General features: G+C 36.5%; 100 protein-coding genes and 1 riboswitch (1 of these 101 cut by a window edge). Of the genes, 24 read left to right on the top strand and 76 right to left on the bottom strand.

From position 1 onward, the window contains the following. Positions 1–380 precede the first annotated feature (380 nt). The 3 genes from cysS to folE all read right to left on the bottom strand — a co-directional run bounded on the left by cysS (position 381) and on the right by folE (position 3073). Positions 381–1847: a cysteine--tRNA ligase gene (gene cysS, locus ACQ76T_RS16655; RefSeq protein WP_431344385.1), complete on the bottom strand. Its 1467-nt coding sequence runs from the start codon at positions 1845–1847 to the stop codon at positions 381–383. Positions 1848–1969: 122 nt separating this feature from the next. Continuing rightward, positions 1970–2401 (bottom strand): DinB family protein, encoded by a 432-nt coding sequence (locus ACQ76T_RS16650; protein WP_431344384.1) that lies wholly within the window; start codon positions 2399–2401, stop codon positions 1970–1972. A gap of 6 nt (positions 2402–2407) precedes the next feature. Then, positions 2408–3073, bottom strand: a complete 666-nt coding sequence (gene folE, locus ACQ76T_RS16645; RefSeq protein WP_422694636.1) for a GTP cyclohydrolase I FolE — start codon at positions 3071–3073, stop codon at positions 2408–2410. 190 nt (positions 3074–3263) lie between these two features. Between folE and ACQ76T_RS16640 the strand changes: the two genes are divergently transcribed. Together ACQ76T_RS16640 and ACQ76T_RS16635 are read left to right on the top strand one after the other, a co-directional pair. Continuing rightward, positions 3264–4415 (top strand): hypothetical protein, encoded by a 1152-nt coding sequence (locus tag ACQ76T_RS16640; protein ID WP_431344383.1) that lies wholly within the window; start codon positions 3264–3266, stop codon positions 4413–4415. A gap of 97 nt (positions 4416–4512) precedes the next feature. Next, complete coding sequence (locus tag ACQ76T_RS16635) at positions 4513–5223, top strand: hypothetical protein (RefSeq protein ID WP_431344382.1); 711 nt, start codon at positions 4513–4515, stop codon at positions 5221–5223. Between the two features lie 59 nt (positions 5224–5282). Here ACQ76T_RS16635 and ACQ76T_RS16630 read toward each other — a convergent pair whose 3' ends face one another. From ACQ76T_RS16630 to ACQ76T_RS16595, 8 genes are all read right to left on the bottom strand, one after another. Further along, the gene (locus tag ACQ76T_RS16630) at positions 5283–7094 is read right to left on the bottom strand and encodes a hypothetical protein (protein ID WP_431344381.1); all 1812 of its coding nucleotides are present in this window, start codon (positions 7092–7094) and stop codon (positions 5283–5285) included. 177 nt (positions 7095–7271) lie between these two features. After that, positions 7272–8231: a methylenetetrahydrofolate reductase [NAD(P)H] gene (gene metF / locus ACQ76T_RS16625; RefSeq protein WP_431344380.1), complete on the bottom strand. Its 960-nt coding sequence runs from the start codon at positions 8229–8231 to the stop codon at positions 7272–7274. Positions 8232–8238: 7 nt separating this feature from the next. Then, a complete protein-coding gene (metH, locus tag ACQ76T_RS16620) occupies positions 8239–10899 on the bottom strand; it encodes a methionine synthase (protein ID WP_431344379.1) in 2661 nt (886 codons plus the stop codon). A gap of 5 nt (positions 10900–10904) precedes the next feature. Continuing rightward, positions 10905–11996, bottom strand: a complete 1092-nt coding sequence (locus ACQ76T_RS16615) for a fatty acid desaturase family protein (RefSeq protein WP_431344378.1) — start codon at positions 11994–11996, stop codon at positions 10905–10907. Between the two features lie 83 nt (positions 11997–12079). After that, positions 12080–13090, bottom strand: a complete 1011-nt coding sequence (locus tag ACQ76T_RS16610) for a homocysteine S-methyltransferase family protein (protein WP_431344377.1) — start codon at positions 13088–13090, stop codon at positions 12080–12082. A 37-nt stretch (positions 13091–13127) separates the two neighbouring features. Continuing rightward, entirely contained in the window at positions 13128–14288 is a 1161-nt protein-coding gene (locus ACQ76T_RS16605) for an O-succinylhomoserine sulfhydrylase (protein ID WP_431344376.1), read from the bottom strand. 121 nt (positions 14289–14409) lie between these two features. After that, a complete protein-coding gene (locus tag ACQ76T_RS16600) occupies positions 14410–15948 on the bottom strand; it encodes an ACT domain-containing protein (protein ID WP_431344375.1) in 1539 nt (512 codons plus the stop codon). 4 nt (positions 15949–15952) lie between these two features. Beyond that, the gene (locus tag ACQ76T_RS16595) at positions 15953–16891 is read right to left on the bottom strand and encodes an alpha/beta fold hydrolase (protein ID WP_431344374.1); all 939 of its coding nucleotides are present in this window, start codon (positions 16889–16891) and stop codon (positions 15953–15955) included. A gap of 58 nt (positions 16892–16949) precedes the next feature. Beyond that, positions 16950–17057: riboswitch (SAM riboswitch) on the bottom strand. A 188-nt stretch (positions 17058–17245) separates the two neighbouring features. Between ACQ76T_RS16595 and ACQ76T_RS16590 the strand changes: the two genes are divergently transcribed. Continuing rightward, the gene (locus ACQ76T_RS16590; protein WP_431344373.1) at positions 17246–19864 is read left to right on the top strand and encodes an MGH1-like glycoside hydrolase domain-containing protein; all 2619 of its coding nucleotides are present in this window, start codon (positions 17246–17248) and stop codon (positions 19862–19864) included. Positions 19865–19939: 75 nt separating this feature from the next. On the opposite strand, the gene ACQ76T_RS16585 is transcribed toward ACQ76T_RS16590, so the two are convergent. The 7 genes from ACQ76T_RS16585 to ACQ76T_RS16555 all read right to left on the bottom strand — a co-directional run bounded on the left by ACQ76T_RS16585 (position 19940) and on the right by ACQ76T_RS16555 (position 26805). Further along, positions 19940–20359, bottom strand: a complete 420-nt coding sequence (locus ACQ76T_RS16585) for an OsmC family protein (protein ID WP_431344372.1) — start codon at positions 20357–20359, stop codon at positions 19940–19942. 27 nt (positions 20360–20386) lie between these two features. Further along, positions 20387–21709: a DUF58 domain-containing protein gene (locus ACQ76T_RS16580; RefSeq protein ID WP_431344371.1), complete on the bottom strand. Its 1323-nt coding sequence runs from the start codon at positions 21707–21709 to the stop codon at positions 20387–20389. Positions 21710–21775: 66 nt separating this feature from the next. Continuing rightward, the gene (locus tag ACQ76T_RS16575) at positions 21776–22807 is read right to left on the bottom strand and encodes an AAA family ATPase (protein WP_431344370.1); all 1032 of its coding nucleotides are present in this window, start codon (positions 22805–22807) and stop codon (positions 21776–21778) included. A 108-nt stretch (positions 22808–22915) separates the two neighbouring features. After that, positions 22916–24073, bottom strand: a complete 1158-nt coding sequence (locus ACQ76T_RS16570) for a hypothetical protein (protein WP_431344369.1) — start codon at positions 24071–24073, stop codon at positions 22916–22918. 12 nt (positions 24074–24085) lie between these two features. After that, positions 24086–24877: a DUF4129 domain-containing protein gene (locus ACQ76T_RS16565; protein ID WP_431344368.1), complete on the bottom strand. Its 792-nt coding sequence runs from the start codon at positions 24875–24877 to the stop codon at positions 24086–24088. Beyond that, entirely contained in the window at positions 24870–25832 is a 963-nt protein-coding gene (locus tag ACQ76T_RS16560) for a DUF4013 domain-containing protein (protein WP_431344367.1), read from the bottom strand. The genes ACQ76T_RS16565 and ACQ76T_RS16560 overlap by 8 nt, the downstream gene beginning before the upstream one ends. Beyond that, positions 25816–26805 carry a stage II sporulation protein M gene (locus ACQ76T_RS16555; RefSeq protein ID WP_431344366.1) on the bottom strand — a complete coding sequence of 330 codons (990 nt, stop codon included), beginning with the start codon at positions 26803–26805 and terminating at the stop codon, positions 25816–25818. Before ACQ76T_RS16555 ends, ACQ76T_RS16560 begins: the two co-directional genes overlap by 17 nt. Before the next feature lie 27 nt (positions 26806–26832). On the opposite strand from ACQ76T_RS16555, the gene ACQ76T_RS16550 reads away from it, so the two are divergent. Beyond that, positions 26833–27582 carry an RDD family protein gene (locus ACQ76T_RS16550; protein WP_431344365.1) on the top strand — a complete coding sequence of 250 codons (750 nt, stop codon included), beginning with the start codon at positions 26833–26835 and terminating at the stop codon, positions 27580–27582. 127 nt (positions 27583–27709) lie between these two features. Further along, positions 27710–28000: a GNAT family N-acetyltransferase gene (locus tag ACQ76T_RS16545; protein ID WP_431344364.1), complete on the top strand. Its 291-nt coding sequence runs from the start codon at positions 27710–27712 to the stop codon at positions 27998–28000. Here ACQ76T_RS16545 and ACQ76T_RS16540 read toward each other — a convergent pair. From ACQ76T_RS16540 to smpB, 5 genes are all read right to left on the bottom strand, one after another. Then, complete coding sequence (locus ACQ76T_RS16540) at positions 27989–28960, bottom strand: glycosyltransferase family protein (RefSeq protein WP_431344363.1); 972 nt, start codon at positions 28958–28960, stop codon at positions 27989–27991. The two genes, ACQ76T_RS16545 and ACQ76T_RS16540, sit on opposite strands and share 12 nt — an antisense overlap. After that, on the bottom strand, positions 28961–29785 hold the full coding sequence (locus ACQ76T_RS16535) for a UDP-2,3-diacylglucosamine diphosphatase (protein WP_431344362.1): 825 nt from the start codon (positions 29783–29785) through the stop codon (positions 28961–28963). 58 nt (positions 29786–29843) lie between these two features. After that, positions 29844–30584 carry a YebC/PmpR family DNA-binding transcriptional regulator gene (locus ACQ76T_RS16530; protein WP_431344361.1) on the bottom strand — a complete coding sequence of 247 codons (741 nt, stop codon included), beginning with the start codon at positions 30582–30584 and terminating at the stop codon, positions 29844–29846. A gap of 94 nt (positions 30585–30678) precedes the next feature. Next, the gene (locus ACQ76T_RS16525; RefSeq protein WP_431344360.1) at positions 30679–32208 is read right to left on the bottom strand and encodes an OmpA family protein; all 1530 of its coding nucleotides are present in this window, start codon (positions 32206–32208) and stop codon (positions 30679–30681) included. A gap of 77 nt (positions 32209–32285) precedes the next feature. Next, entirely contained in the window at positions 32286–32744 is a 459-nt protein-coding gene (gene smpB, locus ACQ76T_RS16520; RefSeq protein ID WP_034694839.1) for an SsrA-binding protein SmpB, read from the bottom strand. Between the two features lie 121 nt (positions 32745–32865). Here smpB and ACQ76T_RS16515 point away from each other — a divergent pair, with 121 nt between their 5' ends. Then, positions 32866–34488 carry an ABC-F family ATP-binding cassette domain-containing protein gene (locus ACQ76T_RS16515; RefSeq protein WP_431344359.1) on the top strand — a complete coding sequence of 541 codons (1623 nt, stop codon included), beginning with the start codon at positions 32866–32868 and terminating at the stop codon, positions 34486–34488. A 137-nt stretch (positions 34489–34625) separates the two neighbouring features. Here ACQ76T_RS16515 and ACQ76T_RS16510 read toward each other — a convergent pair whose 3' ends face one another. Beyond that, complete coding sequence (locus ACQ76T_RS16510; RefSeq protein WP_431344358.1) at positions 34626–35438, bottom strand: M48 family metallopeptidase; 813 nt, start codon at positions 35436–35438, stop codon at positions 34626–34628. 109 nt (positions 35439–35547) lie between these two features. Here ACQ76T_RS16510 and recJ point away from each other — a divergent pair, with 109 nt between their 5' ends. The 5 genes from recJ (at position 35548) to ACQ76T_RS16485 (ending at position 38692) form a co-directional block, all read left to right on the top strand. Further along, a complete protein-coding gene (gene recJ, locus ACQ76T_RS16505; protein ID WP_431344357.1) occupies positions 35548–37260 on the top strand; it encodes a single-stranded-DNA-specific exonuclease RecJ in 1713 nt (570 codons plus the stop codon). A 45-nt stretch (positions 37261–37305) separates the two neighbouring features. Further along, the gene (locus ACQ76T_RS16500; protein WP_431344356.1) at positions 37306–37527 is read left to right on the top strand and encodes a four helix bundle protein; all 222 of its coding nucleotides are present in this window, start codon (positions 37306–37308) and stop codon (positions 37525–37527) included. After that, positions 37454–37660 carry a four helix bundle protein gene (locus ACQ76T_RS16495; RefSeq protein WP_431344393.1) on the top strand — a complete coding sequence of 69 codons (207 nt, stop codon included), beginning with the start codon at positions 37454–37456 and terminating at the stop codon, positions 37658–37660. The genes ACQ76T_RS16500 and ACQ76T_RS16495 overlap by 74 nt, the downstream gene beginning before the upstream one ends. A gap of 34 nt (positions 37661–37694) precedes the next feature. Continuing rightward, positions 37695–38279 (top strand): nicotinate (nicotinamide) nucleotide adenylyltransferase, encoded by a 585-nt coding sequence (gene nadD, locus ACQ76T_RS16490; RefSeq protein WP_431344355.1) that lies wholly within the window; start codon positions 37695–37697, stop codon positions 38277–38279. Positions 38280–38353: 74 nt separating this feature from the next. Next, positions 38354–38692 carry a DUF3817 domain-containing protein gene (locus ACQ76T_RS16485; protein ID WP_431344354.1) on the top strand — a complete coding sequence of 113 codons (339 nt, stop codon included), beginning with the start codon at positions 38354–38356 and terminating at the stop codon, positions 38690–38692. Between the two features lie 44 nt (positions 38693–38736). Here ACQ76T_RS16485 and ACQ76T_RS16480 read toward each other — a convergent pair whose 3' ends face one another. Continuing rightward, entirely contained in the window at positions 38737–40518 is a 1782-nt protein-coding gene (locus ACQ76T_RS16480) for a carboxypeptidase-like regulatory domain-containing protein (RefSeq protein WP_431344353.1), read from the bottom strand. A gap of 325 nt (positions 40519–40843) precedes the next feature. On the opposite strand from ACQ76T_RS16480, the gene ACQ76T_RS16475 reads away from it, so the two are divergent. The 3 genes from ACQ76T_RS16475 to ACQ76T_RS16465 all read left to right on the top strand — a co-directional run bounded on the left by ACQ76T_RS16475 (position 40844) and on the right by ACQ76T_RS16465 (position 46344). Further along, the gene (locus tag ACQ76T_RS16475; RefSeq protein WP_431344352.1) at positions 40844–43108 is read left to right on the top strand and encodes a TonB-dependent receptor domain-containing protein; all 2265 of its coding nucleotides are present in this window, start codon (positions 40844–40846) and stop codon (positions 43106–43108) included. Between the two features lie 45 nt (positions 43109–43153). Next, the gene (locus ACQ76T_RS16470; protein WP_431344351.1) at positions 43154–45406 is read left to right on the top strand and encodes a TonB-dependent receptor domain-containing protein; all 2253 of its coding nucleotides are present in this window, start codon (positions 43154–43156) and stop codon (positions 45404–45406) included. A 77-nt stretch (positions 45407–45483) separates the two neighbouring features. After that, positions 45484–46344 (top strand): alpha/beta fold hydrolase, encoded by an 861-nt coding sequence (locus tag ACQ76T_RS16465; protein ID WP_431344350.1) that lies wholly within the window; start codon positions 45484–45486, stop codon positions 46342–46344. Positions 46345–46391: 47 nt separating this feature from the next. Here ACQ76T_RS16465 and ACQ76T_RS16460 read toward each other — a convergent pair whose 3' ends face one another. The 11 genes from ACQ76T_RS16460 to ACQ76T_RS16410 all read right to left on the bottom strand — a co-directional run bounded on the left by ACQ76T_RS16460 (position 46392) and on the right by ACQ76T_RS16410 (position 56947). After that, entirely contained in the window at positions 46392–48146 is a 1755-nt protein-coding gene (locus ACQ76T_RS16460) for a discoidin domain-containing protein (RefSeq protein ID WP_431344349.1), read from the bottom strand. A 28-nt stretch (positions 48147–48174) separates the two neighbouring features. Further along, positions 48175–49200, bottom strand: coding sequence for a hypothetical protein (locus ACQ76T_RS16455; RefSeq protein WP_431344348.1), 1026 nt, complete (start codon positions 49198–49200; stop codon positions 48175–48177). A gap of 6 nt (positions 49201–49206) precedes the next feature. Beyond that, on the bottom strand, positions 49207–50796 hold the full coding sequence (locus ACQ76T_RS16450) for an NAD(P)-binding protein (protein ID WP_431344347.1): 1590 nt from the start codon (positions 50794–50796) through the stop codon (positions 49207–49209). Next, positions 50771–52285, bottom strand: coding sequence for a polyamine aminopropyltransferase (locus tag ACQ76T_RS16445; RefSeq protein WP_431344346.1), 1515 nt, complete (start codon positions 52283–52285; stop codon positions 50771–50773). Before ACQ76T_RS16445 ends, ACQ76T_RS16450 begins: the two co-directional genes overlap by 26 nt. Then, complete coding sequence (locus ACQ76T_RS16440) at positions 52278–52493, bottom strand: DUF350 domain-containing protein (RefSeq protein WP_431344345.1); 216 nt, start codon at positions 52491–52493, stop codon at positions 52278–52280. The genes ACQ76T_RS16445 and ACQ76T_RS16440 overlap by 8 nt, the downstream gene beginning before the upstream one ends. Positions 52494–52506: 13 nt before the next feature. Next, positions 52507–52698 carry a hypothetical protein gene (locus tag ACQ76T_RS16435; protein ID WP_431344344.1) on the bottom strand — a complete coding sequence of 64 codons (192 nt, stop codon included), beginning with the start codon at positions 52696–52698 and terminating at the stop codon, positions 52507–52509. Between the two features lie 3 nt (positions 52699–52701). Further along, complete coding sequence (locus ACQ76T_RS16430) at positions 52702–54168, bottom strand: DUF4178 domain-containing protein (RefSeq protein WP_431344343.1); 1467 nt, start codon at positions 54166–54168, stop codon at positions 52702–52704. 3 nt (positions 54169–54171) lie between these two features. After that, positions 54172–54531 (bottom strand): S-adenosylmethionine decarboxylase family protein, encoded by a 360-nt coding sequence (locus tag ACQ76T_RS16425; protein WP_431344342.1) that lies wholly within the window; start codon positions 54529–54531, stop codon positions 54172–54174. A gap of 22 nt (positions 54532–54553) precedes the next feature. Beyond that, positions 54554–55477 carry a citrulline utilization hydrolase CtlX gene (gene ctlX, locus ACQ76T_RS16420; protein ID WP_431344341.1) on the bottom strand — a complete coding sequence of 308 codons (924 nt, stop codon included), beginning with the start codon at positions 55475–55477 and terminating at the stop codon, positions 54554–54556. A gap of 55 nt (positions 55478–55532) precedes the next feature. Further along, complete coding sequence (locus ACQ76T_RS16415) at positions 55533–55742, bottom strand: four helix bundle protein (protein ID WP_431344392.1); 210 nt, start codon at positions 55740–55742, stop codon at positions 55533–55535. A gap of 290 nt (positions 55743–56032) precedes the next feature. After that, positions 56033–56947 (bottom strand): dimethylarginine dimethylaminohydrolase family protein, encoded by a 915-nt coding sequence (locus tag ACQ76T_RS16410; RefSeq protein ID WP_431344340.1) that lies wholly within the window; start codon positions 56945–56947, stop codon positions 56033–56035. Between the two features lie 290 nt (positions 56948–57237). On the opposite strand from ACQ76T_RS16410, the gene ACQ76T_RS16405 reads away from it, so the two are divergent. Beyond that, complete coding sequence (locus tag ACQ76T_RS16405) at positions 57238–57402, top strand: hypothetical protein (RefSeq protein ID WP_422694592.1); 165 nt, start codon at positions 57238–57240, stop codon at positions 57400–57402. A 37-nt stretch (positions 57403–57439) separates the two neighbouring features. Here the strand turns inward: ACQ76T_RS16405 and ACQ76T_RS16400 are convergent, their stop codons facing one another. The 3 genes from ACQ76T_RS16400 to ACQ76T_RS16390 all read right to left on the bottom strand — a co-directional run bounded on the left by ACQ76T_RS16400 (position 57440) and on the right by ACQ76T_RS16390 (position 61231). Next, positions 57440–59614, bottom strand: coding sequence for a TonB-dependent receptor domain-containing protein (locus ACQ76T_RS16400; RefSeq protein ID WP_431344339.1), 2175 nt, complete (start codon positions 59612–59614; stop codon positions 57440–57442). 80 nt (positions 59615–59694) lie between these two features. Continuing rightward, entirely contained in the window at positions 59695–60759 is a 1065-nt protein-coding gene (locus ACQ76T_RS16395) for a helix-turn-helix domain-containing protein (RefSeq protein ID WP_431344338.1), read from the bottom strand. A 97-nt stretch (positions 60760–60856) separates the two neighbouring features. Next, positions 60857–61231: a winged helix-turn-helix transcriptional regulator gene (locus tag ACQ76T_RS16390; RefSeq protein WP_431344337.1), complete on the bottom strand. Its 375-nt coding sequence runs from the start codon at positions 61229–61231 to the stop codon at positions 60857–60859. A gap of 120 nt (positions 61232–61351) precedes the next feature. Here ACQ76T_RS16390 and ACQ76T_RS16385 point away from each other — a divergent pair, with 120 nt between their 5' ends. Continuing rightward, the gene (locus ACQ76T_RS16385) at positions 61352–62146 is read left to right on the top strand and encodes an SDR family oxidoreductase (RefSeq protein WP_431344336.1); all 795 of its coding nucleotides are present in this window, start codon (positions 61352–61354) and stop codon (positions 62144–62146) included. A 97-nt stretch (positions 62147–62243) separates the two neighbouring features. Here ACQ76T_RS16385 and ACQ76T_RS16380 read toward each other — a convergent pair whose 3' ends face one another. The 6 genes from ACQ76T_RS16380 to ACQ76T_RS16355 all read right to left on the bottom strand — a co-directional run bounded on the left by ACQ76T_RS16380 (position 62244) and on the right by ACQ76T_RS16355 (position 67060). After that, positions 62244–63530, bottom strand: a complete 1287-nt coding sequence (locus ACQ76T_RS16380; RefSeq protein ID WP_431344335.1) for a citrate synthase — start codon at positions 63528–63530, stop codon at positions 62244–62246. A gap of 84 nt (positions 63531–63614) precedes the next feature. Beyond that, entirely contained in the window at positions 63615–64907 is a 1293-nt protein-coding gene (gene eno, locus ACQ76T_RS16375) for a phosphopyruvate hydratase (RefSeq protein WP_431344334.1), read from the bottom strand. Between the two features lie 345 nt (positions 64908–65252). Continuing rightward, complete coding sequence (locus ACQ76T_RS16370) at positions 65253–65468, bottom strand: hypothetical protein (RefSeq protein ID WP_431344333.1); 216 nt, start codon at positions 65466–65468, stop codon at positions 65253–65255. Positions 65469–65586: 118 nt separating this feature from the next. Further along, positions 65587–66375, bottom strand: a complete 789-nt coding sequence (locus ACQ76T_RS16365) for a sensor histidine kinase (protein WP_431344332.1) — start codon at positions 66373–66375, stop codon at positions 65587–65589. 360 nt (positions 66376–66735) lie between these two features. Next, positions 66736–66879 carry a hypothetical protein gene (locus ACQ76T_RS16360; RefSeq protein WP_431344331.1) on the bottom strand — a complete coding sequence of 48 codons (144 nt, stop codon included), beginning with the start codon at positions 66877–66879 and terminating at the stop codon, positions 66736–66738. Beyond that, positions 66857–67060: a hypothetical protein gene (locus ACQ76T_RS16355; RefSeq protein WP_431344330.1), complete on the bottom strand. Its 204-nt coding sequence runs from the start codon at positions 67058–67060 to the stop codon at positions 66857–66859. Before ACQ76T_RS16355 ends, ACQ76T_RS16360 begins: the two co-directional genes overlap by 23 nt. 332 nt (positions 67061–67392) lie before the next feature. On the opposite strand from ACQ76T_RS16355, the gene ACQ76T_RS16350 reads away from it, so the two are divergent. Beyond that, positions 67393–67827: a hypothetical protein gene (locus ACQ76T_RS16350; RefSeq protein WP_431344329.1), complete on the top strand. Its 435-nt coding sequence runs from the start codon at positions 67393–67395 to the stop codon at positions 67825–67827. Between the two features lie 48 nt (positions 67828–67875). On the opposite strand, the gene ACQ76T_RS16345 is transcribed toward ACQ76T_RS16350, so the two are convergent. The 30 genes from ACQ76T_RS16345 to ACQ76T_RS16200 all read right to left on the bottom strand — a co-directional run bounded on the left by ACQ76T_RS16345 (position 67876) and on the right by ACQ76T_RS16200 (position 83625). Then, entirely contained in the window at positions 67876–68700 is an 825-nt protein-coding gene (locus ACQ76T_RS16345) for an N-acetylmuramoyl-L-alanine amidase (RefSeq protein WP_431344328.1), read from the bottom strand. 112 nt (positions 68701–68812) lie between these two features. After that, positions 68813–69331, bottom strand: coding sequence for a 50S ribosomal protein L17 (gene rplQ, locus ACQ76T_RS16340; RefSeq protein ID WP_431344327.1), 519 nt, complete (start codon positions 69329–69331; stop codon positions 68813–68815). A gap of 6 nt (positions 69332–69337) precedes the next feature. Then, positions 69338–70333, bottom strand: a complete 996-nt coding sequence (locus ACQ76T_RS16335) for a DNA-directed RNA polymerase subunit alpha (protein WP_047376582.1) — start codon at positions 70331–70333, stop codon at positions 69338–69340. A 33-nt stretch (positions 70334–70366) separates the two neighbouring features. After that, the gene (gene rpsD / locus ACQ76T_RS16330) at positions 70367–70975 is read right to left on the bottom strand and encodes a 30S ribosomal protein S4 (RefSeq protein ID WP_047096812.1); all 609 of its coding nucleotides are present in this window, start codon (positions 70973–70975) and stop codon (positions 70367–70369) included. Between the two features lie 19 nt (positions 70976–70994). After that, entirely contained in the window at positions 70995–71384 is a 390-nt protein-coding gene (rpsK, locus tag ACQ76T_RS16325; protein ID WP_034694697.1) for a 30S ribosomal protein S11, read from the bottom strand. A gap of 12 nt (positions 71385–71396) precedes the next feature. Beyond that, positions 71397–71774 (bottom strand): 30S ribosomal protein S13, encoded by a 378-nt coding sequence (rpsM, locus tag ACQ76T_RS16320; RefSeq protein ID WP_068940272.1) that lies wholly within the window; start codon positions 71772–71774, stop codon positions 71397–71399. A gap of 7 nt (positions 71775–71781) precedes the next feature. After that, positions 71782–71898 (bottom strand): 50S ribosomal protein L36, encoded by a 117-nt coding sequence (gene rpmJ / locus ACQ76T_RS16315; RefSeq protein ID WP_007839480.1) that lies wholly within the window; start codon positions 71896–71898, stop codon positions 71782–71784. Between the two features lie 64 nt (positions 71899–71962). Continuing rightward, entirely contained in the window at positions 71963–72178 is a 216-nt protein-coding gene (infA, locus tag ACQ76T_RS16310; protein ID WP_027381317.1) for a translation initiation factor IF-1, read from the bottom strand. Between the two features lie 3 nt (positions 72179–72181). Continuing rightward, positions 72182–73561, bottom strand: a complete 1380-nt coding sequence (gene secY / locus ACQ76T_RS16305) for a preprotein translocase subunit SecY (RefSeq protein WP_422694578.1) — start codon at positions 73559–73561, stop codon at positions 72182–72184. A gap of 9 nt (positions 73562–73570) precedes the next feature. After that, complete coding sequence (gene rplO, locus ACQ76T_RS16300; protein WP_089692683.1) at positions 73571–74020, bottom strand: 50S ribosomal protein L15; 450 nt, start codon at positions 74018–74020, stop codon at positions 73571–73573. Between the two features lie 21 nt (positions 74021–74041). Further along, entirely contained in the window at positions 74042–74218 is a 177-nt protein-coding gene (gene rpmD / locus ACQ76T_RS16295; RefSeq protein ID WP_029297759.1) for a 50S ribosomal protein L30, read from the bottom strand. 10 nt (positions 74219–74228) lie between these two features. After that, the gene (gene rpsE, locus ACQ76T_RS16290) at positions 74229–74750 is read right to left on the bottom strand and encodes a 30S ribosomal protein S5 (RefSeq protein WP_431344326.1); all 522 of its coding nucleotides are present in this window, start codon (positions 74748–74750) and stop codon (positions 74229–74231) included. A 19-nt stretch (positions 74751–74769) separates the two neighbouring features. Further along, the gene (rplR, locus tag ACQ76T_RS16285; RefSeq protein WP_034694689.1) at positions 74770–75123 is read right to left on the bottom strand and encodes a 50S ribosomal protein L18; all 354 of its coding nucleotides are present in this window, start codon (positions 75121–75123) and stop codon (positions 74770–74772) included. A gap of 15 nt (positions 75124–75138) precedes the next feature. Continuing rightward, positions 75139–75684 (bottom strand): 50S ribosomal protein L6, encoded by a 546-nt coding sequence (rplF, locus tag ACQ76T_RS16280; RefSeq protein WP_047380589.1) that lies wholly within the window; start codon positions 75682–75684, stop codon positions 75139–75141. Between the two features lie 17 nt (positions 75685–75701). Beyond that, positions 75702–76100: a 30S ribosomal protein S8 gene (gene rpsH / locus ACQ76T_RS16275; RefSeq protein ID WP_047376575.1), complete on the bottom strand. Its 399-nt coding sequence runs from the start codon at positions 76098–76100 to the stop codon at positions 75702–75704. Positions 76101–76247: 147 nt separating this feature from the next. Continuing rightward, positions 76248–76517: a 30S ribosomal protein S14 gene (rpsN, locus tag ACQ76T_RS16270; protein ID WP_002983233.1), complete on the bottom strand. Its 270-nt coding sequence runs from the start codon at positions 76515–76517 to the stop codon at positions 76248–76250. A 3-nt stretch (positions 76518–76520) separates the two neighbouring features. Further along, entirely contained in the window at positions 76521–77072 is a 552-nt protein-coding gene (gene rplE, locus ACQ76T_RS16265) for a 50S ribosomal protein L5 (RefSeq protein ID WP_045491142.1), read from the bottom strand. Between the two features lie 11 nt (positions 77073–77083). Then, the gene (gene rplX, locus ACQ76T_RS16260; RefSeq protein ID WP_431344325.1) at positions 77084–77410 is read right to left on the bottom strand and encodes a 50S ribosomal protein L24; all 327 of its coding nucleotides are present in this window, start codon (positions 77408–77410) and stop codon (positions 77084–77086) included. A gap of 21 nt (positions 77411–77431) precedes the next feature. After that, positions 77432–77800 (bottom strand): 50S ribosomal protein L14, encoded by a 369-nt coding sequence (gene rplN, locus ACQ76T_RS16255; RefSeq protein WP_002983226.1) that lies wholly within the window; start codon positions 77798–77800, stop codon positions 77432–77434. A 2-nt stretch (positions 77801–77802) separates the two neighbouring features. Continuing rightward, positions 77803–78057, bottom strand: coding sequence for a 30S ribosomal protein S17 (gene rpsQ, locus ACQ76T_RS16250; protein ID WP_027371715.1), 255 nt, complete (start codon positions 78055–78057; stop codon positions 77803–77805). A gap of 12 nt (positions 78058–78069) precedes the next feature. Further along, on the bottom strand, positions 78070–78255 hold the full coding sequence (gene rpmC / locus ACQ76T_RS16245; protein ID WP_027381309.1) for a 50S ribosomal protein L29: 186 nt from the start codon (positions 78253–78255) through the stop codon (positions 78070–78072). A 12-nt stretch (positions 78256–78267) separates the two neighbouring features. After that, the gene (rplP, locus tag ACQ76T_RS16240; protein WP_422694575.1) at positions 78268–78693 is read right to left on the bottom strand and encodes a 50S ribosomal protein L16; all 426 of its coding nucleotides are present in this window, start codon (positions 78691–78693) and stop codon (positions 78268–78270) included. 98 nt (positions 78694–78791) lie between these two features. After that, complete coding sequence (gene rpsC, locus ACQ76T_RS16235) at positions 78792–79541, bottom strand: 30S ribosomal protein S3 (RefSeq protein ID WP_034694675.1); 750 nt, start codon at positions 79539–79541, stop codon at positions 78792–78794. 7 nt (positions 79542–79548) lie between these two features. Next, the gene (gene rplV, locus ACQ76T_RS16230; protein WP_048510874.1) at positions 79549–79947 is read right to left on the bottom strand and encodes a 50S ribosomal protein L22; all 399 of its coding nucleotides are present in this window, start codon (positions 79945–79947) and stop codon (positions 79549–79551) included. A 2-nt stretch (positions 79948–79949) separates the two neighbouring features. Continuing rightward, the gene (rpsS, locus tag ACQ76T_RS16225) at positions 79950–80228 is read right to left on the bottom strand and encodes a 30S ribosomal protein S19 (RefSeq protein WP_002983209.1); all 279 of its coding nucleotides are present in this window, start codon (positions 80226–80228) and stop codon (positions 79950–79952) included. Positions 80229–80230: 2 nt separating this feature from the next. After that, positions 80231–81052 carry a 50S ribosomal protein L2 gene (rplB, locus tag ACQ76T_RS16220; RefSeq protein WP_431344324.1) on the bottom strand — a complete coding sequence of 274 codons (822 nt, stop codon included), beginning with the start codon at positions 81050–81052 and terminating at the stop codon, positions 80231–80233. A gap of 22 nt (positions 81053–81074) precedes the next feature. Continuing rightward, complete coding sequence (gene rplW / locus ACQ76T_RS16215; protein WP_027387217.1) at positions 81075–81365, bottom strand: 50S ribosomal protein L23; 291 nt, start codon at positions 81363–81365, stop codon at positions 81075–81077. A gap of 3 nt (positions 81366–81368) precedes the next feature. After that, entirely contained in the window at positions 81369–81998 is a 630-nt protein-coding gene (gene rplD / locus ACQ76T_RS16210; protein ID WP_431344323.1) for a 50S ribosomal protein L4, read from the bottom strand. After that, complete coding sequence (rplC, locus tag ACQ76T_RS16205; RefSeq protein WP_422694573.1) at positions 81989–82612, bottom strand: 50S ribosomal protein L3; 624 nt, start codon at positions 82610–82612, stop codon at positions 81989–81991. Before rplC ends, rplD begins: the two co-directional genes overlap by 10 nt. A 248-nt stretch (positions 82613–82860) precedes the next feature. Then, positions 82861–83625 carry a DeoR/GlpR family DNA-binding transcription regulator gene (locus tag ACQ76T_RS16200; protein WP_431344322.1) on the bottom strand — a complete coding sequence of 255 codons (765 nt, stop codon included), beginning with the start codon at positions 83623–83625 and terminating at the stop codon, positions 82861–82863. A gap of 116 nt (positions 83626–83741) precedes the next feature. Between ACQ76T_RS16200 and ACQ76T_RS16195 the strand changes: the two genes are divergently transcribed. The 7 genes from ACQ76T_RS16195 (at position 83742) to ACQ76T_RS16165 (ending at position 93040) form a co-directional block, all read left to right on the top strand. Continuing rightward, positions 83742–85340: a glycerol-3-phosphate dehydrogenase/oxidase gene (locus ACQ76T_RS16195; RefSeq protein ID WP_431344321.1), complete on the top strand. Its 1599-nt coding sequence runs from the start codon at positions 83742–83744 to the stop codon at positions 85338–85340. A 12-nt stretch (positions 85341–85352) separates the two neighbouring features. After that, positions 85353–86849 (top strand): glycerol kinase GlpK, encoded by a 1497-nt coding sequence (glpK, locus tag ACQ76T_RS16190; RefSeq protein ID WP_431344320.1) that lies wholly within the window; start codon positions 85353–85355, stop codon positions 86847–86849. 24 nt (positions 86850–86873) lie between these two features. Then, entirely contained in the window at positions 86874–87605 is a 732-nt protein-coding gene (locus tag ACQ76T_RS16185; protein ID WP_422694569.1) for an MIP/aquaporin family protein, read from the top strand. Positions 87606–87613: 8 nt separating this feature from the next. Beyond that, positions 87614–88414 carry a hypothetical protein gene (locus tag ACQ76T_RS16180; protein ID WP_431344319.1) on the top strand — a complete coding sequence of 267 codons (801 nt, stop codon included), beginning with the start codon at positions 87614–87616 and terminating at the stop codon, positions 88412–88414. Between the two features lie 138 nt (positions 88415–88552). Continuing rightward, the gene (locus ACQ76T_RS16175) at positions 88553–88975 is read left to right on the top strand and encodes a hypothetical protein (protein ID WP_431344318.1); all 423 of its coding nucleotides are present in this window, start codon (positions 88553–88555) and stop codon (positions 88973–88975) included. A gap of 250 nt (positions 88976–89225) precedes the next feature. Further along, positions 89226–90203 carry a hypothetical protein gene (locus tag ACQ76T_RS16170; protein WP_431344317.1) on the top strand — a complete coding sequence of 326 codons (978 nt, stop codon included), beginning with the start codon at positions 89226–89228 and terminating at the stop codon, positions 90201–90203. Between the two features lie 116 nt (positions 90204–90319). Continuing rightward, positions 90320–93040 carry a hypothetical protein gene (locus tag ACQ76T_RS16165; protein ID WP_431344316.1) on the top strand — a complete coding sequence of 907 codons (2721 nt, stop codon included), beginning with the start codon at positions 90320–90322 and terminating at the stop codon, positions 93038–93040. A gap of 58 nt (positions 93041–93098) precedes the next feature. Here the strand turns inward: ACQ76T_RS16165 and ACQ76T_RS16160 are convergent, their stop codons facing one another. Continuing rightward, positions 93099–93356: the 3' portion of a low affinity iron permease family protein gene (locus ACQ76T_RS16160; protein WP_431344315.1), read on the bottom strand. Its footprint extends 234 nt past the window's final position; the window shows 258 of its 492 coding nt (coding positions 235–492); its start codon lies off the right edge, out of view; the stop codon is at positions 93099–93101.

Here is a 93356-nt window from a genome sequence, read left to right as displayed (position 1 = left end):
TTGTAGGATTGGGAGATGGGTTTTAGAAGGAATGAGGTATTTTGGCCGTATTTTTTTCTCGACAAGGATTATAGCCCTGATAGGAATGGTTACCCCACAGCTTAGGTAGGTACGTGAATGGGTCTCCGTGTAGGAGAGCGCGGGAGCGAGGAGTAAAAATGGATAGCAGGAAATAGCTACTGAGAATGTTGGAGAGGTGGAATGATTGAGAGTAAGATGGGAAAGCGAAGGGACGAGAGGGTTAAGTGATAGCTTTCTGTATGAAGGATCAGAAATGGAAATCTGATATGTCTTCAAGGGAGGGAATAAAAAAAACATTCCGTAAGAATCCTAACTACAGTGGACTCCTACGGAATGGTTAATAAAACGAAGTTATATTTTTAGTTCAGAACATAAGATGTTCCGTCTCTTCCGTCTTTTAATTCGATACCTTCTGCCAGCAGTTTGTCTCTGATCTGATCTGAAAGTTCGAAATTTTTGGATTTTCTGGCCTGATTTCTCAGTTCGATCAATACTTTTAGAGTTTGATCCAGTTTTTCATTATTATTTTCTTCTACAGTCTGCAATCCCAGCACGTCAAAGATGAAGGCATTCAATGTAGCTTTTAAATCTTCAAGGTCTTCTGCAGAGATTGTTTCCTTACCATCATTTAAAGCAAAGATATATTTTACGGCTTCAAACAGGTGAGCTATCAGAATTGGAGAATTGAAATCATCTGTTAAAGCTTCATATGCTTTATTTTTCCATTCTTTGAGGCTAAATCCGGATTCTTTTGTATCGTCTGGAGTAATATTGTTCAATACTTTTACCGCTTCCATTAGTCTGATAAATCCTTTTTCGCTGGCAATCATGGCATCATTAGAAATATCTAAAACACTTCTGTAATGTGCCTGCAGAAAGCAGAAACGTACAATTGACGGATGGAAAGGCTTTTCAAAGAAATCATTATCCCCTGTTACCAATTGCATCGGAAGAATGTAATTTCCTGTAGACTTGCTCATACGTTGAGAGTTCATCGTCAACATATTGGCGTGCATCCAGTAATTTACCGGAGCTGCATCGTTGCAAGCTTTCCCTTGGGCAATTTCACATTCGTGGTGTGGGAATTTCAAGTCCATCCCTCCCCCATGGATATCAAATGTTTCTCCTAAATATTTCGTACTCATTGCAGTACATTCAAGGTGCCATCCTGGGAAGCCTTCTCCCCAAGGAGAGTTCCATCTCATGATGTGAGCAGGAGAAGCTTTTTTCCACAATGCAAAATCCTGAGGATTCTTTTTCTCGCCCTGTCCGTCAAGATCACGGGTATTGGCAAAAAGTTCTTCTATATTACGTTTCGAAAGCTCACCATAGTTCAGTCCTCTTTTGTTGTATTCTAAAACATCAAAATATACGGAACCGTTACTTTCGTAGGCAAATCCTCTTTCGATGAGCTTTTGAGTCAATTCAATCTGTTCTACAATGTGACCTGTAGCGGTAGGTTCGATGTTTGGAGGAAGCAGATTAAACATATCCAGGACTTTATGAAAATCTACGGTGTACTTCTGTACAATTTCCATAGGTTCCAGTTTTTCAAGTCTGGTTTGTTTTACGAATCTGTCATTATCTACATTTCCGTCATCGGTAAGGTGACCGGCGTCGGTAATATTTCTAACGTATCTCACTTTATACCCTAGATGCATTAAGGTACGATAAATAAAATCGAAAGAAAGGAAAGTTCTTACATTTCCCAAGTGTACATTACTATACACGGTAGGTCCGCAGACGTACATTCCGACATTTCCGTCAAGAATGGGTTTGAAGTTTTCTTTTTCTGCTGTAAGAGAGTTATATATTTTTAATTGCATTTATAGTTAAGTTAAAAGATTTAATGATTAATATTCAAAAATTAGTTAAAAAACAATTCTGTCACAACAAATAATCGTTGTGATGAAAATCTTATGTGAAACTTTTTTAAATTTTATCATAATTAAATCGCTTTTAAATGATGCTGCAGATGATCTACATAATCATTGATCAAAAATTCCAATGTGAAAACCCTCGTTTCTGTTTTGGTGGTATCACAGGTTCTCTGCAAGGCTTCATCAGGAATATTTTCCACAACATGAATAAGCTGATAATTCAGCAATTTCCACAAATCGATAAGATCATTTGTAGGAACATTCTGATAGTTTTGTGCTTTTACCCATTCATTCTGATCATAAACAATATTCTCGTTTTCCTTATATTGAGTCACTACAAATCTACGGATATTCGTAAAAGCACTGTCACAAAGATGACCAATAATTTCTTTTTTGGACCATTTTTCTGATGAAGATTTTTGTGACCATTCTTCTTCAGGAATGTTTTGAAACCTCTGAAGCTCTTTATCAATAATATTCTTAAGAATCTGATAGTTCATCTACTATTAATCTAGTTTTGCATGGCTTCCTACATAATGTAAGAATTCCTGTCTCGTAATAGGGTTTGTTCTGAATATTCCACTCAGTTCTGCAGTAATCGTAGAACTTGCCGTATCTTTTATTCCTCTACAATTGACGCAAAGGTGTTTAGCATCAATGATACAGGCTACATTTTTTGTTCCCAATGCTTCTTTCAAAGCATTTACAATTTGCATCGTTAATCTTTCCTGAACCTGGGGTCTTTTTGCATAATAATCAACAATTCTGTTAATTTTTGAAAGACCGATCACTTCTCCGTTGGAAATATAGGCAACGTGAGCTTTTCCTATGATTGGTAAAAAGTGATGTTCACAAAAAGAATATACAGTGATATCTTTTTCCACCAACATCTGGCGGTATTTGTATTTATTGGAAAAAGTAGATATGCCCGGCTTATTTTCAGGAAGAAGACCTCCGAAAATTTCATTCACATACATTTTGGCAACACGCTTTGGAGAATCTTTTAAAGAATCATCAGTCATATCCAATCCTAGCGTCTCCATGATTTCTCCAAAAAGCTCAGTAATTTTCTCTATTTTTTCCTGTGGCGATTTATCAAAAGCATCTTCCCTTATAGGCGTATGTTCTTTTCCAGTGAAAATATCATCGTCGTTATCAGTAAAATCAACCATTTTTATTTAATTTGCAGCAAAAATACGGATAATATCTGTTCCTCTATTTTTTCCGAAAGTTTTTTATTAATTTTTTGGATCGTCAGGAAGCTCTGTAACTTCTATAGGTATTGAATACTTTGTGAATCATAGAGGTTCCACATGGAATGAAAAACATTATCTTTTATAACCTACTCTGATTAAAAAACCTATGATTATTGTCGAAGAAGTACAAAGCAAAGACCAAAAAAGGGAATTCCTGAAATTTCCAGCACATCTTTATCAACACGACAAAAACTATATCCGGCCATTAGATAAAAATATTGAAGAAGTTTTTAATCCAGAGAAAAACAAATTTTTTAAAAATGGAGATTGCAAAAGGTTTCTGTTCAAAAAAGATCACAAAATCGTTGGTAAAATAGCTGTTTTTGTGAATCGCTGCTATGAGCAGGAGCAACCTACCGGAGGTATTGGTTTTTTTGACTGTATCAACGACCAGGAAACTGCCAATTTTATTTTTGACCACTGTAAAAATTGGCTTCAGGAAAGAGGAATTGAAGCGATGGATGGTCCCATTAATTTTGGAGAAAGAGATAAGTTTTGGGGACTTTTGATTGAAGGATTTATAGAGCCTCTGTTTGGGATGAATTACAACTTTCCTTATTATCGAGAACTTTTTGAAAATTATGGTTTTCAAATCTATTTTGAACAGCTTTGTTTTACGAGACCTATTTTAGCGCCGGTTTCGAGGGTTTTCACGATTGCTTATGAAAAGAATAAGAGAAATCCTGCTATTTCAGCACAACCGATAAAAAAGAATAACCTACCAAAGTTTGCCAGGGATTTTACTGAAGTTTATAACAAAGCATGGGCATCTCATGGAGAAGGGAAACAACTGGAAGAAGCTAAGGTGTTGAAAATGTTCAATACGATGAAGCCTATTATCAATGAACATATCTCCTGGTTTGTTTATGAAAATGAAAAGCCGATTGCTATGTGGATCAATCTTCCAGATCTTAATCAATGGTTTAAATATTTAAACGGAAAATTTGGAGTATGGGAAAAAATGAAATTTTTCTTTCTAAAGTGTTTTAAGAAGAACGAAAAAATGGTAGGTCTTGTGTTTGGTGTGGTTCCGGAATGGCAAAAGAAAGGAATAGATGGATATATGATCTGGGAAGGGACCCAACATTTGAGAAAACATACGGATTTTACGACGACAGAACTTCAATGGATTGGTGATTTCAATCCTAAAATGATTAAAATTGCGGAAACTCTTGATACGACTATAACAAGAAAATTGGCAACGTACCGATATCTATTTGACAGGAACAGAGAATTTGAGAGACATCCATATTTATAATATTCTAAGAAAACTAAACTTTTCGAAAAATTTTAGAATAATATTTGTACTTTTGGAGCTAATTTTTTTTCAAAAAAACTAAAATAAAACCTACAAAATGAAAAAAGTAATTATGGGCGCTTTGCTACTGTCGTTCAGCGCCAGCTATGCACAAAATTATACACCAGGAGGGTATCAATCTAACTTTTCCAGTACCTATTCAGTAAACAGTCTTGGAGGAGATCATGCTGTATTCGGTGTAAAGTCAGAAAACTCAGGAAGAGCATTGAAGTATGATGAGATTATTGGTTCACCTTATTATACTACAGAATTCCAAACTGCTAAAGTGGTTGAAAACTTCGATAAAGTACCGGTAAGATACAACAGTTATAAGGATGAAGTAGAGTTTCAGAAAGAAGGGAAGCCACTAGTTCTTCCAAAAGAGGATACTTATTCCAGAATTGAAATTGCATCTCCTAAAAGTACTTTAGTTCTTGTAAAAACAAACGATGATCTTGATGGATATTTTTTTGAACTTGTAAATGGTAAGAATAAATTATACAAAAAAGTAAAGACTAAATTTAATGATGCTGTACCTGCAGCTAATTCTTATGCATCAGATAAAGCCGCTTTCTTCAAAAACCTAGATCCGGTTTATTATATTCAAACCGCTGAGTATGGTTTCATTAAAAAACCTAAGAAATTAAAAGACATTCTAGATTTTTTCCCTGCTAAAAAAGAAGCTATTGAAACCTATGCTAAATCTAATGACATTAAATTCAACAAAGAAGAAAACCTTGTAAAGCTGGTCTCTTTTTTAAATGAATAAATAATACAAAAATAGCGATACCGTGAGTATCGCTATTTTTTTGCAATAGATAATAAGAATTATCTTAGTCTTTGAATTAAGATTAAACTTCTATAAGATTTTCCTGTACCCGGTGTTTCATTAGAGGATACTACGAAATTATTTGATGCCGGAGATATTGTAAAATCTACGGTTTGAGCCGATCCTGTAATATTGATATAATCATCGAAATAATAAGTACCTGTCTGGTTACTTGTATTTGCCTGGTTGACTAATGAGTATTCATTATTATTTACAATACTCTTTACGAAAATTGAATTGTTTGCACTAGCTGCAGCAAAACTACCAACAAGCCTTACCTGAATTTTGTAAACCCCTGGTTGTAATGTAACTCTATCTGTTGTTCTAACAGGAGAACCCTGTCCTGCAGCTGCCGAAACATTATCTGTAATCACAGCTCCTACAATGGTATTAATAAAGTTGGATGCAGAATTGGGAGCATTCCCCATTTCTGTTGCATCATCATTCGCACTGAATCTAAGACCAACTTCCGAGCCTGAATTGTAAGTAGTAGCATTAAGACCTATTCTTAAAATCTGACCTTCTACTGAAATCGTATTATTTTTATAAATATCTCCATTAGTATCAATCACCAAACCCGAAGAACTGGCTCCATTCGGTAAAGCTGCCAAATTTTCAAACCTTACAGCACTTGATCTGGCATTCACATGTAGTGGCTGTTGTGGTGCCGCAGTACCAACCCCTACCCTATCGTTAGTTGCATCTACGGAAAATGTAGTTCCATCTACGGAGAAGGCATTCACTGCAGAACCGGTAAAAGCAAGCGTATTCGCTCCTTGTGTTACAGTTCTGTTTCCTGTAAGGGTTCCGTTTGCATTATAAATATTGGTAATTGATGCTGGTTTCCATGTTCCAACACCATTAGCGTCTGAGGTGAGCACATAATTGTTGTTTTGATTTCCATCAACAATCTTAATGGCTGCTATAGGTGTAGCGGAAGTTCCTCCTGACTGTACATCAAGCTTTACATCTGGATTCACTGTTCCAATTCCTACATTTCCTGAGGATTTAAGGGTCATTCTGGCTGCATATCCTGTGGCATTTCTTGTAAAAAACTGTAAACCTGCATAATTGTTGGTGATATCTCTGTCGATCCCGGCAATAGAAGCTCCTGAAATTCCTGAAGCACTTGTTCCGGGAATAAATTCCAGCCCTCCAAATTGAGTATTGGTTACATTGGCATTAAATAAAGTAATATTTCTTGCTGAACCTTGACCACAAGGCTGTCCACAATTATCAATACCTGCTGAAAGAGCATCTATTAAATCACCAGACGTAGGTGTCAGTACGGAAAGAATAGATGGAGGAGCAATAGTACCCACTCCTACTCTTCTATTGGCTGCATCTACTGAGAAAGCACTTCCTGCTACTGAAAAAGCATTTACTGCAGTACCAGTGAAAGACAATGTATTGGCCCCTTGTGTCACAGTTCTATTTCCTGTGAGTGTACCATTCGCAGTATAAATATTGGAAGAGACAAATGAGGAATTACTAGGATTGTGAAGCTTAACCCATGCGGTTCCACTGAAATAATAATATCCGACGGCATCAATATTAACCGCAGTACCTGCCTGAGAACCTGTTGCAACATTATTAACATAGATAAGTGTGGAAGTGGGAACGCCCGTCATTACCTGAGCTCTTTGGCGGTCCACTCTTGAGAGTAAGACACCGTCTACATTTGTGGCAGTTCCTGTAGCATTCTTTGCGACAACATCTAAAGTTGCAGTGGGAGAAGAGGTATTAATACCTACCTGAGCATTAACAAAACTGCAAGAAATAAGACCTAGCAGTAATAAAGTATTTTTCATAAAAAGTAGAATTTAATTCTAAAATACATAGAAAAAATAAATCAAAATGTTAATTTTCTGCTTTTAACATTTATGTTTTCTTAATATTTAAGATGAAAAAAGTGGAGTAATTCTCTGTTTTGTGATAAAAAAAAGCCTTGCTATAACAGCAAGGCCAACCTTTCAAGTTTACTTCATTTAGAATAATTCTCCTGCGACTTTTTTTATGTTGTCACTTTTACCCATTGAGTAAAAATGAAGAACGGGCACTCCAAAATCTAAAAGTTCTTTGCATTGTGCAATTGCCCACTCTATTCCAATCTGCTTTACCGCTTCATTATTTTTGGCATTTTCTACTTCATTGATGAGCTCTTCGGGCAAATCTATTTTGAATACCTGTGGTAATAATTTCAAATGCTTCTTTGTAGCAATGGGTTTGATTCCCGGAATAATCGGAACGTTGATTCCTATTTCTCTTGCTTTCTGAACGAATTCAATATACTTTTTATTGTCAAAAAACATTTGGGTAACGATATAATCGGCTCCGGCGTCTACTTTTTGCTTCAACCATTTAAGATCATAGTTCATGGAAGGAGCTTCAATATGTTTTTCCGGATAGCCGGCTACTCCTACACAGAACTTATTCAGTTCATCACAAACCTGTTCATCATTATGAAGGTATTTTCCTCTTCCCAAGTCATTGATTTGGTTCACCAGATCCATTGCGCTGGTATGACCTCCCTGAGTAGGCTCGAAATATTGATGACCTTTCATAGCATCTCCTCTCAAAGCCATTATATTCTCAATTCCAAGGTACATACAGTCTACCAACAGATATTCGGTTTCTTCCTTTGTAAAACCTCCACAAAGTAAGTGCGGTACCGTATCTACGTTATATTTATGCTGAATAGCGGAACAGATTCCCAGAGTTCCCGGACGCATCCTAGTAATACGTCTTTCCATAAGGCCATTTCCTTTATCCAGATAAATATATTCTTCTCTTGAAGTGGTAACATCAATGAATGGCGGTTTGAATTCCATCAACGGATCTATGTTCGCGTATAGGTCTTCAATACCGATTCCTTTCTGTGGTGGGACTACTTCTAAAGAGAATAAAGTTTTCCCATTTGCGTTTTTAATGTGTTCTGTTATCTTCATGTTAATTTTAATCTGCTAAATTGGGTGACAGCCATTTTCTGGCTTCCTGGATGCTACAACCTCTTCGTGCAGCATAATCTTTAAGCTGGTCTTCTGTAATTTTACCTAACCCAAAATATTTGGCATGCGGGCTTCCAAAATAATACCCGGAAACAGAAGCCGTAGGAAACATGGCCAAGCTTTCTGTAAGGAAAACGCCTGTATTTTCTTCTACTTTTAAAAGATCCCATATGGTTTTCTTTTCAAGGTGGTCTGGGCAAGCCGGGTAGCCTGGTGCAGGGCGAATTCCTTTGTATTTTTCTGCAATCAGTTCATCATTGCTGAGTTCTTCTTGTGTGGCATATCCCCAATATTCGGTTCTTACTTTTTTATGTAAAAATTCGGCGTAAGCTTCAGCAAAACGGTCGGCAAGCGCTTTTACCATGATGGAGTTGTAATCGTCATGGGCTTTTTCGTATTCTGCGGACAATTCGTCGGTTCCAAAGCCTGTTGTTACACAGAAAGCTCCCATGTAATCGGTTTTTCCAGAACTTTGAGGGGCAATGAAATCGCTTAATGCTAAATAATCTTTCCCTTTTGATCGCTGGGCCTGTTGTCTTAATGTGAGAAATTTTGCCTGTTCTTCATGATCTTCATTCAGAATTAAAATATCATCAGTGTCGTTGGAATTGGCTTTAAAAATTCCGAAGATGGCTTTTGCCGTTAATAGTTTTTCATCCAGAATTCTTTTCAGGATAACCTGAGCATCTTTGAAAAGTTCTTTAGCCTGAACGCCAACAACCTCATCTTCCAAAATATTCGGATACTTGCCATGGAGATCCCAGCTTCTGAAAAACGGCGACCAGTCGATAAAAGGAACCAGTTCATTGAGGTCTTGGTTTTCAATAAGTTTTATACCTAAGTTGTTCGGTGTAAAAATGTCTTCGTTTTCCCAGTCAATTTTAAATTTATTTTCTCTGGCTTCTTCAATAGAGACATAGTCTTTATCAACTTGTCTGTTCAGGAATTTTTCTCTGAAATCGGAATAGTCATTTTTTAAATCCGAAACATATTCTTTATTTCTGTCTCCCAGCAATGAACTTACTACATTTACAGCTCTTGAGGCATCGTTAACGTGAACGACTGCATTTTTATATTTTAAATCTATTTTTACCGCAGTATGTGCTTTGGAAGTGGTGGCACCACCGATGAGCAAAGGGAAGTCCAGATTCTGTCTTTCCAATTCTGAAGCGATATATACCATTTCATCTAAACTTGGTGTGATAAGACCGCTCAACCCAATAACGTCTACTTTTTCGGCAATCGCTGTCTGAATAATTTTTTCCGCTGGAACCATTACTCCAAGATCTACAATTTCATAATTGTTGCAGCCTAGCACAACGCTCACAATATTCTTTCCGATATCATGAACGTCACCTTTTACGGTAGCCATCAGTATCTTTCCATTAGCTGGTCGTGAGCCGTCTTTTTCTGCTTCAATAAAAGGCTGTAAGTACGCCACTGCTTTTTTCATTACTCTTGCAGATTTTACCACTTGCGGTAAAAACATTTTTCCACTCCCGAATAAATCGCCTACAACACCCATCCCGGTCATCAGATTAATTTCGATAACGTGGAGTGGCCTTGCTGCCTGTTGCCTTGCTTCTTCTACATCTTCTTCAATAAAACGGTCTATACCTTTCACCAAAGCGTAGGTGATTCTTTCCTGTAACGGATTGTTTCGCCATTCCAGGTCTTCGGTTTTTTCTTTTTTTACAGATTTATGTTTCTCAGAATAATCGAGAAGTCTTTCTGTAGCATCTTCTCTTTTATCAAGAATGACGTCTTCTACCAGCTCCAGCAATTCTTTGTTGATCTCATCATACACTTCAAGCATGGCTGGGTTTACAATACCAATGTTCATTCCTGCCTGAATGGCATGATAAAGGAATACTGAGTGCATAGCTTCTCTTACCGTATCATTTCCTCGGAAAGAAAAAGAGACATTACTTACTCCACCACTTACGGAGGTATAAGGGAGGTTTTGTCGTACCCATCTGGTGGCTTCAATAAAATCGATGGCATTTCTTCTGTGCTCATCCATTCCTGTTGCAACCGGAAAAATATTTAAATCGAAAATGATATCTTCTGCAGGAAAACCAATCTGGTTGACCAAAATATCATAGGATCGTTTTGAAATTTCTATTCTTCTTTCAAGATTATCTGCCTGCCCTACCTCATCAAATGCCATTACAATAACAGCCGCTCCATATCTCTTGATGGCTTTGGCATGTTTGATAAACTCCTCTTCACCTTCTTTTAAGCTGATGGAATTCACCACACATTTTCCCTGAGCCACCTGCAGACCTGCTTCAAGAATTTCCCATTTGGAGGAATCTACCATGATGGGAATTCGGGCAATATCCGGTTCGGAAGCAATTAGGTTCAGAAATTTGATCATGGATGCTTTCCCATCTATCAATCCGTCATCGAAATTAACATCCAAAATCTGAGCACCGCCTTCTACCTGATGGCGGGCAATATCTAATGCTTCAGAAAATTTCTCTTCTTTAATAAGCCTTAAAAATTTTTTGGACCCGGCAACATTGGTTCTTTCACCAACGTTGATGAAATTACTTTCGGGCGTTATGATAAGAGGCTCAAGGCCTGATAATCTTAAATACTTCATCTATTTTATTCTTCTAAAATATAGTAGGCATTATTTGCGTTCTGCCTCAATAAATCTCTATGTTTACCTAAAGCGGTAAGCAATGGAAATCTTTTGTATGCCAAGCCATGTTCTATGGCAAATTTTTCGATCTCTTCTGTGATCTCGCTATAATACATATAGCTATAATTCGGAAACAGATGATGAGCAACATGGAAATTGAAGTTTCCCAACACGTTTCTCACCCACCAATTGTTTTCTTTCAGATCATTGGTGACTTCCAACTGATGGCGAAGCCAACTGAACGGAAGTCCATTTTCTTTATTCAGCTTCGGAAAAGCATTATCAGGAAGCGGATGCAAAGGCAATAAAACAAAGAGTGCAAAGATGCTTGCTGATATCACCTGTAAAAACCATGCTCCTAATGCCAACCCTATTGATACTTTAAAGAACACAATTGGAATTACAATCTGATAAAAAAAGTAAAACAGCTTATAGCTTATCATTTTTACCTTTTCTCTCAAGGGTATTTTTCCCTGAGTCTTCAAAATCACTCTTTCCGTATCAAAGAAATCTCTAAAATCTCTTATAAACATCCAATTGAACAAATACAAAGGATATACTAAAAAGAAAAACCTATGCTGATATTTCTGAATTCCTTTTGCTTTGATCCACGGGACTATCAATAGTAACCCGCTTTGTTCGATATCGGTATCCCATCCATCCACATTGGGATACGCATGATGGCTTGCGATATGTCTTTTCTTCCAGATATAGGAATTGGCTCCTACAAAATCAAAAATGTGTAAAACCAGCTCATTGAGTTTTCTGCTTTTATAAATATTGTTATGAGCTGCTTCATGGATTAGGTTTAAATAAATCAAAACCAGAAATATTCCCATTGAAACAAAACTCAGAATATATACCCCATGTTTTTCAGCATTAAAAACGGCAACGAAATACAAACCTACATAGATCAATGGCAGAAGAACAGCTTTGATCTGAATGTAGATATCCCTATTCTCGGGAATGGCTTCTACACGTTGATTCACTTTCTTTCTCAATTCATTAAACAATCTGGTATCCTCTGAATCTTTTAAATAAATCGGCTTTTCCATTACATTTAACTTTGTGGTTTACATAAAGTTAACATTTATATTTCAGCCTACATTCTTGATTTTAATTAAAAAAATCTATCAAATCACACAAATTCTCTCAATTTCCTTGGAGGATATTTCTCTACCAGATCAGCAATCGCTTTGATGTGCTCCGGAGTCGTTCCGCAACATCCACCAATGATGTTGATCAGTCCTTTCTCTACATATTCTTTAATCTGTCTTGCCATATCTTCCGGTGTTTCGTCGTATTTTCCAAAAGCATTAGGTAAGCCGGCATTCGGATAAGCGGAAACATAGAATTCTGAATTATGAGCCAGCGTTTCCAGATAAGGAGTCAGCTGATCTGCTCCCAAAGCACAATTGAAACCTACGCTTAATAAGTTAAGGTGCGAAACTGAAATCATAAAAGCTTCTGCTGTTTGCCCGCTTAATGTTCTTCCTGAAGCATCTGTAATGGTTCCTGAAACCATGATCGGGATTTTTATTCCTCTTTCTTCCTGCAATTCATCAATAGCAAATAAAGCTGCTTTTGCATTCAGGGTATCGAAGATGGTTTCTACCAAAAGGATATCTGAGCCTCCATCGAGCAATGCTTCACACTGTTGTTTGTAAGCAACTCTCAGTTCTTCAAAAGTGATGGCTCTGTAACCAGGGTCATTTACGTCCGGGCTTAAACTTGCTGTTCTGTTGGTTGGGCCGATAGATCCCGCTACAAATCTTGGTTTTTCCGGGTTCTTCGCTGTGTATTCGTCACAGGCTTTTCTGGCAATTTTTGCAGACTCATAGTTCAGATCGTATACCAAATCTTCCATATGATAATCTGCCATCGCGATTGTTGTTCCAGAAAATGTATTGGTTTCGATGATATCGGCACCTGCTTCCAGATATTTTTTGTGAACTTCTTCAATCGCCTGCGGCTGCGTCAGAGAAAGCAGATCATTATTTCCTTTTACAGGATGTTCCCAGTCTTTGAAACGTTCTCCGCGGTAATCTTCTTCCTCGAATTTATATCTCTGGAGCATGGTTCCCATTGCGCCATCAAGAATTAAAATTCTCTCTGTTAAGGCTTTGTATAATGCTTCTGAATTTTTCATTTCTTATCTATTTTGGCTAAAGCCGTTGGATATTGAGTTAGTCTAAAGCCTGCTTTAAGTCTGCAATGATATCTTCTACATTCTCCAATCCTACTGAGCAGCGTACCAAACCTGCAGTAATCCCGACTTCATTTCTTTCTTCATCTGACAGTTTGGAGTGTGTAGTGGATGCTGGATGTGTAACGATCGTTCTTGTATCACCCAGGTTAGCAGACAATGAACACATCTGTATCTTGTCTAAGAAGTTTCTTCCTCCTTCTATTCCTCCTTTTATTTCAAATGCTACTATATTTCCACCGAGCTTCATTTGTTTTTTGGCGATTTCATAGCTTGGATGTGATTTCAGGAATGGATATTTTACCAATTCTACGTTAGGATGGTTTTCTAAAAATTCGGCTACCTTCAATGCATTTTCACAGTGTTTTTCTACACGAATGGCCAATGTTTCAAGGCTTTTTGATAATACCCAGGCATTAAAAGGAGATAATGCAGGTCCTGTATTTCTTGCGAAAAGATAAATTTCTCTGATCAGGTCTTCTTTTCCTACTGCAATTCCTCCCAGTACTCTTCCTTGTCCGTCAATCAGTTTCGTGGCAGAATGTACAACAATATCTGCACCATATTTAATGGGCTGTTGCAGGTAAGGTGTCGCAAAACAATTATCTACAATAAAAAGAAGATTATGCTTTTTGGCAATTTGTCCGAAAAATTCCAGATCCAGAATTTCAATAGCAGGATTGGTAGGAGTTTCCAGATATAAGATCTTAGTATTAGGTTGAATGTATTGTTCTACATTGGCAGAGTCTTCTGCTTTGAAGTAAGATGTTTCGATATTCCATTTTGGGAAATATTTGGTAAACAGGGTATGTGTAGATCCAAAAACAGATTGGCAGCTTACGATATGATCTCCGGCATTCAGTAATGCTGCAAATGTGGAATAGATGGCTGCCATTCCGGTTGCAAATGCATATCCTGCTTCTGCGCCTTCCATTTTAGCAATTTTATCTGTAAACTCTGTTACATTCGGGTTAGAGAAACGGCTGTAGAGATTTTTAGGTTTTTCTTCTGCAAAACTGGCTCTCATATCTTCCGCATCCTGAAAAATAAAGCTTGAGGTAAGATATAACGGTGTAGAATGTTCGTCAAACTGAGTTCTTTCAGTTTGGGTTCTTATTGCTGATGTTTCAAAATTTTCCATATAGTTTTAATTTTAATAATGTACAATGTATCTCAGGGCTGTTATTTTTATACTTCGCTCAATACAACCTTTGGCATTATTATCTTCATCATTGATACATTGTACATGTTATCTGTATACATTATTTTGTTTCACTTACTCTTAAAATATCTCCGAATACTCCTCTTGCTGTTACCAGGGCCCCGGCTCCTGCTCCCATAATTACAATTGGATTTTCACCGTAACTTTCTGTATAAATTTCAAAAATTGAATCTGAACCTTTTAACTGTCCTAAGGCTGAAGTTGCTGGAACGGAAATCAATTTTACATCCAAATCCCCTTTATCTTTTTGAAGATCCCCGTGCAGATCGCCTACATATCTTAGTACATGACCTGGCTCCTGATTCTCTTTTATTTTCTGGTATTCTTCATCCAGTTCTTCCAGTCTTGTCAGAAATTCTGATTTTGAAACTTCAAGTAAACTTTCAGGAACAAGGTTCTGGATATTGATATCACTAAACTCATTGATTAAGTCCAGCTCTCTGGCCAGAATCAATAACTTTCTTGCCACATCATTCCCGGATAAGTCTTCTCTTGGGTCTGGTTCTGTATATCCTTTTTCCAAAGCTTCGTTGATGATGGTTGAGAATTTGTCATCTCTTAAAGAAAAATTGTTGAAAACATAGCTTAATGTTCCTGAGAAAACACCTTTAATTCTGGTGATATTTTCTCCAGAAAGGTGTAGTAATTTGATGGTATCAATTAGAGGAAGGCCTGCTCCTACATTGGTTTCATACAGATATCTTCTGTTATTTTTATTCAAAGTATATCTTAGCTTACGATATTCTTCAATAGGAAGGGTATTAAAAATCTTGTTGGAAGAAACCAGATCAAAACCGTTTTCAGCCAAAGCATGGTAGTTATGAACAAAATCTTTACTTGCCGTGTTATCTACAACGATCAAATTTTCCAATTGATTTTCGTTGGAGAAATTGATCAGTTCCTGAACATTCGATGGATGTTCTGCCGTTACAACTTCCTCAGTCCAATTACCGTCAAATCCTTTTTTGTTAAATGCTATTTTTTTAGAATTGGCAACTGCCACCACTTTAAGATCTATATTCTTACGTCTTTTGATCTCATCTGAAGATTCTAACACCTGATTGATCAATGTTTTCCCTACGTTTCCATGACCTATAATAGCAAGATGAACGGTTTTGGGTTTTTTGAAAATTTCGGATTCTATGATATTCTTGGTCTTTTCGTCCTGAGAAGAAGTCACTACAATATTGACCCTATTCTCTCCTGCGATCTGATTTAAAAGCAAAGGAAATACATTATTTCTCGCCAGCTCTGCAAGGACTTTATTAAAATCTTCTGATACAAAACCTAGTACAGAAACATTATTGATGCTATAAATTTGGGAAACTTTCCCTGATTTTCTTTCTGCTTCAAACTCATCAATAAGACAGGCTACTGCTTTTTCTGCATCATTTTCGTGAACCAATATTGAGATTCCGTTTTCTACAGCCTGCTGAGAGATTACTCCTACACTGATTCGTGCCAAAGTGAGTGCTTTAAAGATTCTTCCATCAATTCCGATTTCTCCTAGAAAATCTTCGCCTTCAAATTTGATGATTGATCTGTTCTTTAAAAATTTTATTTCATTAACCTTTTTCATTACTTTATAAAATGTTTTTTATGATATTATTTAATTGTTGATATTCCATTAGGAAGGCATCATGCCCGTGTATAGATTGGATCTCGTGATAAGAGGCTTCCTTATTTTTCTCTTTCAATTTCTCGAAGCACATTCGGATTTCAGAAGCAGGAAAAAACAGGTCTGTATCTACGGAGATCATGTGCATTCGTGCTTCTATTCTCTCTAAGGCTGATTCATCAGCGTTGATATTCATCAGTAAATGATTCATCAATTGATATGCTTTCAAACTAAATCTTTCGTTTAAAGCATTACCGTGATATATTAACCAGTCTTCTGATTCTAAGCGCTGTTTGTCCTGATTGTATGTATTCTGAAATCTGCTGTTGAGCGATTGTGGAGTTCTGTAGCACAACATAGCATGAATTCTTGCTTTCTGTAGAGGTTCATCTTTATCATTTAATAAAAATTTCTGAACCATACACTGTGCATGAAGCCAGTCGTGTGTTCTGTAGTCACAAGCTATCGGGATAAATATTTCTGCAAGCTTAGGTTGCTTGGCAAGCATTTCCCAGGCAATTCCTCCTCCCAGAGAGCCTCCAATAATGGCATATAAGTTTTTGATATGTAAAGCTTCTAATCCTTTCAGAAATATATTGGCTATATCTGAAGGGGTAAAGCTTTCATAGTCTTCAATTAAAAAAGTATCATAACCGTTTCCGGGTATATTGAAACAAAGAACGGTATATTGCTCCGTATCTACGACCTGATCTTTACCTACCAAATTTTTCCACCAGCCTTGTTCTCCGGATACTGTTGAATTTCCGGTAAGTGCATGGTTGATAAGAATAATAGGAGCTGTAAACAGGTCTTTCCCGAAAAGCTCATAGCTTAACAAGATATTGCATTCCTTTTGGGAATTGGTTTGATACGAAAGATTAATATAGTTTAGTTCTGTTTTCAATTCTATTATTTTAATACAATTGAAAATGCCACAGGAAATGGCTGAAAAGAACTTCAGTAAGTTATCTGTCCAAAATCACTTTGGTAGAACGTAGCACCTTCTCTGCATGCGCAAAGGGTTGCTAAGGTTTCATAGGGTCTAATCCCTCAACCTTTCTTGATAACATTTTCAATATTTGAATGAACGAATGGTGCAAAGGTAGCTCTTTTCTTTTAATTTCAAAAAAAAAATAATTTAATATTTTAAAAAGCCTTTAAACACAAGTATTTCAGGGCTATATTAATAATTATTCAGATGAAAGGAATTGGAATTATTTTTCAAAAAAACTAACTTCGTGTGGAAAAATGTTGAGATATGACTGCCGAAAAGGATAGATTACAAGATACCAAATGGAAAAACTGGGGACCTTATGTAAGCAACCGGCAATGGGGTAACGTACGGGAAGATTACAGTAGAGACGGGAATGCCTGGAACTTCACCAACCACAATAATGCGGAGAGCTATGCCTACCGCTGGGGAGAAGAAGGTATTGCCGGAATATCGGATGTAAAGCAGCTGTTTTGCTTTGCATTTTCATTCTGGAACAAGAAAGATAAGATCGTAAAGGAGCGTTTCTTTGGTTTGAGCAATCCACAGGGAAATCATGGGGAAGATATTAAAGAAATTTTTTATTATCTGGACAACACTCCTACCCACAGCTATATGAAGATGGTGTATAAATATCCCATCAATGCGTTTCCTTATGATGATCTCGTTACAGAAAACGGAAGACGTGGCAAAAAAGATCCGGAGTATGAAATCTTTGATACAGGGATCTTTGACAATGATGAATATTTCGATATTTTTATTGAATACTGTAAAGCCGATCACAACGATATCCTCGCCAGAATCACGGTGTGTAACCGCAGTCAGCATAATGCTCCGATTGTTGTAATACCTACAGCCTGGTTCCGAAATAACTGGAAATGGGGATACAATACTTATAAAGGAGAACTGAACGCTTATTCTCATGACGGAAGCATTAATATTGCACATGACAGTGTTTCTATCAAGAAATTATACTCGAGAAACGTCAATGCACAACGTGTTTTCTGTGATAATGAGACCAATACTTCTAAACTGTATGGGAATCCTTTGCCTGAAAATCATTATTTCAAAGATGGGATCAATGATTTTCTTATTCATCAGACCAATACAGTAAATCCTGAACAAAAAGGAAGTAAAGCTTCTTTTCTGATTGATGAAATGATTGGACCAGGACAATCCAAGGTTTTTGAATTCAGATTATGTCCCAATGAAACAGATGCTCCTTTTTCCGGATTTGATGAAATTTTCAATAATAGAAAAACTGAAGCTGAAGATTTTTACAACGAAATTCAATACGATACAACCAATGAAGATGAAAGAAATGTACAAAGACAAGCCTTCGCTGGACTTCTCTGGAACAAACAGTTTTATCATTACAATATCGGAAAATGGCTAAAAGGCGATCCCAATTTTGAAGCTCCAAGAAACTTTAATGAATATGTAAGAAATACAGAATGGAACCATCTTCACAATAAAGATATCATTTCCATGCCTGATAAATGGGAATATCCATGGTATGCAACGTGGGATCTGGCTTTCCACTGTGTTCCTTTCTCCATTATTGATGCCGAATTTGCCAAAGGCCAACTTCTGTTGCTCACAAAAGAATGGTACATGCATCCTAACGGTCAGCTTCCCGCCTATGAATGGAATATGAGCGATGTGAATCCTCCTGTACACGCATGGTCTTGCTTCCGTGTTTTTAAAATTGATGAAAAAGCCAACGGTAAACCCGATTTACTGTTTCTTGAAAAAGTTTTTCAGAAACTACTGCTCAATTTCACATGGTGGGTGAACCGAAAGGATAAAAACGGGAAAAATATCTTTGGTGGAGGTTTCCTTGGTCTGGATAATATTGGTGCTTTTGACCGGAATATGGAACTCAAAGACGGTCAGCATCTTGAACAGGCTGACGGTACAAGCTGGATGGCAATGTACGCCTTAAATATGATGCGTATTGCCATGGAACTGGCTCAGTATTACCAAGTATATGAAGATATGGCAATCAAGTTTTTTGAACATTATCTCTATATCGCAGAAGCCATGGAAAATCTGGGTGAAGGCACCAAAGGTTTATGGAACGAGGAAGATGGATTCTTTTATGATGTTCTTCAGCTTGGAAATGGCGACAGTGTTTCTTTAAAACTAAGAAGTATTGTCGGTCTGATTCCTCTGTTTGCTGTGGAAATTGTAGATCATCGTTTATTGGAAAAGATGCCTAATTTCAAAACAAGAATGGAATGGATCTTAAAAAACAAACCTGAGCTTACCAAACTTGTTTCTCACTGGGATGAGGAAGGCCAGGGGAGAAAACATCTGATGAGTATTCTCCGCAAAAACAGATTAACAAAAGTTCTGACAAGAATGCTTGATGAAAAAGAGTTTTTAAGTACATACGGAATCCGCGCGATGTCTAAAGTATATGAAGAAAATCCTTTTGTATTCTCTGTTCATGGGACAGAAAATATGGTTTACTATACTCCCGCAGAAAGTGACAGCAGGATGTTTGGCGGAAACAGCAACTGGCGAGGCCCAATTTGGTTCCCTATCAACTTTCTGATTGTAGAAAGCTTACAGCGTTTCCATTTTTATTACGGAAACAGCCTGAAGGTAGAGCTGCCAACCGGAAGTGGTGATAAAAGAAATCTTGACGAAGTAGCACAAAATATCAGTAAAAGACTTTGTTCTATTTTCTTAAAGGATGAACAAGGGCAAAGAGCTTTCAATGGTGGTAATGCAAAATTTAATTATGATGAACATTTTAGAGATTATATTACCTTCTTTGAATATTTTCATGGAGATAACGGCCGGGGTGTGGGAGCTTCTCACCAAACGGGATGGACAGCTACTGTAGCCAAACTGATAAAGCCGAGACTTACCTTCTAAAGTAATCAGTACTAGGTAATGAGCAATAAAAAAGCCGGATGTTTCATCCGGCTTTCTATATTTTTAAATAAGAGATTAAATTTTTTCTCCGTTCACATATACTTCGTACCCGATTTCTACATTCGGTTCTAACGTTTTTGATACGGAACAGTATTTCTCAAAAGAAAGCTCTGCAGCCTTTAATGCTTTTTTAGGATCAATTTCTCCCTCCAAAAGAAACTTAACCTTAATAGATTTGAAAGGTTTCGCATCATCTACCTGAACTCTCTCTCCTTCTACTTCTGCCTGAAAACTTGTAATATCCTGACGTTGCTTTTTTAAAATAGAAACCACGTCTATTCCGCTACATCCGGCTACTGCCATCAGAACACTTTCCATGGGAGACACTCCTTTTGCTCCCGGCTGGGAAGTATTGTCCAAAAGGATAGAATTTCCCTGGGAGTTTGTACATTCAAATAAAAAGTCGTCGTTGATTCTGTTGAGTGTTATTTTCATTGTCTGTTGCTTGTTGCGTATACAAAGTTATAAAATTCCTCTTGCTTTTATCTCCAAATATTTATTGATAACATCGATATTCAAGTTTTCCGGAAGGGTATAGACTGTATAAATTCCATATTTTCGAAGTTCCTGAATGATCAGCTTCTTTTCAAATTCAAATTTTTCTGCAACGATCTCATCATATATTCCCTGCATATTATCCGGATTTTTGTTGATGAGTGTCTGAAGCTCCGAGTTTTTGAAAAATACCACGACCAGCAAATGGTTTTTGGCAATTCCGCGGAGATATTTCAGCTGGCGGTTGAGTCCGTCCAATGTTTCAAAATTGGTAAAAAGGAGAATTAAACTTCTTTGATTGATGGAATATTTTACGTCCTGGTATAAACGGTTGAAATCACTTTCAAAAAAATCCGTCTTAATATTGTAAAGGGCTTCGGATATCTTTTTAAGCTGTCCGGATTTATTTTCAGCAGCGATTTTATTTTCAGCTTTTTTGGAAAAAGTCATCATTCCCGCACGGTCTCCTTTTCTAAGAATAATATGGGAGAGTGCCATTGCAGCATTAATGGAGTAATCTAAAAGGCTTAATCCGTTGAAAGGCATTTTCATGGTTCTTCCTTTATCAATCAACATAAAAATACGTTGTGATCTTTCGTCCTGAAACTGGTTAACCATCAAACGGTTGGCTTTGGAAGTTGCTTTCCAGTTGATGGTTCTGATATCATCTCCCGGAACATATTCTTTGATCTGTTCAAATTCCATCGTATGTCCCAGTTTTCTGATTCTTTTGATTCCGCCCATCAAAAACTCACTTTGCAAAGCCATAAGCTCGTATTTTCTGAGATGAATAAAGGATGGATAAGAAGCCAAGGCAGCATCTTTCTGAAACGTAAATCGTTTGGAAACAAACCCTAAAGGTGAAGAAACATAGATATTTAATCCTCCGAAATGGTATTCTCCTCTTTCCTTAGGTTCTAATGTGTACTGAAAGAAGGTATTCGCTCCTGAAGCAATTTCCTTGATGATCATAAAATCTCTCTTCTGAAACTGAAAAGGAATTTCATCAATGATTTTTGCAGTGATCTTAAAGCTGTAATTATTTTTAATATCAATTTTCACAAAGTTCTCATCACCGTTCGATAACTTTTCCGGCAATATTCTCTGAGCCTGCAGTGCATTTTTCTGATTAAAAAGCAACAGAAAATCTACCATTGCCGCCAGAAAGCAGATCAACAGAAGAATATGAGCCATCCACATAAGGACCGGAAAGAAAAATGCCAGGACATACAGAGCCCCCACTGCAATGAGTGTGAAGAAGAAGCGTGTATTGATGTATAGGTTTTTCATTGGGTTAGGGATTAGGATTTAGAATAAAGGGATAGGGATTATGTCCTAAACTCATTTATCTGCTACCTATCTAGGGATTTCTATTCCTTCTAAAATCTGACGGATGATTTCATCCGCGGTAAGTCCTTCCATTTCTCGCTCAGGAGAAACAATGACCCTATGTCTCAAGACGGCATAACTCGCTTCCTTAATGTCTTCAGGAGTTACAAAATCTCTTCCTCTTAGCGCCGCAAAAGCTTTGGATGCAGTAAGAAGCGCCAGTGAAGCTCTTGGGGAAGCCCCTAAATATAAGAACTGATTTTCTCTGGTATTGATGATAATCTTAGCGATATATTCCATCAGTTGTGATTCCACAATGATTTCTTTCACCAAATTTTGATAATTTTTCAGCTGCGCAGCAGTAATTACTCGGTTAATTCCTTCTGTTTTATCTTCTTTTTTGCTCTCGTGCTGATTTTTAATAATTGCTATTTCCTGTTCAAGGTTAGGATATCCTACGTTGATCTTGAATAGGAAACGGTCCAGCTGAGCTTCCGGAAGTCTATACGTACCTTCATGCTCAATGGGGTTCTGTGTAGCAACAACAAGGAAGGGTTCTTCCATAATGTAACGGGTACCATCCATTGTAATCTGTCTTTCCTCCATTACTTCAAACAAAGCAGACTGTGTTTTTGCCGGCGACCTGTTGATCTCATCAATCAATATAAAATTAGAAAAAATGGGTCCTTTTTTAAATTCGAATTCGGAGTTTTTCACACTGAAAACAGATGTTCCTAAAATATCTGACGGCATAAGATCCGGTGTAAACTGAATTCTGCTAAAGCCCACATCAATTGTTTTTGCCAATAGTTTTGCCGTAATGGTCTTAGCAACTCCCGGAACTCCTTCAATCAGAACATGTCCGTTTGAGAGCAATGCTGCCAAAAGATGGTCTATCATATTTTCCTGGCCAACAATTACTTTACCAATTTCAGCTTTTACTTTGTCCAGACTTGTACGAAGTTCAATCATATCTATTCTGGACTGAAATTGACCTTCGTTTTTATTAAGATTAATAGAACTTTGATCTTCTATGTTTGGATTATCTGTGTTTTCCATAGTATTTATTTTAAAATCTAACAGTATAGCCTTAACATAATGAGCTTATCATTAAAACTTTATTATACTCATGCCCTACTGTTATATTGATAATGGGTCTTTATTTTTTTAATTTAATATTTCATCAAGCAGACTATTGATCTTCGCAAGGTCTTCTTTCATAACACTTGCATAAGGGTCCTGCCCTTTTTTGATCAGCTGTATTGCTTCATTAATCATTTCTATTGGTTTCCCGGTTTTAAGCTGCAGTTTTTTTGCAAATTCTTCATCTAAGTTCTGAGTGTCGATCAGCAGATCCATTCTCACTTTATTCAGGAAATATTGCGCTTTTTTGGCCATCATATCATGAAAGTCACCCTCCTGAAGATAAAGATTTCCTATGCTTTTCACAAAATCCAGGGAAGTATTTCGCAGAGGTTCTATTACGGGAACGACTCTCTGTTTTCTTTTAGCATTGAAGAAAATAAACAGGACAAGTCCTCCTAAAAGTATCCACCAGGCATATTTTAAGGCGGGTTTAGAGAGTATAAACCTCATAAAGAAACTTGAAGGTTTATCATTGCTTTCCACAAACCAAAGTGTTTCTCTGTCTTTAAGGTAAGAGAATACATCCTGTGTATATCTGCTATTCCCCGGTTTCAGAAGATAATAATTGGTCAGAAAAAGAGGTTCGGTATGTACATAAATATTTCCTTTTCCCAATTTAATTTTAATAAAGTTGGCCTGATCTGTATTTTTATTTTCTACCGTTTTTCCCAATACTTCCACACCGGGTTTGATGAATGAAAAACCTCTTCCGGAAGGAAATTTATCTAATTTAATAAAATCGTTCTGGTATTTCTTATCTGTAAGTTTCAAAACATTTTCTTCCTCAAAAGAAATTTCGGAATCATAATATCCTATACTGTCTGAAACTTCTTTAGGAACGCGGCTTACCATCAGCATGGCATCCGAACCTTTGGCTATCTGGTCGAGAATTCTCTTCCAGGATTCGCCATCAATCTCGTGTTCTATAACGACAATATTATGAGGTTCTTTTGAATTTTTACTGTAATAATCGTAAGGAGTCCGGTCTATTTTCTTCAGATTATTTTTAAAAAGGTTTTTCGCTTCATTATCGAACACAAACAGACCAAAAGGAGATTTTTCATGAATATCAAAATTCTTCTGCCAGTTCAAGGTCTCTTTTTTGTTAACTTCAAGCAACGCCAAAATAATCATCACAACGACGAAAATTACAGCGTATATTTTGAAATTCTTATTCATGGTTTGTTTTTGTTATGGTTTAAATGCCTGATATTGGTCTTTGAATTTGTGATAGCTCTGTTCTTCGATATTGAATTCTCCATACCATACATAATCAAAAATATAGGAAAGATCGGAGAAATCTTTTTTAAGGCTAGGCGCTTTCAGCTCTGAGGCATAGTCTTTATTTGTTTTTTCTGGATTCCAGTTGATGAGCTTTTTATCGCTTAATTTTTTTAATACATACAAAAACTGATACCGTATTGCTGAACGATAATCTTTTGCATTTTCAAACCTTGCAATACTTTCAGGAAAGTTGATCTCATGAATATTTTCATGAAGTTCTTCCACGTTGATGTCCAGCTTTTTATTCTTTTTACCAAAAATAAAGTTCCCTTCTTTTCCAAGGGCATATTTAATGATAAAGTACAATAGAAATCCAACCAGAATAATCGCAAATAAACGAATAAGAGCTGTGGTAAGCTTAGCAGAGTTTGTGAAGGATGTTTCTCCAAAAATACTTTGCAGAATCTTATTGATCTTTCTCAGCAATTTCTGTCCAAAAGATTCTCTTGGTTTCGAAGTTGAATAATCAAACTCCTGTCCTTTATACCTTGAGGGAATATTTTCCTTAAATTGTTTTGAATAGGTCTCGTTTTCAGAAACCGGATTTTTCATCAGCACAGAATCTGCGCGCAGCATATTATGATAATGTCCTGTTATAAACAATGAATCTTCCGAGTAGGCATCTACAGGGATCTCATCCTGAGCATGAAACCACCCAAAAGAAAATAAAAATAATATGATAAAAAAAGTCTTATTCATTGATACCAATGGTGTCTATTTCTGCCAGTTCCACTTTCTGATGAAGATCTGTTCGGCTGTCATAATACATCAAGCCGGCATTCACATACATCAGGTTTGAAAGGAAGAACGAAAGCAGCATGGAAATTCCGTAGAATACAAAAAAGATAATACCTAATGTTCCCGTGAAAGGATTTTGCTCAAACTGTCCATTTGGAGATGATGTAAGAATTGAACCATAAAAAAACAGTAACGGAACATAGGTAAAAATGGAAGAAACAATTGATATAATGGTAATCATGATAATGGATCCTCCCCAATATTTCCAGTAAGGAGATTTTTCTCTTCCGTTCGGATATGAAAACTGTGACCGTATGGAATAGCTCAGACTTTCGAAAAATTTCCTGTCTGAATTAAAATAATCATACATCAAAAATGTAACAACATTATACAGGGTTGGATATATGAGAAAGATCAGAAACAACCCGATGATCACAAATATTAGGATGTACGAAAATATAATGACAAATAAAGCAAGCGGAGTAACGATAAAAATTAACCCAATACACAGCTTCGCTATTTTTCCGGCATTCATTTTAAAATCACGCAGAATCTCATCTGTTTTTATATTTTGAGCTCCGTTTGCTATCCTTTTAAGATAAAAAACAGGATATAGATAACTGACTATGGCCAGACTCATGAACAATAGAAAGGTAATCAGTCCCACCACAATCAATAATCCTGCATTATCAGAGAAATAATTTTCCAAATAAGAAGAATTTCCATCCATATTGGATCCGAATATCTGTGATAAAAGCTCGCTATACCCAAATAAAACAACCACTACCATTAAAATAAGCAGCAGCCCATTGATCAACATATAGCTTTTGAAATAATTTTTTCCGTATAATTTAAAAAAATTAAAGCTGTCACTGATGAAGGTTCCAAATTCTCTCTTTTTATACAATTGCATCATGAAGGTTTTTATTAGTTTTTTTATTCACGATAGAAGGGTACACAAGATAGTAAAATATTACAATGGCTAGTGATCCGAAAATGATAAGAAGATTCAAAATTAAAGGCATTTTCAATGCATGCCTTGTTACATAACCTTCAATAATCCCGGCACAAACTGTAAACGGAATAGTACTGAGAAATATCTTGAATGAATCTTTAAAGCCTTTTTTAAACGAATTAAATCTCGAAAAGGTTTTAGGAAACAGAATAGAAGCTCCCAAAATCAGCCCGCACATTGCTTCAATCACCATGGCGAAAATTTCAAATACTCCATGCAGCCATATTCCTCTTGCACTGTCTTTCAAAGCACCATAATCATAGAAAAAGTATTGAAACGCTCCCAGCATTACACTGTTGGAAAGCAAAGCGAATAAAGTTCCTACTCCACCCGAAATTCCATAAATATAGAGTTTTGCCCCGACCTGAATATTATTAAAAATAATACCAATCGTGCTTCCCCACGTAGATCCGCTTTCATAAACCGCTACAGCATTTCCTTTTTTAATGTTTTCTATGGTTTCATTTACATAGGCCTCCCCATTAGGGATAGCAACCGTTAAAAAACTTTTGTCATAGATTGCAGAAAGCACTCCTATTGAAGTAAACAGAATGAAAAAAAGAAAGGCGTATAAGAGATATCTCCGATACTGATATACCAATAAAGGAACTTCAGTTCTGAAAAAATACATCAGTCTGTTTTCCTCTACCCTTTTCGTTTTATAGATCTTCTGAAAAATCTGAGAAGACAAATGATTCAGATAAACCGTTGTATTGCTTTTCGGGTAATATGTCTGAGCAAAAGAAAGATCATTGATCAGGTTAATATATAACGAAGACAGGTCATCAGGATTTTTTTTTATTTTCCCATCAATAACCTGTTCTATTCCCAACCATTTTTCTTTATTTTGTTTAATAAAATAAACTTCTCTCATAATTGTAAGGCTAAAATAATAAAAAATATGTCTCAAATTGCGATAAATACCTCACAAAATGTAAATATCAGTTTTAATACGGCCAGTATTGGTGAAAGGATGCTTGCCTTCATTATTGATCTTCTGATAAGGGTAGCTTACGTCGTTATTGTGCTCTATCTGTTTTTCAATATTTTTGATTTGGGATATCTTATGAACGGTCTTGATGAATGGTCTGTAAGAGCCGTTTATATCGTTCTTACATTTCCCGTTTACATCTATCCTCTTGTCATGGAAAGTTTAATGGAAGGGCAAACTCCCGGCAAAAAGCTTATGAAAATGAGAGTTGTTAAAATCGATGGCTACCAGGCCAGCTTTGGCGATTATATGATCCGCTGGGTATTCAGAATTGTAGATGTTTCTTTTGGTGGAGTGATTGGACTTATCTCAATGGTTGTTTCTAAAAATAATCAGCGTTTGGGAGATATTGCCGCAGGAACCGCAGTAATCTCATTGAAAAATAATATCAACATCTCGCATACGATTCTGGAAAACATTCAGGATAATTATATTCCAACCTTCCCACAAGTGATTGCTCTGAGTGATAATGATATGAGAATCATCAAAGATAATTACACCAAAGCTTTAAAAGTAGACGACCGCCAAATTATCAGCAGGCTGTCGGACAAAATTAAAAGTATTCTGAAGGTTGAAGTAGATCCTACTAAAATGACGGAAAGACAGTTTATCCATGTAATTATTAAAGATTATAACTACTATACAGGGAAAGATAATTAGACAGGGGGAATCGTGAATATTGCTTCTGTCAATCTACGAAGTATTGCTTATTGCTTATTGCTTATTGCTTATTGCTTATGCAAAGCTCGGTGCAATTTTTGTATATTGAGTAACAAATCTCAGAATTATGAAATTTGAAAACAATAAATCCGGAAACGGCGGAGTTCTTACTTTAAATAACGAAACAAAAGAAGTCGGAAGGCTTACCTACACTATCTTCCCGGAAGATCATAAGTTTATCATCTCTTTTGTTTTGGTACATCCTGAATTCGAAGGCAAAGGAATGGGAAAATTCTTAGTAGAAGAAGCCATAAAATTTGCCCGAGAAAACAACTGGAAAGTCTATCCGCACTGTTCTTATGCAAGATCTGTCATGATGAGAATGAACGACGTTGATGATATTTTTTTAAAGAACTAAAACTTCCTTTACGAGAATATCTTCAATATCATTGGGGTAGTCTACTTTCAGATGATGATCGGAAGCTACCCATTCCATAATTTCATTAAGATCTAGCACCTTGGAATTCGGAATTCCCATTTTATCCAGCGCACAGGCATTGCACTCCTGCTCGTACTGGTTATGAATAGGAATGACAAATAATTTTTTATCCATAAAAAGAGCTTCTGCTGGGGATTCAAATCCTGCATTGCACAAAATTCCTTCACAACCTTCAAAATATTTCAAATACTCCATTTCATCAATAGGGAAAACTTCTACATTTTTCACCTTTACATGCACTTTGCTGTATTTGGAAAACACTTTCCACTCTACAGGAATATTTCTTAATATCTTGATGATGTTCTCATCTGCAAAACTGGGAAGATACACCAGATAATATCCCCGCTTATAGGGATTAAGATTTCGGATTTTCTTTCTGATTACAGGTTTTTTTATCTGAGGATGATAATTCTCAAAATGAAACCCTATTTTTCTTTCACTGGGAACATAATATTTCAGAATCATTTCACCCAGAAAATCTTTCTTATCAGGTTTAGGTGTCTCCGGAAAACTCATAGAAGCCTGATGACTAAGTTCAATCATAGGCAATTTCTTAAGCTTGGATGCCCAACCAGTCAAAGGTTCATAATCATTGATGATTAAATCGTATTGTGAAAGGTCAAGTTGTTTTATAATGTTAGCAGCTTCCAGAAATTTATTCTCTGTAAACGTTTTACGATAGGATAAACCGCCGGTTTTGTTATAAAGCAGGGAAATACCTCTATATTGAAAATTAATATCGAAATCAGCCTTTAACTGCGATTGATGCCCACTGATAAGAGTATCAACAGCAGCATATTTTTTTAGAAGCGGGATAATTTCCTGTGCTCTGGCTACATGGCCGTTACCAGTTCCCTGAAATGCATATAAAACTTTCATCTAGGAGAAATTGGTTACAATTTTTAAAAGAGCCGAAGAATCCATTTCCTGAATTTCTTCTACTTCATCATCTTTCAGCAAATGTTTGTGTTCGTCGTAGTAAAATATGGACCATTTTTTATCATTATATTCCAGCGCTGAGAGATTTTCAATCCAGTCACCGGAATTCAGATACGTACATGAACCTTTTTTATTGATTACTTCACGGATCTGCGGTTGGTGAATATGTCCACAAACCACATAGTCATATTGATTGTCGATGGCCAATTCTGAAGCCGTTAATTCAAAATCTCCAATATATTTTACCGCTTTCTTTACGTTGTTTTTTATCTTCTTTGAAAACGAGTACTTTTCTTTACCCATTTTATCTAAAAACCAATTGACAACATTATTGATAACAATAAGGAGATCATATCCTTTCCCTCCGAGTTTGGCGATCCATTTGGAATGCTGAACTGAAGCATCGAAGACATCACCGTGGAATATCCAGGTTTTCTTCTCATCCATATTCAGGCAGATCTTATTACAGACTTTTAGTTTTCCGAGTTCGAAATCTGTGAATTTGCGGAACATTTCATCATGATTGCCCGTAATGTAATAGACATCTGTGTTTTTGGTAGCGAACGAAAGAATCTTTCTGATCACTTTCAGATGGGGTTTAGGAAAGTAAGACTTTTTGAACTGCCAGATATCAATAATATCACCATTCAAAACCAAAGTTTTGGGATGGATAGAATTGAGATATCTCAGCAATTCTTTAGCCTTACATCCATAAGTTCCCAAATGAACATCCGATATAACAACTAATTCAACGTTTCTTTTCATAGTTTTATACAAAGAAACTAATTGAAAATTAACTGTATATGAATGCTATATTATTTTTTTATAGAGAGTTCAACAGCTCTTCTGTCATTTCCATATTGTGGTAAACGTTCTGAACATCATCATCGTCCTCAAAACGCTCAAGCATCTTCATATTAGCTTTAAATTGATCTTCGTTCACTTCCTTTGTATTATTTGGAATTCTCTGAAGTTCCGCGCTTTTCGCTTCAATACCCAAGTCGTCTAATTTATGAGATAAAGAACCGAAGTCTTCAAAAGCGGTAGTAATAAGTACTTCTTCCTCATCTTTTTCTACATCTTCTGCTCCACCGTCAATCATTTCCATTTCAAAATCATCCCAATCCATTTTGATTTGAGCCAAATCGATTGTAAAGATTCCTTTTCTGTCAAAGATAAATGCAAGCTCGCCATTTTTCCCAAGGTTACCGTCAAACTTGTTGAAAACAGCTCTTACATTGGCTACTGTTCTTGTTGTATTGTTTGTAGTACATTCTACAAAGAAAGCAACACCTCCTTGTCCGTATCCTTCATAAGTGATCTCTTCGTAGTTTTCCGCATCAGCACCACTTGCTTTTTTGATGGCTCTTTCTACGTTATCTTTAGGCATATTCGCCCCTTTCGCATTCTGGATACATCTTCTCAGTGCCGGGTTAGCCTCCGGATCAGTTCCTCCAGCTTTTACAGCCAGTGCAATATCTTTTCCTATTTTAGAGAATGTTTTGGCCATTTTATCCCATCTGGCCATTTTAGAAGCTTTTCTATATTCAAATGCTCTTCCCATTTTATTTTTTAAATTTCAACAAAATTACTCAAAAGTCAACAAAAAAAAAATACCTCCAAAAAAATTGGAGGTATTCATTATTTAGAAAAATTAATTATTTTTTCTTTTTAGCTGGAGCTTTTTTAGCTGGAGCCTTTTTAGCCGGAGCTTTTTTAGCACCTTTCTTCACAGCTTTTTTCACTGGAACAGCAACAGTAATGTCATTTTTCTTGTAAGTTTCCCACTCAGATCCTGAGATAGCTCTTACGATAACTTTTCTGTCAGCTAATCTTTCAGCATCAGAAGCAGTTGCAGGAACAGTAGCTTCTTGAGAACCGATACCAATTGACTTAAGAGTGTTAGGGTTAACTCCTCTTGCTTCTAGAGCACCTACTACTGCAGCAGCTCTTGCTTTAGAAAGATTCAAGTTGTAAGCAACAGAACCTTTTTTATCAGTCATACCTACTACTAAGAAGTTAGCAGCATCTGCTTCTTTGATGATTTTAGCAGCTTCATCTAACTTAGCGTTAGACTGTGGTCTGATAGTAGCCTTATTGAAATCAAATAAGATATCTTTAAGAGTAGTATTGATTTTTTCTACTGGCGGCTTAGCTGGAGCTGGACATCCATTGTATTCAGGAAGACCTGGTACTGTAGGACAAGCATCATCTTTATCTAAGATTCCGTCACCATCTGTATCTGGCCAAGGACAACCGTTGTTTTCAGCAGGACCTGCTACTGTAGGACAAGCGTCATCTTTGTCGATTACACCGTCACCGTCTGTATCTGGCCAAGGACAACCGTTGTTTTCAACTGGACCAGCTACGTCTGGACATTGATCGTCTTTATCTGGAACTCCATCACCGTCTGTATCAGGACATCCTTGGAATTCTGGTAAACCTGGAGTATCTGGACAAAGGTCATCTTTATCTAGGATACCATCCTTATCTCTGTCTCTGTTTCCGAATCTAAATAAGATAGATGCAGAAGCTTGCCAGAAGTTAGCAACTGTAGAGTGGTCACCTGGAGTTGACACGTAGTCACCTTGGATACCAAGACCGAAGTTTTTAGTTACCCAGAAGTTAGCTCCAGCACCTGTAGCTACAGTAAAGAAGTTTGATTTACCGTTTTCGTTACCATCTTTCCCGTTTGGAACGCTCTCGATAAAGTTACCGTTAGCATCTACCGCATTTCTTGGGAAAGTTAGTGCACTATAGTCATGTCTTAAATAGTTAGCTCCAACTCTTAAATATGGATCAAACCAAGATTCTTCGTTCCATAAAAGACCTGCAGCGTGAGCCTGGAAACCAAGACCTGTCATTAGGAAAAATTCTTTCCCCATGTTGAATTTTTTGTTTTCAACATTTCCAACAGAAGTTTGCCAGTCGATTACTAAACCTTTTCCAACGTTTCTAGCAACTGTTAACTTAGATAGTGGAGGTGTAATAGAGAAGTTGTTCACATTGAACATACTCTTTGTCAAATTGTTAGCAGAGAACGTATTACTGAAACTACCTCTAGCTGCTATATGGTTTTCAGCGTGAGCACCAACTCCGATCAACCACGGATTATTGGTAGTCTGCGCGAAAACAGTAGAGGCAACAGTAAGCGCCAATGCTGAAATTCCTAATTTTAGATTTTTCATAGAATTAAATGATTAAATAATTGATAATGCAAAATAAATATAATTTTTCTTTATATACAAAGTTTTTCAAATGATTTTTAACTTTTCTTTAATATTCTGTCCAGGTTTCGTTTATTTTCTCTATCTTTTATCGCCTCTCTTTTATCAAAGAGTTTTTTCCCTCTACCAAGGGCTATTAGAACCTTTGCTTTCCCCCGGTCAGTGATATATAATTTTAAAGGAATAATTGTGTTACCAGCATCCTTTAACTTTTTTTCAAGTTTTTGCAATTCTTTTTTGTGCAACAGCAATTTCCGTTCCCTTTTTGTTTTGTGATTGTAAAAAGTTCCCAGTTTATACTCATCAATCATCATATTAATAATGTATAATTCCCCATCAATAAACTGACAGAACGATTCTGTGATGGATGCTTTGGAAGAACGCAAAGATTTTATTTCGGTACCCGTCAAAACCATGCCGGCTTCATATTCTTCTAGAATTTCATATTCAAAGCGGGCTCTTTTGTTTAATATACTGACTGTTTTTTCAATCTTCATCATTTTAGAATTTCGTTAATGAAATATATAAAAAATACCATACATTTAAAAACTTGACTATTATATTATTACAGAATACCCAAATTCTTTTTGTATTTTTGCGCCAAATTTACAAAACTATATGTTAACAGTATCTAACTTATCTTTACAATTCGGGAAAAGAGTTCTTTTTGACGAGGTAAATATTATGTTTACCAAAGGAAACTGCTACGGAATCATCGGAGCAAACGGTGCGGGAAAGTCCACATTCCTTAAAATATTAACAGGAAAGCAGGATCCTACGACAGGTAACGTATCTCTGGAACCAGGGAAAAGAATGTCAGTTTTGGAGCAGGATCACTTTGCTTATGATCAGTTTACTGTTCTTGAAGCTGTTTTGAGAGGTAATAAAAAATTATACGAGATAAAAGAGGAAATGGATGCGTTATACGCAAAAGAAGATTTCTCTGATGAAGACGGAATTAAAGCAGGTGAACTAGGTGTAATCTACGATGAAATGGGAGGATGGACTGCTGAATCAGATGCACAGACTATGCTTTCTAACGTAGGTATTACAGATGATATGCACTGGCAGCTCATGAGTGAACTTGAGAATAAAGACAAAGTAAAGGTTCTTTTGGCTCAGGCACTTTTTGGAAATCCAGATGTACTTATTCTGGATGAGCCTACCAATGACCTTGACATTGAAACAATCTCTTGGCTTGAAGATTTCCTTGCTGACTATGAAAACACAGTAATTGTTGTATCTCACGACCGTCACTTCCTTGATACGGTTTGTACACACATCGGAGATTTGGATTACTCTAAACTTAACCTTTACACAGGTAATTACTCTTTCTGGTACCAGGCTTCTCAGCTAGCAACAAGACAAAGAGCTCAGGCTAACAAAAAAGCAGAAGAAAAGAAAAAGGAACTTCAGGATTTCATTGCTCGATTCAGTTCAAACGTTGCTAAAGCAAAACAGGCTACTGCAAGAAAGAAAATGATCGACAAATTGAATATCGACGATATTAAGCCTTCATCAAGAAGATATCCGGCCATCATTTTTGAAATGGAAAGAGAAGCTGGAGATCAAATCTTAGATGTAAAAGGTCTTGAAAAAACAAAAGATGGAGAATTACTTTTCTCTAACATCGATTTAAATCTTAAAAAAGGAGATAAAGTAGCTGTACTTTCTAAAAACTCTTTGGCTATCACTGAATTTTTCGAAATTTTAGCTGGAAACGTTGAAGCAGATAAAGGAACTGTTGCTTGGGGAGTTACTACCAACCAATCTCATATGCCTTTGGACAATACTAACTTCTTCCAGGAAGATCTAAGTCTTGTTGACTGGTTAAGACAATTCACGAAAAATGATGAAGAGCGTCATGAAGAATTCGTAAGAGGATTCTTAGGAAGAATGCTTTTCTCAGGTGATGAGGCGTTAAAATCTTGTAAAGTACTTTCAGGAGGTGAAAAAATGAGATGTATGTTCAGTAGAATGATGCTTCAGAAAGCAAATATTCTTTTATTAGATGAACCTACCAACCACTTAGACCTTGAAAGTATTACAACGTTGAACAACTCGTTGTCTAACTTCAAAGGAAACCTCTTATTGTCATCTCATGACCACGAAATGCTTTCAACGGTCTGTAACAGAATCATCGAGTTAACTCCTAACGGAATCATCGACAGAGAAATGACTTACGATGAATATCTTGCTGACAAAAAAGTAAAAGAATTAAGAGAAAAAATGTATTCTTAAGAATATAAGTTACATTTAAATTCATACTGAACCTCAAAGTTGACTTTGAGGTTTTTTTGTACCTCAATGTCTAAAAAAACATAAAAAAAGCTGCTTCAAAAATGATGAAACAGCTTTTTATTTTATCTAAAAACGAATTATTTTGTCAGTTTTGCAGCCGGTAATGTAACCGCTCCCGGATCTTTCCACAAGCCATCTTTCTCCGCTTTCTTCTTAATGGATTCAGCTCTTTTATTACTGTCGGGGTGAGAATTAAACATTTTTTCAAAATTCGACTGTGTACTTCCTTCTGAAAGTAAGGCCAGCTTTTTGAAAGCTGTATAAGCCCCTACTACATCATATTTATTCGCCTTCATGAAATCATATGAATATGTATCTGCTTCAGATTCCTGTTTTTTGCTGTGAGAAGCATCTAGAAATGCATTAGCCATTTTACCGATCTGACTGTCATTAAGGGTTGCTACAGCCGACGAAGCTGATGATGCAGCATCCAGAGCTGCGGCCTTTAGATAAGCCGATTTCATAGCGTCTTTAGTATCCTGATTTTTAACGTGACCGATCTCATGTCCAATTACTGCCAGTAATTCATTATCCGTCATCATATCCATAAGGGAAGAAAATACACGAACACTACCGTCAGCACAGGCAAATGCGTTGATGTCTTTCACTTTATACACTTTATAGTTCAGAGTAAGACCATCCTGAGATTTGTGGTTTCCAAACAATTTATTTAGTCTCACAGTATACGGATCTTTGGGTCCTGCTACAGTGTTATTCTTATCCATCCAATCTACAGATTCTTTGGATAATTTGATGGCATCTTCGTTGGTAAATGTTAAAGCCTTTGCACCATTTGAAACAATTCCGGCCGCTTTGCCAAGGTTAATTTTCTGTGCATTCATTGAGCTTATTGCCCCTAAGAAAGCGAGACAAACGATAATTTTTTTCATAATTATTTTTAATTTGGGGCACGAAGATAGCCATTTTTTAACAATTAGAAAGTCAAAACTTAATTCCTCTTCACTCCTAAATGCTATTTTTTTTCCTTATTTTTGTGAAATGAGTCAAAAATGGATTTACAAGCCTGAACCCGATGAGGAAGTTGTGGACAGACTAAGTTCGTCACTTGGTTTTGGTACTTTTGAATCTAAACTTCTCGTTTTAAGAGGAATTGACAATTATCAAAAGGCCAGAGAATTTTTCAAACCCAATCTTAACGATATTCACAATCCATTTTTAATGGCAGATATGCAAAAAGCTGTAGAGCGTATTGCAACCGCTATTGAAAATGGTGAAAAAATATTGGTATATGGTGACTACGATGTGGACGGAACCACAGCTGTTGCTCTAATGTATCTTTATCTCAGCAAAATTGTTGAGAAAAAATATCTGGATTATTATATTCCGGACAGAAACTCTGAAGGGTATGGAATTTCTACCGAAGGAATTGATTTCGCCAAAGAAAATGGGTTTTCTCTCATTGTTGCTCTGGACTGCGGAATCAAGGCCCTTGATATGATCAACTATGCATCGAACCTGGGAATTGATTTCATTATTTGCGATCACCACCTTCCGGGTGATGAGATCCCCAATGCGTCCGCTGTATTGGATCCTAAAAGAAGTGACTGCAGATATCCTTTCAAAGAACTTTCCGGATGTGGTGTAGGTTTCAAACTCTGCCAGGGATTAAATACGATCTATAAGATTCCGGAAGCCGAATTATTTGAATTGACAGATCTTCTCGCTATTTCTATTGCGGCAGATATTGTTTCCATGACAGGGGAAAACAGAGTGTTGGCTAAAATGGGATTGAAAATTCTTAGAAAAACCAGAAACCTTGGTTTAAGACTGCTGATTCCTGAGGATAAGCTGTCTCATTTTGAAATCTCCAACATCGTCTTTGAAATTGCTCCCAAAATAAATGCTGCCGGAAGAATCTCACATGGTAAAGCGGCCGTGGAACTGATGGTTTCTGACAACCTGAAACATGCCAATCAGATTGTAAGCGACATCATGAACCTCAACGATGAAAGACGTGAGCTTGATATGAACTCTACTCTTTCTGCTTTGAATCAAATTATAGAATCTCAGCAGGAAACCAAACATACAACCATCGTGTATCATCCTGAATGGAACAAAGGTGTCATCGGTATTGTAGCCTCCCGACTTATTGAGACGTATTACAAACCGACTCTGGTATTTACTGATGGAAATAATGGTGAAATGGTTGCTTCAGCAAGATCAGTTTCAGATTTTGATGTACATGAAGCTCTTGATCTGTGCTCTGAGTACTTTCTGAAATTCGGAGGACACCATGCTGCGGCAGGTCTTTCTATGGAAAAAAGTAAGTTTGATGCCTTTAAAGAAAAATTTGAACGTATCGTTTCTGAAAAAATTAAAGAACACCAGAAGGAACCTTCCATTTCCATTGATACAGAAATCACGATTGATGAGATCAATAGAGAATTCATCAATTTCCACCGAAAACTGGCTCCTTTTGGGCCTCATAATATGAAGCCTATCTTCACGTTGACCAATCAAAAGCTTTCCGGCTATGTAAAGACAATGGGTAAAGATAATAATCACCTGAAGTTTTACATCAAGCAGGAATCTACCGGCCGAAATATTGAATGTGTAGGTTTCAAACTTGGGCAATTTGTAGAAGATTTTAAGAATAGAAATTTTGACCTTGCTTTTACACTGGAAGAGAACCATTGGAAAGGGAATGTAACACATTACCTTAATATCAAGGACGTGAAATTCAGAGAGTAAGAAATAGGGATTAGGATTTAGCAATTAGGGAATAGGGAAACACATATGAGAAATTATAAGGAATTAATTGTCTGGAACAAATCTGTAGACCTCGTTACTGAAATTTATTCCGCCACAGCCATTTTCCCAAAAGAAGAACTGTATGGGCTTACTAGCCAGATTCGTAGATCCTCAATTTCAGTTCCATCTAATATTGCTGAAGGACATTCCAGAAGATCCACCAGCGATTACTCTTCAGTTTTTAAAAATTGCAAGAGGCAGCTGTGAATTGGAAACCCGATTGATTATTTCAAAAAACTTAAATTATTTAAATTCTGAAAAATTCGAAATTTTAATTGAAAAAACCTCCGAAATATCAAAAATGCTGAATGCAGTAATCACAAAGCTTCAAACTTCCTAAGCCCCAATTTATGCGATCTAACCCCTTATAATACATGAAAAAAATCGGTTTATTTTTCGGATCATTTAATCCAATCCATATAGGACATCTCATTCTGGCTAATTATATTCTGGAAAATTCTGATATGGAGGAACTATGGTTTGTAGTGAGCCCGCAAAATCCTTTTAAAGACAAAAAATCTCTGCTAAAAGATCATAACAGACTTGATATGGTACAGCTTGCGGTAAAAAATTACCCTAATATGAGAGCTTCCAACGTAGAATTTTCTCTTCCAAAGCCAAGCTATACCATTGATACCCTCACCTATCTTCATGAAAAATATCCCGAGTATTCTTTCAGTCTGATTATGGGAGAAGATAACCTGAGCAGTCTTCACAAATGGAAAAATTCTGATGTGCTGATCAAAAATCATCATATCATTGTTTATCCCAGAGTGTTTGAAGGTGAGAAAAAAGATTCTGAATATTTGCAACATGAAAATATCTCCATGATTAAAGCGCCTGTGATAGAACTTTCTGCTACAGAAATCCGAAATATGATTAAGGATGGTAAGAATGTAAGACCTATGCTGCCTCCTGAAGTTTTCGAATATTTGGATGGAAGTAGTTTTTATAAGTAATTTTGCCAAACGGAAACTGTAGTATAAGTTGGATACTCTGTTTCATTCATAATTTATAATTCATCAATCTAAACATGGATTTTATCGACAAAATATTCTCAAAATATTCTCAGGAAAAACTGATCAAATGGTTTAAACAGATTTGTCTGGCGGAAGCTATTTCGTGTTTCTTACTCTATTGTGTAGCCATGATCTGGATTCGATATGATGAAAACCTGTACTCTATTATTTTCATTAGTGTTATCGGGAGTTTACATGGCCTGTTTTTTACCCTTTATCTGATGCTCTGCCTTCCTGCAAAAAAAATTTACCATTGGGATGATGAAGATTTTGTATTTGCATTATTATCTGCATTTTTCCCTTTTGCAACGGTTTGGGTAGATAAAAAGCTCGCCCGTTTTGACAGAGAATAAATATCATAATTAAAAAAGGACCTTTTCGGTCCTTTTTTTACTTATTATAAATCTCGTTTTACGTGTCCTGTAGCAGTGAATGTATGATTTCCTAAGCTATTGGTAAAAGTACCGTTAACCGTAAAATCAATATAATCTCCAACAGCGCCGAAACTACTTATATTGACCACCAGGTTTCCATTACTTGGCGTAATAGCCCCTCCTGAAACTTCAAACATATAATCTGAAGTAAAACTTGCCGCAACTCCCAACATATTTTTCTGTGTGTAATAAAAAAATGGACCTGCAGGGCTCATTGAACCAATTCTCAACTGCTTCGCCGGTGTATTGGGTGATGTTGAAGTAAGACCTGTCCATTCCCCATTGATAGACCCTAAAATAGAAGTTACCGGTTGATTATCTATTTTGTAACTAATAAATTCGCTTACAGCATTACAGGCAATAATATTTCCTATGTTGAAATTATTGGAAGTTGCTGTGAAAGTCATCTGATTCGTACTTTGAAAATTAACTGTATCAAATCCCTCAAATATAAACTGTGGATTTGCTGTACATGAATAGGTAGTAAAGGTAAAATTTCCGTTAGCATCTACTGGAACCGACATATATTGGAAGTAGTTTGTAGTTCCCACTGGTTTCAATTGAACATATCCTTCAGTGACATTGGCATTAGCACAGGTTTTTAGGCTTCCCTGAATGGTATAACTAATAGAAGAAGAAGGATTGATTGTGATATCTGGCAATGTAGTTATTACTCCAGCAGAAAAAGGGCCCACATTGGCTGTATAGATCATACTGTTACAGGCATCATATACTTTTAAAATAAGAGTTTCTCCTGCGGGAACAATTCCTGATACAGTTCCTACATTATCCGTTACGCCATAAGTTTCGTACGATTGAGACGCTCTCTTTAAAGTTACTCTGATATTGGGTAAAACCTGTCCTGTAGAGTTTTTCACCGTGACTTTCATTGTTGCCTGTTCAAATTGCGCATCACAATTCCACCAGGAAAAATGGCTTACTGTTCCTACGTACGTATTACCAATTTTTGTTGCCGAACCCTCTTCCTGCCAAATTCCTGTGTTTTCATTGAAAGACCATAACGGAATGGTAGTCGGTGAACTGGAAGTTTGACTTGCATCTACAGGAACAGTAATTTCTGCTGTATGACCATTCGCTATCTGAAGGTTTTGCCCGGAGCTTCCTGTTAGTTGTACATGCAGCATTCCAAAAGTTTCCATCACTCTAGGATTTCCCGCTGAATTGGTCGCTAAAAAAGATCCCGGCATCAGTTCATTCAAATATTTGTCGGAAGGTGCCAAGTGAAAAACAGCAACACTTACACTTCCGGAATAAGCATTTCCATTAGCATCTTTGAAACTTCCGTCAAATTTTACTTTTGTTCCGTTGGACAATGAAACGGTAGAAGCAGAACCTGTATTAATGTTAGCCGTTGCCGTTGCGGGAATCATCATAATATTCACATTATTTGTTCCATTGGTTGGAACCAAAACTCTTGATGCATTTACATATCCTGGTTTTGTCACTTTAATATGGGCAAAATTTTCTTTTACCGAAGCATTTTTAAAGGTGAAAAAACCTTTATGGTTTGTAGTAGCTGTACCTGTTCCAATTGTTACAGTTGCTCCCGAAACCGGAAGACCATTTGTATCCAGCACGACACCCTGAAAGTTTTTTTGGGTAGAATTTCCAAAATTATAATTTGTTTGGGGAATTGGTGTTTCTTCACCGATTTCTAAGAAAGATTCATTTTTACATGAGATTATCAATGTAAATAATAAAAATAAGAGGTAAATTTTTCTCATATGGTATTAGTTTTTGATTTTCACTAAATTAATAATAAAATACATTCCTTGATACCCAATCCTTTTTTTCTATTAATTTTTTTAAAAATTTCAACAAATTTCACTTCATGATGTAACAAAAATATTGTTTGGATTGTCTAATAACATAGTAAAGTCATTGAAGACAAAAAAAATAACATAAATTTTAATCACTGATAATCAGTTATTTAAATTTTAATTAAAAACATTTTAAGTACTTTGCATTGCATGATACTAAATTTATTATATATCTTTGCAATGTTAAATAACAAACGATACAAGCTATTAAACTAAAAAAATAATTATCATGAAAACTCAAATTCTCATTGCAGCCCTATTTTTCAGTGGATTTGTTACTGCTCAGCAGAAGAAAGACAGTTTGAAAGTCAATTCTATTGAGGCAGTCAATATCAAGAAACAGGTTTTCAAAAAACAAGGCGACCGCCTTGTGTACGATGTAGCAGCCTCTCCTATCGCAAAAGGAACCAATACGTTCAACCTTTTGAAACAAACTCCAATGATTTCGAGTGTGGATGGAAAAACGTTGAAAATTCTTGGTAAGTCTGATGCTGTTATCTACATCAACAACAAGAAAACAAATATGGATGCTGAAGCGTTAATCGAAATGTTGAAGTCTACTCCATCAGAAGATATTCAGAAAATTGAAGTCATTACCGTTCCGGGAAGTGAGTTTCAGGTAGAATCTAAGGAAGGTGTCATTAATATTGTGATGAAGAAGAACAAGAATAACGGCTACAACGGTACCCTGAAAATGCAGAATGAGCAGGCTTATTATAACAATCCTTCTGCAGGAGCTTCTTTTAACTTCAGACAGGGGAAATGGTCCGGAAACTCCAATGTAAGAATGGGAAGCTGGACGGAAAGACAGAGGTATACATTGTCTAATGGGGATCCTACTTTCAGAAATGAATCTTATGGATATAATGATGATCCTAACAAAACTTTCGGGGGCGGCTTCAATGTTGATTATGAGATCAGCAAGAAGCAAAGTGTAGGTATTTCTTATAATATGAGATATAACAAGAGCTTCAATTCTGTATTGGATGTGACCAATTTTCAAAACGGAAATATAACAAACAGAACGGTAAATAATGAGGATGCACAAACAAGAAATCATTCTTTTAATCTAAATTATGAAATCAAGACTGATTCTTTAGGCAGCAAACTTACTTCGAACGTTTCTTATTTATGGTTCAACAGAGATAAAGTGAGCTTCAACGAAACTTTTCCATTAAACAATGTAAAAGACAATAATTATTCGGCTCTTCACCAATCTGTTCCTCAGATCATCAATAATTATGCAGCCAATATCGACTATCTGAAAAAAACGGCTAAAGGTGAAACATGGTTGATGGGAGCAAGCTATAACCACACCAACACAGATAATGATACGAAGCAGGATCAATACGTAAATCAGGAATTTATTCCAGATACATATCAGACCAACCATTTCATTTATAAGGAAAATATCCTGGGAATTTATCTCAACTATGAAAGAAAGCTTACAGAAAAGCTATCTGGAAAAATAGGAGCTCGTTACGAAATGACAAGAAGTACCGGAGATATTGTAGGCAAAGAGGGAGGTTTTACAAGAAATTACAATAATCTCTTACCTTATCTGAATTTAAATTATACCATCAATTCCGATCATAATTTGAGCTATACTTTCTCCAGTAGAATCCGCAGACCGAGATTCTGGGAACTGAACCCTTCCAGAACGTACTTTACCCCTACCAATTATACTCAGAACAATCCTTTTATATTGGCTGCAAAGTTTTATAATCAGGAACTTAACTATATGTACAAGAATGCTTTCTACGCCAACCTTAGTTTTAATATGGTGGAAGATGCTGCAGCTTCTGATATGATTCCTTTACAGGGAACGGTAACAGCACCTAAGAAAGATGAAGACGGAAATTATATCTATGACCCGCTAGGAAACAAAATCATGGAAACAACAAGATTCCTTAGATATATCAAAACAAATTACGGAAAGAACAGAGAGTTGAGCTTAACTCTTGGGATGAACAAATCCTGGTTTAATGATATCTGGACAACCAACTATTCTGTGAACTTAGGATACATAACCTACCAAGGAGCTGTACTGGCAGATCCTACTTCCAAACCGGGACCGGAAGAAACAGAAGTGGTAGATCCGTACATCATTGATATTAAAAACTATAATATGTCTGCTACCATCAATAATACGATTAGACTTTCTTCTAAAAAAGACTGGTTCTTGGGCGTTAATTACTTCTTTGCAAGCCAGGCAGCAATGGAAAGTGGAATGATTGGAGCCAGACAGAGTTTCGATATCAGCCTGAAAAAGATCATCGGAGACTGGACTGTAGTAGCGGAAGTGTATGACTTGTTCAACCAAAGTTTTTACAGGGTTCAGGGAACGCAGCCCAACGGAAAATATAATAATATAACCAATTTCAATTATCCAAGATTACTGAACATCGGAGTTACCTATAACTTCGGAAATCAGAAACTGAAAAAAGCAAGGGAAATGAAATCAGCGAATGATGCTGTAAAATCAAGAACCTAATCCGGAAATATCTATTTCACCTCAACCACTCTTAATAAAACAAACATGAAACGTATACTTTTGTCCATCGCCATCCTATTCGGAGCCTGTGCTTTTGCTCAGGAAAAGAAATCTGATACGGTAAAAACCAAAAGCATAGAAGGCATTACCATTACCAAGCAGGTTTTTAAAAAGCAAAGCGACCGTTTTGTATATGATGTTGCCGCTTCTCCTGTTGCTAAAGGTAATACTACTTTTGATCTTTTGAAGCAGACCCCATTATTATCTTCAACCGATGATAAATCCTTGAAAATTGCAGGAAAGAACAATGCCATCATTTATATCAACGGAAGAAAAACAAATATGGATGCTGACTCTCTGGTTCAGTTCCTGAAGAATACACCGGCAGAAAATATTCAGAAAATTGAAGTGATTACCGTTCCGGGAAGTGAATATCAGGTAGAATCTTCAGATGGAATCATCAATATCATTTTAAAGAAAAAGATGAGCGACGGACTGAATGGAAACATGAGAATGTCTAACACTCAGAATAAATACAACTCAAGCCAGGCCAGTGTGTCTGCTAATTACCGAAAAGACAAGCTGGGAATCAGTGCCAGCGTAAGCGGAGGGCAAAATATAGAACCTCAAACGTATACGTTGAAAAACGGTACTGCAACAACGTCGAATGAATCGGTAGGAGACGTTGATGACCCGAACAAAAACATCGGTGGTTATCTGAATATTGATTACCAGCTGAATGATAAGAGCAATCTTGCCCTATCTTATAATACATGGACTAACAAAAGTGATAATTCGACGGTAGATCTGTTTAATACCATCAAGACAGAAAAGGAAACAAAATACACCTGGTCCAAAAACAGAGAGAATACAAAATCGTACAACAACTCTCTGAATTTGAATTATGAATTAAAAACAGATTCACTGGGCAGTAAATTGAACTTGAATGCAGCTTATCTGAACTACAGAAGATTTCAGAATATTGACAATGAAACCTTCATGTCAAATGCTGATAGAGACGTAATGGACAGAACGACTCAGATCAAGCAAAACCTTCCTCAGATCATCAATAACTTCTCTGGAATGGTGGATTATATTCAAAAGTTTAAAAATGACCTTACCATCTCCGTTGGAGGTAATTATAACAAAACTAAAACTGATAACGATTCTAAAAACATCACTTTTTCCTACATCCCTCTTTTGGCTCCCGATCCAAGACCGAATCATTTTATTTATGACGAAAATATCTACGGAGCCTACATCACTATTGAAAAAAAATTATCTAATAAACTTTCCGGAAAAGTAGGGGCCCGATATGAAATTACCAACAGCTTGGGAACGTCTGATAATGCTCCAACCGAAGAGCTGAAAAGAATTGAAAGAAATTATAATAATTTTCTTCCTTATCTAAGTGCCAATTACGCCATTAATGATAAGAACAACCTTTCTTATTCCTTTTCAAGCAGAATGAGAAGACCGAGCTTCTGGGAACTGAACCCGGTAAGAAATATTCTGACAGATGCCAATTATACACAGAACAATCCTTTTGTGAAGGCTTCTTCTACCTACAACCAGGAACTTACGTATATGTATAGAAATTCGTATTTCTTAATTTTAAATCATTCCTACATTCAGGATGTTATTACTCAGGTTCCTTTACAGGGATATCCGGTGTCACCTTCCGGTAAAGTAGGAGAAAATCCGGTACTGAGATATATCCGAACCAATTTCGGAAACAAACAGGAAATGTCTGCAATGCTGGGTCTTCAGAAAAACTTCTTTAAACAGTACTGGACAACCAATTTCAATATCGGTATTCAGCACAATATCAATAACGGAAGTCTGGATACGGATCCTACAACAGGAGATCGATTCAAAAATGAAAAAGGAGATTATATTGTGTACAGCAATAAAACAAAATCTACCAGTCTTTTGATCCAGACCAATAACACGATCCGTCTTGATAAAAAGAAAACATGGTTCTTCGGAGTTAATTATTTCTATGTAGATAAACAACAGATTGAACTTGGATCTCTGAAAAGCTTAATGAGCTTAGACCTCAGCATAAAAAAATTATGGAACGACTGGACCTTCGCAGTGAATGCCAACGATATTCTGAATACCAATGTCATCAAAATTGAAGATCAGCAGGATAACGGAAACTACAACTATATTCACCAAAACCGTTACAACAGAAATGTGATGGTAAGTGTAACTTACAATTTCGGAAACCAAAAAGTGAAAAAAGTAAGAGACATAGAAGGCGCATCCGATGCCATCAAGAGCAGAACAAGATAAATTAATCATTCTTCATATTCAATTATTTTTGTATTATCAACCCATTGATTTATTCAGTGGGTTTTTTATATTTATCTATGAAAAAAAATATCGTTGTTATTTTTATTTATATAGCTATTTCCTTCGTATGGATCGGCTGTAAAGAAAATAAAATCCATCTTGGAAATAATATAAGATTTGATAAGGAAGAAAATATCCGTTATGGGAGTCATCCTGATCAGGTTTTAGACCTTTACACCCCTGATCAAAAAAATAATCAGCAAAGAGAAGTTTTTATAATGGTTCATGGTGGAGGATGGCGCGGAGGAAATAAATCTCAACTCACCTTTTTTACGCTTTCCATGATGCAGAAATTCCCGGATCATATTTTTATCAATATGAATTACAGACTAGCTTCTGCCACACGGTATGCTATCCCCACTCAAATGCATGATATTCAAAGTGTTGTCTCGTACATTAAAAAGAAACTGAATTATACTCCAAAGCTAATACTTCTGGGAAATAGTGCCGGTGGACATTTATCTATGCTTTATGCCTATCATTTTGATGCTGATAAAAAAGTGAAAGCCGTTGTTAATATTGTAGGACCAGCTGATCTTTCGGACAAAAGTTTCACTTCTTATGAAGACTATTCATTTGTAGAAAAGCATTTGATTGATCCTAAAACTGTGCCTCAAAAAATAGCGCCTGTCAATTTTGCAAGTCCTGTTCATTGGATTACAGAAGGCGTACCTCCTACTCTTTCTTACTATGGTAAAAAAGATCGTGTCATTCCTCTTACGCAGGAAAAGATATTAGATTCGGTTTTAAGAAAAAATAATGTTATTCATCAATCCTACGAATTTTCTGGCGGGCATCTTGACTGGGACAAAGATAGAAATGATGATTTTTTGATAGATAAAATTGAGAAATTCATACAGCTTCTTGATAAAAAATAACACGCTCTGATCTCGCAAAGCGTGTTACATTATCTCTCTATTCTTATCTATTCTGATTTTGCGATTTCTGTTCTTTCAGACATTCCATTGGCATTGAAAGCTTCAATCTGGAAATAATAAGCATCCGTTCTGTCTGCCCCTGTGAAGAAGTATTCATTCTTTCCATATACCATAATGCTGCCATACAATTTGTCCGGAGATTTCCCCCAGTAGATGACATATCCGTCAGCTTCCGGATTCTGCTGCCATTTCATCCAGATACTTCTTCTTTCACCATATTTCTTGGGATCAGCTCTTAAAGGAACAAATCCTTCTACCTTTTTAGGCTTTTCACCAGCTCCTTTTCCAAATACTCTGAAACCGCTCAATGCAAACTTCCCGGTAGGCATTTTAAGATTTTCCATTTTAAGGAATCTTGCTGTTGCAGGTTTTTCAAGCTCAATATAATCATGAGGAACATCTCTGGTATTTTTACTTTTATCAACAATAACCTTCCATTTCTTCCCATCATTCGATCCATAGATTTTATACTGATGCATTTTTCCTAAGGTCTTCCCCATAAATTCGGCATCCTGATCTGCATAGTTAATCTGTATGGCATTAATTGTAGATACGTCTCCTAAATCCGTCTGGAACCATTCTCCTGAGTTTCCTGTTTTAGCACTCCAATAGGTCTTAATATCTTCATCCACGGCATAATTAGGCTGATAACCTCCTAATGTTGATGATACCTGAACAGGTTTATTATAATTTAAAAGCATCCATCCGGCAAAAAGACCTTTGGTAAAATCTTTCCCCTGTGCATACTGTGGCAGATATGTGGGATAATCTCCGTAAGCTGTGTTGCAATACATCACATCATCTTTGTCAAAACCAGCAGGCCAAATTCCCAACCTTCTTTCAAAGTTATTTTTAGTAGAGATGAAAATGGTGGAAACATGCCACCAGTTTTTGTAATTATCCTCAAAAGTAGCTCCGTGCCCGGCTCCTCTTGCAAAACCTCCAGGTTTATAGGAGAAAGGATTGTGCTGTTGATATTCAAATCCCTCCAAAGGGCTTTTGCTTACATATACTCCATCCGAATATCCGCTGAATTCCGTAGCAGGGGCCCCGTACTGCATATAATATTTTCCGTTGTGCTTCGTCATCCAGGCTCCTTCCACAAAAGGCTGCAGGAAAACATTATCATTATATTCCCCGAATCTTTCCCAACCGTGATCTTCAGGTTTCAGTTTGAGAATCGGTTTTACAAATCCTTCGGACTGAAGATTTTTGACTTTCACTTCGGTTCCCAGTAATGGCCATTCATTACTCGACCCCCAATACAGGTACAGTTTATTTTTATCTTCATCATAGTGGAATGCCGGGTCCCAAGCCCCTACTTTTAAAGTATCTACTGCAATTTTCCAGTCGTCAATTGTAGGATTAGTACTTTTCCAGATAGGAAAATCCTGTTCCCATGTAGAACCGTATACATAGAGTGTATCTTTCATCGCCCAGACTGCCGGAGCATTGAGATCGTGAATATATTTGTTGTCTCTGAGGAATTTTCTTTTCACAAACTTCCAGTCCAGCATATCATCACTGTACCAGTATCCTTCCTGATTGGTAGAAAACAGAAAAAGCTTGTTTTTAAAATTGACAATAACGGGATCTGCTGTAGCACGATGTTTTCCCTGCTTGGAAAAAACTTCAAAAGGGGTATATCCGTAATCTATATTGATAGGGTTACAGAACGTTTTCTGCTGTGCTCCGACAAATATTCCCAGGAGAATTGCCAGTGATAAAAAGTATTGTCTCATTCTTAGATTTTGAACATTCAGGGCAAAGTTAACCAACTTTTTTGGGTTTCCTCCAGATAAAACCGTCTAAAAGATAATGAGTAAGCTGTGGAACCACCAGTAGCGGAACCAAAAACTGAAGCAGATTTTCAGAAATATTTAGGTTCAATGAAAAATGTTCATTCCAAACTAAAGTTTCCCATAAGAATTCTTCAAGAAAAGCGAATCCTAAGATGACCCCGATAAACAAAAATATTCCTATCAAGGATTTAAAGATTAAAAGCCTGTCCAGCTGATTATGGTCTCTTTGTTTTATTTCCCGGATGTAAATGAGTGCAATGTAAGGGACACCATGAGAAATAACGTTCAGGAAAGTAAAAAGAAGATCATTATTAAAATATACGATTCCGAAGTACCACGAAAGATAGGTTCCGGTGATGAGGGCTGTTTTAGGAATATTGAATTTTCCCGTTTTAACGGTTTCAAAAACAGTTTTACAACCCCAAAGAATAAGTATTCCAAAGTACATTACGGTAATACAGCCTACGTAGTCAGGAAGATGTTGAAGCCATTCAAATTCATTATTAACGAACCAGGTAAACGCTCTTGGTGTCTTGAACCAATACAGCATAGGATATATTGTTGCCGCATATACCGCTACCTCATCTATTTTTTTGCTCCAGCTGTTGGGTTCAAACCGGGCATATATTCTCATAAAGCCATATTGCTGACGTATAAAATGAAAAACGGCAACGAGTGCAAGTACCGACCAGAATGTCAGACTTCCCCATTGAAACAGAAAGATTCCTATTCCCCAACTTATAACAGGAATACCGATATACAAGAGTTTCTTCTTCTGTACTTCACCTTTTACAAAATAGGTTTTGAATAGTGTTGAATACACATGAGCAACATCTACAAAAACGATCAGAAAAAGCCAGGTGTAAAAGGAATAGGTATTCTCCAATTCCTGAATCTGTGTCTGGAAAAAGAAAATAATCAACAGTACCAGAAAAGGTGGTGATAAAATAAACCACCAGTCTGTTTTTGCATTCTGTATCCAAGGTTGTTTCATACTTCTTTACAACATTTTCTCCGCTGTTCTTATTCCCTGATAAAAGGCTTCTTCAAAAATAGAAATTCCTGAAAGATCAGAATGGGCAAAGAAAATTTTATCATCAATAGGTTCTTTTGCCGATTGAGCTGCTTCTCCAAAAATCTGTCCCGGAACCGGAGCTATCATGGCATGTCCAATTTTGTGAAACTGCATTTCGATGATGAAATCCTCAATTAACGGATGAGCTTTCTTCAGGTCTTCCAAAACTAAACTTCTCAGTTCGGCTTCCTTCATGGCATACAGTTTTTTTCTTGCTTTCTTACAATCATTACTGGAGAAGCTTCTGTAATAGGTAATCACTTTTTCGTTTAAAATTTGATCAAGATTCTGATGCTGATCATAAATATACCCTAATCCGGATGACCCGTAGATCACATTATCCCAGGCAAGTTCTTCGTCTCCACCAAATTCATTCTGCAATGTGATGGTTGTAAGAAGCCAGGGAACGTAATGAAATGATGATGCTCTCCTACGAGTAAGAATTCTTTCATTCACAAACTGAGGGGTTGCAAATAATACTTTTTCTGCAATAATTTTCCTGGTTTTCTTGTTGACATTGTCGAAACTGAGTACTTCAACCTTGTCATTAATTTTTACCTCAAAAACCAGATGTTCTGTCAAGTGTTTTCCTTCTGTATATTTTAAAAAGTGCTTGGCCAGTCTGGCATTTCCTTCCGGCCAGGTAAAAACCTGATCTTTATATTTTTTGCTCCAGTTATTTTTTCTTCCTGCAAAATAATGAATCCCGGCCCACGCCGAAACGTAATCAATTCCTAATCCATAATCATCTCTACAGGAATAATCCAATAACCACATTAGCTCTTCTGACTGAAATTTCTGCTCTGCAAGCCAATCCTTGAAAAGAATGTTTTCAAACTTTAAGACCTCATCTTCTCTACTGGAATCCTGTACAGGAATGGAGAACCAATATTTCCCTTGCGCATCTTTTTTCTCACGGAAACTGTCTATTATTTTAAAGAATCGGGTAAGTTCTTTTTGAGTTTCAGGCGAAATTCCCTTTTGTGGAACAATATCATTCTGCCATGCGTTCTTGAAGAATAATCTTTCCTGCTGTGGAAAAGTCATCTGATACTCATCCAAAACAGGTTCTCCAGTTTCATCGTCACCAAGGTATATTTTACATTCTTTTAAAAAATCGATAATCTCTGTGTTTTCTTTATTTGGCAACGGTAAATAATGCGCTCCCAAGGGAAATTTTGAAAACTTATTTTGTCCGTTGGAAGAGTTTCCTCCCAAATGACTTTCCATTTCCAAAAGAAGATAATCATTTTGATTATTCTGACTGAAAAATCGGCTTGCGGAAAGTCCGGAAATCCCTCCCCCCACAATAAGATATCGGGTGTGGATAACTTCCGAAAACGGTGGAAAATCTTTTGCCCAAAGCTGATGGCCAAGAACATGATGGGTTCCTGTAATCTTCAGCAGCATAGACTTCATTTTCTTTCCGCAATATTGCAGAAAAGGAAGCATAAGACTCCCTAAAAATATCGTTGTAAGAAATTCCTTTCTACTGTACTTTCCCCCACTCTTCATCAAAATAACGAACTAGTATCTGGTTATCCAAACGGTTAATTTCTACCTCTTTCACCATCATATCTTTATTGAAGTAAGACATCTGTGAAAAGTTGTAATCATAATATTTTAAATTGGGCAGTCTCCTATAGATTTTTCGATTGACAGGTTCAAAAGACGCCATTGAAAAACCCCATTCTCCAAACGACGGCACATAGGTGTGATAGGCAGTTGTAAAAGGATAAATCTGATTCATGGTTTTTTCAATACACCAGAAAGATTTGGGAGCAAAATAAGGAGATGTTGTCTGTACGACAATTTTAGTATCCGGTGTAGTAATTTTTTCGAGCTCTTTATAAAACTGCAGAGAGTACAATTTTCCCAAACTATAATTGGAGGGATCCGGAAAGTCTATGATAATAACATCATATTTTTTTTGGTTCTCTTTTACCCAAATATAAGCATCTTTGTTGATGACTTCTACTTTAGCATTAGATAAAGAACTGTGATTAAGTTGGCGCATAGTTTCATTGGTTTTGAAGAACTGCGTCATGTCACCATCCAAATCTACAAGGGTTATCTTTTTAACTTCTTTATATTTCAGTACTTCACGAACGGCAAAACCATCTCCACCTCCCAGAATAAGAATATTATCTATATTCTTTGACATTGACATCACAGGATGAACCAAGGCTTCATGATAACGATATTCATCTGTGGAAGAAAACTGGAGATTGTTATTGAGATACAGGCGAAATTCACGGTTATTCCTTGTTAAAACAATCCTCTGATAAGGAGAGCTCTTGGTGTATACAACATTTTCTCCGTACAGTTTTTCTTCGGAATAAGAGAGTATCTTATCGGAGAATATAAAAAGAGTAAGCAGTAACACAAAGGCACCGATGGACTTCACTTTTAAAGACACTGATTTTGAAAGCTCTTTTGTAAGGTAAAAACACAGAAATATAGCAATGGAAATATTAATAAGCCCAAAGAATAAAGGCGTCTTTACAATCCCAAGATGCGGAATAAGCACCAGAGGAAATAATATAGAGGCTAAAAGGGCTCCAATATAATCGAAGGCAAAAACATTCGACACCAGATCTTTAAACCCGATTCTGTCTTTAAGAATATTCATCAGAAGCGGAATTTCAACTCCGACTAAACATCCTGTAAAAAAGACGAACAGATAAAGAACGGCTTCGAAATGAGCCATCGTATTAAAAAGAATAAATAATACAACGGAGCTGATCCCACCCACAATTCCTACCAGAATTTCAATCTCTATGAATTTGTCGATGAGGTTTCCTTTAATGAATTTTGCCAGATAGGAACCTACTCCCATCGAAAACAGATATACCCCAATGATAAAGGAAAACTGCTTTACAGAATCCCCTAAGAGGTAACTTGCCAAAGCTCCGGCCACCAACTCATAAATCAATCCACATGTCGCAATGACAAATACCGAGAACATTAAAAGAAGTTCAAGAGGTATCCTCTTTTTATCCATGAATTGCTGCGCTTATAATCATTGAAATTCCGATAATAAATGCTCCAAAAACGATCGCCAGTGCTATATTTTTATTTTGAGCAATCTCATGCCATGTTTTCTCCGGGGTCAGTTTTTCAATAATGAAGTAACACACAAGCAGAATAATGATTCCTAAAAATGAATAAAGCACCGAATTGAGTATAGGCAGTACATTGATGTTGTTCATAGTTTTTATATTTTTATTTGTGATAGTATCTGTAAAATCCAGCTCTGGAATGGCTTTTTGTGGTTCCGTCGCGATAGTTCTCTGTTTTGGTACAGTCGCAGAACTGGTTTCCTGTGAAGGTAAGATATACAAACCACCCCAGAAAAAAACTTCCGATGGCAAAGAGCTGCCAGTTATTTTTGATATAATTGATGATTCTCTGCATAGCTTAATTGGTAGAAGGATAAGGTGAGTTGGAACTGTTCTTCCATTTATTGGTTTCAAAGATTCTTTTCGCCAGATAGCTTAATCCTGCAAAGAGAACTAAGCAGATGAGTACAATGGCAAAGTTCCAGAAGGAAACCGGAAGCCATATTGCTTTAATTTTGACAGAAGCGTTCTGCTCATATTTACTGGGATACCCATAATCCGGAACCATATTGATCAGTATAGAATCCAGTTTTCCCATTTCTTTAGGAGTATTGAGAAGGCCTGTTTTTTCTATAATTGTATTTTTCAGAGCTTGTTTGTCTGTATAAGAACTGATACTTTTATCTTTGTCATTTTGCAAAAAGAAAGTTCCCGTTTCGTTCTGAATGATAGAAAAACCTCCTTTTTCTGGTCTGAACCCTGATTTAAAAGGATCGGCAACCCCTCCTTCTTTTTCTGCTGAGATCAGGAAATGATAGGTTCCACCAGGAATTCCGCATATATTGAAGTCTTCACTTTTGCTTCCCTCGCTCCAGCTTTCTCCATCTTCAAATCCGGAATAGCGTTCTATATCTTTGGAGGCAGATATTACCTCATTGGTCTTTTCGTTAACCAGACTTACCCCTACGTTTGCCCAGGAATTGTCTACGTCTGAAAAAGCATGTATTTTCAATGGGGCGGATCCACCAGAAAGAGTAAAACTTTTGCTTACCATTTCTTTATCGTTCACCTCAGCAAAATTAATATTCTGCTCAAATACGGTTTGGTTACTTCGGGAAGTGACAACATAGAGTTGGAGTAAGCAAATCAACAAAGCAGTAACAGCCATAATATTGGTACTCTGTCTTACATTATATGCAAACGGCTGTACAATACCTATTCCGGTACGATAGGGTAATTCTTTTATTCCAAAGGCTTTCCGGATTTCTGATCTTGAAATATGTTTTCCATTGAAAAATTCTTTTGAAGCACCATATTCTTCTCTGGAAATCATTTCTGCTCCGTTCACATATTCTTTATAGGTAGCCAGACCAAACTGAAGTTTATCCTCGAAAAAGCCTGTTGCAGCGTAAATACTACATGGCGTTGTCTCGTACCATCTGTAATTTTTACCATTAGCTTCTGCGTAATATTTGTATTCTTTGAAAGCGAAATCTACAGGACAGAGAACTACCCAGTGTCCGTCACTTTCACTGAGAAAAATATTGTTACCTGCCTTATCTTTTAAAGCATATTCTCTCCAGAAGGTATCGGAACCATATTTTTTAATGACGATATTCATTACCCAGTATTCCGTTCCATAAAGTATACCTTTACGACCTACTTCCAGAACAACATTTTCTACGGGTTTTTTAATGGTTTTACTGGCGGTGGTTTTTCCTACTGTAATAAGTTTATCACAATGGCTGCAAATAAATTCTTCAATAGCGAAATCGATCGCCATCTGATTATTATTGGTTTGGCAAATGGGACAAATGTGATCCATTTTTTATCGGTAAATTTTGTGTTTTTGAATGGTGTTAGCTTTAAAATACTGGATCACCTCATCTGCAATCTGTTCTACTTTCGAGGTGTTATCCTGAGTATAATTACAAAGAAAAACATCAAAAGTAAGCTGCTTAAACTCTGGCCATGTATGGATACAAAGATGGGATTCTTTAAGACAAACCGCAGAAGTAAAACTTTGGTTATCAAAAACGTGATTAGTAACCCCTACAATTTCTACGTCTTTGGTGGACAGAATATGCTCTGTAAATTTTAAAAATCCTTTACTGTCTAATAATAAATCTTCTGACTCTGTTTCCAAAGTCAGAAGAATATGTAAGCCTTTACTTGATAATGGTTTCAATTAGTTTTTTTTCGCAAATATATTATTTTTTGGGAAGAAAGACTTCGGCAAGCATACATCTTGCACTTCCTCCTCCGTTTACTTCAATAGTATTCAGATCTGAATAAATAATTTCACAGTACTTTTCAATAGCTGCTACCTGCTCAGTTGTTAAAGACTGATAAGCGGTCTGACTCATCACCAGAAACTTATCTCCGTCTTTATTCTGAACCTGAAGCATATTTCCTGCAAACTGCTGCATTTGTTCTTCAGAAATTTCAACGATTTCTTTTCCTGAATTTTTGATGGTTTCAATCACTTTTTCTCTTTCAAGCTCGTCATCAATACAATCCAGACAGATGACCACAAACTTATCTGCCACGCACATCATTACATTGGTGTGATAAATCGGAAGTCTTTCTGTACCTACTGTTTGAAATGAATGAAAAACGACAGGAGTGAATCCGTATTTCGAACAGAATTCTCTAAATAGATTTTCATCTAATCTCAAAGAAACAGAACCGTAAGCAATTTTTTGATCATGATCGAAAATCATACTTCCTGTTCCTTCCAGAAAATGTCCCTGAGTTTCCGAGAATGACCAGTCATCAACCTCAGCAACATCAAATCCCTGCTCTTTGATGGTCTCAATGATGTCCTCTCTTCTTTCCACTCTTCTATTGGAAGCAAACATAGGATATAAGACTACTTTTCCGTCTTTGTGAAAACTCACCCAGTTATTAGGAAAAATAGAATCTGGTGTATGAGGATCCAAAGTATCTTTTATAGTAATTACATTGATTCCTTTTTCTCTCAGCTTGCCGACAAAGGTGTTGAATTCTGCCAACGCTTTTGACTGAATATCTGAACCTGTCTGTTCTACCTGAAAGTAATTGTTTTTTGCTGTTTCTGCGTTGTAACCGAAAGCAATCGGCTCTATCATTAATACGGTATCTGTTGTTTGCATTTTTATTAAGTTTGAGGGTGTTTGGATTTGAGAGTCTGAGTGTTTTAGTGTAAAGTTATTTTTGTTCTTTATTGATTGATGAAAATGTACACCAACTTTGTGACTGACTCATCATATTGACCAACATCCCAATTATTTGATTGTATTGATTGTTTAAATTAATAAACTGTTCTGCATTTATATAACTGCATTTCCATGCATACAATAGCCAAGTTTGAGTTTCTCTTGCTTCACCTTCAGAATCCGTAAGCCTAGCAACAAAGATTTTTCATATTTTCTTTTCCCCAAGCTTCACTAATATTGGCAGAAACTGATCTCGATGAACGCCTGATTGATCTGTAGGAGAATAAAGTTCTTCTTTGGGAAAATAATTTGTAAGTTCAAAAATCATCATAGCAAATTCTACAGATTTTTGAAACACCTTTAAATCCTGGTGAAATCTTATTGTTGGCATCTTTGTATTCTGAAACTAAAATAGAAAACAACAACAATTTTCACTCAAAAAATCTCAGACAAATCCCAGAAACATTCAAACCTTAAAACTCTACTACTCAGTTATTCTCTCACAAGCGGCATTGTTGAGCATCTTAAAAGGCCTCCCATTTTAGAAATTTCTCTATAAGGTATTTCCTCTACCGTCATTCCCCACTCGTTTCTCAAATGGTTGTTCATTCTGGTGAATGCTTTGTCTGAAACTACTACATCAGGAGAGATCGAGAAAATGTTCGGGAACATTTCAAACATTTCTTCATCATTGATGTGAAAGCAATTTTCTTCTCCAAAAATATCGATGATCAGACGGTAATCACTTTCATCTACAAACCCGTTCTTATAGATAATACATTTGTCTTCTCCTACAGGATTGAAAGTACAGTCTAAGTGAAGAATTCCTTCAAATGGAACTTTATCATTTTTTCTCAGTTCAAGATCTATGATTCTTTTCTTTGGAAAATATTCTTTTAAAATTTCAATGGCATATTCGTTGGTTCTTGCCGTTTTATAATTTCTATAGTCTTCGCTGAAGCAGGTTCCTATGAAAATAAAGTCGTTCCAAACAATCACATCCCCACCTTCAATATGAGCTGTTTCCGGAAGGTTGATAATTTTTCTCCAGGCTACTTTTTCAAAAACGCTTTTGTATGCTTCCTGCTCATCTGCTCTGTCTGCAATAACGTTTGAAATAATCATTTTATCATCAATCACAAAGGCCACATCTCTTGAAAAAACCTGGTTGTAATCCTGAATAATGCTGGGGCGGAGTACTTCAACGTTATACTTTTTTAAAACTGCTTCGAAAGCGTTCATCTCGTTGATGATATCCTCTTCTTTAGGATAAATGTTGTTTTCGATTGAGTAATACGACTTGGCGTCATAACTTTCTTCTAAGGTGGGAACTGGGCCCAATGAATTAGGCTGGCCCAATACTACAGATCTCAGCCTTCCCGTTTCGTTTTTAATGTTTAGTCTCATAAAGATTTATGCAATACTACAAATATAAGTAAAGGTCTCTATCTGGAAAACTTTTGTCTAATTTTCTGCTTCAAATTTGATTTTAGCAGTGATATCCTTTTCTAAATTTTATTCTTTCCTACAGCTTACCTGCTTTCATGGTATGTAAAAGTTCGCAAAAAGCTATCTTTCATCTATATAGGTATAAAAATCTCTTCATACAATTCAAATAATTTTCATACATTAGTGATATAATTCTCGCGAAATTATACTTTTTAAAACTTTACTATTAACATCAAAACAACAAAATCATGAACAAAAACAATTCTGTGCTGAAGAATGCACAAAAACTAGGAAGAGAGCAACAAAAATCAGTAATGGGAGGAGCTCCTATTTCAACAGGCAGAAGATGCTGTGAATGGGATAATACAGGAAAATGCTTTATCTGGACTTGTGACAGATGCCAATGTCCATAATACATTCAGAAACCTGCTTTTTCAAGCAGGTTTCTTTTTATCTCGTCCGGTTTTCTTCTTCAGTTTTCTGAATTTCTTTCACCTGATACTTCGAAGTTCCAAAATTATAACTCAGCGATACAAAAAGCCTACTGCTGTCCCACCAATGCGTAAACCGATTATCCATAATCTGCTTATGCCGAAATTCCAGACGCTGATCATAGGAATCCAATAGATTCGTGTACCCTATTTTTGTATTCAATTTATTATCAAACCATGACTTCTGAACAGACACATCAACATTATACCGTGGTTTAATGATATAAAGACTATTCCCGGTTTTGGATTCATAATTGAAAAAAAGATTCACGGTATATCCTTTTGAAAACGAAAATACCTGATTCAATCTTATTTCATAATTATAAATATTCAATGCAAAAACCTCATCCAGATAAGGCCTGAACTCATAGTTGTAATATCCTGAAAGTTGGGCCGTGATATTCCACCAATTGGTAAGCTTTATAGGTAAGCTTGTTTCCAGAATTGCAAAATTCCTGTAAGGAAGATTCGTTCCAAGATATTCCAACACATTTGTCTCAGGATTGTACAAAGGATAACGGGTCATCACGTCTTTCTCTTTTCCAACGGTAAAGCTTGTTATCCAGTTTTTGTAACGAAAGGATGCTTTGATCTGACTGGTAAAAGAAGGTTGTAAATAAGGATTTCCTATCCAGTAATTTAAAGGACTGAAGTAAAATCGAAAAGGATTCAGCTGTGAAAATACAGGTCTTGTGGTTCTCTTGCTGTAAGAAACCGAAAGTTCGCTGGAGGGGTTGAAAGTATAACTTAAGCTAAGAGACGGCAGCCATCTCAGATAGTTTCTGGTAACAGTAGAATCAATAGTAACAGCATCTGAAATACTGTTGGTATTTTCAAATCGGAGCCCTGCGTTGATCTGTAATTTATCAAACTTTTGTCTGTAAGCCAAATATCCCGCCCAAATTTTCTCTCGATAGGAAAAAATGTTACTTCTTGAAGGATCGAACACAAATATATTTTCTACTGATAATGTATCATAACGGATATTATTATGAGTATCTGAAAAGCTGTACTTAACTCCCGCCTCGATATCTGCATTCCCAATTTTTTGAGATGCATCTATCTGAGTCGTATAAATTGTGATTTTATTAAAAAGATCAGATTTCCAATAAGATAAAATATCTGTAGAAGATCGATTTCTATTGATAAAATCATCCTTTTGTTTGTTTTGAACCGAGAGATAATTTCCCAAAAAGCTGAGTTTAAATTCTTTATCTTGATAAGAATAATCGGTAGTTATTCCAAGATTGTCCTGTCGGTAGTTTGATGGATTTTCACTTATCGTGTTCAGTACAGTTTGAGTTTCTGTTTTATCGGTCGTAAACAAAGATCCGTCTCGGGAGCGCATGTTATCCCGAAAATTATGCCTCAGGTTAATGCCAAGTCTGTTTTTGTCATTTAATCTGAAATCTGCTCCTGTAAGAATAGCATACACTTTAGCATCATCTTTCTGATAGGCATTGGTTCTCATCATATCTGTACTGGCTAATTTCTGCAGGGCACTATACCGATATGTTGAAATTCCTTCATTATATCCAATCTGCACATTATAGGTGACATTATTTGTATTGTATGAAAGATTTAAAGTGTTTTCACGGTAATTGAACTTATTTACATACATATTCCCGCTATAGCTTCCTTTCCAGCCCAAACTTATATTCTTTTTTAATCGTATGTCAATAATACCTTTGAATTCTGCATCATATTTTGAAGAAGGGTTGGTATTTATTTCTATCGATTCTACAATTTCCGGTGAAAGAGAACGGAGATAGATCTGCAATTCCTGGCTGCTCATCACAACAGCTTTTCCATCAATGAAAATAGCGGGAGTTATTCTTCCGCCAATAAAAATACCATCTTCCTGATCTATGGAGACCCCTGGTGCTTTTCTCAATACATCCAAAAGATTGACAGAAGTTTTAAAGTCTTTATTTCCGGAAACTGGCATTACCAGATTTCCTTCATTCAATTTTACTTTTCTGGGAGCGGAACGGATAATAACCTCCGAAATATCTGTTGTAGAAGGCTGAGACTGAACAACAGAATCCGGAACTTTTTTTCTTGAAACTTCCTGTGCTTTTCCTAAAAACCCAAAGAGTACCAGGAACAAGAAAAGCCTTAATTTGATGATCATAAATTTTAATTTTTATGAAATCAAAAGTATTGGCTTACGGCAAAAAACAGGTTCTGAGATTAAAATCCCGCAGTACGAAATTATAAATTTGAACTCTGGAATGTAGATTCGGTAAGGGTTTGCGACTGTTTATACAAAAGAGGAGTTGTATTTTTAATCTTTTTAAATGTAGAAAAGAATGTTGACTTGGAATTGAATCCTACTTCATAACCGATCTCTTCAATCTTCAAATAAGAGCCATTTCCTATTTTCTCGCAAGCTTCATTAATCCTGTACTCGTTAATATATGTGGCAAAGCTTTTTTCCAGATTATCATTCAAAAGCTGGGAAAGCTGATGAGCGGGCATATTCATCCGGGAAGCCAGGTCATTTAGCTTAAGATTCGGATTTTTGTAAAGTTCCTCAGCATTCATCAGCTTGTCTAATTTTGATACAAAACTATCGGCCTGTTCCTCTGAAATCTTTTTGTTGAAATATCTTTCAACTTCCTTCATTGGAGAAACCTGTTGGTATTTTCTATTAAATAAAATCAAAAAATTAGCATACAAAACGAATGAAAACACAAGGCTTCCTCCTGCACAATAAATTTGTACCCATCCCGTAGAAATCAATTGATATGTTAAAAAGATAATCACATTACTGATAAGGACAGGAAGAACAAACCTATTAGAACTTTTGCTGTTTTGTTTTGAAAAAATATAATACTGATAAACTGCAAGAAACACAAATATAGACCATACTGCATATATAAATGTTCCGAAATAATGATCCCATGTGATTGGAAAAATTAAATAGAGTAACCCAACAGCCCCTAAAAAAATGGTTAGCAATCCAAAAGCTTTTCTACAGTTCTTCAGATCAAACTGTTCCTGCTGAAAGGAAGATTTGATAAAGTAGTATAATGCAGGCCCTGTAAAAAATAATGCCGATAATCCCAAATGCGGAATGACTCTCGGCAAATCGGGATAAAAGTAAATACATACGGAAATTCCGACCCTTGAACTTAGCATTAAGAGAAGAAGTCCCAGAAAAAAATCCGGAAGATATCTCAGTTTTTTTACAAACAGCAGATAGATACCCAGCAAAAGTCCGTTGAATGCTCCTACTGCGCTAAAAAAGAATAGCATCTGTTGTCCAAAAGTCATTGGGTATTAATTTTTTACAGTATAAATTTAATCAAATTATGATATTCGATTCCCAAAAAGAAAGTAAAATATCAAAAATTATGAATTCCGTAGATTTTTATTCGTTTTTAGGGATGCCTTCCATTTTCTTCAGAATAAGGGTCCGTAAACGTTCTTCATGATCATCACCCCATTTTCCCAATACAGCAATTACCGGAATCAGTGTAAGTCCAAATTCTGTAAGCCTGTACTCAACTTTTGGTGGCACAACAGCGTAAATTGTTTTAGCTACAAGCTCGTGATCTTCAAGTTCCTTCAATTGTACATTCAACACTCTGCGGGAAGCATCGGGAATCTTTCTCTGAAGTTCGCTTGGTCTTTGATATCCTTCATGAATAAACCATAATAAGCGGATTTTCCATTTGCCATACAGAACTTCTGCAATAAGATCAAGCCCACAGTTCAGATTGGGTGGAATTTTTCTTTCATACATAGAACAAATGTAGCACAATGACATGACACTACAATATGGGATAAATTTATCCGTATATGATTCGTAACCCCGTACTTGTAAGAGCCTGCCATACTCCTGAAATTTGTACAAAAAGAAATCATGACAGGAATATTTAATTTCAACAACGAATTATCAGGTAAAATTGCCTTAGTAACTGGAGGAACAAAAGGAACTGGAAGAGCGATTGCTGAAAGGTTATTAGCAGCCGGAGCTACGGTAATTGTCACAGCAAGAAATCAATCTGAAAATATGAATAATCAGCTTCATTTTATTTCAGGAGATCTGAGCCAGGCAAAACACGCCGAAAAGCTGGTAAGAGAGATTCTTTCTACTTTTGGAAGGCTTGATATTTTAATTAATACTTTAGGCGGTTCAGAAACTCCCGGTGGTGGTTTTTCTGTTTTGAGTGATGAAGATTGGGAAAACACGATCCAGAACAATCTTCTGGCCCCTGTTCGTTTAGACAGAGGATTTTTACCCCAAATGCTGGAACGAAAAACCGGGGTAATTATTCATATTGCTTCTATTCAGGGAAGGCTTCCTTTATTTGATTCTACTCTACCGTATGCGGCAGCCAAGGCCGGGCTTATCAATTACAGTAAAGGTCTGTCAAAAGAAGTCTCTCCAAAAGGTGTTCGTGTTCTTACTGTTTCTCCTGGCTGGATTATGACTTCATCTGCGACGCGAATGATGGAACGTATTGCAGAAAGTTCAAAAACCTCAATAGAAGAAGCTACACAAAGTGTCATGGATGCATTAGGAGGAATTCCTATCGGCAGACCGGCTCAACCGGAAGATGTTGCAGAGTTTGTAGGATTTCTGGTTTCTTCCCGTGCAAAATATTTAACAGGAACAGAATATGTGATAGATGGAGGTACTATTCCCACAGTATAATTACTCAATGTATTCCGTTTTATGATTTAAAGGCAAAATGATAAGCAATAAAAAATCCCAAAGCAAGCTTTGGGATTTTTTATGGTATAAGCAAATATTATCTGCTTGCAATATCGATGTAGTTTCTTTCCTGAGCACCTTGGTAAACCTGTCTTGGTCTTCCGATTGGGTCTCCTTTCAATCTCATTTCTTTCCACTGAGCGATCCATCCTGGAAGTCTTCCTAATGCAAACATTACAGTAAACATTTCTGTAGGAATTCCTAACGCTCTGTAGATGATACCTGAGTAGAAGTCTACGTTTGGATACAGTTTTCTTTCTACGAAGTACTCGTCTTCAAGAGCTACTCTTTCTAACTGCATTGCAATGTCAAGAGCTTTATCCTGAATACCTAATGCTTTAAGGATATCATCAGCAGCTTTCTTGATAATTTTCGCTCTTGGGTCGAAGTTTTTGTAAACTCTGTGTCCGAATCCCATTAGACGGAAGTTATCAGCTTTATCTTTAGCTTTAGCAACATATTTAGATACATCACCACCATCTTTCTCGATAAGTTCAAGCATTTCGATTACAGCCTGGTTAGCACCACCGTGAAGTGGTCCCCAAAGTGCAGATACCCCAGCAGAGATAGAAGCGAAAAGACCTGTGTGAGCAGAACCTACCATTCTTACTGTAGAAGTAGAACAGTTTTGTTCGTGATCTGCGTGAAGGATTAATAATTTATCCAAAGCATTTACAACTACCGGATCGATTTCGAAATCAGCGTTTGGTAATCTGAATGCCATTTTGTAGAAGTTCTCTACGTAGTTTAGGTTATTGTCTCCGTGGTTTAATGGTAAACCTTGAGTTTTTCTATAAGTCCAAGCACAAAGGTGAGAGAACTTAGCAATCATAAGCTCAGCTGCATGATCCATTTCTTCTTTAGAGTTTACGTTAACGGCTTTCGGGTTGAAAGCTGTCAATGCAGACGTCATAGAAGATAAAACTCCCATAGGGTGAGCAGAACGAGGAAAAACATCAATGATTTTTTTCATTTCGTCTGCGATGAAGTTATATTTTTTAATATTGTTGTCGAATGAAGTAAACTGATCCTGAGTAGGTAATTCTCCATGTAATAGAAGATACATTACTTCAGTGAAGTTAGATTTTTCAGCAATCTGTTCGATTGGATAACCTCTGTAGAATAATTCTCCCTGATCTCCGTCTAAGTAAGTGATGTCGCTAATAGTAGCTCCTGTATTTTTGTAACCTAAATCCAGAGTGATCAAACCTGTCTGGTCTCTTAATTTTGAAATATCAATCCCTCTGTCTCCGATAGTACTATCCACGATTGGATATTCATATGAATTACCTGCGTAATTCAATATTACTTTGTTGTCTGACATTATTTATTTATTTTTTTTAAATATACCACTTTCCATAAAATACGGCAAACAAAAATTATCGCTTGCCGTTATTTATAAATTCGATTATCTTTTAATCTTAAATGCTTCTAAACCTGGGAAAATTGCAGTTTCGCCAAGAGCTTCTTCAATTCTTAATAACTGGTTGTATTTTGCCATTCTGTCTGATCTTGAAGCGGAACCAGTTTTGATCTGTCCGCAGTTCATTGCAACCGCTAAATCAGCAATGGTAGCATCTTCAGTTTCTCCTGATCTGTGAGACATTACTGAAGTGAATTTGTTGTTCTGAGCCATTTGTACAGCAGCCATTGTTTCAGAAAGAGAACCAATTTGGTTTACTTTTACAAGGATAGAGTTGGCAATATTTTCTTTTACTCCTCTGGATAGTCTTTCTACGTTGGTTACGAATAAATCATCACCTACCAACTGTACTCTGTCACCGATTTTATCTGTTAACATTTTCCACCCTTCCCAGTCATTTTCCTGCATACCATCTTCAATAGAAATGATTGGGTATTTTGCAGCCAGTTCCGCTAAGTAAGAAACCTGCTCGCTGCTTGAAAACTGAGCTGCATCCGGAGTCTGGAATTTTCTGTAATCATAAATTCCGTCTTTGTAGAATTCTGAAGCTGCACAGTCAAGCGCTAACATAATATCATCACCTGGCTTATAACCTGCTTTTTCAATAGCCTGAAGTAAAGTATCCAAGGCATCTTCAGTTCCTTTAAAAGTTGGAGCAAAACCACCTTCGTCACCTACCGCAGTAGATAAACCTCTTGAATGAAGTATAGATTTTAGGTTGTGGAAAATTTCAGTTCCTTTTCTCAAAGCGTGAGAGAAAGAATCTGCTTTTACCGGCATGATCATAAATTCCTGGAACGCAATAGGAGCATCAGAGTGAGATCCACCGTTGATTACATTCATCATAGGAACAGGAAGTGTATTTGCATTTACACCACCAACATATTTATAAAGAGGCATTCCCAATTCTGCTGCTGCAGCTTTTGCTACCGCTAAAGAAACACCAAGAATAGCATTCGCACCAAGATTTCCTTTGTTAGCCGTTCCGTCAAGATCAATCATAATCTGATCGATATAATTCTGTTCAAAAACCGGCTGTCCAACTAAATTCTCTGCAATTACTTCTTTTACATTTTCAACAGCTTTCAGGACTCCTTTTCCTTGATAATCTGAACCACCATCACGTAATTCTACGGCTTCGTGTTCTCCTGTAGACGCTCCTGAAGGTACAGCAGCACGCCCCATCGCTCCACTTTCTGTAAATACATCAACTTCGATGGTAGGATTACCTCTGGAATCTAAAATCTGTCTTGCTTCTATGTAAGAAATTGCACTCATATTTTAATTTTTTTAGTTTAGACAAATTTAGTCAAAATTTAACTTTTAAGGCCATTTCGAGGGATTTTTTTGAAGTAAATCCAAGTTAAATTTTAGTTAATTTATATTATGGTAAGCTTTCTTATTTTTTATAAAATTCATAACTAGAAATTTCGTTTAGAATATCATCCTTGAAACATAAAAACTTCTCCAACATTGTAGATGGTTGGAGAAGCTGCTCTTTACATTCATTGAAATTCGGACAGTAAATATAAAGCAATATGGTCATTAGTTTTTTGCCATTATCTGTTGGGAGAAGGAGCCAGAAGTCCTGCTAAGGTTCCTATTGCTCCGGAGAAGATTGCATTACAGATGGTAGTTCAATTTTAATATCACTTCCTTATATGGAGAGAATAAAAGTCCGGTAATAATGATAAGGACAACGAGCCCAAGAATAAAAACGATTGACCTACAAATCCATCTATCTTCTTTGGGTGTTCCATTGAGGTATCCGGACGTGCTACTTCTATTTTCCAGCGGGTTTTCAGGTCTTTCATGAATGTTTTCCTTAAATGTATTCATGGCCATTAGTTTTTAATTTAATAATATAAAGTTCCTCTTAAAAGAAGTTCATGTCAAGTACACAAAAGGGTGATTATAAAAAAAGGAATTTTTCGGCTCACATTACAACTAAAGAGATCTACAGGTTTATTTTAAAGAGTAAAACGGTTCCCTGCTGTAGGGTTAGAATGTGGCAATAACCGCCGAGTTCTGCCATTCGCCTGGCCATGTTTCTAAGACCGTTTCCTTCATGACAATCTTCCGGGATTCCCTTACCATTATCTGATACTTCCATTGTAAAGGTATTGGCTGATTGGCTGAATGAAAGTTTAAGCTGATTGGCAAAGCTGTGTTTGTAAGCATTGTTTACAGCTTCTTTTAAGCATAAAAACAAGTTTCTTCTCTGTTCTGTCAAAATGGGAGTAGCTGCTATGATATCAATACTTTCATACCATAGTTTTATTTTTGTTTTTTTAAGAAAGTTATCTGTGTACAGAACGGTATAGTCTATAAAACTGCCCAGGGTATCGTTTCCGGAGTTCAGGCTCCACAGCATTTCTCTCATAGAGATATTCATTTCTGCGGATGTTTTCAGAAGTTCATCAATATCATTCTGTAATTCAATATCATTTACTCTTTGGCGAAGGAATTCTGCCTGAAGCTTTAATGTTGAAATTCTGGCTCCCAGATCATCGTGCATATCGTGAGAAATACGTTCTCTTTCCTTTTCTATAGATTTTTGTTTTTCAAGTTCCTTTTGAATGAGTTTATTTTGATATTCGGATTTCTGAAGCTGCCCTTCTTTTAAGTTTAAAAGTTGCTTTCTGTTGTGCATGATAACAACGAAAATAATAAATGCAACAAACAGCATCATTACAATGATAGCTGTTATATATACAATTTTTATTTCTATGGGAAGGCCTGTCATTGTTTACAAAATAAACTGCGGAAAAACAGTGAATAGGTAATGATGTTAACCATGGTGAAAATTCTGGAAATCCCTGTTAAAAAAACAGGATCAGCATTATACTAAGCACCCTTTCCTTCATCAATATGGGATTCTCGTAATGATCCAATACAGCTTTATTATACTTTCTCAGCATTCCAGGAGAGATTAATCCCCCCTGCTCTGGATTATCCACTTTTCATGGTCCGTCAAAATGAACATGCTCATTAAGTTTATTACTTCCTTTGTTAACCCCCTTGTTAAATATTTGTCCAATTCCGTTTTGGTTTGACTGTGCATAGACTACTATTTTAGTCCAGTCAATTTCCTGTCTTGTAAATATTACATTTTCTGTTCCAGATAGCCTGTTGCACCAGCTTTTAAAGAATTAAAAATCTTTTCATCATCCTCAAAACTTGTACATATGATGAACTGAGTTCCAGGCATATCTTTTTTGAGCTTTTCAATAATCTCTATACCGAGCATATCCTGAAGCTGGATATCCATCATCACTACATCGGGGGGAAATATCAGGGAGGTTTTCCAGAGCATTGTTACCATCAAAAAACTGAGCAACGACCTTCATATCGTTCTGATAATTGATAACCTTCTTCAACGCATTGTTGTAGTTTTTTTCGTCTTCTACTATGGCGATAGAAATACTCATGTCTTTTTTGTTTGAAACAAATTTCAACAGAAAACTAATAAGAATCAATTACACCTTTGTGTAATCTTGTCATTTGAGTGGTTATTATATATGAGTTTTTAGTTTATTAAATTTAATCAATTTTTCATTCCAAAAATCAATTTCAGAGAATAAATAATCCCGGCTTTACAAACGCTCACGGAATATAATGGAAACGCTTTCTGACAAAGCGATAACGAAAAATAAAAAAGATCATATATTAAATAATACCATTAAAATTTCTCATCATAGAAGGCATGATTTTTGTAAAATTAAAAGCATAAAATCATTATTGAATATCAAATAATATAATCATGAAAAAAAGCCTTTTAGTACTTGGAACAGTACTTACCTTAGCAGCAGTAAGCTGTAAAAAAAATGAAAGTGGAAACAAAAGTGTTATTAAAATAGACAGCACAGAAACCACCGTTACGGATCACAACGGAAAAATAGATTCTGTAACAGAAGGTTCATACACGGTAGATGTGAATGGCAAGAAAACTGTAAAAACTGATTTTGTGTATAAGGCAACGGATGGGACACTTGTAAAAGTAGTTTTTAAGAATGACCCAAAAGAAAATACAGTTGCTATCACCAGCAACAAAAAAACATTTACCCTTCCTAAGTCTGAAACCAAAGGAGATGAAACGATTTATAAAAAAGATGACATGACAGCCCGCGTAAAAGGAGATAGTCTTCATCTTGAGCAAGGCAGTAATATTATTGAACTCAAAAGAACAAAAATTTAAAATATAAATGTCCCTCACACCGAGGGACATTTTATTTTTTGCCTACCTTTAGACTTTCTTCAACAAATCACTGTTGATCCATCCATATATAGGTTCTTCATCTTTTGCTGTTTTTAATAAGACATAGACATAAAACCAGCCTAGTTTGCTTTCGATAAACTCAACTTCAGTATCCTTTTTAAGCTGTGTGATGGTATCGAATTCTGTTGCCGGTCCTTTTCTGACATTCACAAAATTGCTGGTTACCTTATAGATATCCGCGGTATTATCTTCCCTCCCCAGTAACTTTGCTCTAAAGTTTACCATTGGAAATGCCGGTCCCGGGTCATTCTTTCGATGAGGAGCAATGTCATCGTGGCCAAGAATGTCTTTAATCTTATAGGTTTCCATAAGAAGTTTACAAACCTTGAAGCATGAATCTATCTGTTTTTCCGTAAAGCTATGCCAATAAGAAACTTCATTTTCATGTTTGTGTTTGGCTTCAACAACAACATCTTTGGAGTACTCTTTTTCAAACCATGCATAATAGCGGTCATTCACTTTGGTAAGCTTTCCAGGATTTTCAAGTTCAATACCTATCGAAAAGTCATTAAAATCTGATCGGTCTGCCCATCTGCTTCTCCCCGCATGCCACGCTTTTTTGTTGAACTCCACCATCTGCGTAATTCTTCCATCTCTATCAATAATAACGTGAGCAGAAGCTTTTGCTGTGGGATCCTTAAGCCAGTCTATCGAACTTTCAGCTCCTCTTCCTGCAGTAAAGTGGATAATGATATATTCAGGAATAATAATTCCCTCTTTATTAGGAGTATCTATAAAGCTAATACTCTCCCCGGAAATTGTTTTTCCTAATCTATCTTTTAAAATTATCATGATCAAGATTTTTAAAGTATCAAATTTATTCCAAAAAAATTAATTACACATTAACAGAATAAAAAAACCACCCGGAATCCGGATGGTTTTTTATATTTCTGAATGGAATATATTATTCTTCAGTTTTTTCTTCAGCAGAATCAGCTTTAGCTTCTTCTACTTTCTCTTCTACTACAGGAGCATCAGCTACTACAGCTTCAGCTTTTTTAGCAGTTGTAGATCTTCTGCTTCTTCTTGTAGTCTTCTTCTCTTCAGCATTAGGGTTGTAAAGCTCGTTGAAATCTACCAATTCGATAAGAGCCATGTCAGCAGCATCACCTGGTCTGAAACCTGTCTTAATGATTCTTGTATAACCACCGTTTCTTTCAGCGATTTTAGGAGCTACAGTTCTGAATAATTCAGCAACCGCAAATTTATTTTGAAGGTAAGAGAATACTACTCTTCTGTTATGTGTAGTATCTTCTTTTGCTTTTGTTAATAGAGGCTCAACATATACTCTTAAAGCTTTAGCTTTAGCTACAGTAGTGTTGATTCTTTTATGCTCAATTAGAGAACAAGCCATATTAGAAAGTAAAGCACTTCTGTGAGAAGCTGTTCTTCCTAAGTGATTGAATTTTTTACCGTGTCTCATTATTAATTATTTATCAGCGTCTAACTTATATTTTGCAACGTCGAAACCGAAGTTAAGACCTTTTGAATGCACTAATTCTTCTAGTTCTGTCAAAGATTTTTTACCAAAATTTCTGAATTTCATCAAATCAGACTTACTGTAAGAAACTAATTCTCCAAGAGTTTCTACTTCAGCTGCTTTAAGACAGTTAAGGGCTCTTACAGAAAGATCCATATCTGCTAATTTAGACTTAAGTAATTGTCTTGTATGAAGAGTTTCCTCGTCATATTGGATAGATGCTTTTACAGCTTCAGTTTCAAGAGTGATTCTCTCATCAGAGAATAGCATGAAGTGATAAATTAATATCTTAGAAGCTTCTGTTAAAGCATTCTGAGGGCTGATAGACCCGTCAGTTTCTATATCTAATACAAGTTTTTCGTAGTCTGTTTTTTGCTCTACACGATAATTTTCAATGCTGTATTGTACTTTCTTGATCGGCGTAAAAATAGAGTCGATAGCAATAGTTCCTACAGGAGCATTGTTTGACTTATTTTGTTCAGAAGGAACATACCCTCTTCCTTTTTCAATATTGAAAGTAATTTCGAAAGTTACATCACTGTTTAGGTTGCAGATCACTAAATCTGGGTTTAGAACCTCAAATCCGTTGATAGACTTACCTAAATCACCAGCAGTAATAACCGTCTGACCTGAAACTTTAGCAACAACCTGCTCGTTCGCCTGGCCTTCTGCTGCAGCTTTTAATCTTACCTGCTTAAGGTTAAGAATAATTTCGGTAACGTCTTCGATTACTCCTGGAATAGTTGAAAATTCGTGCTCTACACCTTCTATTTTGATAGATGAAATAGCGTATCCTTCCAGAGAAGAAAGCAACACTCTTCTCAAAGCATTACCGATTGTAAGCCCGAAACCTGGTTCTAAAGGTCTGAATTCAAATTGACCTTTAAATTCATCAGAGTTAAGTAAAATTACTTTATCGGGTTTTATGAATTGTAAAATTGCCATATTATTGGGTTGAGCAAAAATTTGATTAAAAAATTATTTAGAGTAAAGTTCGACGATAAGGTTCTCCTTGATGTCTTCCGGAATTTGGATTCTTTCAGGAGCAGAAATGAAGGTACCTTCTTTCTTCTCATCGTTGAATTGTAACCACTCATAGTTTGACTTAGAAGCCAATGCATTGGTAACAACTTCAAGAGACTTAGACTTTTCTCTTACAGTGATTACATCACCAGCTTTTACCAAATAAGAAGGGATATTAAGAATTTCTCCGTTCACAGTGATGTGTCTGTGAGAAACTAATTGTCTAGCTCCAGATCTAGTTTTAGCAAAACCTAATCTGTATACTACGTTATCCAATCTTGATTCACAAAGTTGTAAAAGAACTTCACCAGTTACTCCTTTGCTTCTGTGTGCTTTTTCAAATAGGTTAGCAAACTGTCTTTCTAAAATACCGTACGTATATTTAGCTTTTTGTTTTTCAGCTAATTGAACTGCATATTCTGATTTTTTAGCACCTCTTCTTTTGTTAGGACCGTGTTGTCCTGGCGGTTGGTTTTTTCTTTTTTCGAAGTTCTTATCATCTCCGTAGATTGCAGCACCAAACTTTCTAGCAATCTTAGTTTTAGGTCCAATATATCTTGCCATAATGGGTAAATTCTAAAAATTAAACTCTTCTTCTTTTTGGTGGTCTACATCCGTTGTGTGGCATAGGAGTCACGTCAACGATTTCTGAAACTTCAATTCCTGAATTGTGGATCGATCTGATAGCAGATTCTCTACCTGCACCTGGACCTTTCACAAACACCTTTACTCTTCTTAAACCAGCTTCGTGAGCTACAGCAGAGCAATTTTCAGCTGCCATCTGAGCAGCAAATGGAGTATTCTTTTTAGAACCTCTGAAACCCATTTTACCGGCAGAAGCCCAAGAGATAACCTCTCCGTTTTTATTTGTTAAAGAAATGATGATGTTATTGAAAGAAGCTTGAATATGCGCTTCTCCAATAGCTTCAACTTTTACTTTTCTCTTCTTAACTACTTTAGTTTGTTTTGCCATAATTCCTAACGATTATTTACTAGCTTTTTTCTTGTTAGCAACAGTTTTTCTCTTTCCTTTTCGGGTTCTAGAGTTATTTTTCGTTCTCTGGCCTCTTAAAGGTAATCCAAGTCTGTGACGTATTCCTCGTTGGCATCCTATGTCCATCAATCTCTTGATGTTCAATTGCACTTCAGATCTTAATTCTCCTTCAACTTTTACGTTATCTAAGATATAAGTTCTGATTGCAGCCAATTCATCGTCATTCCATTCGTTGACTTTTTTGTCTTCGCTGATACCGGCAGCTTTAAGGATTTCAGAAGAAGTACTTCTTCCCACTCCGTAAATGTAAGTTAAACCGATAACTCCTCTTTTGTTTTTTGGTAAATCAATACCTGCAATTCTCGCCATAATTTAATTAACCTTGTCTTTGTTTAAATTTTGGGTTCTTCTTGTTGATTACGAACAGTACACCTTTTCTGCGTACGATTTTGCAATCAGCGCTTCTTTTTTTAATTGATGCTCTTACTTTCATTTTGATAGTATTTATTTTTTAACAACAGCCAAATGGAAATCCTAAGACTCCATTTGGCGTTTGTTTAATATCTAAATGTGATTCTCCCTTTTGATAAATCATAAGGAGACATTTCTAGTTTTACCTTATCACCAGGTAAAAGTTTAATATAATGCATTCTCATTTTACCAGAAATATGAGCGATAAGAATATGCCCATTTTCTAGTTCTACACGGAACTGAGCGTTCGAAAGTGCTTCCGTTATAACGCCGTCTTGTTCAATATGTTTTTGTTTTGCCATAAATTAATATCCAGTCGTTCTTGATAATTTAGACTGCATTAAGCCATCATAATGATGGTTCAGCAGATATGTATTAATCTGTTGAACTGTATCTAAAATTACACCCACCATAATTAATAGTGACGTTCCCCCGAAAAATAGGGCAAACGCATCTGTCTGAACAAAGGTTCCATGCACAATTGCCGGAAGGATTGCAAAGATAGATAAAAATATTGCACCTGGCAAGGTAATTTTTGATAAAATATCATCTAAATAATCAGCTGTCTCTTTTCCTGGTCTTACTTTCGGTACTAAACCTCCATTTCTCTTCAAATCATCAGCCATTTGGTTTACCGGAATTGTAATTGCAGTATAGAAAAACGAGAAGATAATAATTAATAGCGCAAACAATACGTTGTACTGCCAGCTAAAAACATTCTTGAAACCTGCAAGAAAAGTATTAGACTCATCGAATTTTGTTAATAATCCTGGTACGAACATCAGTGCCTGAGCAAAGATAATCGGCATTACACCAGCAGCATTTACTTTCAATGGAATCCATTGTCTTGCTCCCTGCATAAGATTTCTGTTTACACCTCCTCTTGCTTGAGCTCTGCTTACATACTGAATTGGTATTTTTCTAACAGCAACTGATAGAATCACTGCTAAAAGAACTACCACCATCCAGAATAATACTTCAATAAGGATCATGATAGATCCCATTCCTCCTTTTCCGTTCTGCACGGCCATTTCCTGAACGAATGCTTCTGGTAATCTTGAAAGGATCCCCACCATAATAAGGATAGAGATACCGTTTCCGATACCTTTGTCGGTGATTTTCTCACCCAACCACATTGCGAATACTGATCCACCTACCAAGATTACAATACTTGGCAACCAGAACATGATAGAATTTGGCTCTACAAAATATGCAGATTGGAACTGAGCATACGGTAAGAATAATTGAGTAATAGAAGTTAAGTAAGAAGGTGCCTGTACCAGACAAACTCCAATCGTTAACCATCTTGTAATTTGGTTCAATGTATTTCTACCTGACTCTCCATCTTTCTGAAGCTTCTGAAGATAAGGAATAGCCATCCCCATCAACTGAACAATAATAGAAGCAGAAATATAAGGCATGATTCCCAACGCCATTACGGAAGCGTGGCTGAAAGCCCCCCCCGTAAACGACGAAAGCAAGCCAAGGAGACCTGCTCCTTGCTTGTTACCGCCTTGATTTTTATAATGCTCTAAGAGATCTCCCACCTCTGCAAGGTTAATTGCGGGAAGTGAGATATAAGATGCGAATCTATACACAAGGATAATACCTAAAGTAAAGAGAATTTTATCTCTAAGTTCTTTAAGACTCCAAATATTTTTAAGTGTTTGTATAAATTCTTTCATTAGTAAGTATTATAAGGTAATTGCTTTTCCACCTGCCTTAGCAATAAGCTCTTCAGCAGATTTAGTGAACTTGTCAGCAGAGATTGAAACCGCAGATTTCAATTCTCCTCTACCCATAATTTTCACTAATTCGTTTTTAGAAACGATCCCATTTTCTACCAAAACTTCTTTCGTGATATCTCCAGTGATGGATTTGTTCTCGATTAACGTTTGGATAGTATCAAGGTTAACTCCTCTAAACTCTTTTCTGTTTACGTTTTTGAATCCGAATTTCGGTAATCTTCTTTGTAAAGGCATCTGTCCACCTTCGAAACCGATTTTCTGAGAATAACCAGCTCTAGCTTTCTGACCTTTGTGTCCTTTTGTTGAAGTACCTCCTTTTCCACTACCTTGACCTCTACCAATTCTCTTTGAGTTGAAAGTAGATCCTGCAGCAGGTTGTATGTTATTTAAATTCATTTTAATTTCTCTTTTATAAAATTATTTTTGAACTTCAAGTAAGTGGCTTACTGCAGCGATCATTCCTAAGATAGAAGGAGTCGCTTCGTGTTCTACAACTTGGTGAAGTTTTTTTAATCCTAATGCTTCAAGCGTTCTCTTTTGGGTTTTTGTTCTACCAATAGCGCTTCTTACTTGCTTTACTTTAATTGTTGCCATTGTTTTATTATTAACCGTTAAACACTTTACTTAGAGAAACTCCTCTCATTCTAGCGATTTCTTCAGGTCTTCTGATATCTAATAACGCTTTGAAAGTAGCTTTCACTACGTTGTGAGGGTTAGAAGATCCTTTAGATTTTGAAAGGATATCGTGAATACCAGCTGATTCCAATACTGCTCTTACCGCACCACCGGCGATAAGTCCTGTACCGTGAGAAGCAGGTCTTAAGAAGATATCTGCACCTCCGTATCTAGCAGAAGTTTGGTGAGGGATAGTGTGGTTCATTACCGGAACTTTCACAAGGTTTTTCTTAGCGTCTTCAACTGCTTTAGCAATTGCAGAAGCAACCTCTTTAGATTTTCCTAAACCAAAACCGATAATACCTTCTTCGTTTCCTACTACAACAATAGCAGAAAATCCGAAAGCTCTACCTCCTTTAGTTACTTTTGTTACTCTGTTAACAGCTACGAGACGATCTTTTAATTCTAATCCTCCCGGTTTTACTCTTTCTATATTATCTAGTCCTAACATATTTTCCGAAATTTAATGATTAGAATTTAAGTCCACCTTCTCTCGCACCGTCAGCTAGAGCTTTCACTCTACCGTGGTATACGAAACCGTTTCTGTCAAATACAATACTTTCGATTCCTGCAGCGATAGCTTTAGCAGCGATAGCTTTACCAACAGCAGCAGAAACTTCAGTCTTAGTACCTTTAGCGTCTACACCTTTCTCTCTAGAAGAAGCTGATGCTAAAGTTTTACCATTTTTATCGTCGATTAACTGAGCGTAAATTTCCTTATTACTTTTGTATACAGATAATCTTGGCAATTCAGAAGAACCAGAGATTTTTCCTCTTACTCTTCTTTTGATTCTTATTCTTTTTTCTAATTTACTTAATGCCATAATACTTATAATTTATTAAGCAGATTTACCAGCTTTACGTCTAACAATTTCTCCTACGAATCTTACACCTTTTCCTTTGTATGGCTCAGGCTTTCTGAAAGAACGGATCTTTGCAGTAACCATTCCTAGAAGTTGCTTGTCGTGAGACGCTAAAGTAATAATTGGGTTTTTACCTTTTTCAGTCAATGTATCAACTTTTACTTCACTTGGAAGTTCTAATACGATACCGTGAGAGAATCCTAAAGCTAACTCAAGTTTTTGACCTGCGTGAGAAGCTCTGTATCCTACCCCTACTAGTTCTAGTTTCTTTTCGAAACCTTCGTTTACTCCTACGATCATGTTAGCGATTAACGCTCTGTACAAACCGTGAAGTGCTTTGTGTTGTTTAGAATCAGATGGTCTGTTTACGTTAAGTTCACCATCTTTTTGTTCTAAAGTAATTCCTGCTGTAAGCTCCTGAGAAAGTTCTCCTTTAGCTCCTTTTACAGTTACTACACCGTTGTTTTCAGTGACTGTAACTCCAGCTGGAATTGTTATAATTGCTTTACCAATTCTTGACATTTTCCTCTGATTAAAAATTAATAAACATAGCAGATTACTTCACCGCCTACTTTCTCTTCTCTAGCTTTCTTGTCAGTCATTACTCCTTTAGAAGTAGAGATGATAGAAATACCCAAACCGTTTAGTACTCTTGGAAGTTCAGTAGAACCTTTGTACTGTCTCAAACCTGGTCTAGAAGCTCTTTGAATAGACTTGATAGCTGGTTTGTTGGTTTGCTTGTCGTACTTTAAAGCGATTTTGATCACTCCTTGAACAGCGTTATCTTCAAACTTGAAGTTTAAGATATACCCTTGATCAAATAGGATCTTAGTAATCTCCTTTTTGATTTTCGATGCAGGAATTTCCACCACTTTGTGGCCTGCGCTTTGTGCGTTCCTTACTCTTGTTAGGAAATCTGAAATTGGATCTGTTACCATTTTTCTTTTATAAATTATTGGTTAAAGAACAATCAGTATTGAAAAGACTTGAAGAGAAAAATATCAGACGTCAGAAATCTTCGGTCTGATATTATTATTCTTTAGTATCTCGACAACTTAATTGTCCCGATTTTTAATTAGTAATTATTACCAACTAGCTTTTCTTACACCTGGGATAAGACCGTTGTTAGCCATTTCTCTGAAAGTTACTCTGGAAATACCAAACGTTCTCATGTATCCTCTTGGTCTACCTGTTAGTTTACATCTATTGTGTAATCTTACAGGAGAAGCATTTTTAGGCAATTTTTGAAGTCCTTCGTAATCACCAGCTTCTTTAAGAGCTTGTCTTTTAGCAGCGTATTTAGCAACTAGTGCTTCTCTTTTGCGCTCACGCGCTTTCATTGATTCTTTAGCCATTTCTTAGTTCTTTTTAAATGGTAAACCGAAGTGAGTTAATAATGCTTTAGCTTCTTTATCTGTTTTCGCAGTTGTAACGAAAGTGATGTCCATCCCCTGGATTTTTTTCACTTTGTCAATCACGATTTCAGGGAAGATAATTTGCTCAGTAATACCTAAGTTGTAGTTACCTCTACCATCGAAACCATCTGCTTTGATACCAGAGAAATCTCTGATACGCGGTAAAGCAGAAGAAGTAAGTCTGTCTAAGAACTCATACATTCTGTGAGCTCTTAATGTTACTTTTGCACCTACAGGCATACCTTTTCTTAGTTTGAAAGCGGCTTCATCTTTCTTAGAGATTGTACCTACTGCTTTCTGACCTGTGATGTTTGTAAGTTCTTCTACAGCATAATCGATAATTTTCTTATCAGCAGTAGCGTCTCCTAAACCTTGTGATACAACGATTTTCTCTAATCTAGGTACTTGCATGATTGACTTGTACCCGAATTCTTCCATCATTGCAGGAACAATTGTCTCTTTGTATATTTTTTTGGGTCTTGCTATAAATTCCATGTTAATTCAAATTATAAAGTTTCACCCGTTTTTTTGTTGATTCTTACTTTCTTATCTCCTTCGATTTTGTAACCGATTTTGATTGCTTTTCCGTCTTTATCAACTAAAGCTACGTTTGAGATATGAATAGAAGCTTCTCTTTCAACGATTCCTCCTTGAGGATTTGAAGCTGAAGGCTTAACGTGCTTTTTGATGATGTTAAGTCCTGCAACAATTACTCTTGGGTCTCTACCTTCTTTCTTGATCACTTCAATAACTTCACCAGTCTTACCTTTGATATCTTTCTTACCAGTAGTAATGATTACGTTATCTCCTCTTTTTATTTTTAACTTTGACATTTCTTTAAAAAATTTTAAAAATTAAAGTACTTCAGGAGCTAATGAAATGATTTTCATATATTCTTTGTCTCTCAACTCACGAGCAACCGGTCCGAAAACACGTGTTCCTCTCATTTCTCCTGCTGCGTTTAGTAATACACAAGCATTGTCGTCGAATTTGATGTATGAACCATCTTTTCTTCTTACTGCTTTTTTAGTTCTTACTACTACAGCTTTAGATACCTGACCTTTTTTAGCGTTTCCTGATGGTGTAGAATCTTTGATCGTAACAACGATTTTATCACCAACTGAAGCATATCTTCTTCTGGTTCCTCCCAGAACTCTAATAACTAGTACTTCTTTAGCACCTGTGTTATCAGCAACTTTTAATCTTGATTCTGTTTGTAACATTATTACTTAGCTTTTTCAATGATTCTTACTAATCTCCATCTCTTGCTCTTGCTCAAAGGTCTAGTTTCTTGGATAAGAACTGTATCACCTTCTGTGCATTCGTTGTTCTCGTCGTGTGCAGTATATTTTTTCGTTTTTAGAACGAATTTACCGTACATCGGGTGCTTTACTCTTGTAGTTTCACTAACAACAATAGTTTTTTCCATTTTATTGCTGGAAACCACTCCGATTCTTTCTTTTCTTAAATTTCTATCCATTGTAAAATGAAATTATTGTTTGTTAGTTAACTCAGTATTTAGTCTTGCGATTGTTTTTCTCAAATCTCTGATTTGAATCGGGTTTTCAATTGGACTGATTGCGTGAGCTAATTTCAATTTAGAATATTGAGCTTTTGCTTCAGTTAATTGAGCTTGAATATCACCCGCGCTTAAATTTTTAATATCAGCTTTTTTCATTGTATTCAAAGATTATAGAGGTTTAACAAAATCGTTAGCAACTACAAATTTAGTAACTACCGGTAATTTCTGTGCAGCAAGTCTTAAAGCTTCCTTAGCGATTTCGTAAGGTACTCCTCCGATTTCGAACATAATTTTACCTGGTTTTACTACAGCTACCCAATATTCAACAGCACCTTTACCTTTACCCATACGTACTTCCGCAGGTTTTTTAGTAATTGGCTTATCTGGGAAGATTTTGATCCATAGTTGACCTTCTCTCTTCATATATCTTGTCGCAGCGATACGCGCAGCTTCAATCTGTCTTGCAGTGATCCAAGCTCCTTCCGTTGCTTTGATCCCAAAAGTTCCGTAAGCAAGTTGACTACCTCTTTGGGCATTCCCCTTCATCTTCATCTTGTGAACTCTACGGAATTTGGTTCTTTTTGGTTGTAACATAATTTCTAAATTTTAGATTTTAGATTTTAGATTTTAGATTTTTTTTAATTTTAAAAAAGTAACGGTAATTTAAAATTCAAAATTTCTAATCTAAAATTTTAATTATTATTGTTATTGTTGTTGTTTTTTCTAGGTCTTCTGTTGTCTCTGTCTCCTCCTCTGTTTCCTCTGTCTGACTGACCTCCTTTTTTCTGTTGTCCCACTAGTGGAGAAAGTTCTCTTTTACCGTACACTTCCCCTTTCATGATCCAAACTTTTACTCCTAATCTACCGTAAGTAGTGTGAGCTTCTGCCCAGTGGTAATCGATATCAGCTCTGAAAGTTGACAATGGAATTCTTCCTTCTTTGAAAGATTCTGATCTTGCCATTTCAGCTCCGTTCAATCTACCAGAGATTTGAACTTTGATACCTTCAGCACCCATTCTCATAGTACTTGCCATTGCCATTTTAACAGCTCTTCTGTAAGAAATTCTGTTTTCAATTTGCTTAGAAATACTATCAGCAACTAGTACAGCATCTAATTCAGGTCTTTTGATTTCGAAAATATTGATTTGAATATCCTTACCTGTAAGTTTCTTCAATTCTTCTTTCAATTTATCAACTTCCTGACCTCCTTTACCGATGATAAGTCCCGGTCTAGCAGTAGTGATTGTAACTGTTACTAATTTAAGTGTTCTTTCAATATAAATTTTGGAAATACCACCTTTAGATAATCTAGCCTCAAGGTATCTTCTGATTTTGTAGTCTTCAGCGATTCTGTCTCCATAATCGTTTCCACCAAACCAGTTAGAATCCCATCCTCTGATGATACCTAATCTATTACCAATTGGATTTGTCTTCTGTCCCATACCTTGATTAATTTTCTTTATTACCTAAGATTAATGTAACGTGGTTAGATCTTTTTCTGATTCTATACCCTCTACCTTGTGGAGCTGGTCTTAGTCTCTTCAATTGTCTTGCGCTATCCACGAAGATTTCTTTAACGATAAGGTTTGCTTCTTCAATATCAGCACCTTCGTTTTTAGTCTGCCAGTTTGCCATAGCAGAAAGAAGTAATTTCTCTAATTTGTTAGAGGCTTCTTTTTTAGAATATTTTAGGATATAAAGAGCTTTATCTACCTGCTCTCCTCTAATGATATCAGCAACTAATCTCATTTTTCTTGGAGATGATGGGCAGTCATTTAATGAAGCTTTTACAACGTCTTTGTTAGCTTCTTTTCTTGCGATTGAACTATCTTGTTTTCTTGATCCCATGATTATCTGCTTCCTTTGTTTTTGTTACCACCATGACCTCTGAAAGATCTTGTTGGAGAGAATTCGCCTAACTTGTGACCAACCATGTTTTCTGTAACATATACAGGGATAAAAGATTTCCCATTGTGTACAGCAATAGTTTGTCCTACGAAGTCCGGAGAGATCATAGATGCTCTAGACCAAGTTTTGATAACTGTCTTCTTACCAGACTCTATATTTGCCTGAACCTTCTTATCTAAAGTATGATGAATGAACGGTCCTTTCTTAAGTGATCTTGCCATAATTATTTTCTTTTAGATACGATGTAACGGTTAGACACTTTGTTTTTCTTTCTAGTTTTGTAACCTTTAGACGGCATACCGTTTCTAGATCTTGGGTGACCTCCAGAAGAACGTCCTTCACCACCACCCATTGGGTGATCTACTGGGTTCATTACAACCGCTCTTGTTCTTGGTCTTCTACCTAACCATCTGCTTCTACCAGCCTTACCTGATACAGTTAATTGGTGATCTGAGTTAGAAACTGATCCAATCATTGCCATACATTCAGTAAGGATCATTCTTGATTCTCCTGAAGGTAACTTGATGATTGCATATTTTCCGTCTCTAGAAGTTAATTGAGCTGAAGAACCAGCACTTCTTGCTAAAATCGCACCTTGACCAGGCTTCATTTCAACACAAGAAATAACAGTACCTAAAGGAATGTTTTTCAACTTCATTGCGTTCCCTACATTTGGCTCTACACTTTCACCAGAAATTACTTTCTGATCAACTTTGATACCGTTTGGAGCGATGATATATCTCTTCTCTCCATCTGCGTACTCTAATAAAGCGATAAATGCAGTTCTGTTTGGATCGTATTCTACAGTTTTTACAGTGGCTTCAACGTTTGCTTTGTTTCTTTTGAAGTCAATAATTCTGTATTTCTTTTTGTGTCCACCTCCGGTGTAACGCATGGTCATTTTACCTGTTTGGTTACGTCCACCTGACTTTTTAATACCAACTGTTAGAGACTTCTCTGGTTTGTTGGTAGTAATTTCCTCAAAATTGTTTACAATTCTGAATCTCTGTCCCGGGGTGATAGGTTTTAATTTTCTAACAGACATTACTATTATTTATAATTAATAATTAATTTACAGCAAAAATATCGATAACCTCACCTTCAGCAAGTTTGATTACCGCTTTTTTCAATTTGTTTGTCTTTCCTACTTGAAGACCTTTTTTAGTGTACTTTGAAGAAACCTTCGGAGCATAAATCATTGTGTTAACGTCTGCTACTTTTACACCGTAAGCTGCTTCAACAGCTTTTTTAATCTGGATTTTATTCGCCTTAGGATTAACTAAGAAAGAATAAGAACCTCTTAAATCTGTAAGGTAATTAGCCTTTTCTGAAATAACTGGTTTAATGATAACTGACATGACTTATTTCTTTAAATTTTCCTGGAATTTTTCAACTGCACCTTCTAAGAAAATAATCTCCCCTGCGTTTACTAAATCGTAAGAACTGATCTCGTTGAAGTTCATTACTTTAGTTTTAGGTAAGTTTCTTGAAGATAAATACACATTCTTGTTAGCTTCAGGAAGAACGAATAAAGATTTTTTACCGTTAAGTTCCAATGCATTTAATACATTGATGAAATCTTTAGTCTTAGGAGCATCAAAGCTCAAATCTTCTAAAACTTTAATGCTGTTGTCTCTCATTTTCTGAGATAAAACAGATTTCTTAGCTAATCTCTTAAGAGCTTTGTTCAATTTGAATCTGTAGTCTCTTGGTTTTGGTCCGAATACTCTACCTCCACCTCTGAAAGTTGGAGATTTGATATCACCATATCTAGCAGATCCAGATCCTTTTTGCTTCTTAAGCTTTTTAGTAGAAGCAGTAATCTCGCTTCTTTCTTTTGCTTTATGAGTCCCTTGTCTTTGTGCAGCAAGGTACTGTTTAACTTCTAAGTAAACCGCGTGCTGATTTGGCTCAATTCCGAATACTGTTTCGTCTAGAGTTACTTTTCTTCCGGTCTCTTTTCCTGATGTATTTAATACTACTAGTTCCATTTTCTGATAATTACATAAGAATTTTTAGCTCCCGGAACAGCACCTTTTACTACTAAAAGATTTTGTTCTTGATCAACTTTTAACACTTGAAGGTTTTGAACAGTTACCTGCTTACCTCCCATTCTTCCAGCCATTCTCATCCCTTTGAATACTCTTGAAGGGTCAGATCCAGCACCGATAGAACCTGGAGCTCTAAGTCTGTTGTGCTGACCATGAGTTGCCTGCATTACACCTCCAAATCCGTGTCTTTTAACAACACCCTGGAAGCCTTTACCTTTTGAAGTTCCTGTTACGTCAACATATTCACCTTCGATGAATAGATCAACTTTTACTTCTTCTCCTACTTTAGCTTCTGAGAATCCATCATGGAATTCTACTAATTTAGCTTTAGGAGCAGAACCAGCCTTTTTAAAATGGCCAGCTAACGCTTTACCAACGTTCTTCTCACTCTTGTCATCGAAACCTAACTGCACAGCTACATAGCCATCGTTTTCTAAGGTTCTGACCTGTAAAATCGAGCACGGACCAGCTTGAATAACTGTACAAGGAATGTTTTTTCCTTCTTCGTTAAACAAAGACGTCATACCGATTTTTTTACCAATAATACCTGACATTGTTTATATTATAATAAAATTTATCCTTTATTTTTCCCATTTTTCGGAAGTCTGAAGTAATTTCTAATTCTGATATAGGCATACTACGCTCCTAAAATGAGTGTGCAAATTTATGAATATTTTTATAACTGACAAATATTTCAGCTAAAATATTTTGATTTTTAATCAATTAGATGATTTTGAAAAAATTCAAAACAAATTTCACAATGATTTATTTTGAATTTTAAAAAGAAATTAAGATGAAGGACTTATTTTGTAATGACATTCACTCCTATTTCTTCAAGATTTATCCTGTCTTCTTCGGAAATACCTTCATCTGTAATCAGATAATCCACCTGATCCAATAAAGCAATCTTACCGAAACCTTTCTTGTTCAGCTTGGAAGAATCAGCAAGAATTACGGTTTTGTCCGCACAATCCATCATCACCTGGTTAAGATGTGCTTCTGCAGCATTAGAAGTACTGATCCCAAATTCCAGATCAATACCATCCACTCCCAGGAATGCTTTATTACATGAAAACTGTTTAAGAATTCCTTCCGAGATAGACCCTACAATAGAAGTGGAACTTTTTCTCACTTCACCACCCAACTGAATGATATTAATATTAGGATTGCTACAAAGCTCAATGGCAACTCTTAATGAAGAAGTCAACACCGTAAGCGGACCAAAATTCACCAGCATCCTGGCAAGATAATGCATCGTTGTACCGGAAGCCAATATAATACAGTCATTTTCGCGGATCAACTGAAGAGCCGCCTTCGCAATAGCCTGCTTAGCTTCTACATTAATATTCTCTTTCTCTCCTACATTTTTCTCATAAGCATATCTTACCTGCTTACTTGCACCTCCATGATTACGAAAAAGAAGACCGAGACTTTCGAGATAGTTCAAATCCTTTCGGATCGTAACCGAAGAAACATTCAATTTTTCGCACAGATCCTGAACAAGAACATTTCCCTTTTCATCAAGCTCTTTCAATATTTCGTCATGCCTTGGTATCAGCTTTTCCATTTTATTCGTTTCCTCAAAATTACCGCTTTTTTTTCAGATGTTAAAATTTCATTTATTTTCTTTTTACTTTCATTTTAAATTATTACATTTGAAAACGAAACATAAACGAAACATTTATGAAACGAAACGAAGAACTCAGTAAATTAACCAATGTAAAAGAATGGGACTTTATTGTCATAGGAGGAGGAGCCAGTGGTTTAGGTTCGGCACTAGACGCAGTAAGCAGAGGATTCAAAACTTTACTTCTTGAATCTCATGACTTTGCGAAAGCAACATCCAGCAGAAGTACCAAATTGGTACATGGTGGAGTAAGATATCTTGCACAAGGAGATGTAGGATTGGTAAAAGAAGCATTAAAAGAAAGAGGGCTTCTGGCAAAAAATGCAGCACATATTGTAAAAAATCAGTCTTTCATTATTCCGAATTATACCTGGTGGGGAGGAATCTATTATAAAATAGGTTTATCTATTTATGATTTCCTGGCAGGAAAACTAAGTTTGGGTAAAACAAAATACATCAGCAAGTCGAAAACTGTTGAAAAGCTTCCTACTATTGAACAGAAAGGCTTAGCAAGCGGCGTTGTGTATCAGGATGGACAATTTGACGATTCCAGACTGGCCATCAACCTTACACAAACTATCATAGAAAAAGGAGGAACCGCTGTTAATTACGTAAAAGTAATCAACCTTATAAAGGACAGCTCAGACAAAGTAATTGGGGTAGTCGCAGAAGATCAGTTCTCGAAACAGCAGTATAAGATTCACGCAAAAGTGGTCATCAATGCAACCGGCGTATTTACCAATGATATCCTGAATATGAATAACCCAAAACATGGTAAATTGGTTGTACCAAGCCAGGGAATTCACTTAGTCCTGGATAAATCCTTCCTGAAAAGCGACGATGCCATCATGATTCCGAAAACCTCGGATGGCAGAGTTCTCTTTGTTGTTCCATGGCATGACCGTGCGTTGGTAGGAACTACAGACACTCTATTAAAGGATGAAAGTTTCGAACCTCGTGCTTTAGAAGAAGAGATAAGCTTTGTTTTAAATACAGCAAGACAATATTTAGCAAAAAAACCAACCCGCGAAGATGTAAAATCAGTTTTTGCAGGATTGCGACCTCTTGCGGCTCCAAAAGACGGCGGCAAAAGCACCAAAGAAGTTTCCCGAAGCCATAAAGTAATTACCTCAGAAACAGGACTGGTTTCCATCATCGGAGGAAAATGGACCACTTATCGTAAAATGGCAGAAGACACAGTAAACGAAGCCATGAAAGTTCACAGATTGGGAAATACACCTTCCAAAACAGAACACCTTTCTATTCATGGAAATGTACGACCCGAACAGGTAGACAGAACCAATCATCTGTACGTCTACGGAGCGGACATTCCCGCTATAAAAGCCTTACAGCAAAGCAATCCCCGCTACGCTCAGAAAATCCATCCGGATCACGACTTTACTGTAGCCGAAATAGTTTGGGCAGTAAGAAACGAAATGGCAGAAACCATTGAAGACATCTTAGCAAGAAGAGTACGTCTTTTATTCTTAGACGCAAGAGCCGCAATAGACAGCGCTCATAACGTAGCAAGAATTATCGCAGAAGAAAAAGGATATACTGAAGAATGGGCACAGCAACAGGAAAATGAATTTATCGATTTAGCAAAAGGATATCTATTGACACCTTATTCACCTAAAGTAATCAACCTAAATTAGTCGTTTTTTATTATGAATGAAAAGTTAATCCTCGCTTTAGACCAGGGAACTACTTCCTCCAGAGCGATTCTATTCAACCACAGCGGAGAAATAAAATATGTATCTCAGAAAGACTTCAGACAAATATTCCCTACCCCGGGTTGGGTAGAACATGATCCGAACGAAATCTGGTCTTCACAAATCTCCGTAGCCGCAGAAATTATAGCCAAAGCAGGGATCTCCGGACTGGAAGTAGCTGCCATTGGGATTACCAACCAACGTGAGACTACAATTGTATGGGACAAAGAAACCGGTGAACCCATTTACAACGCCATTGTATGGCAGGACCGAAGAACCTCTAAATATTGTGATGAACTTAAAGAACAAGGGCACGCTGAAACCATCCAGAAAAAAACAGGACTTGTACTTGACGCTTACTTCTCTGCAACCAAACTTAAATGGATTCTTGACACAGTAGAAGGAGCAAGAGAAAGAGCAGAGGCAGGAGAACTTTGTTTCGGAACGGTTGATACTTGGCTTGTATGGAAGCTTACCAGAGGTAAAATGTTTATTACGGATGTATCCAATGCCAGCAGAACAATGCTTTTAAATATTCATACGCTGGAGTGGGATCAGGATTTATTAGAGTTATTTAATATTCCTAAAGCTATCCTTCCGGAAGTTAAACAGAGTAGTGAAATTTACGGAGAAACTGCAACGACCTTATTTTCAACTAAAATTCCGATTGCGGGAATTGCCGGAGACCAACAGGCCGCATTATTCGGTCAGATGTGTACCACTCCGGGAATGGTAAAAAATACCTATGGAACAGGATGTTTCTTATTAATGAATACAGGAAAAGAAGCAGTATCTTCTAAAAACAACCTTCTTACAACAGTAGCCTGGAAAATCAATGGAGAAGTCAATTATGCGCTAGAAGGAAGTGTATTCGTTGGAGGAGCAGCCATTCAATGGCTAAGAGACGGGCTTAAACTCATTCACTCTTCTGATGAAGTCAACAAACTTGCGGCTTCCGTAAAAGATAATGGCGGCGTTTATTTTGTACCTGCTCTTACAGGACTTGGAGCTCCATACTGGGACCAATACGCGAGAGGAACCATTGTTGGAATTACCCGCGGAACAACCGACGGACATATCGCAAGAGCCACCTTGGAAGGAATCGCATTTCAGGTTTATGATATTGTGAAAGCAATGGAAGCAGATTCAGGAAGAGAAAGTCTGGAACTGAGAGTAGACGGAGGAGCTTCTGCAAGCGACCTGCTTATGCAGATACAATCCGACCTATTCGGGTTTAAAATAACACGTCCCAAAACCTTAGAAACCACAGCGCTTGGAGCCGCCTACCTGGCAGGACTTGCTGTGGGATACTGGAAAAGTATAGATGAGATACAGTCTCAATGGATTGTTGACAAAGATTTCCACCCACAGCTAGACAGACAACAGGTGGATAAAATGACTCATTTCTGGAAAAAAGCCATAAAAAGCGCTCAAAGCTGGATCGAAGATTAATTCCTTCACTTTAAAAATACATATATGACTCCATTTATTGCAGAAGTAATCGGAACGATGCTTCTTATATTGTTGGGCAATGGCGTTGTGGCCAACGTTGTCTTAAAAGGTACGAAAGGGAATAATTCCGGATGGATTGTGATTACAACCGCCTGGGCATTAGCCGTATTTGTTGGAGTAACCATAGCAGGACCTGTAAGCGGGGCACACTTAAACCCTGCCGTTACCATAGGCCTTGCGGTTGCAGGAAAATTCTCATGGGATTTGGTTCCGTCATATATCGCCGCTCAAATGATCGGGGGAATGTTGGGAGCATTTCTTGTATGGCTTTTTCATAAAGATCATTTTGCGATTACAGAAGATGAAGGAGCAAAACTGGCCTGTTTCAGTACGACGCCAGCCATCAGAAAAACATCTTCCAATCTCATCAGTGAAATTATAGGAACATTTGTGCTGGTATTCTGCGTTTTTTATTTCGCAGATCCCAGTATTTCTCTACACGCAGATCCCACAGCGAAAGTAGGACTGGGTTCTATAGGAGCCATTCCGGTAACATTCGTTGTATGGGCAATAGGATTGTCATTGGGTGGAACCACAGGATACGCAATAAATCCTGCCAGAGATCTTGCCCCAAGAATTATGCATGCAATTCTTCCTATCAAAGGTAGTAGTGATTGGGGATACGCTTGGATTCCGATAGTAGGCCCTCTTACAGGAGCCATTATCGCAGCTGTTTTATATGGATTTTTAAAATAAGGCACACGATGAAAAGAATCTTACAAGGAATATGTATTCTTGCTTTAGGCACAGGAAAATTATTTTCTCAGGAAAATGCTGAACCTAAGGAAGGCAGACTTGATTTCACTGCCAATATTCAGAACAATCACATATGGAGAGGATTGATCATTACAGATAAACCTGTTGTTATGGGAAATCTATCCTACGCTCTGGATGCAGAAAAAAAATGGAAAGTCGGAATCTGGGGAGCATCAGCTCTTGCGGATGACAAAGACAACACCCATTATAAAGAGATCAACTATTATATCCAGTATTCTGACGGGCGTCTTTATATAGGGTTATGGGATCTTTACAATTCCAGAAATATCAATACTGCTGTGGCGGCTGACGATATTTTCAGTTATTCACAAAGAAGAACAGCCCATATTATAGATCTTAGAACCAATTATACCTTCGGACCTTCTTTCCCAATTAATATTGAGGCAGACATTATGCTGTACGGAGGAGCCAACGCCGGAGAGGTTATCCTGGAGCCCGACGGAAGCTACAAAAAGAACAGGTACTCTACCTATGTACAGGCAAGCTATCCTGTCATCAAAGGAGAAAAAGTCAACCTTGATGCCTTCGTAGGAGCTGGATTTGCGCTGAACAACAATACCTTTCTTTATGGAAATGGTAAAAATAGTTTCGACATCGTGAATGTAGGCCTTAAAGCAGGAAAAACACTTAAGATCACCGATCATTACAGTCTTCCTGTTTATATGATGGCCATGTGGAATCCTTCCAATAAGTTTGCAAGAATTCAACTGGCAGCTACCGTTTTTTAATCTGACTTTAACTCAATTATAAAAGGCCACTTCTTCCAGTAGTGGTTTTGTTTTATGGGAAACCAACCTAATACGCAATAACCGGGTTTTTACGGAGGCTGTTTTCCTGAAATATATTTACTTTTGAAAAAAAGATTTATGAAAAAGGGTTTCAGCTTAATGATCTTGTGTATCAGTATTTTTTCTCTGGCTCAGGAGATTAAAGTTCCTTTTACAGGACACAGAAGTTTCGATATTCTGGAAGGATATAGTGGTACCGGAACTCCTCACTATTATCTTGATGTAAAAAAGAGTGGCGATGTTCATTTCGGATATGTTCAGGTGAATCAGGCCAGCGGAAAAGAAACTACAGAAGAGGTAAATGCTGGGAAATATGCTCCCGATAAAGTGATTAAAGTTGTTTTCAAAAAGTTTAAAGAAACATTTTTCGTGAAATTCGACAAAGAAAAAATTTACCTTACCGACGAAAAAGGAAATATCCAAAACCTTGAAGGCTGCTGCTCATCCAGGGAAAGTGCCGACAAAGACATCTGCAAATGCGAAAGCGATCTTTATAAGTAGTAAAATTAGTATATAGAGAGAGCCACTCCATCTGGGGGTGGCTTTCTTGTTATGGGGAACCACCCCGTCAAACTGTAAATTTGTTGCCTTTTCAATGAGGAATCACTGAACTTACAAACTTTATACATTTGTGTGGATCTGACAAGCACACAATCACCGGGTTTTTACGGTTTATATTCTGCTTAAATATCTTTATTTTTGAAATAATTATAGCTGAACCCAATAGCGGTTGCAAGAGTGATTTATACCAATGAAAAATTATAAAATTTTATTACTATTTCTTCTTTTCCTTATGGTGTCGTGCAACAGGAAAGAAAATCATCCTTATACGTTTTATTACTGGAAAACCCAATTAAAGCTTGACGCTGAAGAGAAGAAAGCATTAGACGAAGCAACAGTTCCTTATTTATACACAAGATTTTTTGATGTAGACAAAGAAGCTGGAGAATTTCAGCCGGTTGCCGTCATTACAAAAAATAAGAACTTTATAACGGATAAAAAGATTGTTCCTACTGTTTTCATAACAAACAAAACGTTACTTGGAATCTCAGGAGAAGAAATTAAATTTCTGGCTGAAAGCATCCATCATTTGGTTGAAAAAAAGTCGGAAGAACTTCATTTAAAAATCAATAACGAAATTCAGATCGATTGCGACTGGACTGCCGGTACGCGGGATGATTATTTTAAATTTTTAAAAGAACTGAAAAAAGTTTCCGGTAAAGAAATCACCTGTACATTAAGGCTTCATCAGGTAAAGGATAAGAAACAAACAGGAATTCCTCCTGTGGAAAAAGTATATCTGATGTGCTACTCCACCTCTTCCCCTTTAGAGAAATCTGATAAAAATTCTATTCTGGATGTTTCCATTTTAAAAAGTTATCTTTCAAAAATCGGTGACTATCCCATAAAGAAAATTGAAGTGGCGCTGCCTATTTATTCCTGGGGAATTGTCACTAATCATTTGGAAAAACACAAACTGATTAATGCATTATCCCAAAAAGATCTTAACCATCCGGATTTCAAAAAAATTTCAGAAAATGAAGTGGAAGTTCAAAAAGATGGATTTTACTTCGGAAGCTATTTAAGCAAAGGGTTTACCATCAAAATTGAAGAAATATCTCAAGATCAGCTTGAAGATGTGATCCGCTTTCTTGAGAAAAAAATCCCGAATTTTAATATCATTTATTATCAATTAGATAGTAAATTTGTAGGAGATCGAAAATTTTAAACCTCTTGCAAATAATGACAGCCGACAAAATGTTATCACATCAGAATCTGCTGGCAACGGTATTTCAGACATTTTAATAATAAACGATTACATAAAAAACCAAAACACTACACCCTATGAAAAAGTATATTCTTTCGCTTGCGGTGGTATCACTTTTCTACACGAAATCTGACGCCTGTGCGTGGTCAGACCCAGACTATGAATACTTTAATCTTTTTACACAAAGTATCATAAAAGACAAGTCTTATCTTCCCTTCCTTCTTAATTATTCCGCAAGGTTCTACAGTGAATACAATCCCGCCCTGATTCCTGATGATAATCTTGAAACCTGGAAAAGATTCTTCAACAATCAGCTTAGCCATACTGATGCTCAGAATCTGGTTTATAAGATGAGTATGGCTGACCTTAATGCTTTAAAGAGCGGTAAACCTACCAATCCTCTTTTACAAAAACTGGGCACCGGGTTTTATCAAAAGTATCATGAGGCGATTGATTATCTAATTGAGGCTAAATACCTGGAGCCTTATATGAGCATCAATTATATAGAAAGTGACAATTCTTTCTACTATGACAGAGATGCCAACAGAAAAAATGCGACCAGCCTTGATTATAATAAAACCATAGCTGCTTTAAATTCTTTATACAATGCGGCAAAGAATCCTGAAATCAAACAGCGTTACGGATATCAGCTGGTGCGATTCAATCACTATACAAGAAATTATGATTCGGCAGTTAAAGCTTTCAAAACATATATAGAACCTGTTAAATTGAAAGGTTCGGTTTACTTTATGGCTCTGGATCAGCTGGCGGGTGCTCAAAGAGGTCTCGATATGAACAGTGATGCCAACTGGAATTTCTTTCAGGTATTCATGAATAGAAGAGACCGTAAAGAGTCTGCTTTTGTTTCTATGAAACTTTCGGATACTGCTTCTTTCAGCAATATCATGAAAAGAGCAGGAACCAATGAAGAGAAGAATATGGCTTATTTCCTTCTTGGTTATGAAGATTTCAACAATCCGATCTCCATCATGGAAAAGATGTATGACATCAACCCTGACTCTGAGATTTTGAAAGTAATGGCAGTACGAAGCATCAATGAACTTGAAAGAAACTATCTTCCTACTTATTATTACGCTTCTGACGCTGCTCAGAAATCGTCTGTAAAAAAAGATGATAATACGGCTTCGAAAGATTCTTCTGCAGGGCAAGCTTCTACCGAAGTAAAGGAAGAAAAGCTTTCTTTCTGGCAAAAAATCGTAAGGTTTTTCAAAAATCTTTTTGGCGGTTCCAAATCAGACAAAACGGCGGATGGAAAAAAATCTGACCAAAGTGATGATGACCTGTTCAGCAATCCGGACAGAATTCCGTTCTATAACAGAACCGCGTATTATTATGATGAAAATACAAAAGACTATCTGGACGATCTTGAAAAATTTACTGAAAAAACAAAAGAAAAATCTAAGGATGAATACTGGCAGATTGCCAATGCCTATCTGAAGTTTTTAAAGAAAGACTATAAAGGAAGTTCTGAAATTCTGAACGATATTAAAACAACCAATCCTGAATATCTGGAAGAGATCAAAAGAATGAAAGTTCTGAATGATATTGTCTCTCAACCTAAAATTGATGCCGATTACGAAGATCATTTGATGAAGGACTACGCAGAATATTTTGTAGAGAAAGTAGTAAAAAAAGACACCGCGAATACGAATGATTACGATGATTATGGTCAAGCGCCGTCTACTGCTGATTTCCTGAAGGATGTTATTGCAAACCGCTACTTCCTTCAAGGAGAAGACGGAAAATCTTTCCTGATGAACAATAAGCTTTCCGACCTTCAATATAATCCGAACTCCAGTTTGGTAAAAAGTGTTGAAGAGTTCTACAGAAAACCGAACAAAACCCAGTTTGAGCAACAGATCATTGCTAAAAACATGGATAGCGTAGGCAATATCGATGCTTTCTTCAACAATATATATGGTGACAGAGCTATGAGACTTGCCGATTTTGAAAAAGCCAAGTCATATTACGAAAAAGCGAAAAGCTTCAATGGAATCCCTAGAGTGAACTATGAATGGACGGAAAAGGACGGACAGAAAATTACTCAAAAGCAATACACCGCTTCTGAATATGATGGTTTCAAAAATATTCCAAGTCTGGTATTCGGACATAATGTTTGGGAAAGTTTCCAAAGCGCAGAAAATGAAAGCATGAAAGCCGAGGATTATTCTAATTTCCCTTTCATTAAAAACAATATGGATAAACTGGATCTTGCCAATACTCTTATTCAGCTTAAAAAAATAGGAAACGGAACTGATGAAAAAGCAGCGAAGGCCAATCAGCTGATCGGGAATTTACTGTATAACACTTCCATTCTAGGATATTACCGACAACTGTTTGTGATGGATATTGATAACAGTAATGGTGGAAAATATGATTTCTGGAACACCGACAAAAAGAATCCTTATAAGTACTATTATAAAAATTTCCTGGATAGATCTTATATTGAACCCGATAATTTTGATCTTTCCATTGGGTATTATCAAAAAGCCCTCAAGCTATCCAACAACAAAGAAGAGAAAGCAAGAATCCTCTTCCAGATGGCGAGCGCGGAACAGGGAAAATACTATCAGTATGAAGCCAAAGCTCCGAAAGATTTCGATTATTCTGATCCTAAGTGGTCTGAGAAAGAAGATGCCCGCCAAAAAGAGATGGACAATCTTAGAAATCAGAAATACAGAACCTATTTTGCTCAGCTAAAGGCACAGTATTCTGATACACAAACAACCAAAGATCTAATGGGGAGCTGTAGTTATTTCAGCTATTTTATGAGATAATTTTTATATAACAAAACCTCTGAGAGATCGGAGGTTTTTATTTTTTCATTATGTCTATTTATTTCTTTTGCTGTTGTTTTTGCAACCATTCTTCATGCTTTTTTTTGAAGAATTCATGTTTGTAATCCTGATTTCGCTGGGCAGCATCTATGGAATGAGAAGTGTGGATATCGGCATCTTCTTTGGCAAACTTAGCAAGGTTTTCATAGTAATGATGAAGCTGGTCTAGCTCTGCTTCTGTAAGGTCTTCAATATCCACAATTCTGTTACTGGCTTTTTCATGGGCGGCAATAAGTTCATTCAGTTTGATCTGAAT

It is taken from the genome of Chryseobacterium sp. JK1 (genome assembly GCF_050632815.1).
Taxonomy (GTDB): Bacteria; Bacteroidota; Bacteroidia; order Flavobacteriales; family Weeksellaceae; genus Chryseobacterium.
The sequence above is the reverse complement of the archived record's forward strand: the minus strand, read 5'-3'. Positions and strand labels throughout refer to the sequence as shown.

Excerpts from the sequence above, each read along its gene's own strand:
- cysS (WP_431344385.1), bottom strand. The coding sequence starts at position 1,847 with ATGCAATTAAAAATATATAACTCTCTTACAGCAGAAAAAGAAAACTTC.
- ACQ76T_RS16650 (WP_431344384.1), bottom strand. The coding sequence starts at position 2,401 with ATGAACTATCAGATTCTTAAGAATATTATTGATAAAGAGCTTCAGAGG.
- folE (WP_422694636.1), bottom strand. The coding sequence starts at position 3,073 with ATGGTTGATTTTACTGATAACGACGATGATATTTTCACTGGAAAAGAA.
- ACQ76T_RS16640 (WP_431344383.1), top strand. The coding sequence starts at position 3,264 with ATGATTATTGTCGAAGAAGTACAAAGCAAAGACCAAAAAAGGGAATTC.
- ACQ76T_RS16635 (WP_431344382.1), top strand. The coding sequence starts at position 4,513 with ATGAAAAAAGTAATTATGGGCGCTTTGCTACTGTCGTTCAGCGCCAGC.
- ACQ76T_RS16630 (WP_431344381.1), bottom strand. The coding sequence starts at position 7,094 with ATGAAAAATACTTTATTACTGCTAGGTCTTATTTCTTGCAGTTTTGTT.
- metF (WP_431344380.1), bottom strand. The coding sequence starts at position 8,231 with ATGAAGATAACAGAACACATTAAAAACGCAAATGGGAAAACTTTATTC.
- metH (WP_431344379.1), bottom strand. The coding sequence starts at position 10,899 with ATGAAGTATTTAAGATTATCAGGCCTTGAGCCTCTTATCATAACGCCC.
- ACQ76T_RS16615 (WP_431344378.1), bottom strand. The coding sequence starts at position 11,996 with ATGGAAAAGCCGATTTATTTAAAAGATTCAGAGGATACCAGATTGTTT.
- ACQ76T_RS16610 (WP_431344377.1), bottom strand. The coding sequence starts at position 13,090 with ATGAAAAATTCAGAAGCATTATACAAAGCCTTAACAGAGAGAATTTTA.
- ACQ76T_RS16605 (WP_431344376.1), bottom strand. The coding sequence starts at position 14,288 with ATGGAAAATTTTGAAACATCAGCAATAAGAACCCAAACTGAAAGAACT.
- ACQ76T_RS16600 (WP_431344375.1), bottom strand. The coding sequence starts at position 15,948 with ATGAAAAAGGTTAATGAAATAAAATTTTTAAAGAACAGATCAATCATC.
- ACQ76T_RS16590 (WP_431344373.1), top strand. The coding sequence starts at position 17,246 with ATGACTGCCGAAAAGGATAGATTACAAGATACCAAATGGAAAAACTGG.
- ACQ76T_RS16585 (WP_431344372.1), bottom strand. The coding sequence starts at position 20,359 with ATGAAAATAACACTCAACAGAATCAACGACGACTTTTTATTTGAATGT.
- ACQ76T_RS16580 (WP_431344371.1), bottom strand. The coding sequence starts at position 21,709 with ATGAAAAACCTATACATCAATACACGCTTCTTCTTCACACTCATTGCA.
- ACQ76T_RS16575 (WP_431344370.1), bottom strand. The coding sequence starts at position 22,807 with ATGGAAAACACAGATAATCCAAACATAGAAGATCAAAGTTCTATTAAT.
- ACQ76T_RS16570 (WP_431344369.1), bottom strand. The coding sequence starts at position 24,073 with ATGAATAAGAATTTCAAAATATACGCTGTAATTTTCGTCGTTGTGATG.
- ACQ76T_RS16565 (WP_431344368.1), bottom strand. The coding sequence starts at position 24,877 with ATGAATAAGACTTTTTTTATCATATTATTTTTATTTTCTTTTGGGTGG.
- ACQ76T_RS16560 (WP_431344367.1), bottom strand. The coding sequence starts at position 25,832 with ATGATGCAATTGTATAAAAAGAGAGAATTTGGAACCTTCATCAGTGAC.
- ACQ76T_RS16555 (WP_431344366.1), bottom strand. The coding sequence starts at position 26,805 with ATGAGAGAAGTTTATTTTATTAAACAAAATAAAGAAAAATGGTTGGGA.
- ACQ76T_RS16550 (WP_431344365.1), top strand. The coding sequence starts at position 26,833 with ATGTCTCAAATTGCGATAAATACCTCACAAAATGTAAATATCAGTTTT.
- ACQ76T_RS16545 (WP_431344364.1), top strand. The coding sequence starts at position 27,710 with ATGAAATTTGAAAACAATAAATCCGGAAACGGCGGAGTTCTTACTTTA.
- ACQ76T_RS16540 (WP_431344363.1), bottom strand. The coding sequence starts at position 28,960 with ATGAAAGTTTTATATGCATTTCAGGGAACTGGTAACGGCCATGTAGCC.
- ACQ76T_RS16535 (WP_431344362.1), bottom strand. The coding sequence starts at position 29,785 with ATGAAAAGAAACGTTGAATTAGTTGTTATATCGGATGTTCATTTGGGA.
- ACQ76T_RS16530 (WP_431344361.1), bottom strand. The coding sequence starts at position 30,584 with ATGGGAAGAGCATTTGAATATAGAAAAGCTTCTAAAATGGCCAGATGG.
- ACQ76T_RS16525 (WP_431344360.1), bottom strand. The coding sequence starts at position 32,208 with ATGAAAAATCTAAAATTAGGAATTTCAGCATTGGCGCTTACTGTTGCC.
- smpB (WP_034694839.1), bottom strand. The coding sequence starts at position 32,744 with ATGAAGATTGAAAAAACAGTCAGTATATTAAACAAAAGAGCCCGCTTT.
- ACQ76T_RS16515 (WP_431344359.1), top strand. The coding sequence starts at position 32,866 with ATGTTAACAGTATCTAACTTATCTTTACAATTCGGGAAAAGAGTTCTT.
- ACQ76T_RS16510 (WP_431344358.1), bottom strand. The coding sequence starts at position 35,438 with ATGAAAAAAATTATCGTTTGTCTCGCTTTCTTAGGGGCAATAAGCTCA.
- recJ (WP_431344357.1), top strand. The coding sequence starts at position 35,548 with ATGAGTCAAAAATGGATTTACAAGCCTGAACCCGATGAGGAAGTTGTG.
- ACQ76T_RS16500 (WP_431344356.1), top strand. The coding sequence starts at position 37,306 with ATGAGAAATTATAAGGAATTAATTGTCTGGAACAAATCTGTAGACCTC.
- nadD (WP_431344355.1), top strand. The coding sequence starts at position 37,695 with ATGAAAAAAATCGGTTTATTTTTCGGATCATTTAATCCAATCCATATA.
- ACQ76T_RS16485 (WP_431344354.1), top strand. The coding sequence starts at position 38,354 with ATGGATTTTATCGACAAAATATTCTCAAAATATTCTCAGGAAAAACTG.
- ACQ76T_RS16480 (WP_431344353.1), bottom strand. The coding sequence starts at position 40,518 with ATGAGAAAAATTTACCTCTTATTTTTATTATTTACATTGATAATCTCA.
- ACQ76T_RS16475 (WP_431344352.1), top strand. The coding sequence starts at position 40,844 with ATGAAAACTCAAATTCTCATTGCAGCCCTATTTTTCAGTGGATTTGTT.
- ACQ76T_RS16470 (WP_431344351.1), top strand. The coding sequence starts at position 43,154 with ATGAAACGTATACTTTTGTCCATCGCCATCCTATTCGGAGCCTGTGCT.
- ACQ76T_RS16465 (WP_431344350.1), top strand. The coding sequence starts at position 45,484 with ATGAAAAAAAATATCGTTGTTATTTTTATTTATATAGCTATTTCCTTC.
- ACQ76T_RS16460 (WP_431344349.1), bottom strand. The coding sequence starts at position 48,146 with ATGAGACAATACTTTTTATCACTGGCAATTCTCCTGGGAATATTTGTC.
- ACQ76T_RS16455 (WP_431344348.1), bottom strand. The coding sequence starts at position 49,200 with ATGAAACAACCTTGGATACAGAATGCAAAAACAGACTGGTGGTTTATT.
- ACQ76T_RS16450 (WP_431344347.1), bottom strand. The coding sequence starts at position 50,796 with ATGAAGAGTGGGGGAAAGTACAGTAGAAAGGAATTTCTTACAACGATA.
- ACQ76T_RS16445 (WP_431344346.1), bottom strand. The coding sequence starts at position 52,285 with ATGGATAAAAAGAGGATACCTCTTGAACTTCTTTTAATGTTCTCGGTA.
- ACQ76T_RS16440 (WP_431344345.1), bottom strand. The coding sequence starts at position 52,493 with ATGAACAACATCAATGTACTGCCTATACTCAATTCGGTGCTTTATTCA.
- ACQ76T_RS16435 (WP_431344344.1), bottom strand. The coding sequence starts at position 52,698 with ATGCAGAGAATCATCAATTATATCAAAAATAACTGGCAGCTCTTTGCC.
- ACQ76T_RS16430 (WP_431344343.1), bottom strand. The coding sequence starts at position 54,168 with ATGGATCACATTTGTCCCATTTGCCAAACCAATAATAATCAGATGGCG.
- ctlX (WP_431344341.1), bottom strand. The coding sequence starts at position 55,477 with ATGCAAACAACAGATACCGTATTAATGATAGAGCCGATTGCTTTCGGT.
- ACQ76T_RS16410 (WP_431344340.1), bottom strand. The coding sequence starts at position 56,947 with ATGAGACTAAACATTAAAAACGAAACGGGAAGGCTGAGATCTGTAGTA.
- ACQ76T_RS16405 (WP_422694592.1), top strand. The coding sequence starts at position 57,238 with ATGAACAAAAACAATTCTGTGCTGAAGAATGCACAAAAACTAGGAAGA.
- ACQ76T_RS16400 (WP_431344339.1), bottom strand. The coding sequence starts at position 59,614 with ATGATCATCAAATTAAGGCTTTTCTTGTTCCTGGTACTCTTTGGGTTT.
- ACQ76T_RS16395 (WP_431344338.1), bottom strand. The coding sequence starts at position 60,759 with ATGACTTTTGGACAACAGATGCTATTCTTTTTTAGCGCAGTAGGAGCA.
- ACQ76T_RS16390 (WP_431344337.1), bottom strand. The coding sequence starts at position 61,231 with ATGTATGAAAGAAAAATTCCACCCAATCTGAACTGTGGGCTTGATCTT.
- ACQ76T_RS16385 (WP_431344336.1), top strand. The coding sequence starts at position 61,352 with ATGACAGGAATATTTAATTTCAACAACGAATTATCAGGTAAAATTGCC.
- ACQ76T_RS16380 (WP_431344335.1), bottom strand. The coding sequence starts at position 63,530 with ATGTCAGACAACAAAGTAATATTGAATTACGCAGGTAATTCATATGAA.
- eno (WP_431344334.1), bottom strand. The coding sequence starts at position 64,907 with ATGAGTGCAATTTCTTACATAGAAGCAAGACAGATTTTAGATTCCAGA.
- ACQ76T_RS16370 (WP_431344333.1), bottom strand. The coding sequence starts at position 65,468 with ATGAATACATTTAAGGAAAACATTCATGAAAGACCTGAAAACCCGCTG.
- ACQ76T_RS16365 (WP_431344332.1), bottom strand. The coding sequence starts at position 66,375 with ATGACAGGCCTTCCCATAGAAATAAAAATTGTATATATAACAGCTATC.
- ACQ76T_RS16360 (WP_431344331.1), bottom strand. The coding sequence starts at position 66,879 with ATGCTCGGTATAGAGATTATTGAAAAGCTCAAAAAAGATATGCCTGGA.
- ACQ76T_RS16355 (WP_431344330.1), bottom strand. The coding sequence starts at position 67,060 with ATGAGTATTTCTATCGCCATAGTAGAAGACGAAAAAAACTACAACAAT.
- ACQ76T_RS16350 (WP_431344329.1), top strand. The coding sequence starts at position 67,393 with ATGAAAAAAAGCCTTTTAGTACTTGGAACAGTACTTACCTTAGCAGCA.
- ACQ76T_RS16345 (WP_431344328.1), bottom strand. The coding sequence starts at position 68,700 with ATGATAATTTTAAAAGATAGATTAGGAAAAACAATTTCCGGGGAGAGT.
- rplQ (WP_431344327.1), bottom strand. The coding sequence starts at position 69,331 with ATGAGACACGGTAAAAAATTCAATCACTTAGGAAGAACAGCTTCTCAC.
- ACQ76T_RS16335 (WP_047376582.1), bottom strand. The coding sequence starts at position 70,333 with ATGGCAATTTTACAATTCATAAAACCCGATAAAGTAATTTTACTTAAC.
- rpsD (WP_047096812.1), bottom strand. The coding sequence starts at position 70,975 with ATGGCAAGATATATTGGACCTAAAACTAAGATTGCTAGAAAGTTTGGT.
- rpsK (WP_034694697.1), bottom strand. The coding sequence starts at position 71,384 with ATGGCAAAACAAACTAAAGTAGTTAAGAAGAGAAAAGTAAAAGTTGAA.
- rpsM (WP_068940272.1), bottom strand. The coding sequence starts at position 71,774 with ATGGCGAGAATTGCAGGTATTGATTTACCAAAAAACAAAAGAGGAGTT.
- rpmJ (WP_007839480.1), bottom strand. The coding sequence starts at position 71,898 with ATGAAAGTAAGAGCATCAATTAAAAAAAGAAGCGCTGATTGCAAAATC.
- infA (WP_027381317.1), bottom strand. The coding sequence starts at position 72,178 with ATGGCAAAACAAAAACATATTGAACAAGACGGCGTTATAACGGAAGCA.
- secY (WP_422694578.1), bottom strand. The coding sequence starts at position 73,561 with ATGAAAGAATTTATACAAACACTTAAAAATATTTGGAGTCTTAAAGAA.
- rplO (WP_089692683.1), bottom strand. The coding sequence starts at position 74,020 with ATGAATTTAAATAACATACAACCTGCTGCAGGATCTACTTTCAACTCA.
- rpmD (WP_029297759.1), bottom strand. The coding sequence starts at position 74,218 with ATGGCAACAATTAAAGTAAAGCAAGTAAGAAGCGCTATTGGTAGAACA.
- rpsE (WP_431344326.1), bottom strand. The coding sequence starts at position 74,750 with ATGTTAGGACTAGATAATATAGAAAGAGTAAAACCGGGAGGATTAGAA.
- rplR (WP_034694689.1), bottom strand. The coding sequence starts at position 75,123 with ATGGCATTAAGTAAATTAGAAAAAAGAATAAGAATCAAAAGAAGAGTA.
- rplF (WP_047380589.1), bottom strand. The coding sequence starts at position 75,684 with ATGTCAAGAATTGGTAAAGCAATTATAACAATTCCAGCTGGAGTTACA.
- rpsH (WP_047376575.1), bottom strand. The coding sequence starts at position 76,100 with ATGGTAACAGATCCAATTTCAGATTTCCTAACAAGAGTAAGGAACGCA.
- rpsN (WP_002983233.1), bottom strand. The coding sequence starts at position 76,517 with ATGGCTAAAGAATCAATGAAAGCGCGTGAGCGCAAAAGAGAAGCACTA.
- rplE (WP_045491142.1), bottom strand. The coding sequence starts at position 77,072 with ATGGAATTTATAGCAAGACCCAAAAAAATATACAAAGAGACAATTGTT.
- rplX (WP_431344325.1), bottom strand. The coding sequence starts at position 77,410 with ATGTCAAAGTTAAAAATAAAAAGAGGAGATAACGTAATCATTACTACT.
- rplN (WP_002983226.1), bottom strand. The coding sequence starts at position 77,800 with ATGTTACAAACAGAATCAAGATTAAAAGTTGCTGATAACACAGGTGCT.
- rpsQ (WP_027371715.1), bottom strand. The coding sequence starts at position 78,057 with ATGGATAGAAATTTAAGAAAAGAAAGAATCGGAGTGGTTTCCAGCAAT.
- rpmC (WP_027381309.1), bottom strand. The coding sequence starts at position 78,255 with ATGAAAAAAGCTGATATTAAAAATTTAAGCGCGGGTGATATTCAAGCT.
- rplP (WP_422694575.1), bottom strand. The coding sequence starts at position 78,693 with ATGTTACAACCAAAAAGAACCAAATTCCGTAGAGTTCACAAGATGAAG.
- rpsC (WP_034694675.1), bottom strand. The coding sequence starts at position 79,541 with ATGGGACAGAAGACAAATCCAATTGGTAATAGATTAGGTATCATCAGA.
- rplV (WP_048510874.1), bottom strand. The coding sequence starts at position 79,947 with ATGGGATCAAGAAAACAAGATAGTTCAATCGCAAGAAAAGAAGCTAAC.
- rpsS (WP_002983209.1), bottom strand. The coding sequence starts at position 80,228 with ATGGCAAGATCACTTAAGAAAGGACCGTTCATTCATCATACTTTAGAT.
- rplB (WP_431344324.1), bottom strand. The coding sequence starts at position 81,052 with ATGTCTGTTAGAAAATTAAAACCTATCACCCCGGGACAGAGATTCAGA.
- rplW (WP_027387217.1), bottom strand. The coding sequence starts at position 81,365 with ATGTCAGTTATCATTAAACCAGTTATTTCAGAAAAGGCTAATTACCTT.
- rplD (WP_431344323.1), bottom strand. The coding sequence starts at position 81,998 with ATGGAACTAGTAGTATTAAATACATCAGGAAAAGAGACCGGAAGAAAA.
- rplC (WP_422694573.1), bottom strand. The coding sequence starts at position 82,612 with ATGTCAGGTATTATTGGTAAAAAAATCGGTATGACGTCTTTGTTTAAC.
- ACQ76T_RS16200 (WP_431344322.1), bottom strand. The coding sequence starts at position 83,625 with ATGGAAAAGCTGATACCAAGGCATGACGAAATATTGAAAGAGCTTGAT.
- ACQ76T_RS16195 (WP_431344321.1), top strand. The coding sequence starts at position 83,742 with ATGAAACGAAACGAAGAACTCAGTAAATTAACCAATGTAAAAGAATGG.
- glpK (WP_431344320.1), top strand. The coding sequence starts at position 85,353 with ATGAATGAAAAGTTAATCCTCGCTTTAGACCAGGGAACTACTTCCTCC.
- ACQ76T_RS16185 (WP_422694569.1), top strand. The coding sequence starts at position 86,874 with ATGACTCCATTTATTGCAGAAGTAATCGGAACGATGCTTCTTATATTG.
- ACQ76T_RS16180 (WP_431344319.1), top strand. The coding sequence starts at position 87,614 with ATGAAAAGAATCTTACAAGGAATATGTATTCTTGCTTTAGGCACAGGA.
- ACQ76T_RS16175 (WP_431344318.1), top strand. The coding sequence starts at position 88,553 with ATGAAAAAGGGTTTCAGCTTAATGATCTTGTGTATCAGTATTTTTTCT.
- ACQ76T_RS16170 (WP_431344317.1), top strand. The coding sequence starts at position 89,226 with ATGAAAAATTATAAAATTTTATTACTATTTCTTCTTTTCCTTATGGTG.
- ACQ76T_RS16165 (WP_431344316.1), top strand. The coding sequence starts at position 90,320 with ATGAAAAAGTATATTCTTTCGCTTGCGGTGGTATCACTTTTCTACACG.